Source organism: Lysobacter sp. ESA13C (assembly GCF_019970005.1).
GTDB classification, from domain to species: domain Bacteria; phylum Pseudomonadota; class Gammaproteobacteria; order Xanthomonadales; family Xanthomonadaceae; genus Lysobacter; species Lysobacter antibioticus_B.
The window spans coordinates 1-115,343 of record NZ_JAHXYK010000002.1 but is presented as its reverse complement, the minus strand read 5'-3'; the positions used below and the strand labels follow the sequence as shown (position 1 = coordinate 115,343).

Annotated in this window: 87 protein-coding genes and 8 tRNA genes (1 of these 95 running past the window's edge); 47 read left to right on the top strand and 48 right to left on the bottom strand. The window is 68.1% G+C overall.

Annotated features, from left to right (window positions below; translation table 11 throughout):
• From uppS to LC490_RS03685, 16 genes are all read left to right on the top strand, one after another.
• Nucleotides 1-440, top strand: the 3' portion of a protein-coding gene (gene uppS, locus LC490_RS03760) for a polyprenyl diphosphate synthase (RefSeq protein WP_031370429.1). The gene continues 331 nt to the left of window position 1, outside the view; the window shows 440 of its 771 coding nt (coding positions 332-771); its start codon lies off the left edge, out of view; it ends in the stop codon at nucleotides 438-440.
• Entirely contained in the window at nucleotides 437-1,288 is an 852-nt protein-coding gene (locus LC490_RS03755) for a phosphatidate cytidylyltransferase (protein WP_031370428.1), read from the top strand. Before uppS ends, LC490_RS03755 begins: the two co-directional genes overlap by 4 nt.
• A 277-nt stretch (nucleotides 1,289-1,565) precedes the next feature.
• Nucleotides 1,566-2,777, top strand: coding sequence for a 1-deoxy-D-xylulose-5-phosphate reductoisomerase (locus LC490_RS03750; RefSeq protein ID WP_223619339.1), 1,212 nt, complete (start codon nucleotides 1,566-1,568; stop codon nucleotides 2,775-2,777).
• Between the two features lie 40 nt (nucleotides 2,778-2,817).
• Nucleotides 2,818-4,179, top strand: a complete 1,362-nt coding sequence (gene rseP, locus LC490_RS03745) for an RIP metalloprotease RseP (protein WP_031370426.1) — start codon at nucleotides 2,818-2,820, stop codon at nucleotides 4,177-4,179.
• Between the two features lie 100 nt (nucleotides 4,180-4,279).
• Entirely contained in the window at nucleotides 4,280-6,754 is a 2,475-nt protein-coding gene (bamA, locus tag LC490_RS03740) for an outer membrane protein assembly factor BamA (protein ID WP_031370425.1), read from the top strand.
• 29 nt (nucleotides 6,755-6,783) lie between these two features.
• Complete coding sequence (gene lpxD / locus LC490_RS03735; protein ID WP_031370424.1) at nucleotides 6,784-7,803, top strand: UDP-3-O-(3-hydroxymyristoyl)glucosamine N-acyltransferase; 1,020 nt, start codon at nucleotides 6,784-6,786, stop codon at nucleotides 7,801-7,803.
• Nucleotides 7,804-7,999: 196 nt separating this feature from the next.
• The gene (fabZ, locus tag LC490_RS03730; RefSeq protein ID WP_031370423.1) at nucleotides 8,000-8,455 is read left to right on the top strand and encodes a 3-hydroxyacyl-ACP dehydratase FabZ; all 456 of its coding nucleotides are present in this window, start codon (nucleotides 8,000-8,002) and stop codon (nucleotides 8,453-8,455) included.
• Between the two features lie 4 nt (nucleotides 8,456-8,459).
• Nucleotides 8,460-9,251, top strand: coding sequence for an acyl-ACP--UDP-N-acetylglucosamine O-acyltransferase (gene lpxA / locus LC490_RS03725; protein WP_031370422.1), 792 nt, complete (start codon nucleotides 8,460-8,462; stop codon nucleotides 9,249-9,251).
• A gap of 9 nt (nucleotides 9,252-9,260) precedes the next feature.
• On the top strand, nucleotides 9,261-9,782 hold the full coding sequence (locus LC490_RS03720; RefSeq protein WP_036147880.1) for a hypothetical protein: 522 nt from the start codon (nucleotides 9,261-9,263) through the stop codon (nucleotides 9,780-9,782).
• A gap of 17 nt (nucleotides 9,783-9,799) precedes the next feature.
• Nucleotides 9,800-11,029: a lipid-A-disaccharide synthase gene (gene lpxB, locus LC490_RS03715; protein WP_223619338.1), complete on the top strand. Its 1,230-nt coding sequence runs from the start codon at nucleotides 9,800-9,802 to the stop codon at nucleotides 11,027-11,029.
• The gene (gene rnhB / locus LC490_RS03710; protein WP_223619337.1) at nucleotides 11,016-11,693 is read left to right on the top strand and encodes a ribonuclease HII; all 678 of its coding nucleotides are present in this window, start codon (nucleotides 11,016-11,018) and stop codon (nucleotides 11,691-11,693) included. The genes lpxB and rnhB overlap by 14 nt, the downstream gene beginning before the upstream one ends.
• Nucleotides 11,690-12,265, top strand: a complete 576-nt coding sequence (locus tag LC490_RS03705) for a DUF4166 domain-containing protein (RefSeq protein WP_051884333.1) — start codon at nucleotides 11,690-11,692, stop codon at nucleotides 12,263-12,265. Before rnhB ends, LC490_RS03705 begins: the two co-directional genes overlap by 4 nt.
• Nucleotides 12,266-13,492: 1,227 nt before the next feature.
• Nucleotides 13,493-14,128, top strand: a complete 636-nt coding sequence (locus LC490_RS03700) for a hypothetical protein (protein ID WP_036148876.1) — start codon at nucleotides 13,493-13,495, stop codon at nucleotides 14,126-14,128.
• A gap of 327 nt (nucleotides 14,129-14,455) precedes the next feature.
• Nucleotides 14,456-17,980: a DNA polymerase III subunit alpha gene (gene dnaE, locus LC490_RS03695; protein ID WP_223619336.1), complete on the top strand. Its 3,525-nt coding sequence runs from the start codon at nucleotides 14,456-14,458 to the stop codon at nucleotides 17,978-17,980.
• Nucleotides 17,981-18,117: 137 nt separating this feature from the next.
• Nucleotides 18,118-19,077 carry an acetyl-CoA carboxylase carboxyltransferase subunit alpha gene (locus tag LC490_RS03690; protein WP_031372530.1) on the top strand — a complete coding sequence of 320 codons (960 nt, stop codon included), beginning with the start codon at nucleotides 18,118-18,120 and terminating at the stop codon, nucleotides 19,075-19,077.
• 24 nt (nucleotides 19,078-19,101) lie between these two features.
• Nucleotides 19,102-19,878 (top strand): transglycosylase domain-containing protein, encoded by a 777-nt coding sequence (locus LC490_RS03685; RefSeq protein ID WP_223619335.1) that lies wholly within the window; start codon nucleotides 19,102-19,104, stop codon nucleotides 19,876-19,878.
• A 61-nt stretch (nucleotides 19,879-19,939) separates the two neighbouring features.
• Here the strand turns inward: LC490_RS03685 and LC490_RS03680 are convergent, their stop codons facing one another.
• Nucleotides 19,940-21,001, bottom strand: coding sequence for an NADH:flavin oxidoreductase/NADH oxidase (locus LC490_RS03680; RefSeq protein ID WP_223619334.1), 1,062 nt, complete (start codon nucleotides 20,999-21,001; stop codon nucleotides 19,940-19,942).
• Nucleotides 21,002-21,109: 108 nt separating this feature from the next.
• Here LC490_RS03680 and tilS point away from each other — a divergent pair, with 108 nt between their 5' ends.
• The 3 genes from tilS to ispA all read left to right on the top strand — a co-directional run bounded on the left by tilS (nucleotide 21,110) and on the right by ispA (nucleotide 23,708).
• Nucleotides 21,110-22,408, top strand: a complete 1,299-nt coding sequence (gene tilS / locus LC490_RS03675) for a tRNA lysidine(34) synthetase TilS (protein ID WP_223619333.1) — start codon at nucleotides 21,110-21,112, stop codon at nucleotides 22,406-22,408.
• A 141-nt stretch (nucleotides 22,409-22,549) separates the two neighbouring features.
• Complete coding sequence (locus LC490_RS03670; protein ID WP_031372526.1) at nucleotides 22,550-22,834, top strand: exodeoxyribonuclease VII small subunit; 285 nt, start codon at nucleotides 22,550-22,552, stop codon at nucleotides 22,832-22,834.
• Nucleotides 22,827-23,708 (top strand): (2E,6E)-farnesyl diphosphate synthase, encoded by an 882-nt coding sequence (ispA, locus tag LC490_RS03665; protein WP_031372525.1) that lies wholly within the window; start codon nucleotides 22,827-22,829, stop codon nucleotides 23,706-23,708. Before LC490_RS03670 ends, ispA begins: the two co-directional genes overlap by 8 nt.
• A 112-nt stretch (nucleotides 23,709-23,820) precedes the next feature.
• On the opposite strand, the gene LC490_RS03660 is transcribed toward ispA, so the two are convergent.
• The 4 genes from LC490_RS03660 to pmbA form a co-directional block, all read right to left on the bottom strand.
• Nucleotides 23,821-24,168 (bottom strand): DUF4870 domain-containing protein, encoded by a 348-nt coding sequence (locus LC490_RS03660; RefSeq protein WP_031372524.1) that lies wholly within the window; start codon nucleotides 24,166-24,168, stop codon nucleotides 23,821-23,823.
• A 235-nt stretch (nucleotides 24,169-24,403) separates the two neighbouring features.
• The gene (locus LC490_RS03655) at nucleotides 24,404-25,543 is read right to left on the bottom strand and encodes a DUF1501 domain-containing protein (protein WP_031372523.1); all 1,140 of its coding nucleotides are present in this window, start codon (nucleotides 25,541-25,543) and stop codon (nucleotides 24,404-24,406) included.
• A 1-nt stretch (nucleotide 25,544) separates the two neighbouring features.
• Nucleotides 25,545-27,044 carry a DUF1800 domain-containing protein gene (locus LC490_RS03650; protein ID WP_031372522.1) on the bottom strand — a complete coding sequence of 500 codons (1,500 nt, stop codon included), beginning with the start codon at nucleotides 27,042-27,044 and terminating at the stop codon, nucleotides 25,545-25,547.
• A gap of 143 nt (nucleotides 27,045-27,187) precedes the next feature.
• Nucleotides 27,188-28,558 carry a metalloprotease PmbA gene (gene pmbA, locus LC490_RS03645; protein WP_223619607.1) on the bottom strand — a complete coding sequence of 457 codons (1,371 nt, stop codon included), beginning with the start codon at nucleotides 28,556-28,558 and terminating at the stop codon, nucleotides 27,188-27,190.
• 96 nt (nucleotides 28,559-28,654) lie between these two features.
• Between pmbA and yjgA the strand changes: the two genes are divergently transcribed.
• Nucleotides 28,655-29,230: a ribosome biogenesis factor YjgA gene (gene yjgA, locus LC490_RS03640; RefSeq protein ID WP_031372520.1), complete on the top strand. Its 576-nt coding sequence runs from the start codon at nucleotides 28,655-28,657 to the stop codon at nucleotides 29,228-29,230.
• A gap of 130 nt (nucleotides 29,231-29,360) precedes the next feature.
• Here yjgA and tldD read toward each other — a convergent pair whose 3' ends face one another.
• The 4 genes from tldD to LC490_RS03620 form a co-directional block, all read right to left on the bottom strand.
• Nucleotides 29,361-30,803: a metalloprotease TldD gene (gene tldD, locus LC490_RS03635; RefSeq protein WP_031372519.1), complete on the bottom strand. Its 1,443-nt coding sequence runs from the start codon at nucleotides 30,801-30,803 to the stop codon at nucleotides 29,361-29,363.
• Nucleotides 30,804-31,100: 297 nt separating this feature from the next.
• Nucleotides 31,101-35,066 (bottom strand): YhdP family protein, encoded by a 3,966-nt coding sequence (locus LC490_RS03630; RefSeq protein WP_223619332.1) that lies wholly within the window; start codon nucleotides 35,064-35,066, stop codon nucleotides 31,101-31,103.
• Nucleotides 35,067-35,183: 117 nt separating this feature from the next.
• On the bottom strand, nucleotides 35,184-36,671 hold the full coding sequence (gene rng, locus LC490_RS03625) for a ribonuclease G (protein WP_031372517.1): 1,488 nt from the start codon (nucleotides 36,669-36,671) through the stop codon (nucleotides 35,184-35,186).
• An 80-nt stretch (nucleotides 36,672-36,751) separates the two neighbouring features.
• Nucleotides 36,752-37,321, bottom strand: coding sequence for a Maf family nucleotide pyrophosphatase (locus tag LC490_RS03620; RefSeq protein WP_031372516.1), 570 nt, complete (start codon nucleotides 37,319-37,321; stop codon nucleotides 36,752-36,754).
• 124 nt (nucleotides 37,322-37,445) lie between these two features.
• On the opposite strand from LC490_RS03620, the gene LC490_RS03615 reads away from it, so the two are divergent.
• From LC490_RS03615 to LC490_RS03605, 3 genes are all read left to right on the top strand, one after another.
• Nucleotides 37,446-38,216, top strand: coding sequence for an SIMPL domain-containing protein (locus LC490_RS03615; RefSeq protein WP_223619331.1), 771 nt, complete (start codon nucleotides 37,446-37,448; stop codon nucleotides 38,214-38,216).
• A 2-nt stretch (nucleotides 38,217-38,218) separates the two neighbouring features.
• Nucleotides 38,219-38,407: a hypothetical protein gene (locus LC490_RS03610; protein ID WP_223619330.1), complete on the top strand. Its 189-nt coding sequence runs from the start codon at nucleotides 38,219-38,221 to the stop codon at nucleotides 38,405-38,407.
• Between the two features lie 410 nt (nucleotides 38,408-38,817).
• Nucleotides 38,818-39,492, top strand: a complete 675-nt coding sequence (locus tag LC490_RS03605; RefSeq protein ID WP_223619329.1) for an energy transducer TonB — start codon at nucleotides 38,818-38,820, stop codon at nucleotides 39,490-39,492.
• A gap of 152 nt (nucleotides 39,493-39,644) precedes the next feature.
• Here LC490_RS03605 and rlmH read toward each other — a convergent pair whose 3' ends face one another.
• Nucleotides 39,645-40,115 (bottom strand): 23S rRNA (pseudouridine(1915)-N(3))-methyltransferase RlmH, encoded by a 471-nt coding sequence (rlmH, locus tag LC490_RS03600; RefSeq protein ID WP_031372512.1) that lies wholly within the window; start codon nucleotides 40,113-40,115, stop codon nucleotides 39,645-39,647.
• A gap of 127 nt (nucleotides 40,116-40,242) precedes the next feature.
• Here rlmH and LC490_RS03595 point away from each other — a divergent pair, with 127 nt between their 5' ends.
• Nucleotides 40,243-41,805 (top strand): alkaline phosphatase PhoX, encoded by a 1,563-nt coding sequence (locus LC490_RS03595; RefSeq protein ID WP_223619328.1) that lies wholly within the window; start codon nucleotides 40,243-40,245, stop codon nucleotides 41,803-41,805.
• Nucleotides 41,806-41,957: 152 nt separating this feature from the next.
• Here LC490_RS03595 and LC490_RS03590 read toward each other — a convergent pair whose 3' ends face one another.
• From LC490_RS03590 to LC490_RS03525, 14 genes are all read right to left on the bottom strand, one after another.
• Nucleotides 41,958-43,952, bottom strand: a complete 1,995-nt coding sequence (locus LC490_RS03590) for a peptidyl-prolyl cis-trans isomerase (protein ID WP_223619327.1) — start codon at nucleotides 43,950-43,952, stop codon at nucleotides 41,958-41,960.
• Nucleotides 43,953-44,285: 333 nt separating this feature from the next.
• A tRNA-Asp gene (locus LC490_RS03585) sits at nucleotides 44,286-44,362 on the bottom strand.
• 102 nt (nucleotides 44,363-44,464) lie between these two features.
• A tRNA-Asp gene (locus LC490_RS03580) sits at nucleotides 44,465-44,541 on the bottom strand.
• 91 nt (nucleotides 44,542-44,632) lie between these two features.
• Nucleotides 44,633-44,707 (bottom strand) — tRNA-Val (locus LC490_RS03575).
• Between the two features lie 51 nt (nucleotides 44,708-44,758).
• Nucleotides 44,759-45,031, bottom strand: coding sequence for an HU family DNA-binding protein (locus LC490_RS03570; RefSeq protein WP_031372509.1), 273 nt, complete (start codon nucleotides 45,029-45,031; stop codon nucleotides 44,759-44,761).
• 219 nt (nucleotides 45,032-45,250) lie between these two features.
• Complete coding sequence (lon, locus tag LC490_RS03565; RefSeq protein ID WP_031372508.1) at nucleotides 45,251-47,683, bottom strand: endopeptidase La; 2,433 nt, start codon at nucleotides 47,681-47,683, stop codon at nucleotides 45,251-45,253.
• 611 nt (nucleotides 47,684-48,294) lie between these two features.
• Nucleotides 48,295-49,584, bottom strand: a complete 1,290-nt coding sequence (clpX, locus tag LC490_RS03560; RefSeq protein WP_031372507.1) for an ATP-dependent Clp protease ATP-binding subunit ClpX — start codon at nucleotides 49,582-49,584, stop codon at nucleotides 48,295-48,297.
• Between the two features lie 179 nt (nucleotides 49,585-49,763).
• Nucleotides 49,764-50,390, bottom strand: a complete 627-nt coding sequence (gene clpP / locus LC490_RS03555; RefSeq protein WP_031372506.1) for an ATP-dependent Clp endopeptidase proteolytic subunit ClpP — start codon at nucleotides 50,388-50,390, stop codon at nucleotides 49,764-49,766.
• Between the two features lie 154 nt (nucleotides 50,391-50,544).
• Complete coding sequence (gene tig, locus LC490_RS03550) at nucleotides 50,545-51,846, bottom strand: trigger factor (RefSeq protein WP_031372505.1); 1,302 nt, start codon at nucleotides 51,844-51,846, stop codon at nucleotides 50,545-50,547.
• 381 nt (nucleotides 51,847-52,227) lie between these two features.
• Nucleotides 52,228-52,313 (bottom strand) — tRNA-Leu (locus LC490_RS03545).
• 357 nt (nucleotides 52,314-52,670) lie between these two features.
• Nucleotides 52,671-52,746 (bottom strand) — tRNA-Lys (locus tag LC490_RS03540).
• A gap of 52 nt (nucleotides 52,747-52,798) precedes the next feature.
• Nucleotides 52,799-52,875 (bottom strand) — tRNA-His (locus LC490_RS03535).
• Nucleotides 52,876-52,937: 62 nt separating this feature from the next.
• A tRNA-Arg gene (locus tag LC490_RS03530) sits at nucleotides 52,938-53,014 on the bottom strand.
• Nucleotides 53,015-53,054: 40 nt separating this feature from the next.
• Nucleotides 53,055-53,131: transfer RNA gene (locus tag LC490_RS03525), tRNA-Pro, on the bottom strand.
• A gap of 187 nt (nucleotides 53,132-53,318) precedes the next feature.
• On the opposite strand from LC490_RS03525, the gene LC490_RS03520 reads away from it, so the two are divergent.
• Complete coding sequence (locus tag LC490_RS03520) at nucleotides 53,319-54,077, top strand: Bax inhibitor-1/YccA family protein (protein ID WP_031372504.1); 759 nt, start codon at nucleotides 53,319-53,321, stop codon at nucleotides 54,075-54,077.
• Between the two features lie 188 nt (nucleotides 54,078-54,265).
• On the opposite strand, the gene rsfS is transcribed toward LC490_RS03520, so the two are convergent.
• The 7 genes from rsfS to LC490_RS03485 all read right to left on the bottom strand — a co-directional run bounded on the left by rsfS (nucleotide 54,266) and on the right by LC490_RS03485 (nucleotide 61,229).
• Nucleotides 54,266-54,700: a ribosome silencing factor gene (rsfS, locus tag LC490_RS03515; protein WP_036148873.1), complete on the bottom strand. Its 435-nt coding sequence runs from the start codon at nucleotides 54,698-54,700 to the stop codon at nucleotides 54,266-54,268.
• Nucleotides 54,701-54,738: 38 nt separating this feature from the next.
• On the bottom strand, nucleotides 54,739-55,392 hold the full coding sequence (gene nadD / locus LC490_RS03510) for a nicotinate-nucleotide adenylyltransferase (RefSeq protein WP_223619326.1): 654 nt from the start codon (nucleotides 55,390-55,392) through the stop codon (nucleotides 54,739-54,741).
• Nucleotides 55,393-55,402: 10 nt separating this feature from the next.
• Nucleotides 55,403-56,449, bottom strand: coding sequence for a DNA polymerase III subunit delta (gene holA, locus LC490_RS03505; RefSeq protein ID WP_031372501.1), 1,047 nt, complete (start codon nucleotides 56,447-56,449; stop codon nucleotides 55,403-55,405).
• A gap of 28 nt (nucleotides 56,450-56,477) precedes the next feature.
• A complete protein-coding gene (lptE, locus tag LC490_RS03500) occupies nucleotides 56,478-56,999 on the bottom strand; it encodes an LPS assembly lipoprotein LptE (RefSeq protein ID WP_051885094.1) in 522 nt (173 codons plus the stop codon).
• A 142-nt stretch (nucleotides 57,000-57,141) separates the two neighbouring features.
• On the bottom strand, nucleotides 57,142-57,795 hold the full coding sequence (locus LC490_RS03495; RefSeq protein WP_223619325.1) for a glutathione S-transferase family protein: 654 nt from the start codon (nucleotides 57,793-57,795) through the stop codon (nucleotides 57,142-57,144).
• Nucleotides 57,796-58,027: 232 nt separating this feature from the next.
• Entirely contained in the window at nucleotides 58,028-60,802 is a 2,775-nt protein-coding gene (leuS, locus tag LC490_RS03490) for a leucine--tRNA ligase (RefSeq protein WP_223619324.1), read from the bottom strand.
• A 229-nt stretch (nucleotides 60,803-61,031) separates the two neighbouring features.
• Nucleotides 61,032-61,229: a hypothetical protein gene (locus LC490_RS03485; RefSeq protein WP_031372497.1), complete on the bottom strand. Its 198-nt coding sequence runs from the start codon at nucleotides 61,227-61,229 to the stop codon at nucleotides 61,032-61,034.
• A gap of 181 nt (nucleotides 61,230-61,410) precedes the next feature.
• Between LC490_RS03485 and LC490_RS03480 the strand changes: the two genes are divergently transcribed.
• Both LC490_RS03480 and LC490_RS03475 read left to right on the top strand, forming a co-directional pair.
• A complete protein-coding gene (locus tag LC490_RS03480) occupies nucleotides 61,411-62,712 on the top strand; it encodes an amidohydrolase family protein (protein ID WP_031372496.1) in 1,302 nt (433 codons plus the stop codon).
• Nucleotides 62,713-62,975: 263 nt separating this feature from the next.
• On the top strand, nucleotides 62,976-63,275 hold the full coding sequence (locus LC490_RS03475) for a hypothetical protein (RefSeq protein ID WP_223619323.1): 300 nt from the start codon (nucleotides 62,976-62,978) through the stop codon (nucleotides 63,273-63,275).
• 204 nt (nucleotides 63,276-63,479) lie between these two features.
• On the opposite strand, the gene LC490_RS03470 is transcribed toward LC490_RS03475, so the two are convergent.
• A complete protein-coding gene (locus LC490_RS03470) occupies nucleotides 63,480-64,064 on the bottom strand; it encodes a DUF998 domain-containing protein (protein WP_223619322.1) in 585 nt (194 codons plus the stop codon).
• A 217-nt stretch (nucleotides 64,065-64,281) separates the two neighbouring features.
• Here LC490_RS03470 and LC490_RS03465 point away from each other — a divergent pair, with 217 nt between their 5' ends.
• The 6 genes from LC490_RS03465 (at nucleotide 64,282) to LC490_RS03440 (ending at nucleotide 71,017) form a co-directional block, all read left to right on the top strand.
• Nucleotides 64,282-65,151, top strand: a complete 870-nt coding sequence (locus LC490_RS03465; protein ID WP_031372493.1) for a tetratricopeptide repeat protein — start codon at nucleotides 64,282-64,284, stop codon at nucleotides 65,149-65,151.
• Nucleotides 65,152-65,275: 124 nt separating this feature from the next.
• Nucleotides 65,276-65,779: a DUF4442 domain-containing protein gene (locus LC490_RS03460; RefSeq protein WP_223619321.1), complete on the top strand. Its 504-nt coding sequence runs from the start codon at nucleotides 65,276-65,278 to the stop codon at nucleotides 65,777-65,779.
• 217 nt (nucleotides 65,780-65,996) lie between these two features.
• Nucleotides 65,997-68,021: a bifunctional serine/threonine-protein kinase/formylglycine-generating enzyme family protein gene (locus tag LC490_RS03455; protein WP_223619320.1), complete on the top strand. Its 2,025-nt coding sequence runs from the start codon at nucleotides 65,997-65,999 to the stop codon at nucleotides 68,019-68,021.
• Between the two features lie 307 nt (nucleotides 68,022-68,328).
• Nucleotides 68,329-69,009, top strand: coding sequence for a DUF502 domain-containing protein (locus LC490_RS03450; protein ID WP_051885092.1), 681 nt, complete (start codon nucleotides 68,329-68,331; stop codon nucleotides 69,007-69,009).
• Entirely contained in the window at nucleotides 69,006-70,196 is a 1,191-nt protein-coding gene (locus tag LC490_RS03445; RefSeq protein WP_223619319.1) for a PQQ-dependent sugar dehydrogenase, read from the top strand. The genes LC490_RS03450 and LC490_RS03445 overlap by 4 nt, the downstream gene beginning before the upstream one ends.
• The gene (locus tag LC490_RS03440) at nucleotides 70,193-71,017 is read left to right on the top strand and encodes a queuosine precursor transporter (protein ID WP_223619318.1); all 825 of its coding nucleotides are present in this window, start codon (nucleotides 70,193-70,195) and stop codon (nucleotides 71,015-71,017) included. Before LC490_RS03445 ends, LC490_RS03440 begins: the two co-directional genes overlap by 4 nt.
• Nucleotides 71,018-71,042: 25 nt before the next feature.
• Here LC490_RS03440 and LC490_RS03435 read toward each other — a convergent pair whose 3' ends face one another.
• Both LC490_RS03435 and LC490_RS03430 read right to left on the bottom strand, forming a co-directional pair.
• Nucleotides 71,043-71,825, bottom strand: a complete 783-nt coding sequence (locus LC490_RS03435) for a LytTR family DNA-binding domain-containing protein (RefSeq protein ID WP_223619317.1) — start codon at nucleotides 71,823-71,825, stop codon at nucleotides 71,043-71,045.
• The gene (locus tag LC490_RS03430) at nucleotides 71,822-72,898 is read right to left on the bottom strand and encodes a histidine kinase (protein ID WP_223619316.1); all 1,077 of its coding nucleotides are present in this window, start codon (nucleotides 72,896-72,898) and stop codon (nucleotides 71,822-71,824) included. Before LC490_RS03430 ends, LC490_RS03435 begins: the two co-directional genes overlap by 4 nt.
• A 145-nt stretch (nucleotides 72,899-73,043) precedes the next feature.
• Here LC490_RS03430 and LC490_RS03425 point away from each other — a divergent pair, with 145 nt between their 5' ends.
• The 4 genes from LC490_RS03425 (at nucleotide 73,044) to LC490_RS03410 (ending at nucleotide 79,785) form a co-directional block, all read left to right on the top strand.
• The gene (locus LC490_RS03425) at nucleotides 73,044-73,949 is read left to right on the top strand and encodes a hypothetical protein (RefSeq protein WP_223619315.1); all 906 of its coding nucleotides are present in this window, start codon (nucleotides 73,044-73,046) and stop codon (nucleotides 73,947-73,949) included.
• A 133-nt stretch (nucleotides 73,950-74,082) separates the two neighbouring features.
• Nucleotides 74,083-75,939 (top strand): DUF885 family protein, encoded by a 1,857-nt coding sequence (locus LC490_RS03420; RefSeq protein ID WP_223619314.1) that lies wholly within the window; start codon nucleotides 74,083-74,085, stop codon nucleotides 75,937-75,939.
• A 490-nt stretch (nucleotides 75,940-76,429) separates the two neighbouring features.
• Nucleotides 76,430-78,130, top strand: coding sequence for a FecR domain-containing protein (locus tag LC490_RS03415; RefSeq protein ID WP_223619313.1), 1,701 nt, complete (start codon nucleotides 76,430-76,432; stop codon nucleotides 78,128-78,130).
• 20 nt (nucleotides 78,131-78,150) lie between these two features.
• Nucleotides 78,151-79,785 (top strand): CHASE2 domain-containing protein, encoded by a 1,635-nt coding sequence (locus LC490_RS03410; RefSeq protein ID WP_031372482.1) that lies wholly within the window; start codon nucleotides 78,151-78,153, stop codon nucleotides 79,783-79,785.
• A gap of 138 nt (nucleotides 79,786-79,923) precedes the next feature.
• Here LC490_RS03410 and LC490_RS03405 read toward each other — a convergent pair whose 3' ends face one another.
• From LC490_RS03405 to LC490_RS03385, 5 genes are all read right to left on the bottom strand, one after another.
• Nucleotides 79,924-80,394, bottom strand: a complete 471-nt coding sequence (locus LC490_RS03405; protein WP_161786125.1) for an avidin/streptavidin family protein — start codon at nucleotides 80,392-80,394, stop codon at nucleotides 79,924-79,926.
• A 528-nt stretch (nucleotides 80,395-80,922) separates the two neighbouring features.
• On the bottom strand, nucleotides 80,923-82,251 hold the full coding sequence (locus tag LC490_RS03400; protein ID WP_031372480.1) for a DEAD/DEAH box helicase: 1,329 nt from the start codon (nucleotides 82,249-82,251) through the stop codon (nucleotides 80,923-80,925).
• Between the two features lie 1,384 nt (nucleotides 82,252-83,635).
• Nucleotides 83,636-87,205 (bottom strand): M1 family aminopeptidase, encoded by a 3,570-nt coding sequence (locus tag LC490_RS03395; RefSeq protein WP_223619606.1) that lies wholly within the window; start codon nucleotides 87,203-87,205, stop codon nucleotides 83,636-83,638.
• A gap of 13 nt (nucleotides 87,206-87,218) precedes the next feature.
• Entirely contained in the window at nucleotides 87,219-88,115 is an 897-nt protein-coding gene (locus LC490_RS03390) for an ABC transporter ATP-binding protein (protein ID WP_031374085.1), read from the bottom strand.
• A 161-nt stretch (nucleotides 88,116-88,276) separates the two neighbouring features.
• Nucleotides 88,277-89,215: an AraC family transcriptional regulator gene (locus LC490_RS03385; RefSeq protein WP_161786167.1), complete on the bottom strand. Its 939-nt coding sequence runs from the start codon at nucleotides 89,213-89,215 to the stop codon at nucleotides 88,277-88,279.
• A gap of 110 nt (nucleotides 89,216-89,325) precedes the next feature.
• On the opposite strand from LC490_RS03385, the gene LC490_RS03380 reads away from it, so the two are divergent.
• The 3 genes from LC490_RS03380 to LC490_RS03370 all read left to right on the top strand — a co-directional run bounded on the left by LC490_RS03380 (nucleotide 89,326) and on the right by LC490_RS03370 (nucleotide 91,738).
• Nucleotides 89,326-90,099 carry an SDR family oxidoreductase gene (locus LC490_RS03380; protein WP_031374083.1) on the top strand — a complete coding sequence of 258 codons (774 nt, stop codon included), beginning with the start codon at nucleotides 89,326-89,328 and terminating at the stop codon, nucleotides 90,097-90,099.
• 129 nt (nucleotides 90,100-90,228) lie between these two features.
• Nucleotides 90,229-90,501, top strand: a complete 273-nt coding sequence (locus tag LC490_RS03375; protein WP_031374082.1) for a hypothetical protein — start codon at nucleotides 90,229-90,231, stop codon at nucleotides 90,499-90,501.
• Between the two features lie 28 nt (nucleotides 90,502-90,529).
• Nucleotides 90,530-91,738, top strand: coding sequence for a low temperature requirement protein A (locus tag LC490_RS03370; RefSeq protein ID WP_223619312.1), 1,209 nt, complete (start codon nucleotides 90,530-90,532; stop codon nucleotides 91,736-91,738).
• A 357-nt stretch (nucleotides 91,739-92,095) separates the two neighbouring features.
• Here LC490_RS03370 and LC490_RS03365 read toward each other — a convergent pair whose 3' ends face one another.
• Complete coding sequence (locus LC490_RS03365; RefSeq protein WP_223619311.1) at nucleotides 92,096-92,431, bottom strand: hypothetical protein; 336 nt, start codon at nucleotides 92,429-92,431, stop codon at nucleotides 92,096-92,098.
• A 647-nt stretch (nucleotides 92,432-93,078) separates the two neighbouring features.
• On the opposite strand from LC490_RS03365, the gene LC490_RS24500 reads away from it, so the two are divergent.
• Entirely contained in the window at nucleotides 93,079-95,457 is a 2,379-nt protein-coding gene (locus tag LC490_RS24500; protein ID WP_305067574.1) for a GEVED domain-containing protein, read from the top strand.
• Nucleotides 95,458-95,709: 252 nt separating this feature from the next.
• On the opposite strand, the gene LC490_RS03350 is transcribed toward LC490_RS24500, so the two are convergent.
• Entirely contained in the window at nucleotides 95,710-98,040 is a 2,331-nt protein-coding gene (locus tag LC490_RS03350; RefSeq protein ID WP_223619310.1) for a GEVED domain-containing protein, read from the bottom strand.
• A gap of 246 nt (nucleotides 98,041-98,286) precedes the next feature.
• Nucleotides 98,287-99,660: an MBL fold metallo-hydrolase gene (locus LC490_RS03345; protein WP_223619309.1), complete on the bottom strand. Its 1,374-nt coding sequence runs from the start codon at nucleotides 99,658-99,660 to the stop codon at nucleotides 98,287-98,289.
• A gap of 338 nt (nucleotides 99,661-99,998) precedes the next feature.
• Here LC490_RS03345 and LC490_RS03340 point away from each other — a divergent pair, with 338 nt between their 5' ends.
• Both LC490_RS03340 and LC490_RS03335 read left to right on the top strand, forming a co-directional pair.
• Nucleotides 99,999-102,107: a M13-type metalloendopeptidase gene (locus tag LC490_RS03340; protein WP_223619308.1), complete on the top strand. Its 2,109-nt coding sequence runs from the start codon at nucleotides 99,999-100,001 to the stop codon at nucleotides 102,105-102,107.
• 259 nt (nucleotides 102,108-102,366) lie between these two features.
• The gene (locus LC490_RS03335) at nucleotides 102,367-104,382 is read left to right on the top strand and encodes a M13 family metallopeptidase (RefSeq protein ID WP_223619307.1); all 2,016 of its coding nucleotides are present in this window, start codon (nucleotides 102,367-102,369) and stop codon (nucleotides 104,380-104,382) included.
• A gap of 76 nt (nucleotides 104,383-104,458) precedes the next feature.
• Here LC490_RS03335 and LC490_RS03330 read toward each other — a convergent pair whose 3' ends face one another.
• From LC490_RS03330 to LC490_RS03315, 4 genes are read right to left on the bottom strand one after another with little or no spacing between them, the layout of a single operon-like run.
• On the bottom strand, nucleotides 104,459-107,191 hold the full coding sequence (locus tag LC490_RS03330) for a bpX6 domain-containing protein (RefSeq protein ID WP_223619306.1): 2,733 nt from the start codon (nucleotides 107,189-107,191) through the stop codon (nucleotides 104,459-104,461).
• On the bottom strand, nucleotides 107,184-109,019 hold the full coding sequence (locus tag LC490_RS03325; RefSeq protein ID WP_223619305.1) for a hypothetical protein: 1,836 nt from the start codon (nucleotides 109,017-109,019) through the stop codon (nucleotides 107,184-107,186). The genes LC490_RS03330 and LC490_RS03325 overlap by 8 nt, the downstream gene beginning before the upstream one ends.
• A gap of 4 nt (nucleotides 109,020-109,023) precedes the next feature.
• Nucleotides 109,024-109,440 (bottom strand): hypothetical protein, encoded by a 417-nt coding sequence (locus LC490_RS03320; RefSeq protein ID WP_223619304.1) that lies wholly within the window; start codon nucleotides 109,438-109,440, stop codon nucleotides 109,024-109,026.
• Nucleotides 109,437-110,579, bottom strand: a complete 1,143-nt coding sequence (locus tag LC490_RS03315; RefSeq protein WP_223619303.1) for an AAA family ATPase — start codon at nucleotides 110,577-110,579, stop codon at nucleotides 109,437-109,439. The genes LC490_RS03320 and LC490_RS03315 overlap by 4 nt, the downstream gene beginning before the upstream one ends.
• Nucleotides 110,580-110,827: 248 nt before the next feature.
• Here LC490_RS03315 and LC490_RS03310 point away from each other — a divergent pair, with 248 nt between their 5' ends.
• Genes LC490_RS03310 through LC490_RS03300 form a run of 3 tightly spaced genes read left to right on the top strand, consistent with a single transcriptional unit; the run spans nucleotide 110,828 to nucleotide 113,588 of the window.
• Nucleotides 110,828-112,183 carry an ATP-binding protein gene (locus tag LC490_RS03310; RefSeq protein ID WP_223619302.1) on the top strand — a complete coding sequence of 452 codons (1,356 nt, stop codon included), beginning with the start codon at nucleotides 110,828-110,830 and terminating at the stop codon, nucleotides 112,181-112,183.
• Nucleotides 112,183-112,659, top strand: coding sequence for a hypothetical protein (locus tag LC490_RS03305; protein ID WP_051885179.1), 477 nt, complete (start codon nucleotides 112,183-112,185; stop codon nucleotides 112,657-112,659). The genes LC490_RS03310 and LC490_RS03305 overlap by 1 nt, the downstream gene beginning before the upstream one ends.
• On the top strand, nucleotides 112,656-113,588 hold the full coding sequence (locus tag LC490_RS03300) for a tetratricopeptide repeat protein (RefSeq protein WP_223619301.1): 933 nt from the start codon (nucleotides 112,656-112,658) through the stop codon (nucleotides 113,586-113,588). The genes LC490_RS03305 and LC490_RS03300 overlap by 4 nt, the downstream gene beginning before the upstream one ends.
• Nucleotides 113,589-113,604: 16 nt before the next feature.
• Here LC490_RS03300 and LC490_RS03295 read toward each other — a convergent pair whose 3' ends face one another.
• Nucleotides 113,605-114,318, bottom strand: a complete 714-nt coding sequence (locus tag LC490_RS03295) for a rhomboid family intramembrane serine protease (RefSeq protein ID WP_036149125.1) — start codon at nucleotides 114,316-114,318, stop codon at nucleotides 113,605-113,607.
• Between the two features lie 92 nt (nucleotides 114,319-114,410).
• Nucleotides 114,411-114,746: an MGMT family protein gene (locus LC490_RS03290; RefSeq protein ID WP_223619300.1), complete on the bottom strand. Its 336-nt coding sequence runs from the start codon at nucleotides 114,744-114,746 to the stop codon at nucleotides 114,411-114,413.
• 38 nt (nucleotides 114,747-114,784) lie between these two features.
• Between LC490_RS03290 and LC490_RS03285 the strand changes: the two genes are divergently transcribed.
• A complete protein-coding gene (locus LC490_RS03285) occupies nucleotides 114,785-115,192 on the top strand; it encodes a hypothetical protein (protein ID WP_031372955.1) in 408 nt (135 codons plus the stop codon).
• Nucleotides 115,193-115,343: the final 151 nt, after the last annotated feature.

Sequence of the window (115,343 nt, the reverse complement as noted above, 5' to 3'; positions counted from 1 at the left end):
GCTTCTCGGAAAAAATCCGCGAACGCATGGCTGCGGCCGAGCATCAAACCCGCAACAACGGCACCCTGCACCTGACCGTGGCCGCGAGCTACGGCGGGCGCTGGGACATCGCCCAGGCCGCACGGTCGCTGGCCGCCGACGTCGCCGCCGGACGCCTGGCGCCGGACGAGATCGACGAGGTGCTGATCGCCTCGCGCCTGTCGCTGGCCGACCTGCCGGCGCCGGATTTGTTCATCCGCACCGGCGGCGATACCCGCATCAGCAATTTCCTGCTGTGGCAGCTGGCCTATACCGAATTGTGGTTCACCGAGTTGTTGTGGCCGGAACTGGACGCGACGACCCTGCAACGCGCCCTCGACGATTACGGCAACCGCGAACGCCGTTTCGGCCTGACCGGGTCGCAAGTCGCCGCCGCCCTGTCCAACGAGACCGTTGAATGACCCGAACCCGCTTGCTCGCCGCGCTGGTGATGGCGCCTGTCGCGATTGCGGCGATCCTGCTGCTGCCGACGCCGTGGATGATCGCGGTGGCCGCCGTCCTGTTCCTCGCCGGGCTGTGGGAATGGTTCGATCTGGCCGAGATCGAAGACACCTTGTCGCGCACCGTGCTGCTGGTCGCGCACCTGGCGCTGATGGTCACCATCGTCTGGGCGTCGCGCTCGGGCGGTTTCGGCGGCGCCCAGGCGCCGTCGATGGTGCTGTTCAAACTGGCCTCGCTGATCGGCGTGATCTGGTGGCTGCTGGCCCTGCTGTGGCTGCAGCGCTTCGACTTCGCCAGCGACCACCGCACCTATGCGCGGATGTTCAAGCTCGCCGCCGCGGCGCTCAGCGTGATTCCGGCCTGGTGCGCGCTGGCCTGGATCCATGCCGAAGGCAGCAACGGCCACTGGTGGCTGCTGACCGCGCTGGCCGTGGTCTGGGCCGCCGACACCGGCGCCTACTTCGCCGGGCGCAAGTTCGGCATGCTCAAGCTCGCCCCGCGGGTCAGCCCCAACAAGACCGTCGAAGGCCTGATCGGCGGCGCCTTCGCCGGCGTCGCCGCCGGCGTCGGTTTCTCGCTGCTGGCCGGCGCGACCACGGCGCAATTGCCGTGGGTCGCGGTCGTCTCGCTCGCGGCGGTGCTGTTCTCGGTGGTCGGCGACCTGTTCGAGAGCCTGCTCAAGCGCCACGCCGGAGTGAAAGATTCGGGTCACCTGATTCCAGGCCACGGCGGCATCCTCGACCGCATCGACGGCGTGCTCGCCGCGCTGCCGGTGTTCGCCCTCGGCAAGGCGATCTTCGGGTTCTGATGATGAGTGCGCGGGTCTGCCGGGTAGAAGCGAATCCCCCCTCCCTCCCTTTTGCAAAGGGGGGGACAGCACGGGTTTGCACGGGGCTCACACTGAAATCGGGCGCCTGCGTGCTTGAAGCGCCTGCAGCATCCACCGCAGAGCCCGCCGGCCGTCCCTTTTCGAAACGACCCGCCCGCCTTCTCCCTTTGCAAAAGGGGGACCGAGGGGGATTTGCTTGTCCCCCGGCGCACCATGCGACCGCACCACGCAGCCCCTTCCACGCGAGCGCCCGCGCATGACGTCCCTCTCCCGCAAGGTCGCCGTGCTCGGCGCCACCGGTTCGATCGGCACTTCGGCATTGGACGTGATCGCGCGCCATCCCGAGGCGTTGCGCGCCAGCGTGCTCGCCGCCGGCGGCAAGGTCGACGCCCTGCTGGCCCTGTGCGAACAGCATCGCCCCGAGCACGCGGTGATCGCCGACCCGGCCGGCTATGCCGCCCTGCGCGACGGCCTGCGCGAGCGCGGTCTGTCGGCACAGGCCCATTGCGGCGACGAAGCCCTGGTCGAGCTGGTCTCGTCGGACGTCTGCGACACCGTGGTCGCGGCGATCGTCGGCGCCGCCGGCTTGTCCTCGACCCTGGCCGCGGCCCGCGCCGGCAAGCGCCTGCTGCTGGCCAACAAGGAATCGCTGGTCCTCGCCGGCGAGCTGCTGATGCACGCCGCGCACGAGGCCGGCGCCTGCATCGTGCCGATCGACAGCGAGCACAACGCCATCTTCCAGTGTCTGCCGCCGACCGCGCCGGCGCAGTCCGGCGGTCTGCCCTACGCCCGCGCCCATGCCGGTCTCAAGCGCATCCTGCTGACCGCCTCGGGCGGGCCGTTCCGTGGCCGTACACGTTCCGAACTGACCCAGGTCACCCCGGAACAGGCCGTGGCGCACCCGAAATGGTCGATGGGGCCGAAGATCTCGGTCGACTCGGCCACGCTGATGAACAAGGGCCTGGAAGTCATCGAGGCCCACCATCTGTTCGGGATCGAGGGCGAACGCATCGAGGTGCTGGTGCACCCGCAGAGCCTGGTCCATTCGCTGGTCGAATTCGTCGACGGCTCGACCCTGGCCCAACTGGGTTTGCCGGACATGCGCACCGCCCTCGCGGTCGGTTTCGGCTGGCCGGAGCGGATCGACTCGGGCGTGGCCGGGCTCGACCTGCTGGCCCACGGCCGCCTCGATTTCGAACGCCCCGACCTGGACGCCTTCCCCTGCCTGCGCCTGGCCTTCGAAGCCCTGGCCGCGGGCGGTACCGCCCCGGCGGTGCTGAACGCCGCCAACGAAGTGGCCGTTTCAGCCTTTCTTCAGCGGCGAATCGGTTTCCTAGCGATACCCGCGCTGGTCGAAGACACACTCGCCGCGCTCCCGACCATCCCGGCCAGTTCCTTGGCGGTGCTGCGCGAGGCCGATGCTCTGGCCCGTCGCCATGCCGAACAAGCGATCGGCCACAGGGCCTGAATCATGGCGACCACGGCAGGACAGCGATGCGGAGGCGGCCATGAGTGAAGTCCTGGGTTCGTTGTGGTGGCTGATCATCAGCCTCGGCGTGCTGGTCACGATCCATGAATTCGGCCATTTCTGGGTCGCGCGGCGCTGCGGCGTCAAGGTGCTGCGCTTCTCGATCGGTTTCGGCAAACCGCTGTGGCTGCGCAAGGGCCGCGACGGCACCGAGTACGTCATTGCGCGCATCCCGCTCGGCGGCTACGTCAAGATGCTCGACGAGCGCGAATACGAGGTCAGCGAAGCGCTCGCCCCGCAGGCCTTCAACCGCAAGCCGGTCTGGCAGCGCATCGCCATCGTCGTGGCCGGCCCGGCCGCAAACCTGATCCTGTGCGTGATGCTGCTGTGGGGCATGTTCGTGATCGGGCGCCCCGACTTCGCCCCGGTGGTCGGCAACGCCACCGGCATCGCCGCCGAAGCCGGCCTGCGCCGCGGCGATACCGTGCTGCAGATCGGCGACCGGCAGACGCCGACCTGGAGCGAAGTGCACATGGCACTGATCCCCTACGCACTCGACCACCAGGACGTGGCGGTGCGGGTGCGTGCGGAGAACGGCGCCCCGGCGACCCGCGAACTGCGCCTGTCGCGCCTGCCGGCCAAGTTCGACGAACGCCGCTCGATCGAAGTCATCGGCCTGAGCGGACGCCACGAGCTGCGTCCGGCCCTGATCGGCCGCATCGCGCCCGACTCCCCGGCCTGGGGCGTGCTCGCCGAGGGCGACCGCGTCACCGCGCTCGACGGCGACCCGGTCGGCGATTGGGAAGACATGGCCGCGGCGGTGACCCGCCTGGGCAAGCGCGGCGGCAGCGCCATGATCGAAGTGGCCCGCAACGGCGACCGCCTCGCCCTGGAGATCACCCCGGCCCGCCTGAAGAAGCCCGACGGCGAGGAATACTGGGGCCTGGGCCTGACCTCGGCCGCGACCGCGCCGCCCAAGCGCGACGCCGTGCTGCGCTACGGCCCGATCGACGCGGTGCCCGCGGCGCTGCGCGAAGGCGTGCACCAGGCCGAGCAATTGTTCGCGATGATTGGGCGCGCGTTCACCGGCCGGGTGTCGATCCAGAACACCGTCGCCGGCCCGGTGACCATCGGCCGCGCCGCCAACGCCTACGCCAGCAACGGTCCGGCCTGGTACCTGCAGTTGCTGGCGATGCTGTCGCTGAGCCTGGGAATCCTGAACCTGCTGCCGATCCCGATCTTGGACGGCGGACACCTGCTGTATTACCTTATCGAGCTGGTCAAAGGCAGTCCGGTCAGCGAACGCGTCATGGCGGCCGGGCATTTCGTGGGCCTGGCGTTGATCGCGAGCCTGATGGGCCTGGCGTTCTACAACGACATCTTGAACAACCTGGTGCGCTGATGCCGGCCTGACGCTCGAACGAACGCTTTGCCCTCACCCTGCCGCACTTTCGACCGATGCCCGCGATCGCCGGCATCCAATGCCCCAAACGGACGTAATGATGACGCGAACTCCTAATCGCCGCCTGCTCGCCCTCGCCCTTGCCACGGCAATGACCTCGGCCCCGGTGATTCCCGCGTTGGCGCAGTCGGCCGATCCGTTCGCCCTCGGCGGCAGCACGCCGAACACCCCGGCCCCGGGTTCGTTCACCGTCAGCGACATCCGCATCGACGGCCTGCAACGCATCTCCGCCGGTACCGTCTTCACCTACCTGCCGGTCGAGCGCGGCGACACGATGGACTCGGCCAAGGCCGGCGACGCCATCCGCGCCCTGTACAAGACCGGCTTCTTCGAGGACGTGCACCTGGACCGCCAGGGCAACATTCTCGTGGTCACCGTGACCGAGCGTCCGGCGATCAACAAGCTGACCCTGACCGGCAACAAGGACATCAAGAGCGAAGACCTGCTCAAGGGTCTGAAGGAAATCGGCCTGGCCGAAGGCGAGACCTTCGACCGCCTCGCCCTCGACAAGGTCACCCAGGATCTCAGCCGCCAGTACAACAACCGCGGCAAGTACAACGTCGAGATCACCCCGACGGTGGCGCGCCTGGACCGCAACCGCGTCGACCTGACGATCACCGTCAAGGAAGGCAAGGCCGCGAAGATCCGTCACATCAACCTGGTCGGCAACGACAAGTTCGAGCAGAAGGACATCCTCGACGGCTGGGAATCGCGCGAACACAACTGGCTCAGCTGGTACCGCCGCGACGACCAGTACTCGCGCGAGAAGCTGTCGGGCGATCTGGAAAAGCTCAACTCCTATTACCTCGACCGCGGCTACGTCGATTTCAGCATCGACTCGACCCAGGTCGCGATCAGCCCGGACCGCCAGGACATGTTCCTGACCGCCGGCCTCACCGAGGGCGACCAGTACAAGGTCTCCAGCGTGCAGGTCACCGGCGACACGATCCTGCCGAAGGAGCAGGTCGAGAAGCTGATCATCGTCAAGCCCGAGCAGATCTTCTCGCGCCGCCTGCTCGAGGTGAGCTCGGAAGCGATCACCGCCTCGCTCGGCAACGTCGGCTACGCCTTCGCCCAGGTCAATCCGATACCGGACGTCAACCGCGAAAACAAGACCGTCGGCATCAACATGCAGGTGGTGCCGGGCCCGCGCGTCAACGTGCGTCGGGTGATCTTCCAGGGCAACACCCGCACCGGCGACGAAGTGTTGCGCCGCGAAATGCGCCAGTTCGAAGGCGCGTGGTATTCGCAGGCCGCGATCGACCGTTCCAAGATCCGTCTGCAGGGCCTGGGTTATTTCGAGAACGTCGACGTCGAGAGCAAGCCGGTGCCGGGCACCAACGACCAGGTCGACGTGGTCTACAACCTCAAGGAAACCACCTCGGGCAGCTTCGTGTTCGGCCTGGGCTATTCCCAGCTCGGCAAGCTGACCACCCAGGTGCAGCTGTCGCAGAACAACTTCCTCGGCAGCGGCAACCGCGTGTCGGTGCAGGCGCAGCGCAGCTACTACCAAGAGCGCTACGACTTCTCCTACACCAACCCCTACTTCACCGACGACGGCGTCTCGCTGGGCTACAACGTGTCCTGGCGCGAGTTGGACTACTCCGACTTCAACACCGCCCAGTATTCGACCACCAGCGGCATCGGCCAGGTCGTGCTCGGCATTCCGCTGACCGAGACCGACTCGATCACCGGCATGCTCGGCATCGACAGCAACGAGATCCTGATCGGCCGCAGGGTCACGCCGCCGAGCATCGTCGACTATCTCGACGCGCTCGGCCGCCGTACCTTCCACGCCTGGCGCGCCCAGGTCGGCTGGGGCCGCAACAGCCTCAACCATGCGCTGACGCCGACCGCCGGCACCCAGCAGCGCGTGTGGATCGAAGCGACCCTGCCGGGCTCGACGGTCGAGTACTACAAGATCAACTACAACTTCTCCAAGTTCTGGCCGCTGTCGCGCCACCTGGTGCTCAACACCCGCACCGAGCTCGGTTACGGCGACAGCTACGGCAAGGACGTCAGCCGGGTCATCGACCGCGACGGTCCGGACGGCCCGCTGCCGCCGGAAACCATCACCGCGACCGGCCTGCCGTTCTTCGAGAATTTCTACGCCGGCGGCGTGCGCTCGGTGCGCGGCTTCACCGACAACACCCTCGGCCCGCGTCAGGCCTCGCTCTCCGGCGGCAGCTACGCCCAGCCGCTCGGCGGCGCGTTCAAGACCACCGGTTCGCTGGAAATGTATTTCCCGACCCTGCTCGATACGCCGGCGGCGCGCATCTCGGCCTTCGTCGACTTCGGCAGCGTCTACAAGAGCTACGACGACTTCGACGCCGGCGAACTGCGCGCATCGGCCGGTGTGGCGATGATGTGGCGCTCGCCGATGGGCCCGATCTCGATCAGCTACGCCTTCCCGTTCAAGAAGCAGGGCCCGACCTACAGCGCCGACGGCAAGACTCAGCTCGACCGCGGCGACGAACTGGAACGCCTGCAGTTCACCTTCGGCGGCACGTTCTGATCGCAGCTGCGACGACGGCCGCCCGCACCGTGGACAGCACCCGCTACACAGCCCAGGCCCTGGCCGAGCGTTACGCGCTCGGCCTGCACGGCGACGGCGCCGCCGAAGTCGGCGGTGTCGGCACCCTGGCCAAGGCCGGCCCGGACCAGCTCGCCTTTCTCGCCAACCCGAAATACCGCGCGCAACTGGCTGCCAGCCAGGCCGGCATCGTGGTCATGCGCGAGGACGATGCCGTCGGCTACGCCGGCACTGCGCTGATCGCGCGCGATCCCTATTCCGCCTTCGCCAAGATCTCGGCCCTGTTCGAGCCGCGCCCGCTGCGCGAGCCCGGCATCCATGCCTCCGCGGCGATCGATGCCAGCGCCGAGGTCTCCGCCGAGGCCCACATCGGCCCCTTCGTCAGCATCGGCGCGCGCAGCCGCGTCGAGGCCGGCGCCATCGTCGGCCCGGGCTGCGTGATCGGCGACGACTGCGTGGTCGGCGCCGGCAGCGAACTGGTCGCGCGGGTGACCCTGGTGACCCGCGTGCGCCTCGGCCAACGCGTGCTGATCCATCCCGGCGCGGTGCTCGGCGCCGACGGCTTCGGCCTGGCGATGGAAGCCGGCCGCTGGCTCAAGGTGCCCCAGCTCGGCGGCGTGTCGATCGGCGACGATTGCGAGATCGGCGCCAACACCACCATCGACCGCGGCGCCATCGAAGACACCGTGCTCGAGGAAGACGTACGCCTCGACAACCAGATCCAGATCGGCCACAACGTGCATATCGGCGCCCACAGCGCGATGGCCGGCTGCTCGGCCGCGGCCGGCAGCGCCAAGATCGGCCGCTACTGCCTGATCGGCGGCGGCGCCGGCGTGCTCGGCCACCTGGAGGTCTGCGACAAGGTCGTGATCACCGCGATGAGCCTGGTCACCAGTTCGATCCGCGAACCCGGCGAGTACTCCTCCGGGACGCCGCTGATGGACAACCGCAGCTGGCGCAAGAACGCCGCGCGCTTCAAGCAGCTCGACGCGATCGCCCGGCGCACCCCGCGCGGCCGCGAGGACGGCTGAGCCGGCGCGCTTCGATTCGGTTCGCTTAGGCGCGGGGCACCATACGGCGCCGCTCCACCGCGGGCGGAAACTGCGGGACAATGGCACGGCTGTCGCGGTTCGCCAGCGACCAGCCGATCCAAGCCAATCAACGATGGGGCCGCACAGGAAAGGCGGATTCAACGCGCAGGACGCGCATAACGGACGAACCAAGAAGATGAGCCAGACCCTGCAACTCCCGCTCGACGTGACGGCGATCCAGAAGCTGCTGCCGCACCGATACCCGTTCCTGCTGGTCGACCGCGTGGTCGAGTTCGAGGCGCACAAACGCGTGCTCGCCTACAAGAACGTGAGTTGCAACGAGCCCTTCTTCAACGGTCACTTCCCCAACAACCCGGTCATGCCGGGCGTGCTCGTGATCGAAGCCCTGGCCCAGGTCGGCGGCATTCTCACTCAGCTCTCGCATGGCGGCGAAGCCGAAGGCCGACTGTTCTACCTGGTCAAGATCGACGGTGCGCGTTTCTCGCGCATGGTCTCGCCGGGCGACAAGCTCGAGCTCGAGGTCACCCTCAAGCGCACCATCCGCAACATGGCGATGTACACCGGTATCGCCCGCGTCGACGGCCAGCAGGCCGCGTGCGCGGAGATCCTTTGCGCCGAGGTCAAGGAGTGACGCGATGAGCGCCACGACCCACACGATCCACCCCACCGCCTTCGTCGAGGCCGGCGCCGTTCTCGGCGACGGCGTCGTGGTCGGCCCGTTCTGCTATATCGGCGCCGAGGTCGAAGTCGGCGACGGCACCGTGTTCGGCCCGCACTGCGTGGTCCACGGCCCGACCCGGATCGGCCGCGGCAACCGCTTCTACGCCCAGTGCGCGATCGGCGGCGACCCGCAGGACAAGAAGTTCGCCGGCGAGCGCACCGAGCTGGTCATCGGCGACGACAACGTCTTCCGCGAGTTCGTCACCGTCAACCGCGGCACCGGCAACGGCGGCGGCATCACCCGCATCGGCGACGGCAACTGGCTGCTGGCTTATACCCACGTCGCCCACGACTGCCATATCGGCAACCAGTGCGTGTTCTCCAACAACTCGACCCTGGCCGGCCACGTCACCGTCGAAGACCAGGTGATCATGAGCGGCTTCGCCGGCGTGCATCAGTTCTGCCGGATCGGCGCGCACGCCTTCATCGGCATGGGCGCCCTGGTCAACGGCGACGTGCCGCCGTTCGTCATGGTTGCCCAGGACGGCTACGGCCGCCCGCGCGGCATCAACAGCGAAGGCCTCAAGCGCCGCGGCTTCGACGCCGAGCGCATCGGCGCGATCAAGCGCGCCTACCGCGCCCTGTACGTGTCCGGCGCCTCGCTCGAGGAAGCGCGCGGCAAGCTCGACGAGATCGCCGAGAGCAGCGCCGACGTGCGCGCCCTGCTCGACTTCATCGGCAACGGCGACCGCCCGCTGCTGCGCTGAGACGCCGGAATGGCCGCGACGATCCAGCGCCTGCGCATCGGCCGGACCGTCGTCGCCTGCGACATCGACGGTGCGCTGCGCCAGGCCGAAGTCGCCGAACTCTTCATCGACGAGCGTCCGCTCGCGCACTGGCTCGGCCTGCCGCGCGATCTCAGCAACAGCGATACCGACCTGGATCCCGCCTTGCCGCCGGCGCTGGCCGAACGCGGCCGCGCCGCGTTCCTCGCCCTGCAACCGGCGCACAACCAGCTCGGCTCGGGCCGGCTGGTGCTCTATCGCTGCCACTGCGGCAGCGACTACTGCGGGGTGATCTCTTGCGTCCTGGAATTTGATGGCGATCACGTCGTTTGGCAGCAAGTGACCCGGGAGGACGATGATGGCCCCATGTGCGGGCCGGATTCGGGCGAGAATGTTCAGGAAGAGAATGCGGCGCCGCCCTCGTTCTCTCCCGCCGCTCCGCTGCGGTTCGTGTTCGATCGAACCCAGTACCGGCTCGAACTGGAGCGTCACTTCCAGGAACGTCACTCCTAAGAGCGCCCTTTCCCCCGATGAATGCCGCCGCGCCCGCCCCCGCTCCGATCGACGAAATCTTCCCCGCCCCGCCCCCGCCGCCGCTGCGTTTCGCCCTGATCGCCGGCGAAGCCTCCGGCGACCTGCTCGGCGCCGGCCTGATCGAGGAACTCAAGCGCCGCCATCCGGGCGCCGAGTTCGTCGGCATCGGCGGCGAGCAGATGCGCGCGGCCGGCATGGACACCTGGTTCGACGCCAACGAACTGGCGGTGATGGGCCTGTCGGAAGTGCTCAAACACCTGCCGCGCCTGCTGCGCCTGCGCCGCGACGTGCGCCAGCGCATCCTCGATTGGAAGCCCGACGCCTTCATCGGCATCGACGCGCCCGACTTCAACCTCGGCGTCGAGCGTTGGCTCAAGCAGCGCGGCGTGCGCACCGTGCACTACGTCAGCCCCTCGGTCTGGGCCTGGCGCGAGAAGCGCGCCGAGAAGATCGGCCGCAGCGCCGACCGGGTGCTGTGCCTGTTCCCGATGGAACCGCCGATCTACGCCAGGCACGAGGTCGATGCACGCTTCGTCGGCCATCCGCTCGCCGACGAAATGCCGATCCACCCCGATCGCGACGAAGCGCGCATGAACCTCGGTCTCGACGACGAGGCGCCGGTGCTGGCGATGCTGCCGGGTTCGCGGGTCGGCGAGATCGAACGCCTGGCCGGCGATTTCCTCGGCGCCGCCGCGCTGGTGCTGGCCGCCGAGCCGCGCCTGAGCATCGTCGCGCCGATGGCCAACGCGCCCTCGCGCGCGGCGTTCGAGCGCATCCTCGCCGCCCATCCCGACGGCGAACGCCTGCGCCGCGCCCTGCGCATCGTCGACCGCGGCGCGCGCACGGTGATGGTCGCCAGCGACGCGGTGCTGCTCGCCTCCGGCACCGCCACCCTCGAAGCCATGCTGGCCAAGCGGCCGATGGTGGTCGGCTACAAGGTCGCGCCGCTGACCTATGCCGTGGTCAAGCGCCTGGGCATGCTCAAGGTCGACCACTACGCCTTGCCGAACGTGCTCGCCGGCGAAGCGGTCGTGCCCGAACTGATGCAGCACGACTGCACCCCGGAAAACCTCGCCGGCGCCTGCCTGCGCTGGCTGCGCGACCCGCAGGCCGCGGCCGCGCTGCTGCCGAAGTTCCAGCGCATCCATCTCGAACTCAAGCGCGACGCCTCGGCGCGCGCGGCCGATGCCGTGCTCGAGCTGATCGGCGAGAATGCTCCTGCATGAGTCCCTCGCCGTGACCACCGAATCGCTCGACCTCGCCGACACCGCCGTCGTCGCGAGCGAACCGCTGCGCGCGCGGGCCAAGCCGCGGCTGATCGCCGGCGTCGACGAAGCCGGGCGCGGCCCCCTGGCCGGGCCGGTCTCGGTGGCCGCGGTGATCCTCAACCCGCGCCGCCGCATCGACGGCCTGGACGATTCCAAGAAGCTCAGCGAGGCCCGTCGCGAGGCCTTGTATCCGCTGATCCTGGAGCGCGCCCTGGCTTGGCGGATCGAGTTCGTCGAGGTCGAGGAAATCGACCGGATCAACATCTTCCAGGCCACCATGACCGGCATGCGCCGGGCGGTGATCGGCCTGGCGCCGGTCGCCGACCTGGTGCGCGTGGACGGCAACCACCTGCCCCAGGGCTTGCCCTGTCGCGGCGAAGCGCTGATCGGCGGCGACGCCACCGAACCGGCGATCATGGCCGCCTCGATCCTGGCCAAGGTCGCGCGCGACCGCATGATGCGCAGCCTGCACGAGCGCTACCCGCAATACGGTTTCGACCAACACAAGGGTTACTCGACCGCCGCGCACCTGGCGGCATTGAGCGCGCACGGCCCCTGCCCGCATCACCGCCGCAGCTTCGCGCCGGTGCGCACGGCCTACGAAAACCTGTCGCTGTTTTGAGTGTCCCCAGCGCAAGCGCGAACCCCGCGGCGCCCCCGGTATTCGCGCGTCTGCTCGACGACGACGCCCGTGCCGGCCTGGCCCCGGCGGTGCGCGACTTCCATCAACGCGGCCCGGCCCATTACCGCGGCGAAGCCCTGGTACGCGGCGCCGGCCATCCCCTCGCACGCCTGGTGCGCTGGTGGTTCGGCTTCCCGGTGCCGGGCGAACAGGTGCGCGTGTCCTTGCGCATCGAAGAACGCAACGGCCGCGAACACTGGCACCGCCGCTTCGGCGAACGCGACTTTTCTTCGTCGTTCGCCCCGAGCCGCGACGGCCGCTTCCTGGCCGAGCAATTCGGCGCATTCCGCTTTCGTTTCGCCTTGCGTTCCGAAGCCGGCAGATTGCACTGGGACTTCGCCGGCTGGGCTTTCGGCCCCCTGCCGATGCCGCGCGCGCTCGGGCCGCGCATCGTGTCCTGGGAAGCGCAGGACGACGACGGCCGCCTGCGGTTTTTCTCGCAGGCCGATTTCCCGCTGCTGGGGCAGTTGATCTATTACGACGGTCGTGTGGAGCCTGTGTTGGCGGATTGATGTCGCTGGCGGACACGCTTTGACGTAATGACGTGGCAGTGGATCTTCAGCGGCCGGATGATACGAGCCGGCACCCAAACGACGACGCAAACGTAGTTTCGTGTCGCGGCTTGCGCCGCTCCTACCCAAGAGCAACGACGACCTACCCCGGCCGTTGCCGTTGCCGTTGCCGTTGCCGTTGCCGTGAAAGCTTGGCGCAGTACCGAGCTCGCGAGAACACCTGGAGACCCGGAGGGCGGCGCACAGGACGTGCGCCCAGCCCTTAAAAAGGGATGACTCGATAGGACAAGGATGTCCTATCGAAAAATCCCGGCACTAGCATCGCACTCGTGGCCTGTGCCCTTGCAAGGAGAGCCCTTTTCTTTGGTTACTTTTCTTTTGGGCTTAGCAAAAGAAAGTAACCCGGCCGCGTAGCGGGCGGAAGCTCTGCTCTTGCTTGAAGGGTGCCCCGGCAGCCGGCAGGATGTGGTCGCGACTCACGTCGTTCCTACAGGGGCAAGCTTCGCGCTTGCCTGTCGCTTTGCAGAAACAAGATCAAACGCCAAAAGCTTCCGCCACTAAAGCGGCGGGTAACTTTCTTTTGTCTAAAGCAACAAAAGTCCGTCTGGATTCCCTTCGGTCAAAGGTAACCAAAGAAAAATGCTTTTCTTTGAATCACAGGCCCGCACGAGCGGTGCTTCCGCGGGGATTTTTCATACGGGACATCCCTGTCCCGATGAAAAACGGCGCGCATCCCTGCGCGCCGCCCTCCGGGCCTTCGATTGCCTTCGCGAGTGCGAAACGACGCACAGCAACGGCAACAGCCCGGCGATAGCTACGCTCCTCCAGGGTAGGAGCGGCGCAAGCCGCGACCGCGCAACCACACGCCGCACCGCAACCTCATGCAATGTGAGAAACACCGCGCATCGTGAAAAACAACGACGCCGAGACGTTCCCGCATCTCCGAGAACAACGCCGCAACCGTTAAAAATGCGGTCGCGGCTCCCGCCGCTCCTACCCCTAAAGCAACGGCCCCGCCGAAAAACCGACGGCCCGCCGAAGTTCCCGCCACCGCGACCGCCCATCGGCTGAATACGCATCCCGTGCCAGTGGTCACAACGACTTCATACCGGCGCGCCCACACTGCCGTCAGGCGCAGAGTGAATTCGCAAGCTCTCCAGGTTCGCGTCGCCTCCGGCCCGCGGCGCGCATCCCGCCCTTCTTATCCGGCCGGACGCGAGGTGTTTCATGCGCATGCCTCATCCCACTCCGACTTCCGAGCCGCTGCCGTTCGAGCGCGATAGCGCCCTGCCGCACAACCGCGTCGGCTACGAGCCGGCCATGGCGATCACCCCCGCCGCGATCGCCGCTTTCGATGCCCTGGTGCACGAGTTGCACCCCGATGCCGCGCGCGTCGACGCCGCGCGCCTGCAGCGCCTGGCCGGCTGGCTGGCGGCGCTGCCGGCCAGCGAAGCCCGCCGCGTCGTCGACGAGCGCATGCAGAGCCTGCTGGACCTGCGCGCGATGGCCGCCGACCCGGCCTGGGACAGCGACGCGGCGATGCAGGCGCGCCTGGCCAAGCTGTTCGCCTACGTCGACAACGACCAGGACCTGATCCCGGACAAGGTGCCCCTGCTCGGCCTGCTCGACGATGTGCTGCTGATCGAGCTGACCTGGCCGGCGTTCGCCGCCGAGGCCGAGGACTACCGCGATTTCTGCATCTACCGGCGCATCGAGCACCCCAGCGGCGACGACGCCGAGCAACGCGCGGCCTGGGTCCGCGACCGCATCGCCGAGTTGTCGCTGCTGCAGCACAACGCCCGGGTCAACGACAGCCACTACGCGAACGGACGCTCGCCCGAACCGGTGTTCCGGATCGCCTGAGCGTCGGCCGGCCCGCCGGCGCGACGAATCGGCACCGATGCCCGCCATCGGCGCCCGGTTCGCCGGCGCCGCCACGGTGCCGAATAACGGCCGAGTAACGGGCCAGTCAACGGGCCCATGACCGGGCCCTTGAACAGCAGGCGATACCGTCCCTCCGCCGGCCGAATACGGCCTTGTCGCAACCCGGCGAGATCGACCTCTGGGCGGCCATCCAAGCCTGTCAAGGCTTGCCGCCGGCCACCGGGCTGATACCCTGCTGTTCGGCACGCAATCCGCTTGCCGTCCCACGGCTTGAATCCACCCGGTACGGCCGCAGAAACGGTACGCATGTCCGCTCCATTCGTTCATCTTCACCTGCACAGCGAATACTCGCTCGCCGATTCGACGATCCGCATCGGCGAACTGGTCAAACGCTGCGTCGCGCTCGGCCAACCGGCCGTCGCGCTGACCGACATCGACAACCTCTTCGCCACGGTCAAGTTCTACAAGGCCTGCGAAGGCGCCGGCATCAAGCCGATCATCGGCGCCGACGTCGGCCTGGCCGACGGCAACGAGACCGCTTCGCGCCTGACCCTGCTGTGCCGCGACCGCGGCGGCTACCTGACCCTGTCGCGCCTGCTCAGCCGCGCCTGGATGGAAGGCCACCGCACCGAAGGCGTGGTGCTGCGCCCGGAATGGCTGCGCGAAGACAACCAGGGCCTGTTCGCCCTCGCCGGCCGTCACAGCCTGGCCGGCCGTCTCGCCGCCAGCAACCGGGTCGAACTCGCCCATGCCTGGCTGGTCGACTGGCAAGGCGTGTTCGGCGACCGCCTGCACCTGGAACTGACCCGCAGCCAGCGCGACGGCGAAGAGGCCTTCAACGCCTTCGCCATGCAGGCCGCGAGCAAACGCGGCCTGCCGCTGATCGCCAGCAACGACGCCCGCTTCCTCGACCGCGAAGGCTACGAGGCGCACGAAGCGCGCGTGTGCATCGCCTCCGGCCGGGTGCTCGACGACCCCAAGCGCCCGCGCGACTACAGCGCCGAGCAGTACGTCAAGTCGACCGAGGAAATGCGCGAGCTGTTCGCCGACGTGCCCGACGCGGTCGACAACGCCCTGGCCTTGGCGACGCGCTGCAACGTCGAGCTCAAGCTCGGCGAGTACGCGCTGCCGGACTTCCCGGTGCCGGACGAGCACACCATCGAATCCTGGCTGCGCGCGCAATCGCGCGAAGGCCTGATCAAGCGCCTGGAAAAGAATCCGCTGGCGCCGGGCAAGACCCGCGAGGTCTACGACGAGCGTCTGGAAATCGAGCTGGACGTCATCATCAAGATGGGGTTCCCCGGCTACTTCCTGATCGTCGCAGACTTCATCAACTGGGCCAAGGATCATGAAATCCCGGTCGGCCCGGGCCGCGGTTCCGGTGCCGGTTCGCTGGTCGCCTGGGCGCTCGGCATCACCGATCTCGACCCGCTGCCCTACGACTTGCTGTTCGAGCGGTTCCTCAATCCCGAACGCGTGTCGATGCCCGACTTCGACATCGACTTCTGCATGGACCGGCGCGACGAGGTCATCGACTACGTCGCGCAGAAGTACGGCCGCGACCGCGTCAGCCAGATCATCACCTATGGCACCATGGCGGCGAAGGCGGTGGTGCGCGACGCCGGCCGCGTGCTCGGCCATCCCTACGGTTTCGTCGACGGCATCGCCAAGCTGATTCCCAACACGCTGGGCATCTCGCTCGACGACGCCCTGGGCGAGTCGGAAGCGGCGATCAAGAACCCGGAGCTAGCCTCCAGCGAACTGATCGCGCGCTACCGCAGCGAAGACGACGTGCGCGACCTGCTCGACCTGGCGCGCGAGCTCGAAGACCTGACCCGCAACGCCGGCAAGCACGCCGGCGGCGTGGTGATCGCGCCGAGCCCGCTGTCGGACTTCTGCCCGCTGTTCGCCGAACACGACGGCGAGGGCCGCGGCAAGAGCCCGGTGACCCAGTTCGACAAGGACGACGTCGAAGCCGTCGGCCTGGTCAAGTTCGACTTCCTCGGCCTGCGCACGCTGACGATCATCGATTGGGCGGTGCGCGCGATCAACAAGCGCCGCGCCCGCGAAGGCCAGGAACCGCTCGACATCACCGCGCTCGAGCTGACCGACCAGGCCACCTACGAGTTGTTCGCGCGCGGCGACACGGTCGCGGTGTTCCAGTTCGAATCGCGCGGCATGCGCGAGCTGCTCAAGCGCGCCAAGCCCGACACCTTCGAAGACATCATCGCGCTCGCCGCGTTGTTCCGTCCCGGCCCGCTGGGCTCGGGGATGGACAAGGACTGGGTCGACCGCAAACACGGCAACGCCGAGGTCACCTACCCGCACGACAGCCTGGAACCGGTGCTGGGGCCGACCTACGGCGTCATCGTCTACCAGGAACAGGTGATGCAGATCGCCCAGGTCCTGGCCGGCTATTCGCTGGGCGGCGCCGACATGCTGCGCCGCGCGATGGGCAAGAAAAAGCCCGAGGAAATGGCGAAGGAGCGCGCCAAGTTCGAGGCCGGCTGCGCCGAGCGCAACATCCCGGCCAAGCAGGCCAGCCCGATCTTCGACTTGATGGAGAAGTTCGCCGAGTACGGCTTCAACAAGTCGCACTCGGCCGCGTACGCGCTGGTCGCCTACCAGACCGGCTGGCTCAAGCGTCACTACCCCGCCGAATTCATGTCCGCGACCTGTTCGTCGGACATGGACAACACCGACAAGGTCGTCAACTTCCTCGACGAAGCGCGGGTCATGGGCCTGACCGTGCTGCCGCCGCACGTCAACGAATCGGACTACATGTTCGAGGCGATCGACGCCAATACGATCCGTTACGGCCTCGGCGCGGTGAAGGGCGTCGGCCGCGGCGTCTGCGAAGCGATCGTCGAAGCGCGCCGTGCCGGCCCGTTCGACGACCTGCTGGATTTCTGCAAGCGCGTCGACACCGGCAAGCTCAACCGCCGCGCGCTCGAAGCGCTGGCCCATGCCGGCGCGCTCGACGGCCTTGGCCGCAACCGCGCCACCTTGATGCTGCAGTTGCCGGAAGTGCTCAAGGCCACCGACCAACTGGCGAAGGAACGCGCCGCCGGCCAGGTCTCGCTGTTCGGCGGTTTCGAGGCGGCCGCACCGGCGCTGCATCTGGATCTGCCGCAAGCCGACGAATGGCCGCTCGCGCAGATCCTGCACGGCGAACGCGAAACCCTCGGCCATTACCTCAGCGGCCACCCCTTCGATCCGTACCGCGACGAGCTGCGCAGCCTGGTCGGCACCGACCTGGGCGAACTCGAAGGCATCTGGGAAAAACGCCCGGAAAGCGCGCGCAGCGGCTGGCGCCCGGAACTGGAAGTGATCGTCGCCGGCCAGGTGGTCGGCTTGCGCAAGAAAGGCGACAGCCAGATGTTCGTGCAGATCGAGGACGGCCGCGGCCGCCTGGAATGCGCGTTCTTCTCCGAGACCTACAGCGAGTTCGCCTCGATGCTGGCCCGCGACCGCCTGCTGGTGATCCAGGGCGGCCTGCGCGAGGACGCTTTCAGCGGCGGCTTCGCCTTGCGCGCGGCGCGCTGCTGGGACTACGCGCAGGTGTGTTCGCGCCACGCCCAGCGCCTGTCGATGCGGCTGGACCTGCGCGTGCCCGGCACCTGGCAGCGCGTCGACGCCCTGCTCGCCAAGCAGCGCCCCGGCCCGACCCCGATCCGCCTGGATCTGCTGCGCGACGGCGCCGCCGGCATGCTCGACCTCAACGGCACCCAGTCGGTGCGCGTCGATGCCGACCTGGTCGGCACCCTGCGCGCGCAGCCCGGCGTGAAGGCGGTCAAGCTGACCCTGTCGAAGCCCTGGGCTCAGAGCTAGAAATGAGCCGCGAGGAGTGAGGAGCGAGTAAAGACGGCTTCTCGCTCTCGCTTCTCGTCTCCGTCCTTTCCCATGCCTCTCGGTACGGTCCCCCGCCCTGGGCTAGACTGTGCCTCAACCCGGCCAACGGCCCGAGCATGAATCCGAATTACCTCGACTTCGAGCAGCCCATCGCCGACCTGGAAGCCAAGATCCAGGAACTGCGCCACGCCAGCAGCGGCCCGGCCGTCGACATCGACGCCGAAATCCACACCCTGCAGGACAAGCTGCGCCTGCGCACCGCGCAGATCTTCCGCGACCTGAGTTCGTGGCAGATCTCGCAGCTGGCCCGCCACCCGGCGCGTCCCTACACCCTCGATTACATCCGGGTGATGTGCGACGAGTTCCAGGAGCTGGCCGGCGACCGCGCCTTCGCCAACGACACCGCCATCGTCGGCGGCCTCGGCCGCATCGCCGGCCGCAGCGTGGTCATCATCGGCCACCAGAAAGGCCGCGACACCAAGAGCAAGATCAAGCGCAACTTCGGCATGCCGCGTCCGGAGGGCTATCGCAAGGCGCTGCGCCTGATGAAGCTGGCCGAGCGTTTCCATCTGCCGCTGCTGACCTTCATCGACACCGCCGGCGCCTGGCCCGGCATCGACGCCGAAGAGCGCGGCCAGTCCGAGGCGATCGCGCGCAACCTGCTGGAAATGGCCGAACTGAAGATCCCGGTGATCTGCACCGTGATCGGCGAAGGCGGCTCCGGCGGCGCGCTCGCGATCGGCGTGGGCGACCGCACCCTGATGCTCGAATACAGCACCTACTCGGTCATCACCCCGGAAGGCTGCGCCTCGATCCTGTGGAAGACCGCCGAGAAGGCCAAGGACGCGGCCGAACAGCTCGGCCTGACCGCCAAGCGCCTGTACGAGCTGGGCCTGATCGACAAGATCGTGCGCGAGCCGATCGGCGGCGCCCACCGCAATCCCAAACAGATGGCCACGCGCCTGAAGGCCGTGCTGCTCAACGAACTCGACGCGCTGGAACCGTTGCCGATCGAAGATCTGCTGCAGCGCCGTTATGAGCGCCTGCGCGGCTACGGCGCGTACGAAGCGGCCTGACCCAGCGAACCCGGAACTGCGGACATGGAAGTCCTGATCAAGTGGCTGCTCGGCGGCGCATTCGCCCTGGTCGCTGCGCTATGCCTGTTCCTGCAAGGCCTCTATTGGTACGGCGCGCGCGGTCTGCCCGGGCAACTGCCGGGCCCGAGCAAGCAATACCCTGACGCGACCCGGGCCCTGCTGTGGGATCAGCTCGGCGGGCACGGCGAAATCTCGGTACGTAAACTCAACGCGATCACCTACCCGGTCACCAGTCTGGCGTTCGGAGCGCGTTACTTGCTCAACCCGAGCGAGGATCTTCAAGATCCGGCCGACGTACGCTTGCTCGAAATTGCTTCCAATTACACAGGCGACCTGATCGAACGGCAGGCAAAGCCGCCATCGCAGCCTATCGTCCACGACAACAGCACGGGTTCGAACGCTGAGGCACTGCGGCAATACTCGTACGATTGGTACTTTAAGGACACCGCGTTGTTCATAAAGCTCAGCCGCGAATGGCCGGCGACGCGCATGCTCGACATGGTGCTCGAACACGCCGATTACGGGCGCGGCACCACGGGTCTCGACGAAGCAGCGCAAGCCTATTTCGACGCGCCTGCAGAAGGCCTGAGCCAGGCAGAGACCGTGGCGCTTTTGAGTCTCAATTTCTCCGAGGGTTATATCGATCCCTATTGCGATGCGGCCGACTTCCGCACGCGTTTCGTCGCCGCCCTCGCCAAGTCCGATCTCGCTGCGATCGACGGCGACCCGATGGGGCAATTGACGCGGCTCAAGCCCATCGCCTGCAAGCCGGCGCAATGAAGCCGGCTTGCGCGAGCTGCATCCGCGGGTTTCAGCAACTCGGATCTCAAAAACGCGGGCCTCACCAAGCCCGTTGATACTGCTCCGGCACGTGCGTCGTCGTACCGAGTTCGCGTGCGGCGCGATGCGGGAAATACGGGTCGCGCAACAACTGCCTGGCAAGCAGTACGACATCGGCCTCGCCGTCGGCGACGATGCGTTCGGCCTGCGCCGCTTCGGTGATCAGACCGACCGCACCGGTGGCGATGCCGGCTTCGCGGCGAATCCGCGCCGAGAACGGCACCTGATAGCCGGGTTCGTCGGGGATCCGCGCGTGCGGCACCAGTCCGCCGCTGGAGACGTCGATCAGATCGACGCCGAGCTCTTTGACGATGCGCGCCAACTCCACGCTCTGTTCGATGTCCCAGCCGCCGTCGGCCCAGTCGGTCGCGGAGATCCGCAGCCACAGCGGCAAGCGCTCGGGCCAGACCTCGCGCACCGCCGCCAGCACTTCGCGCAGCAGGCGCGTGCGGTTGTCGAAACTGCCGCCGTAACGGTCGTCGCGTCGGTTCGACAACGGCGACAGGAACTGATGCAGCAGATAACCGTGCGCGGCGTGAATCTCGACCAGTTGGAAACACGAATCCAGCGCGCGCTGCGCCGCCGCGGCGAAATCGTCGACCACGGTGCGGATCTCGATCGGCTGCAGTTCGCGCGGCTGGCTCGAATCGTCGCGGAACGGCAACGGCGATGGCGCCACCGGTGTCCATCCGCCCGCGTCGGCCGGCACCGCCTTGCCGCCTAGCCATGGCGCTTCGACGCTGGCCTTGCGCCCGGCATGGTTGAGTTGCGCGCCGACGACCGCCTCGCGCGAACGCAGGAAGCAGGTGATGCGATGCCAGGCTTCGGCCTGCGAGGCGTTCCACAGGCCGGTGTCGGCAGCGGAAATGCGACCTTCCGGCGACACCGCACAGGCCTCGGTCATGACCAGGCCGGCGCCGCCGACCGCACGGCTGCCCAGATGGACCAGATGCCAGTTGTTCGGCAACCCGTCGACGGCCGAGTACTGGCACATCGGCGACACGACGAGACGGTTGCGCAACTTCAGCGATCGTTGCGACAGCGGAGCGAAAAGCCGGGACACGGTGGTTTGCCTGCTATGAATGTGGAGAAACGACGTTAATCGCCTGCGCCGGCCGGCGCAGCATCATCGGTGGGTTGCTGCGTCCCGCCGCCATGGCACCATGCCGCGATGCCCCCGCCGACAGCCGACGCGATCACACAAGCCCTGGCCGCATTGCCGCCGACGCCGCTGTGCGTGGCTTACAGCGGCGGCCTCGATTCGAGCGTGCTGCTGCACGCTTTGGCCGCTTCGCCGCAGGCCCGGGCGCAGGGCCTGCGCGCCTGGCACGTGCATCACGGGCTGCATCCGCAGGCCGACGCCTGGGCCGCCCATTGCGCCGAAAACTGCGCCCGGCTCGGCCTGGAATTCAGCGTTTCGCGGGTATCGGTTGCCCTCGCCGGCGGCGACGGCCCGGAAGCCGCGGCCCGCCGCGCGCGCCACGCCGCCTTCGCGGCCGGCCTGGGCGAAGGCGAGACCCTGCTGCTCGCCCATCATCGCGACGACCAGGCCGAGACGGTGCTGCTGCGGCTGTTGCGCGGCTCGGGGCCGGACGGACTGGCGGCGATGCGCGCCTGGCGCGATTGCGGCCGCGGCAGGCTATGGCGGCCCCTGCTGAATCTGCCGCGCGCAGTCTTGCAGGCGTATGCGTCGGCGCAGCGGTTGCGATGGATCGACGACCCCAGCAACGACGAACACGGCTACGACCGCAATTTCCTGCGCCATCGCGTGTTGCCCGCGTTGCGCGAACGCTGGCCGCAGGCCGATGCCGCCTTCGCCACCTCCGCCCGCTTGAACGCGCAAGCCGCCGAATTGCTCGACAGCGAGGATGCGATCGCCTTGGCCCAAGTGCGCAGCCTCGATCCGCAGGCGCTATCGCGCTCGGGCCTGCGCGCGCTGCCGAGCGCGCGCCGCGCGCGCGTGCTGCGGCGTTGGGTCGCCACGCTCGGCTTGCCGCCGTTGCCGGCCGAAGGCGTGGCGCAGATCGAATCGCAGTTGCTCGACGCGCGCGCCGACGCCGAAGCCGAATTTGCCTGGCACGGTGCGGTCGTGCGCGCCTGGCGCGATCTGCTGCACGCCGAGCGCCAACGCCCGGCCCTGGCCGAGGACTGGAAGGTCGAATGGGACGGCCGCCATGCACTGCCACTGCCCGATGGCGGCGAGTGGCGCCTGTACGGCGCCGACCGCTTCCAGGCGCCCTGTCTCGCCCACGGCCGTCGCGGCGGCGAGCGCATCGCCCTGCCGGGGCGCAGCCATCGCCATGCACTCAAGCAGGTACTGCAGGACCTCGGGGTGCCGCCGTGGGAGCGGCGCCGCCTGCCTTTGCTGTCGAGCGCCGACGGCGAATTGCTGGCGGCCGGCGACTTGCTGCTGTCGGCGCGCATGGACGCCTGGCTGCGCGAACGCGGGGCGCGCCTGCTCTGGACTTGAAGCGCGGTGCGGCGGCCTGACCGCCTGGCGCTCTTGAATCGCGGCCTGGGCCGCTTTAGCGCTGCAACCTGCGACACCTGGGCGCAGTCGCGCATGCGCCGCCGCATTGACCCTGCCCCTCCCCCGCCGCACACTTCTCACATGGCCCGTAAACCCCCTACCGAAGCCTCGCCCGTCGCCGATTTCGAACAGTCGCTCGACGCCCTCGAGCAACTCGTCGACAAGATGGAACACGGCGAGATGAGCCTGGAAGATTCGCTGGCCGCGTACGAACGCGGCGTCGGCCTGTACCGGCGCTGCCAGACCGCGCTGGAACAGGCGGAACTGCGCGTGCGCCTGCTGACCGACCCGCAGGACCCGGCCGGCGCCGAACCGTTCGCTCAAGCCAATCACCCAGGCTACCCGGGCAACGACACCGATGCTTGACGGCAGCTTGCGCGATTGGCGCGCACGCGCCGACGCCGCGCTTGCGCGTGCGCTGCCCTCGCCCGACGACGAACCGCGTCTGCTGCACATGGCGATGCGGCACGCGGTGCTGCTCGGCGGCAAGCGCATGCGCCCGCTGTTGGTCCACGCCAGTGGCGCCCTGTTCGAAGTCGCGCCGTCGGTGCTCGATGCGCCGGCTACGGCGGTCGAACTGATCCACGCCTATTCGCTGGTGCACGACGACCTGCCGGCGATGGACGACGACGATCTGCGCCGCGGCCAGCCGACCGTGCACGTGGCCTTCGACGAAGCCACTGCGATTCTCGCCGGCGATGCGCTGCAATCCCTGGCCTTCGCCGTGCTCGCCGATACCGACAGCAACGACCGCATCCGCGTCGCCCTGCTGCGCACTCTCGCCGAAGCCGCCGGCGTCGCGGGCATGTGCGGCGGCCAGGCTCTCGACATCGACGCCACCGGCTCGGGCGTGCGTCTGGACGTGGCCGCATTGGAGCGCGTGCACGCACTCAAGACCGGCGCCCTGATCCGCGCCGCGGTGCGCATGGGCGCGTTGTGCGGCGACGCCGATCCGGCATCGCTGGACGCGCTGGACCGCTATGCGCGTGCGCTCGGCCTGGCCTTTCAGGTACGCGACGACATCCTCGATGTCGAAGGCGACAGCCAGACCCTCGGCAAGACCGCAGGCAAGGACGCCGCGCAGGACAAATCGACCTTCCCGGCGCTGATCGGGCTCGACGCTTCGCGCGCGCGCCTGGACGAACTCGCGCAGGCGATGAACGAAGCGCTGGAGCCGTTCGGCGATCGCGCCCACGCCCTGCGCGCGCTGGGACGGATGGCGATAGAACGCGATCGCTGATCCCTGCTCCCGCTGCGGCAGCGGCCGCACAACAAAGCGCCATCGCAAACATATCGCCCAAAACAAAGGCGGACCGAAGTCCGCCTTTGTCGTGCCTCGATGAAGCGCGCGGTCAGTTGACCAGGCGCAGCGTCATCGGATAGCGGTAGGACTCGCCCTTGTTCGCGGCCAGTGCGGCCATGATCGTCAGGACCAGCCAAGCCAGGCCGACGGCCAGCATCAGCAGGAAACCGATCAGCACGATGGTCAGGATCGCGCTGACGATGAAAGCGATCAACACGGTGATGTTGAAGTTCAGCGCTTCCTTGCCCTGTTCCGCCGCGAACGGCATGGTGTCCTTCTTGATCAACCAAACGACCAGCGGACCGAGGACGGAGCCGAAGGGAATAATCAAACCGACCAGCGTGCTCAGATGAGCCAGCATGCCCCAAGTCTTCTCGTCCTGACTGATATCGTTCATTACGCTTCCCCTACGTGATTGGATGGTGTCGATAGAAAAGTTCCGCGCCCACGGCTCGGCCCCCTAATGGTCATCATAAACCTTTCTTCGTCACAGTTAACCACGCCGATCCGCGCTATAGGCGCCGGCGAGGCAACGTCGGCCGGGACGATTTCCGGCCATCTCGCGAGGCCGCGAACGCGGACCTCGGCCCGCCGAGCGGGCACCGAACCCCGAACCCCGTCGTAGCCGCCGCTTAGCCCGCCCGCCAACCCGCCAGCGGCGAGATGCCGCGGCTGTCCGGAAACACGCGCTTTTCCAGCACGCCCTCGGCCAGCCCCAGGTGTTCGACGGCGATGCCCTTGAACAGACTGCGCAGGTCGCTGGTCGCGCGCAGGTCGCGGCCTTCGTTGAGTTGCGCCGGCCCCAGGCCGGGCCAATCGCCGCCGATGCGGCCGCCGCGCACCGCGCCGCCGCACAACAGGGCCATGCCGCCGGTGCCGTGGTCGGTGCCGCCGGTGCCGTTGATCGCCGCGGTGCGGCCGAACTCGGTCACCACCGCCACCACCGTGCGTGGCCATGCCGAGCCGAAGCCTTCGCGCGCAGCGGCCAGGCCGCGGTCGAGTTCGGCCAGTTTGCGCGCCAACTGCGGCGCCTGATTGCGATGGCTGTCCCAACCGGTGTCTTCGACGAAACCGATCCGCGGCCCGCCGGCCGCGCTCATGCGTTCGGCGGCGATGCGCATGGCCTCGGGCAGCGCGAACGCGCCCTTGCCTTCGCGGGCCAGCGCCGCCGAGCGGGTGGATTGCTCGAAGGTCTCGCTGAGCCGCGCATCGGCGGCGTACAGCGGCTGCAATTGCTGCAGCAGCAGCGGGTCGACGCCTTTCGGCAACGGCGGCCACCAATTGCTGGTGCGCTCGCTGCCGCGCAGCGCCAACGGCATCACCGCCGCGACCGCGAAACCGGCTTCGCCGGGCAGCGCCTGCACGCAGCGGCCGAGCCAGCCGTCGCGCGCGCCGTTCGGCCGCGCGGTGCCGTTCTCCAGGCAGTCCTGGGCATCGAAATGCGAACGCGCGCGATATGGCGGCGCGATCGCGACGATCGGCAGCAGTTGCTTGTCGCGGTACATCGCCGCGGCCTGCTGCATCGCCGGATGCAGGCCGAACATCGCGTCGATGCGGATCGGGTCGGCCACCGCACCGGCGCCGCGCAAGGCGGCATACACCGGATCGGCGTAAGGCGGCAGCAAATGCAGGCCGTCGAGCCCGCCGCGCAACAACACCAACAGGAAACGCGTATCCGTATCGTCGCCGGCGGCGCGCGACGCGTTCGGGAACAGGGTCAGCAGTGCGCTCGCGCCGAATGCAGCCAACAGACCTCGGCGTTGCGAATCCATCTCAGATCCTCCATTGGAAAGCGGGGCTGGCGAACAACAGCGCATAGCCGTCCCTCAGGGAACCGGCGCGACGCAGGCCGATGGCGAAATCGCCGTCGACCGCGGCGTTGCCGAGCACCGATACCGCGCATTGGTAAGGCGCCGACGCCTTCGGGTCGATGCGCGCGGCGAGCATTTGCGCGGCCTGGATGCGTTTCCATAGGCCGTCGGGGCTGCTCCAGTCGGCGGCGGTGTCGGGAAAGCCCGCCGGCGAACGCGGGGTGAACACCGGCTGGCCGAGGCTCGACAGCAGATTGATCAGGGCGCGCGCATCGTTGCCGACCGGCAACTCGCCGGCACGCAATGCCGAGACCACGAAATCGTTCGGCGTCTTGAACTTGCGCGCGTTGTCCGCCCACGACTCCTGGCTTTCGACCAAGGCGCGGTACAGCGCGCGCAGATCGCCGTCGTGACTCAGATAAGCCTGGGCCATGCGCTTGACCAGCGCCGGCGGCGGCTGGTCGGCGACGAAATGGCGCGCGAGCTTGAAACTCAGGTGATGGGCGGTGGACGGATGCTTGGCCAGGTCGGCCAGGACCGCCCGCCCCTGCTCGACCCCGCCTTCGGCGTAACGGCGGCCGAGTACCCGACGTTCGCCTGGCTCGTGCGAGGCCTTGCGAAAGGTGAAGGCGTGGTCGGGAATCCGATCGCCGGCGGCCTTGGCTTCGCGCGAATTGAAGGTGCTCCAGCCGGTGATCGCACGCGCCAGCTCGAGCACGTCGTCCTGGCGATAACCGCCGTCGACGCCGAGCGTATGCAGTTCGAGGATCTCGCGGGCCAGATTCTCGTTGAGCCCGCGCCGTTCGCGACGCATCAGTTCGGCGCGCTGCGCCGCCGCCGAGTCGTTGCCGATCGAAATCGAATTGTCGAGATAACGCAGCATCGCCGGATGGCTTTCGACCGCGAGCAGCATGTCCTCGAACCGGCCCAGCACGTGCGGACGGATCGCTTCGCGCTCCATCGCCGCGGCATACAAGCGCGTATCGCCCTTGTCGATCGAGACCGCGAAATGATTCGACCAGAACTGGGTCAGGCGTTCGACGAAGGGCCGGTCGGTGCGCGAGGCATGGCGATAACGCGCGGCGAATTCGTCGAGCTGGCGACGGCGCAGGTCGCGCCGCATCTGCTCGGCGCGTTCGCCGGCTTGGTCGACGTCGACGGCCTTGCCCTCAGGCCGAACCGACGCCATCGCATCCGCAGCGCTCATCGAGGAACCGGGCTGCATATCGCCCATCGCCGCGGGCGGCGCGGCCTTGACCCGGCCTGCGCGCGCGGCGCTGAGCTGTTCGTATTCGCGCGTCATCGTCACGGCGCTGCTCGGCAGGCCGTGAAATTCGTCGAGCGGGGGCGGCTCGCGCAGTTGCGCGAGCAGAATCTCGCGGCCGTCGCCGCTGCCTTCGAGTTCGCCCGGCTTGGCGCCGAGCCCGAAACGATTGGCGGCCGTCGCCTTGCTTGCACTCATGCGGCCTCCCAGGAGTGGAGTTCCAGGATGAACGCCCTGATGCCGCTTGCGTTGACAGGATCGGGCCGCTTTGGCGACGCGATCCCGATTCCGCTAACCCGATCTCACTCTCGCGACCTCATGTTCATGAGTTCATTCGCGGGTCATTCTTCGACCGATTCGCCGGCGACGGTCATGCGGCCGACCAGGATCGAACCGGTGCGCACGTGCGAGCGGTAATCGACGTCGCTGCCGACCGCTTCGACCGCGGCGAACATCTTGCGCAGATTGCCGGCGATGGTGATGCCGTCGACCGGATACTGGATCTGGCCGTTCTCGACCCAGAAACCGGCGGCGCCGCGCGAATAATCGCCGGTCACGGTGTTGACGCCCTGCCCCATCAATTCTGTGACCAGCAGGCCGCGCCCCATGTCGCGCAACATCGCAGGGAAATCGCCGGCATTCGCCGCGACCTGCAGGTTATGCACTCCGCCGGCGTTGGCCGTGGTCTGCAGGCCGAGCTTGCGCGCCGAATAGCTGCCGAGCACGTAGCGCTGCAGCACGCCGCCGCTGACGATGGCCGATTCGCGCGTGGCCACGCCCTCGGCGTCGAAGGACGTCGAACGCAGGCCGCGATGCAGGAACGGCTGCTCCTCGATCTGGAACCAGGACGGGAACAACTGCGCGCCGACGCTGTCGAGCAGGAAGCTGGCCTGGCGGTACAAGGCGCCGCCGCTGATCGCGCTGAGCAGATGACCGACCAGCGAGCGCGCGCTTTCGGCCGCGAACAGCACCGGGTAGTCGCCGGTGGCGATCTGCCGCGGCGCGAGCCGGGCGATGGTGCGCTCGCCGGCCTTGCGGCCGACGCTGGCGGCCGATTCCAGGTCGTCGGCGGCCAGGGCCGAGCTGTACCAGCCGTCGCGCTGCATGGCGTCGCCGCGGCCGGCGATCATCGCGCAGCCGAAACTGTGCTGGGTGCTGCGCTCGCGGCCGACGAAGCCGTGCGAGTTGGCGTACACGCCGAGGCTGGCGCCGGTGCCCACCGAGGCGCCGTCGGAGTTCTCGATCCGCGCGTCGTAGTCGCGGCCGGCGCTTTCGCAGGCCAGGGCCAGCTCGACGGCGTGGTCGGCGTCGATCGCCCAGGGGTGCCAGCTGTCGAAATCGCGCAGATCGCTCGCCATCAGGGCCGGATCGGCCAGGCCGGCGGCCTCGTCGTCCTCGGTGTAGCGGGCGATCGCGCAGGCCTGCTCGACCGTGGCTTCCAGGCTCTCGTCGCGCAGGTCGGCGGTGCTGGCGCTGCCCTTGCGCTGGCCGAAATAGACGGTGACGGCAATGCCGCGGTCGCGGGTGGCCTCGACCGTCTCGACCTCGCCCATGCGCACGTTCACGTTCAGCCCCGCCTCCTCCGAGCAGGACACCTCGGCCTGGCTGGCGCCGCGGGCCTTGGCGGCCGCCAGCAGGCGCTGGGACAGGTCGGCGAGCAGGTCCAGGCGCGCCTCGGGGTCGGCGAAAGTGTGGGCCGAAGCGGTCGGAATGAGGGCGACTGCGTTCAATGTCTTATCCTTGCGGTACGCGGCGCGTCGGCGGCGCGGGAATTCAGGTCAGTTTGACGGTACGAGAGGTGTTTTGCGATGCGCGGCAGAGACGAAGAAACCGGCGAGTTCCTCAGCCCCAGCCGGAGCCAGAACCGGCGCGAGGCGCTGGAGGTGCTGGCCCTGGGCGAGAAACTGGTGTCCTTGACCGAGGCCCAGCTGTCCAAGCTGCCGGTGCCCGAGTCCTTGCTGCCGCACATCCGCGATTGCAAGCGCATCACCGCCAACATCGCCCACAAGCGCCAGTTGGCGTTCCTGGCCAAGCAGATGCGGCGCGAGGACGACGAGGTGCTCGAAGCGATCCGCGATGCCCTCGACGAGGACGGCGAAGCGGCGCGGCGCGAGGTCGCGGCGATGCACCGCATCGAGAACTGGCGCGAACGCCTGCTCGCCGAAGGCGATACGGCGCTGGCCGCGTTGCTCGACGAATACCCGCAGGCCGATCGCCAGCGTCTGCGCCAACTCGCGCGCAACACGCTGGAAGAGCGCAAGCGCAACAAGCCGCCGCATTCGTTCCGCGAGCTGTATCGCGAACTGCGCGAGGTGATCCTCGGCGCGGGCGCCGCGGCCGATGCGGCCGACGAAACCATCGACGACGGCCATCCCGACGACTGACGCTCGTCGCCGGCGTTGAAGCCCGCTGCCCGAGCCATCCGGCTCGGGCTATCGTCGCGCACTGCGATCCGGCGCTCCGCGTCGCCTTCTCCTGCCTGCGGGAGAAGGCAACGATGGCTTGCCGCCGCGATCACGCGCTGGTGCCACCCACCGTCAGGCCTTCGATCAACAGCGAGGGCTGGCCGACGCCGACCGGCACGCTCTGCCCGTCCTTGCCGCACACGCCGACGCCTTCGTCGAGCGCGAGATCGTGGCCGATCATGCGCACCTTCTGCATCGTCTCCGGGCCGTTGCCGATCAGGGTCGCGCCCTTGACCGGCGCGGTGACCTTGCCGTCTTCGATCAGATAGGCCTCGGTCGCCGAGAACACGTACTTGCCGCTGGTGATGTCGACCTGGCCGCCGCCGAAGTTGACCGCGTACAGGCCCTTCTTGACCGAGCGGATCATCTCTTCGGGATCGTGCTGGCCGGCCAGCATGTAGGTGTTGGTCATGCGCGGCATCGGCAGATGGGCGAAAGACTCGCGACGGCCGTTGCCGGTCGGCGCCATGCCCATCAAGCGCGCATTGAGGGTGTCCTGCATGTAGCCGACCAGGACGCCGTCTTCGATCAAGGTGGTGCAGTTGGTCGGCGTGCCTTCGTCGTCGATGTTGAGCGAACCGCGGCGGCCGTCGAGGGTGCCGTCGTCGACGATGGTCACGCCGGGCGAGGCCACGCGCTGGCCCATGCGGCCGGCATAAGTCGAGGTGCCCTTACGGTTGAAATCGCCTTCCAGGCCGTGGCCGACCGCTTCGTGCAGCAACACGCCGGGCCAGCCCGGGCCGAGCACGACCGGCATGATCCCGGCCGGCGCATCGATCGCCTCCAGGTTCACCAGCGCCTGGCGCAGCGCTTCGCGCGCGAGCCGGTCGGGCTTGTCGCCGCCGAGCAGTTCGGCGTAACTGTAGCGGCCGCCGCCGCCGGCATAACCGCTTTCGCGGCGGCCATTGTGTTCGACGATGATCTGCACGTTGAGCCGCACCAGCGGGCGTACGTCGGCGGCGAGCACACCGTCGCTGCGCGCCACCAGGATCGTGTCGATGCCGCCGCTGAGGCTGACGATGACCTGCTTGACCCGCGGGTCGGCCGCGCGCAGCAGCTTGTCGATACGGCGCAGCGCCTCGACCTTGGTTTCGTTGCCGATCGAGTCGATCGGATCTTCGCTCGGGTACAGCGAACGCCCGCCGCCGCGCACCAGCGTCTTCGCCGATTGCGCATGACCGTCGCGGGCGATCGCGCGCGCAGACCTCGATGCCGCCAACAAGGCCTCGCTGTTGATCTCGTCGGAATAGGCGAAGCCGGTCTTCTCGCCGCTGATCGCGCGCACGCCGACGCCCTGCTCGATCGAATGCGAACCGTCCTTGACGATGCCGTCCTCGACGCTCCAGCTCTCGCGGCGCGAATGCTGGAAATACAGGTCTCCGAAATCGATGCCCGGCCCGAGCAAGGTGCCGAAGCTGCGCTCCAGGCCGCCGGCATCGAGCCCGGCGGGCAACAAGAGGCGGTTTTCGGCGATCTGCAGGGGAAGGGTCATATCGGAACCATGGGGACGTGGAAGGGTCATCTTAGGCGGCGCGGCGGCGGTTTGGCGCGGTCCGCGGCCACCCGGACGAGTGTGGACGGGTGCGGCGCGGGAAACCGTGTCGCAACCCCGTTGTCGAAACCGAAATGGTGGCGCCGGCCGGCGCAATCAACCGCCGCAAGCGGCTGCGGCCGGGGCTCGGCCGGTTTGGGCCGAACCGATTCGCCCCCCTCGCCCGCCATCGCCCGCTCTGGCGCGGTGGGCCGCAGCCGAACCGAGGCGGAGCTGGCGTGCGGGGTGAATCGCCGTTCAGCCCGGCGGTGGCGCGACGGGCGGCGCGACCGGCGGCGTCAAACGCGTCTGCTCGCGCGTCACCACCTCGACCTTCGGCTCTTTCCACGGCCCGGTGACCCGGTAGGTCTTCGAGGCCAGGCTGCCGAGCGGTTTCTGCAGCACCGCGTTCGCCGCCGCACCGATCGCCGCGCCGACCGGGCCGGCCGCGAGCGCGCCGAACGCGGTCAGCAGATTGGCCGCCTTGGGCCGCACTTCGATGGTCTGGTCGTAGCGCTGCGCGCGCAGATCCGCCGCACCGCGGATGGCGATCGCCGCGGCCGGACCGTCGATCACCAGATTGTCGCTGCGCGCGGTGCCGTTGCCGAAGCGCACAGTGCCGTCGATGCGATCGAAGGCGAAGCCTTTCGAGAACAGGTCGCGGAAGTCGAGGGTCAGGCGGCGCGGCAACTGGGCGATGCTGAGCAGGCCGAGCACGCGGCCGGCGCCGGGCTCGACCTCGATCAGGCGGCCGTTACGCGCCTCCAGGCTCAGGCTGCCTTCGAGCGAACCCAGCGCGAACGCCGCCGGGCTGCCCGGCCAACCCGCATCGAGCTTGGCCTTGGCCTTGCCGCCACCGATCTGGCCGGCGAAACCGAAACCGCCGAGCAACGCGCCGACGTCGCCGCTGTCGAGGGCGACGTTCAAATGGGTGCGCGCCGCCGCGCCGCGGCCGGTCCAGTCGCCGCTGATGTCGAGCGACTGTTTGTCGGCGCGCGTGCTCAGTTGTTCGATGCGCAGGCCGGCCGGTGTCGGCCGCGTGCGTATCATCGCCTTGCCGAGCGCGGCGTCGCCGACCCGCAGTTCGGTGATGTCGAGCGCGAGCGCGGGGATCTTCGCCGGGTCGATGGCGTTGGCGCCGCCGGCCGCCGCGTTCGCGGCCGCGCTCGCCGGCGCACTGCCGGCCGTGGCGGTCGCGTTGGTTGCGGCCGCACTCGCGGGCGCCGACGTCGATGGCGACGTGGTCGGCGTGCGCCAGTGCACGCGGGCGAAACGCCCGGCGATGGTGCCGCCCTCGCCGCCCGGAATCAGCAGCGCGCCTTCGAGCGCCGCGCCCTCGGCGCGCACCGCGGTCGCGCCGCGCGGCGCCGGCGCGACGATCACGCGCGTGTTGGGGAAACTGCCGCCGAGCAATTGCAGATGCTGCGCGGTGACGTCGATGCGCTGCAGCGCAAGGCCGTCGCCGCTGCCGCCGCCATGCGCGATCGCGATCCAGTCGATCGCCTCGAGCGTCGCGGCGCGGCCGGTGGCGATCAGGCCGCTGGCCGGCGGCGCTTCGTCGACGCGGTTCGCACCGAGCACGACGCGCACGCCGGTCTTGCCGGCGGCGCTGCGTGCGCGCAAGGCCAGGACGTTGCCGAGGCCGACGCGCACATCGCCGCTGCCGAGCGGCAACGGAGTTTCGATGGTCGCCGGCAGACTCGCCGCGGCGGCCTTGTCGAGCGGCGGCGGCAAAGTCAGCGCGGTACCGACCAAATTCGACTGCAAACGCAACAGAGTCGGCGTCGGCGCGGACACGCCGGGCCTCGGCGTCGTGCCGGCGGCATGAGCGGCATGAGCAGCCCTTGGAATCGAAATCCCGACCGTCCACAGCGAACGCCCGTCGAGATAGGACTTCAACCAGGCCAACTCGTCCGGACCGCGCCCGATCAACTCGTCGGCGCCGGACACGACATCGAGCCCGGCCTCGAACACGTTGCCGCGATCGCGCACGAACTCGTCGCCCGCGCGCAGCGACAGCTTGCCCGGCGCGCCTTCGTGCATCACCGCGAGATCCTCGGCGCGGAAACCGCCGCGGCCGTACTCGGCATGGCCGCGTACTTGTTCGAAGGCGATCTTCCAGCGCGGATCGGCGAGCTTGGCGTTGTCCAGGTCGACCGTGCCGGCGATGCGGGTGATGCTGTTCGGCTGCAAGGGCATCTGCATCTCGAACCCGACCCGCGCCGGGCCGCTGGCGCGCAGATTGTCGAGCGTGTCGGCGTGGTCCTTGCGCAGCGGGCTTTGCTTGAGCAGCGCCTGCAACTGCGCCGCATCCGCCGCGGCTTCGGCCTGCACGCGCAGATGGCCGTCCTTGTAGTGATCGATTCCGGCGCCGACCTTGCGCACGCCGACACCGGCGATGCGGCCGCTGCCTTCGACGCTGAAGCCGTCGGCGACGAAACGCACCTCGGCGTCCAGGCCTTCGACCGCCGGCCATTCCGGCTGGAACTTCACCACCGCATCGTCGAGACGGGCACTGGCTTCGAACAGGCCGTTATTGCGATTGAACGGCCAATCGTCGAGGTCGCCGGATATCACCGCGCGCGCATTGTTCAGGCGCCCGCCGACCAGGGCGGTGTCGAGCCAGTTCACCAACTTGGCCGACATGCGGTTGCGGATCCAGAAGCCCTTGGCGACCGGAACCTGGGTCGGGTCGATGTCGGCGGCGATATCGATCCACGGCCGCGTGCCGTCGCCCTGCCACCACAGACCGCCGCGCGCGCTGACACCGAAATCGTCGCCGCGTACGCGCAACGCGGTGGTGCCCACGCGCCAGCCCGCGCCTTCGCGCCAGCCGCCGACGCGGCCCTGTAGCTTGACCGTATGCGGCACGCCGAAACCGCGCGGCCAGTCGAAGCGCATCGGTGAGTTTTCGTCGAGGTCGAGGGTGAAACCATCGGCATCGCCCTCGAAACCGCCGGCCAGGCCCTGCAAACCCGGCGCATCGCCGACCGCGTCGAAGCCGAGCGCTTCGATTCTCGCGCTCGCGAACATCGGGCCGCCGCGGCGGCCGTTGAGCGCGATATTACGCAGCGACGCCCGCGGCTTGGCGGTTTCGAACCAGTTGCGCAAGCGTTCCGGCAAGGCGTCGCTGAGCGCGGCCACCGCGATCAACGGGCCGGCATCGATGCGTTCGGCGCGCAGCGCGTAATGCTCGCCGCCGGCGACTGCGAGGCCGTCGAGCTTCTGCACTTCCTCGCCGCTGCCGATGCGCAGCTTGGAAGCGTCGAAACGCCAACCGTGATCGGCCAGGCGCCAGTGCGACAAGGTTTCGACGTGTTCGAAATCGACGCGTGCCGCGGCCGCAGCCGTGTTCGTCCCTGGCTGTGCACGCTCGGCGCGCAGACCGACGCGGTCGAGCGCAGCCGACACCGTCACCGAAGCGACGCGGTGGTCGCGCAGTTCCGCCCAGGCCTCGGCCCGGCCCTGGCCCGACTCGACCCGGATGCCGGCGAGCTTGAGCAAGGGCGACCAGCCGGTCAGGTCGGCGCGGGTGGCGCCGGCATAGGCGCGGCCGTCGCCGCGCTCGCGATCGAAGTCCACCACCGCATCGAGCGGCGTCGACGGCGCACCGGCCACGCCGACCGTAGGCCAGGCGCGGACGCCGGCGCGCACGCGCTTGCCGTCGACGCGCAGACGCAGGTCGATCTTCGGCACCCGCGCATCGATGCCGAGCGAAGGCGCGATCACCGCAAGCCGGCCATCGATGACCTGCAGTTCGCCCAGGCCTTCGAGCGCCGACAGCGGATCGCGCTGGCGCGTGTCCTGCTGGCCGGGCAGACCGCGCACTTTCCAACGGCCGTCGTCGCTGCGCTCCAGGGTCAGGTCGAGGCCCTTGAGGCGCAGTTCCGAGAACGATTGCCCCGGCAGCAGCCCGGCGTACACCGAGACCAGCATTTCGGCATCGCCGATGGTGAAGGCCTGGCTGCCCTCGCCGATGCGTAATCCATCCAGGCGCAGCAAGGGGCCGCGCCGCGTCCACTGCGTCTCGACCTTGTCGAACGCCACCGGCCGCCCGGCGCGCTGGCTCAACCAGGCCGCGACGCGGTCCGGATGGCTTTCGGCCAAGGGCAGGACCTGGCTCGCCGCACCCAACAGCACCGCCACCAGCACGAGCACGATCGCGACGCCATAGAAGGCGCCACGACGGGCCATGCGCAAGCGGCGGCGCAGCGGGGTAGGCATCAGGCCCGCGCTCCGCGCGCGCCCGACGGGAATCGGGAATGGGGATTCGGGAATCGGAAAATCAAAAGCCGGGCTTCGCTGTTACGAATCCCGAATCCCGATTCCCGATTCCCGGCTTCAGAGCAAAACCACATCGAACTGCTCCTGCGCGTACTGGTCCTCGGCCTGGAAGCGGATCGACTTGCCGAGGAATTCCTCCAGCTCCGCCACCGCCGCCGATTCTTCGTCGGTGATCCGCGCGACCACCTTCGGCGATGCGATGACCAGCAAACGCGCGGCATCGAACTGGCGCACCTGGCGGACGATCTCGCGGAAGATCTCGTAGGTCACCGTCTCCGGCGTCTTCAAGGTGCCGCGGCCGCCGCATTCGTGGCAGGCCTCGCTGAGCTGGCGTTCCAGGCTCTCGGTGGTGCGCTTGCGGGTCATCTCCACCAGGCCCAGCGGCGAGAATTCGTAGACCGTGGTCTTGGCGTGATCGCGGGTCAGCGCCTTTTCCAACTGGCGCAGCACCTGGCGGCGATGCTCCAGGTCGGTCATGTCGATGAAGTCGATGATGATGATGCCGCCCAGGTTGCGCAGCCGCAGTTGCCGGGCGACCGACTGCGCCGCCTCGAGATTGGTCCGGTAAACGGTCTCCTCGAGATTGCGTTGACCCAGGAAGGAACCGGTGTTGACGTCGATCGTCGTCATCGCCTCGGTCTGGTCGATGACCAGATAGCCGCCGGACTTCAGCGGCACTTCCTTGTCGAGCGCGCGCTGGATCTCGTCCTCGACCCCGTACAGGTCGAAGATCGGCCGCGCGCCGGTGTAGTGCTCGATCTTCTCGGCCAGCCCCGGCATGTACTGCGCGGCGAAGCTGCGCAGGCGCTCGCAGGTCTCGCGCGAGTCGACCTTGACCTTCTCGACGTCGCGGCGGATCAGGTCGCGCACCGCGCGCAGCGGCAGGCTCAGGTCTTCGTAAACGCGTTCGCCGACTTTCGAGCTCTGCGATTTCTCGGCGATCAGGGCCCAGGCCCGGCTCAGATAGCCGATGTCCTCGGCCAGGGCTTCCTCGGGCTGGCTCTCGGCATTGGTGCGCACGATGTAGCCGTGGTTGTCGCCGGCCGGGGCCAGGGTCGTGACCAGCGACTTCAGCCGCGCACGCTCGCCCTCGTCCTCGATCCGCGCCGACACCCCGACCACGCGGGTGCGCGGCAGCAGCACCAGATAACGCGAGGGAATACTGAGCTGGGTGGTCAGGCGCGCGCCCTTGCTGCCGATCGGGTCCTTGACCACCTGGACGATGATTTCCTGGCCTTCGCGCAGCAACTCGGCGATCGGCCGGGTCGGCGTCGGCGGCAGCGGCGCTTCGTCGCCCTCGCCTTCGCCGACCGGGTTGTGCTTGACGATGTCGGCCGCGTGCAGGAACGCCGCGCGCTCCAGGCCGATCTCGACGAACGCCGCCTGCATGCCCGGCATCACCCGCTGGACCTTGCCCTTGTAGATGTTGCCGACCACGCCGCGGCGCCAGCCGCGCTCGATGTGCAGCTCCTGCAGCATGCCGTTCTCGACGACGGCGACGCGGGTTTCGCGCGGAGTGACGTTGACCAGGATTTCTTCAGTCATGAGGCAGGGTGGGTCCCAAGTCAGGCGAACGTCGGATGGAAAGAACGCGGTGCAGCGCGGTCGAACGTAAGCGCGGCGGCCTAGCCGCCGACGCCGAACTCCCGCAGCAGCCGCGCCGTCTCGTGCAGCGGCAACCCCATCACCCCCGAATAACTGCCGGCCAGATGCCGTACGAAGACCTCGGCGCCGCCCTGGATCGCATAGGCGCCGGCCTTGCCCTCGGGCTCGCCGCTGGCGACATAACGCGCGATCGTCGCCTCATCGAGCTCGGCGAAGCTGACCTGCGAGACCGACAGCGCCTGCGCCTCGCGCGAGCGCGAGACCAGCGACACCGCCGAAATCACCTGGTGGGTGCGCCCCGACAGCTTGCGCAGCATCGCCGCGGCATCGTCGGCATCGCGCGGCTTGCCGAACACCTCGTCGTCGAGCACGACCTCGGTGTCGGACCCCAGCACCAGCGCGGTCGGATTGCCGAGCACCTGCAACAGGCCGGCGCCGGCTTTCTCGCGGGCGACCCGGCGGACGTACTCCTGCGCCGGTTCGTTGGGCTGGCGGTGTTCGGGCACGTCGAGATCGAGTACGCCGAATTCCAGGCCGAGGCGGGTCAGCAATTCGCGTCGCCGCGGCGACTTGGAGGCAAGATAGAGCATACGGAAAGCATAACCCGCGCTGACTGAGCGCCAGCCGACGACGAGCCGCGCAAACCCCGTAACGAATCACGGTTCGTTCACCAGTTCAGCAAGACCCTACCCCTCGTCCTTCAAGGAGCACCACATGACCCGGTCGTCGCCACAGTCTTTCGCCCGCCTTTCGTTGCGCCCGCTGGCGCTCGCCGCTTTCCTCGCCTTCGGAGCCGCAACCGCCATGACCGCCCAAGCCCAGACCGCGCCCGCCTACGTCGCCAGCGACGGCACCCTGCTGTCGGTGTCGGCCCAGGCCGAGGCGCGCCGCACGCCGAACATCGCCACCTTGTCGACCGGCGTGGTCACCCAGGCCGCCGACGCCAATGCCGCGATGCGCGCCAACGCCGAGCAGATGAGCAAGGTCGTGGCCGCGATCAAGGCCGCCGGCATCGCCGACCGCGACGTCCAAACCGGCGGCATCAACCTCAACCCGCAGTACCGCTACGCCGAGAACCAGCCGCCGGTCATCACCGGCTACCAGGCCAACAACAACGTCAACATCGTCGTGCGCGACCTGTCCAAGCTCGGCAAGATCCTCGACGCCCTGGTCGCCACCGGCGCCAACCAGATCAACGGCCCCAGCTTCGATATCGACGACAAGGAAAAGGACGTCGCCTACGACGAAGCCCGCCGCAGCGCCATCGAGAAGGCCCAGGCCCGCGCCGAGATGTACGCCAAGACCCTGGGCATGAAGGTCCGCCGCATCGTCAGCGTCAGCGAGAGCGGGCGCTTCGGACCGCCGATGCCGATGCCGATGATGGCCATGGGCCGGATGGAAAAGGCGTCGGCCGACACGCCGATCGCGCCGGGCGAGAACGCCTTGTCGATGACCCTCGACGTCGTCTTCGAGCTGGGCAAGTAAGCATGGCCGGCCCGACCAAGACCGCGCCGCCGGCGCCGGATCCGAAGCCGGGCCGCTCCCCCGGCTACCCGGAACCGCAGCCGCGCAATCCCGACGACGCGCGCCAGCCGCATCCGCGCAAGCCGCCGAACCCAGACGAGGGCGGGCTGCAGCGCGAACCCGAGAGCGGCCCGGACCCGACCGACCGTTGAGCCGGGCTCCCGAGCCGTAGACACCAGGAAGGCCCGCGCAAGCGGGCCTTCTTGTTTCTTGCGCGCGGCGGCATCGACGAATGCAGGCCGGCAAGTGGCCAAGCGCATGCCCGCCACGGCGACGTTGCCGTCCATTCAGCATCCATCGTTCGCGGGTGGGCCGCGGGCCGGCGCGGCGAACGCTGCGCCGAAGCGAAAAAACCCGGCGATTTTTCAAGCACCGCCCTCGTCTGCGGGTGTCGCCGGTGGCCGTCGAGTGCGCCGCAGGCCGACCAAAGTCGCAAACGAGAAGCGCTTGCATCCGCAAATCGGCCGGCGCATTTTTGTGACGCGACATCGGTTTCAAGCTCAACCCCGCCGGCGGTATCCGAACGTTGTCAGTGATGTCAGACAAGCCAAGGAGGTAGCTCATGGTTCGCGCGATTCCCTCTCACTCCCACACGCCATTGGACGGCACCCGCATCGCCGCCAACGCCGGCGCCATCGCCTTCAACGCGGCGATGCTGATGTTGATGCTGGTCCCGCTGAGCGCGCCGCGTTTGCTGGTGTCGCCCGAAGAACCGGTGATCCCGGAATTCATTCCCAGGCCTACCCAGCGCGTCGAACCGCCGCCGCCGCCGAGACTGGTCGAGGTCGTCCGGAGGCCACAGCAGCAGCAACCCATCGTCCAGCCCCAGCCGCAGGTCCAGCCGGTCGAAGCCCCGCCGGTCGTGGTCGACAACCCCGACCCGCAGCCGCTCGACTTCGCCGGCGCCGAGACCGTCGCCCGGGCCACGCCGCAGATCGACCTGGGGCCGCAGACCCTGACCGGCGCGGTCCTGCAAAGCCTGAAGAACCCGCCGCCGAGCTATCCGCCGCAGGCGGTGCGCGAAGGCCTGACCGGGGTGGTCGAGCTGGAGATCCTGGTCGGCATCGACGGCAAGCCGATCGACGTCAGCATCGTGCGCAGCAGCGGCCATCGCCTGCTCGACCAGGCCGCGCGCAAGGTCGTGCTGAACCGCTGGACCTTCCAGCCGGCGATGAGCAACGGCCAACCGGTGCAGGCGCGCGGCCGCGTGCCGATCGAGTTCAAGCTGGATCAATAATTCTCGAACGACGCGCCGAACCGAAGCCCGGGCTCATCGCCCGGGCTTTTTTTGCGCGCAAGCTTTGTTGCGCGAGCCGTCGGTTGATCCGGGGCCAGGCGCGCCCTCGATGAAATGATCCGGCCGCAACGGCCCGCGATCGAACCCACCGCTCAGGCGCGGTGATAAGGATGGTTCGCCAACAGCGCGGCGGCCCGGTACAACTGCTCGGCGGCGACCAGCCGCACCAGCATATGCGGCAAGGTCAGCGGCCCCAGCGACCATTGTTCGTCGGCGCGCGCCAGCACCTCGGGCGCATGCCCTTCCGGGCCGCCGATCAGGAACGCCAGGTCGCGGCCCTGGCCGCGCCAATGCTCCAGCCGCTGCGCGAGTTGCTCCGAGGTCCACAGGCGCCCGCGCCCTTCCAATGCGACCACGCAGGCGTTCTTCGGCAGCGCGGCGATCACCCGCGCGCCTTCGTCCTGGGTCGCACGCACGGCATCGCGGCCCTTGCCGCGCAGGCCCGGCTCGATCTCGACCAAGTCCAGCGGCAACCAATGCGAAAGACGTTTCTGGTACTCGCCGAATCCTTCCGCGACCCAGCGCGGCGCTCGTTCGCCGACGGCGATCAGTCTGCTTTTCATGCGCGCATGGTAGCCAAGCGTGCGCGGCCCCGCCGGGGTCGCAGCGGCATTGTCATATTCCGGTTACCGCACCGGGCTAGCGTGCAGGGTTCCCCCGCCCCACCCCAGCCCCGCAGGAGTTTCTACGATGGATGCTTTCGATCCCTCCCGCCGCCAGGTCATCAAGAGCAGCGCCGCCGCCATGGCGATCGGCGCGATGGGCAGTCTGAGCGCGCTGTACACGCGTCAGGCCGCCGCTGCGACCGATCCGACCCGGCTTTCCCCCGTCCCGAGCCGCTACGGCGCGCTGGCGCCGGTCGCCGACCTCAGCACCGGCCTGCCCTTGCTGCAGTTGCCGCGCGGCTTCAGCTATCGCTCGTTCGCCTGGAGCGGCGACCGCATGGACGATGGCCAGGTCTGCCCGGACCGTCACGACGGCATGGCCGTGGTCGCCACGCATCGCGGCGGCCAGCATCCGCACGGCCGCGGCCACGGCCGCAGCGAACTGATCCTGATCCGCAACCACGAACGCGGCGCCGGCTCCACCCCGATCCGCGCGCCGGGCATGTACGACACCGGCACCGTCAGCGGCGGCCAGCCCGGCGGCGGCACCACCACCTTGCGCTATCGCTCCGGCGAAGGCCGCCACGGCGACGAATGGCGCGGCGTCGAACCGAGCCTCGGCGGCACCCTGGTCAATTGCGCCGGCGGCCCGACCCCGTGGGGCACCTGGCTGAGCTGCGAGGAGATCAAGAGCAACGCGGTCTCCAGCACCGGCCACAAGCACGGCTACGTGTTCGAGGTCGACCCGCGCAGCGAACGCACCAGCGGCCGCCCGATCGTCGAGATGGGCCGCTTCAGCCACGAGGCGGTGGCGATCGATCCGCGCACCGGCATCGTCTATCTGACCGAAGACGACCGCAACAAGTCCGGCTTCTATCGCTTCATTCCGAACCGCCGCGCCGGCTGCCACGGCTCGCTCGAACACGGCGGCCGCCTGCAGGCCGCGCGTGTGCGCGGCAAGCCCAACGCCGACCTCACCGCCGTCAGTATCGGCGCCGAATACCAACTCGAATGGGTCGACATCCCGGATCCGGATTTGGACTCGATCGCCGCACCGAGCGGTTTCCCCGACATCGGCGCCGGCGACACCCTCAGCGGCCCGTTCGCCCAGGCCTGGAGCGAAGGCGGCCTGCGCATGAGCCGCGGCGAAGGCATCTGGTACAGCTACGGCAAGTTGTTCATCGTCGACACCAGCAACGGCACCGACGCCCAGGGCCGCAAGGGACGCGGCAACGGCGCGGTGTGGGTGCTGGACCTGTTCACCCAGCGCATGCGCGCGCTGTTCGTCAGCAGCCACCAGCTCGCCGCGCACAATCCCGACAACATCACCGTCAACGCGCGCGGTGGCGTGGTGCTGTGCGAAGACCCGGATGCGGCGCCGGCCGGCAGCCCCGACGAGTACGGCCCGGGCACGCGCCTGGTCGGTCTGACCCGCGGCGGCGAATCGTTCTATCTGTGCAAGAACAACGCCGAGCTGACCTCGACCCAGATCGCCAACGCCGGCAAGCACGTCGCCGAAGGCGATTACCGCGACAGCGAATTCTGCGGCGCCTGCTGGGACCCGGCCGCGCGCACCTTGTTCGTCAACATGCAGTCGCCGGGCATCACCTTCGCGATCACCGGCCCCTGGGAACGCGGTCCCTTGTGAGCGTGGGCTAACAGCCCTGCGCGCATCGCGGCGCCGTGCACCGGCGTCGCGATGCGCGGCCCGGCGATAGCGAATCCGGTCGGTCGCAAACTCGGCCGCAAATAAAGAAGGCCCGGCAATGCCGGGCCTTCGAGTTTCCGCAGCGCCAAGGATCAGCGCAGGTTTTCTTCGATCACCTTGATCTGCACGCGCTTGCGCAGCGCCGTGGTCAGTTCGCGGCTTTCTTCGTAACCGCCCATCTGCGAGATCTGCGTGCGCAGCATGTCGAGCTGGGCGGCCGGGATTTCCGACTTGCTGCCCGGCTTGACCTTGTTGACCGCGAACAGGACCACGCGGCCGTCGGCGAGCGCCGACTTGCCGGCGGCGACCTTGCCTTCGGCCGGCGCCTTGAGGGCGAAGATCGCTTCGCTGACTTCCGGGGTCGGCAGCGGCATGCCGCGGGCGACGTCCGGGATCGTTTCCGGGGCCGTCAGCTGCTTGGAAGCGGCCACCGCGGCGATCGCTTCGCCGCCGTTGATGCGCGCGACCAGCGCATCGGCTTCCTTCTGCGCGGCCTTGATGCCGCGATCGGTGCGCACCGCGGCGATCACCTTGTCGCGGACCTGGGCCAGCGGCAGCGCGCGTTCCGGCGTATGCGAGACGACGCGGATCAGCACGCTGTGCTCCTGGCCGATCTCGATCGGATCGCTGACCGTGTTGTCCTGCAGGCGCGCATCCGAGAACGCGGCGCGGATCACCGCCGGGTGGGCGCCGATGCCCTGGCCGTTGGCCGCGGCATCGCGGGTGACCGGGCCGACCTTCTGCACCGGCAGGTTCATCGCCTTGGCCGGACCGTCGAGCGAGGTCGGGTTCTTGTAGACCAGGTCGACCAGCTTGGCCGAGAAGTCGTTGAAGTTGCGCTCGCGGCTGGTTTCGGTCTCTTCGCGCAGCAGCGCGTCGCGGACCAGCGCGAACGGCTGTTGCTCGCCGCTCTTGACCTCGCGCACCACGATCACGTGCCAGCCGCTGTCGTCCTTCACCGGCGCACTGATCTCGCCGACCTTGAGCTTGAACGCGGCGTCTTCGAACGCGCCCGGGATGTCGCCCTTGCTGACCCAGCCCAGCTCGCCGCCGGCGGCCTTGGAGCCGAGGTCGTCGCTGTTGGCGCGGGCGATCGCGGCGAAATCGGCGCCGGCGGCCTTGGCCTGCGTCGCGAGCTGCGCGGCCTTCTGCTCGGCGGCCTTCTGCGCCGCGGCATCGGAGCCGGAGGCGACGTTGACCTGGATGTGCGAGATCAGGCGCTGTTCCTGGGCGATGAAGCGGCTCTTCTCAGCCTCGTAACGGTCCTGCAGCGCCTTCTCGGTCGGCAGCGGCGGCGGCGGCAGGGTCGCGCCGTTGATCTCGACGTATTCGAGGTTGACGCTCTCGGGCGCGCGGAAATCCTTGGCGTGGCCGTCGTACCACTTCTGGATGTCGGCGGCGCTGACCTCGGCGGTGTCCGGGGTCGGCGGCGGCAGCATCACCAGGCTGACGTCGCGGCGTTCGCCCATGAGCTTGATCAGGCGGTCGATTTCGGCGTGGGTAAGGAAGTTGCTCTGGCCGATACCGCCGGTCAGCAGGGTTTCCATGAGGCGGGCGCGCACGAACTGCTCGAACTCGGTCGGCGTCTGCGCCGGCTGGCGCATCTGCAGGCCGAGCACGTAGCGCTCCTGGTTGAACTTGCCGGTGCTGTCCTGGAATTCCGGGACCGCCTGGATGGTCTTGATGACCAGCGCATCGCTGACCGCCAGGCCGTCGACTTCGGCGGCGAGCTTGCGCACGCGCTCGTCGATCAGCGTTTCCAGTATCGCGCGCTTGCTCTCGGGCTTCTCGAACTCGCGCGCATCGAAGGCTTCGCCTTCGGCGGCGCGGCGGCGATCGCGTTCTTGCTGGAAGCGCGTATTGAATTCCTGTGCGTCGATCGACTCGTGCTTCCACAGCATCGAGGCCGGCCACCACGACGGCGCCGAACGCCACCACGACGGGGCCATGTCGATCCGCGCGACCGAGCTGTCGACGCGCTGCACGAGGTATTGCTCGATGCCGACGAAGGCGAAGGGAATGATCAGCAAGCCGAGGATCACGGTGGCGATCCAGCCCGAGGTCTTGTCGCGAAGTGTCTGCAGCATGTCCGAGTCGCGTTCAGTCGTAAGCCGGACAGTTTAGCGCGGTTCCGGTCCCCAGGCGGATGGGGCGACGACGGTCCCATTCCGGGCGGACGGCCGGGGCCGGCGGACGGGCTGCGGACGGGCCGGGCCGGATGCTGCGGCGCGAAAAACGGCGGCTGCGCGAGCGGTTCCGCTGCAGGCGGGCCCCGCTGCGGGCCGACCTGCTGCAGGACGACGGCGGATGCCGGCCGTGGCCGTGGCTGTGGCGGCGAGGCCGGCGGGGGGGCGCGGCCGCAGGCTGCGCCCGAATCGCAGGCATAAAAAAAGGCGCCGTTTCCGGCGCCTTCGCAAAACTGGCGGAGTGGACGGGACTCGAACCCGCGACCTCCGGCGTGACAGGCCAGCATTCTAACCGACTGAACTACCACTCCGCGTTTTGAAACTTCCGCATCCGCCGCGCCGCGATCGCGCAAAAAACGAATGCTCTCACTTATATAAAACAAAGGCGCCGTTCCCGGCGCCTTTGGCAAAACTGGCGGAGTGGACGGGACTCGAACCCGCGACCTCCGGCGTGACAGGCCAGCATTCTAACCGACTGAACTACCACTCCGCGTTTTGAACTCTTTCAACCGAATCCTGACTCGTGTGTCTTGCCTGACTTCATCTTTCGGATGACGTCTTGGCAGAAAGACCAGCGAGACTGGTGGGTGCTGAGGGTTTCGAACCCCCGACCCTCTCCGTGTAAAGGAGACGCTCTACCGCTGAGCTAAGCACCCGAGTGCATCGGATTCTGCTTGGCGATGCCCCAGGCACCGCCGGCGAGCTGCTTAGTTTACAGCATCCTTCAGCGCCTTGCCAGCCTTGAAGGAAGGATTCTTCGACGCTGCGATCTTGATCGTTTCGCCGGTCTTCGGATTGCGACCCTGGCGGGCGGCGCGCGCGCGCACCTGGAAGGTACCGAAGCCTACGAGCGTAACAGTGTCGCCCTTCTTGAGCGCCTTGGTGACGACGTCGATCAATGCATCGACGGCGGCGGTAGCGTCGGTCTTCGACAGCTCGGCGGTTTCGGCAACTGCCCCTACGAGATCGGCCTTGTTCATTATTTTCTTGACTCCTGTGCGGATTGGACCGCGTGTTCTGAGAATCGGATCTACGCCAGCAGGCGTACGTCCCGATCAAGCGTGCCGCGCTGCAGAAGCAGGATTTCCTGCAGCGCGGTTGCGGTCGTTATACCAGCGGCATTTTGGGGGCGCAAGCGTGAAAGCTAGCAGCGACGCGGCTTTCAGCGCTTTTTTCGGGTTTCCGACCGACGGCCCGACTTAATGCTTGACGTCGGGCTGCGCAGCCGTCTTGCCGCCGTCGCGCACCGGCAGCTCGCCCTCGCCGGAGGGCGGCGTCGGTGCGATGGGACGTTCCAGCGCGAGGTCGAGCACCTCGTCGATCCAACGCGCCGGCACGATCTTGAGGCCCTGCATCACGCTCTTGGGCAGGTCGGAAAGATCCTTGCGGTTCTCCTCGGGAATGATCACGGTGCGGATGCCACCGCGCAGCGCCGCGAGCAGTTTTTCCTTGAGCCCGCCGATCGGCAGCACGCGTCCGCGCAAGGTGATTTCGCCGGTCATCGCGACGTCGGCCTTGACCGCGTTCTTGGTCAACATCGACACCAATGCGGTGGCGATGCCGATGCCCGCGCTCGGGCCGTCCTTCGGCGTCGCGCCTTCGGGCACGTGCACGTGCACGTCGTGTTTCTGCAGGAACTCGACATCGATGCCGAGCCGTTCGGCGCGCGAACGCACCACCGACAAAGCCGCCGATGCGGATTCCTTCATGACGTCGCCGAGCTGGCCGGTCAGGATCAACTGACCCTTGCCCGGCACCAGGGTCGCTTCGACCTGGAGCAGGTCGCCGCCGACTTCGGTCCAGGCCAGGCCGGTGACCAGGCCGATCTCGTTCTGCTCTTCGGCGCGGCCGAAATCGAAACGGCGCACGCCCAGGTATTTCTCGAGATTCTTCGAACCGACGCTCATCGCGCCGTCCTTGTCCTTCTTGAGCTTCGGACCGGCCAGGGCGATTTCCTTGACCACCTTGCGGCAGATCTTGGAGATCTCGCGCTCGAGGTTGCGCACGCCGGATTCGCGCGTGTAGTAACGCACGATGTCGCGCACCGCCGATTCGGCGATCTTGATTTCCTCGACCTTCAAACCATTGGCCTTGATCTGCTTGGGCAGCAGATAGCGCATGGCGATGTTGAGCTTCTCTTCCTCGGTGTAACCCGGGATCCGGATCACTTCCATGCGGTCCAGCAGCGGGCCGGGAATGTTGAGCGAGTTGGAGGTCGCCACGAACATCACTTCGCTGAGGTCGAGGTCGACTTCGAGGTAGTGATCGTTGAAGGAATTGTTCTGTTCCGGATCGAGCACTTCCAGCAATGCCGAAGACGGGTCGCCACGGAAATCCATCGACATCTTGTCGATTTCGTCGAGCACGAACAGCGGGTTCTTGCTGCCGACCTTGTTGAGGTTCTGGACGATGCGGCCCGGCATCGAACCGACGTAGGTGCGTCGGTGGCCGCGGATCTCGGCCTCGTCGCGCACGCCGCCGAGCGACATGCGCACGAACTTGCGGTTGGTGGCCTTGGCGATGCTCTGCCCCAGCGAGGTCTTGCCCACGCCCGGCGGACCGACCAGACACAGGATCGCGCCCTTCATGTTCTTCACCCGCGTCTGCACGGCGAGGTATTCGAGGATGCGCTCCTTGACCTTTTCCAGACCGAAGTGGTCGGCGTCGAGGACGTCCTGCGCGGCCTTGAGGTCCTTGCGGATCTTGCTGCGCTTCTTCCACGGCACGCCGAGCAGCCAGTCGAGATAGTTGCGCACGACCGCGGCCTCGGCCGACATCGGCGACATCTGCTTGAGCTTGTTGAGCTCGGCCTTGGCCTTGGTTTCCACCGGCTTGGGCATGCCGGCCTCGGCGATCTTGCGCGCGAGCTCGTCGACGTCGTTGGGCGCATCGTCGATCTCGCCGAGCTCCTTCTGGATCGCCTTCATCTGCTCGTTGAGGTAGTACTCGCGCTGGCTCTTCTCCATCTGCGACTTGACCCGGCCGCGGATGCGCTTCTCCAACTGCTGCACGTCGATTTCGCCGTCGACCAGGCCGACCAGCTGTTCCAGGCGCGCGCCGATGGCGTGGGTCTCGAGCAGCTTCTGCTTGTCGCCGATGCGCACGCCCAGGTGGGCGGCGACGGTGTCGGCGAGACGGCCGGGTTCGTCGATGCCGGCCAGGGTCTGCATCAGCTCCGGCGGCAGCTTGCGGTTGGTCTTGACGTACTGCTCGAACAAGCCCATCAGCGAGCGCGCGATCGCCTCGACTTCGCGCTCTTCGCGGTCGATCACCGGCTCGACCACGTCGGCCTGGCCGGACAGCGCGCCGTCGCGTTCGAGGACGTCGCCGACCTTGACCCGCGACACGCCTTCGACGAGGACCTTGATGGTGCCGTCGGGCAACTTGAGCAACTGCAGCACCTGCGCGAGCGTGCCGATCTCGTACAGATCCTCGGCGACCGGATCGTCGGTCTCGGCGGATTTCTGCGCGACCAGCAGGATGCGCTTATCGGATTCCATCGCCAGATCGAGGGCGCGGATCGACTTGTCGCGGCCGACGAACAGCGGGATCACCATGTGCGGAAACACGACCACGTCGCGCAGCGGCAGCACCGGCAGTTGCAGGATTTCGTGTTCGGTACGGTCGGACATGCGGACTCCAGATGTATGCGTTAGGCAGCCACTACGGCGGCCACGCCCGATTTATGGGGTTGGCGCCCGAACGATGCAAGCACGACATTGGTCCCAACGCCGCCAGCATGCGCCAAACCCTTGCCAATCAAGACATTGAGGCGATTACGGCACTCAATGTTCCAGCCAAGCGTTCAGTATCACAAGCCACTGACATTTGACTGGCACAGATGCACGGAACCGGGCGTCGCAGTCCGACCCGACGATGGCCGATCTCCCCTCCCCGGCCGCGACGATGCGGCGCCTTACCCGATCAGACGCCGCCCACGGCCCGGATCGGACAGGCGGGGCCCGGGAGCGGCCCTGAGGCCTGCCGGGAGCCAGCCGAAGCAGTCCCGGCCGGCGCATGGCGCAGGCCGGCCAGCGGCGTCCGCGGGGCCTCTCGGTCCGGCGCAGGAGAAACAGGGGCAAGCCGGCCGATGCGTTTGCGGGCGGCGGATGACAGGTCAATCAGCACCTCGCGCACCGAGCGCCCGGTCGGGATGCGCATCGCGGCAGCCGCCCTGCCGCTCCGGCCGGCCGTTGCCGGCCCCGGATAGCAAACGCCCCGGCAGGGCCGGGGCGTTCGGGGTTTACTCGGCCGCAGCGACCTTCGGCTGCGCCGGCGGCGTCTGATAGATCAGGTACGGCTCGGACTTGTGCTCGATCACCGACTCGTCGACGACCACCTTGCTGACGTTCTCCAGCGACGGCAGCTCGTACATCGTGTCCAGCAGGACCGATTCGACGATGGTGCGCAGGCCGCGCGCGCCGGTCTTGCGCTTGAGCGCGCGACGGGCGATCGCCGCGAGCGCGTCGGGACGGAATTCGAGCTCGACGCTCTCCATCTCGAACAGCTTGCGGAACTGCTTGGTGATCGCGTTCTTCGGCTCGGTGAGGATCGAAATCAACGCCGCTTCGTCGAGTTCCTCGAGCGTGGCGACCACCGGCAGGCGGCCGACGAACTCGGGGATCAGGCCGAACTTGATCAGGTCTTCCGGCTCGACCTCGGCCAGGATGCGGCCGATGTCGATCTTGCGCTCGCTGCTCTTGACCTTGGCGCCGAAACCGATGCCGCCGGCCTCGGTACTGCGCTGCTGGATGATCTTGTCCAGGCCGGCGAACGCGCCGCCCACCACGAACAGGATGTTGCGCGTGTCGACCTGCAGGAATTCCTGCTGCGGATGCTTGCGCCCGCCTTGCGGCGGCACGCTGGCGATGGTGCCTTCGATCAGCTTCAGCAGCGCCTGCTGCACGCCTTCGCCGGACACGTCGCGGGTGATCGACGGGTTGTCGCTCTTGCGCGAAATCTTGTCGATTTCGTCGATGTAGACGATGCCCTGCTGCGCTTTTTCGACGTCGTAGTCGCACTTCTGCAGCAGCTTCTGAATGATGTTCTCGACGTCTTCGCCCACGTAACCGGCTTCGGTCAGGGTGGTCGCGTCGGCGATCGTGAACGGCACGTTGAGCAGGCGCGCCAGCGTTTCGGCCAGCAGCGTCTTGCCCGAACCGGTCGGGCCGACCAGCAGGATGTTCGACTTCGACAATTCGACGTCGTCGTTCTTCTGCCGGCTCTCGATGCGCTTGTAATGGTTGTATACGGCCACCGCCAGGGTGCGCTTGGCGCGCTGCTGGCCGATCACGTATTGGTCGAGCACTTCGAGAATCTCGCGCGGCTTCGGCAGATGGCTGCGGGCCGACTGCGCCTTCTCCTCGAGCTCCTCGCGGATGATGTCGTTGCACAGCTCGACGCATTCATCGCAGATGAAGACGCTCGGGCCCGCAATCAGCTTGCGGACTTCATGCTGGCTTTTACCGCAGAACGAGCAATACAGGATCTTGTTGCTGTCGCCCGTGCTGCGTCCTTGTCGATCGTCGGTCATGCTTTGGCCCGTTGGTGCTCGAATCGTACTCATATTCCCGATTGGCCATCTCGGCAAGCGCCAAAATGGCCGTTCGGCTATCGCAGCCCGAGAATAACACACCCCCCGGCCCCGCCCTGCGGGCGGGACTGGCGGCGGTTACCCAGTGCGATCAAGGGTTTGCGCGTCTGGACGAACGGTCAGGCAGCCTGGACCGAGTCGTCGGGACGGCGCTCGAGGACCTGGTCGATCAGGCCGTATTCGCGCGCGGCTTCGGCGCTCTTGAAGTTATCGCGCTCGGTATCGCGCGCGATCGTCTCCAGCGCCTGGCCGGTGTGCTTGGACAGGATCTCGTTGAGGCGCTGACGCAGGGTCAGGATCTCGCGGGCGTGGATGTCGATATCGGTCGCCTGGCCCTGGAAGCCGCCGAGCGGCTGGTGGATCATCACGCGCGAGTTCGGCAGGGCGTAACGCTTGCCCTTGGCGCCCGCGGCGAGCAGCAGCGCGCCCATGCTGGCGGCCTGGCCGACGCAGATCGTGCTCACGTCCGGCTTGATGTACTGCATGGTGTCGTAGATCGCCATGCCGGCGGTGACCACGCCGCCCGGCGAGTTGATGTAGAGGCTGATGTCCTTTTCGGGATTCTCTGCCTCCAGGAACAGCATCTGGGCCACGATCACGTTGGCGACATGGTCGTCGACGCCGCCGACGAGGAAGATCACGCGCTCTTTGAGCAGGCGCGAATAGATGTCGTAGGCGCGTTCGCCGCGGCTGGTCTGTTCGACCACCATCGGCACCAGATTCAATGCTTTGGTTCGGTTGTCCATTTCAACGGCACCTATTGGCTGACGTGGAGTGCGCTTGTAATGCAAGCGCGGTCCGGCCAACTTGGGGCCGGCCGGACCGCAGCGCAAGAGGCGCGATTGCTAAAAGCGGCATTGCCGCCTAGCACGCCCGATCGGGAAAGCTCGAAACTGCCGATCAGGCCGGGCGGATCGCTTCGCTGAACGACAGCGGCTGCTCGGTGTGCTGGGCGCGCTCGGCGATCCAGTCGATCACCTGCTCTTCCATCACGCGGTTCTGCAAGCCGGCCATCAGCTGCTGGTCGTTGCGGTACAGGTCGATCACCTGCTGCGGCTCCTCATAGGTCGAGGCGATCAGGCGCAGGGTCTCGTTGACGCGCTTGGGCTCCAGGCGCAGCTCGTGGCGGCGGGCGATCTCGCCGACCAGCAGGCCGACCAGCACGCGCTTGCGCGCTGCGTCCATGTAGTTCAGGTGAGCGTCGGCCGGGGCTTCGATCTGGCGGCCCTGGCGGCGCGCCTGCTCGACGGTCTGCCAGACCATGTCGCGGGCTTCGTTCTCGACCAGCTTCGGCGGCATTTCGACCGACTCGTAGGCGGCGATCAGCTGCTCGCCCACTTCGCGGCGCAAGCGGGTCATCAACGCGCCCTTGAGCTCGCGCTCCAGGTTGGTGCGGATGTCGTTGCGGAACTGCTCGGCATCGCCGCTCTTCACGCCGAAGCTCTTGATGAACTCGGCGTCGACGTCCGGCAGGACCGGCTCGGAGACGTGGTTCAGCTTCAGGTGCACGCTGGCCTTCTGGCCGGCGAGCTGCGGGGCGCGCCATTCGGCCGGGAATTCGACTTCGGCGACCGTTTCTTCGCCGGCCTTGAGGCCGACCAGGGCGTCCTCGAGCGGCTTGAACATGGATTCCGAACCGATCACGGTGCTGCCGTGCTCGGCGCCTTCGGCCGGCAAACGCTCCTCGCCGACCTGGGTCCAGGTCTCCAGCTCGACCACGTCGCCCTGCTGGGCGGCGCGATCGACCGACTTCAGGGTGCGGCGCTGCAGGCGCAGGTTTTCGATCATCGCGTCGATGTCGGCGTCGGCGACTTCGGCGACGTGACGGACGATGTTGAGCTTGGCCACGTCGATGTCGCCGAAGTCCGGCACGACCTCGAAGGTCGCCACGTAGGACAGCGTCTCGCCGCTTTCGTTGGCCGGCTCGATGCGCGGGTTACCGGCGATCTGCAGCTTTTCCTCGCGGATGGCGTTGCCGAAGCTTTCGCGCAGCATGCCGTCGAGGATTTCGGCCCGCACCTGCGCGCCGAAACGCTGCTCGATGACCTTGGTCGGCACCTTGCCGGGGCGGAAGCCCTTGATCTTGGCGCCGCGCGCGATTTCGCGCAGGCGGCCGCCGACCTGGTTTTCCAGGTTCTCGGCCGGGAGGCTGAAGGTCAGTCGGCGTTCGAGCGAGCCCAGCGATTCGAGCGAAACTTGCATATCCACTCCTGCGACCACGGCACTCGCCGCAGCACGATGTTGATGATCTTGTCCGGCCGCCGTTATCGACGAGACCCTCGCCGGCCAGCGGAACTTGCTAGTTTGGCCGATTACGGGCCGGCCTGCCAGCGCCTGGGGGCGGAAAAGCCGTCCGGACGGGCTTACTGGGGCCGAAGCGGCGGAATTCGCGACCTGGGTCGCAGCCGAGGGCGGGTTTGGAGGCGGTCTGGCGCGCAGTGAAGCCGGCTGGACGGGAGTGGCTGGCACGGCGGCTGGCTGGGGCAACCCCTGAAGCCGGAGGCTGGCGCGGCCAGGCCGAGGGCCGGTCGGGTCATCCTGCCAATGGTGCATTCATGGCGGATGGGTGCCGACCCGCCTGCGTGGTGCGAAAGGCGGGACTCGAACCCGCACGGGGGTTACCCGCTGGAACCTAAATCCAGTGCGTCTACCAATTCCGCCACTTTCGCCCAGGGCCGGCATCGCGTGGATGCGGCCGACGCATTCTAGCCGTCGCGCCGAAAAAAAGCGCCTCGCGCCCAAGCCACCGCAACCTATCGGAGGATCACCCGGGCACGGGCAGCCGGCCCGACTTCGCATGCAGTTGGGAAGTCCTGCGCCTTGGCGGCGCGCTGTGGCGATGCGCACCGGCCACGACACGGACCTTGATCGCCTATTCGTGGATGCAAGGCAACCGCTGACCGCCGTCGTCCGCGTTCGCGCGCCGCTCGGCGGCGACGAATGCCGCGCGTTTATTGCAGGCGCTGCAGGCAAAAATCGCGGACAAAGAAAAAGGCAGCTGGATCGCTCCAGCTGCCTTTCGATTTTGGTGGGCTGTCAAGGATTCGAACCTTGGACCTATTGATTAAGAGTCAACTGCTCTACCAACTGAGCTAACAGCCCGGTGAAACTAGGTGCGGAACTATACAGAAAAAATCAGCACCGCACAACACTTTGGGGTGGAAGACGGGATTTGAACCCGCGACCCCCGGAATCACAATCCGGTGCTCTAACCAACTGAGCTACATCCACCATAAACCTGCTACTGCAACGCACGTTATTGAAACACGAACGCACGTTTACGAAAACTTTTTTGGCGCGCCCGGCGGGACTCGAACCCACAACCACCGGCTTAGAAGGCCGGTGCTCTATCCGGTTGAGCTACGGGCGCCAGATTACATCTTAACTGACGGCCGAGCTTGCTCGATGGATGGTCGGGGCAGAGGGATTCGAACCCACGACATCCAGCTCCCAAAGCTGGCGCTCTACCAGGCTGAGCTATACCCCGAGCCGGGACTCCCGCGACACGCCAAGACCGCGAAAGGCCGCATAGTGTGGGCGGCGCTTTGCTCCCTGTCAATCGTGCGTTACCGGCGCCGCACCGCCCTGCCCGAGCCGCCGCCGCTTGTGCGATGTATGCTTCGACCCTATCTAGTATTCATTCTCGAAACCGCGTTTTTCCAAGGAGCAAGACCATGCGCAGCGGCAATCCCGCATTGAAGGACTCGACCTTCCTCGACCTCGGCACCGGCTCGGTCGTGCGCGGCGGCGACCAGGTGATGACCCTGAACGGTACGGTCAACAAGACCGGCGTGTTGTTGCTGCTGACCGTCATCACCGCGTCCTTCGCCTGGAGCCAGGTCCAGATCACCGAGCTCGGCGCGATCGGCGCCGGCCCCTATGTCTGGGGTGGCGCGATCGGCGGCCTGATCCTGGCCCTGGTCACCACCTTCAAGAAGACCTGGGCGCCGGTCACCGCGCCGCTGTACGCGCTGGTCGAGGGCTTCTTCCTCGGCGCGATCTCGTCGATCTTCGAGGCCAAGTTCCCGGGCATCGTGATCCAGGCGGTCATGCTGACCTTCGGCACCCTGTTCGCGCTGCTGTTCGCGTATCGCTCGGGCCTGATCAAGGCGACCGAGAACTTCAAGCTCGGCGTGGCCGCGGCCACCGGCGGCATCTTCCTGATCTACCTGGCCACGATGGTGCTGGGCCTGTTCAACATCAACATCCCCTACATCCACGAATCGGGCCTGATCGGCATCGGCTTCAGCCTGTTCGTGGTGGTGGTCGCGGCGATGAACCTGGTGCTGGATTTCGACTTCATCGAGACCGGCGTCGAGCAAGGCGCGCCGAAGTACATGGAGTGGTACGGCGCGTTCGGCCTGATGGTGACCCTGGTGTGGCTGTACATCGAGTTCCTGCGCCTGCTGTCGAAGCTGCAGTCGCGCAACTGATACCCGCGGTTCGCGTTTTGCAAAGGGCGCCTTCGGGCGCCCTTTTCTTTGCCCAGGGTGGGCGCGTTCTGGCTCGGCCGCCGCTGCCTGTGGCTACGAAGCGCGAGGCATGCACCCGCAAACGACGACGGCGCCCTCGGGCGCCGTCGTTGCTTCGCTGCGAAACCTTCGGATCAGGCGCGGCCTTCTCAGAAGCGATCTTCGTCGTCGGTCTCGAACTTGCCTTCGTAGCCTTCCGGCGGCGGCGGCTGGTCGCCGACCGTCCACAGACGCTCGAGGGCGTAGAACTCGCGCACGCGCGGCAGCATGACGTGGACGACGACGTCGCCCAGATCGACCAGCACCCACTCGGCCTCGCGCTCGCCTTCGACGCCCAGCGGCATGACGTCGAGGTTCTTGGCGAACTTGACGACTTCGTTGGCGATGGATTTGACGTGACGGGTCGAGGTGCCGGAGGCGATCACCATGTAATCGGTGACGCTGCTCTTGCCGCGCACATCGATTTCGACGACATCCTTGGCCTTGAGTTCTTCGACCGCGGCGTGGACCGTCTTGAGCAACAACGCGATCGGCGGCGGCGGGTTCGGCAGCTGGGTCTTGATGACTTGGGCTTGGCTGGTCAAGGGGAAATCGGCTCTGCGTGACGGGGAGTGTGCCGGGATTATACCGAAGCGCCGCGTAGGGCTCGCACGCCATACAGACCATGACGTTCTATATAGCCGGCGACGGCCGCCGGAACGTATTCGCGCCAGGGCTGCCCGGCGCCGATCAGCGAACGTACCTGGCTGGCCGATTCGGCATGGAGCGGCTGGTTCAGGCGGAAAACCCGTCCGGCCGGGGCCTGCCTCAAGGCCTCGACCTGGGCTGTCTCGCGACCTGCTGCGAATGCGATGCGCTCGGCTTCGAGGGGGCTGCCGGGGCGCTCGGCGACGACGAAATGGGCCAGGCCGAACAAGGCCTGCCACTCTTTCCACTTCGGCAAATCGAGAAAACTGTCGGCGCCGACCAACAGCGCCAGCGGCTGCTCCAGGCCGACCTCGGCGCGGACTTCGCGCAGGGTCTCGACCGTGTAGGAGCGGCCCTCGCGGCGCAGTTCGCGCCGGTCGACCATGAGTTCGTCTTCGCCGGCCACGGCCAGGTCGAGCATGCGCGCGCGGTGCTCGGCGCTGGCGCCGGGCAAGGCGCGGTGCGGCGGGTCGGCAGCGGGCATCAGCCGCACCTGCGCGCGCAGCGTGTCGCGCGCGGCGCGGGCGATCGCCAGATGACCGTCGTGGATCGGATCGAAGGTGCCGCCGTAGAAGACCAGCAAGCCCATGGGCGGCGACTCAGGCGCCGGACACCGCGAGCAGGCGCAGCGCGCGCGGCTCGGCGACGGCCAGCAACAAACGCTCCAGCGCGACCCAGGCATCGCCGCTCTCGCGGCCCTTGGCCATGCGGTCGACGCGGCCGGCCTGGGCCAACAAGGCCTCCCAGCGGCGGGCGTCGTGACGCTGCAGGGCGCGGCGGTACATCGGCTGCTTCGAGTCCCAGATCCGCTGCGCCTTGAATTCGGCGTTGATGTTGCCGCCGCGCGCGTTGACCCGCGCCAATGCGGCGGTGCGCTGCAATTCCATCACCACCATGCCGAGCAAGGCCGGCACCGCCTCGCCTTCGGCGCGCAGGCCGGCAAGCATGCGCGAGACCTGCCCGCCCTGCCCGTTCATGGCCGCGTCGAGCACGCGGAACACGTCGAAGCGCGCGGCATCGGCGACCAGGGTCTGCATGCGTTCGAGGTCGATGGTCTCGCCGTCGGACAACAGGGCGAGCTTGTCGACTTCCTGCGCGGCCGCGAGCAGATTGCCCTCGACGCGCTCGGCCAAGCTCTGCACCGCATCGCGATCGGCGCGCAGGCCGCGCGCGCGCAGGCGGCGTTCGATCCATTCCGGCAGTTCGTGCGGCTTGATCGCCCAGGCCACGGCGATGTGGCCGACGCGGCCCACCGCTTCGCTCCACTTGCCGCCGTGCTGCTTGCTCCATTCGCCCGCGGTGATCAGCAGGTTGACGTCGTGCGGCGGGTCGGCGCAGAAATCGGAAATCACTTCGGCGCCTTCCTTGCCGGGCTTGCCGCTGGGCAGGCGCAGCTCGATCAGGCGCCGGCTGGCGAACAGGCTCGGCGCGCGGAAGGCGCCGGACAACGCGTTCCAGTCGGGTTCGCGTTGATTGCCTTCGGCCTCGTACACCTCGCGTTCGTCGATGCCCTGCTTGCGCGCGGCGGCGCGCACCGCGTCGGCGGCTTCGAGCACGCGCAAGGGCTCGGGCCCGGCGATCAGATAGACCGGCCGCAGGGCTTCGCTGTCGAGTTGGGCGAGCAGACGCTCGGGCGTCAGTTCCATGATCGCCGACGCAGGCCGTGAGCGAAGATCAACGCCGTTCGCTGACGGCGCCGACGCGGCGCAACACCGCGGCGCTCATCTCGCGACGCATTTCGCGCATCAGGATTTCGCGTTCGCCTTCGGTACCGATCGCGTTGACCGGGTTGGAGACGTAGTCGCGCGCCAGTTCGATGCTCTGGCGCGGCACCAGGGCGGTGCCGTCGGCCTTACGCAGTTCGAAGGCGACGGCGTAGCGCAGGCTGTATTCCTGCACGCGGCCGAGTTCGTCGAGCGCGGCCGGGGTGTCGCCCCAACGCTCGGACAACAGATCGAGCACCGCCACTTCGCTGGAATCGGCGGTCGCCGGCACCGCGCCGGCGCGGGTCAGCGCCTGGGCCAGGGATTCGGCGAGCGGGCTGTAGCGGTCGGCGGAGACCACCCGCACCGGACCGAGGTCCGGCGGCAGGGTCAGGGCCTGGCGCAACTGGAAACCGCAGGCCGACAAGGCCAGCACGAGGACCGCCAGCGAGGTGCGGGCGGTCGCGCGGAGAAAGGGGGTGCGAGGCGTCATGTGGCGAAGTCTGGACGAGGCGGCTTCGGGCATCAATAGGAAGCCTGAACCGCATTGGCGTCGAAGCGGTCGCAGCCGTGGCTGCGTCTGCGCCCGCGTTCGGGGCACGGGCGGCGCGCCGATCCGGCGACGCCGTCGGCGCTCAGTAACGGATCGCGTGCCCCGCGAACAGCGCCTGCGGCGTCTGCGCGCCCGGCAGGGCCATGAGCCGGTCGAGCCAGGCCTGCACCGCCGGCCAGCGCTCCGGCCAGTCGCGCATCGCGAAACCGGCGGCCTCGGCCCAGGGCTCGACGGTGAAGAACAGATAGCCGCTGCAGGCGACATCGGCGATGGTCGGCGCCTCGCCCGCCAGCCACGGCGTCCGGCTCAACTGCGCCTGCAGGCGATCGAGATCGGCGAGCGAGCGACGGTCGTACCAGGCCAACACCGCCGGATCGTAGTGGCCGAACTGACGGCCGTAGCGCGAATGCGCGACGTTGAGGCTGACCCGGTTGGCTTCCCACGACAGCCATTCGCGCACGTGCAGGCGTTGTTCGATGGTCTGGCCGTCGAGCGCGCCGGCGCGGGTCGCCAGGTAGTCGAGGATCACGTTCGACTGGCACAGCACCAGATCGTCGATGCGCAGCACCGGCACTTCGCCGTGCGCGGCGAGCTCGCGGAACTCCTGCGAACGCTGATCGCGCGGGCTGCGGATATCGACGTGGCGCTGCTCGAAGTCGATACCGAGCAGGCGCAGGGCCAAAGCGACCTTGTAGCTGAAACCGGAATCGGGGTGGCAATAGAGGATGGGAGTCATGGCAGGCTGGGTGGATTGGGTGAGGAGGCGATGCAATGACTTGCAGCGACACGAGACTTGCAGCGGGCCAAGAGCAAATCCCCCTACTCCCCTCAACAAAGGGGGGAAAGCAACAACGGCAGCTCAGCAACGGACGCAAACAGCAACACGACCATCTGGTGCCCCCCTGTTGAGGGGGCCAGGGGGATTTGCTGTTGCTGTGCCTTCGCCCTTACCGGCCCGACGCGACGACTCAGCTCGCGACGATGTTGACGATCTTGCCCGGCACCACGATCACCTTGCGCACGGTCAGGCCTTCCATGAACTTGACCACGTTCGGTTCGGCCAAGGCCAAACGCTCGGCGTCTTCCTTGGCGACGTTGACCGGCACTTCGATGGTGCCGCGCAGTTTGCCGTTGACTTGCACCGCCAAGGTCACCGCGTCGCGCGCCAGCGCCGAGGTGTCGACCGCCGGGAACGGCAGGTCTTCGAGCAGGGTTTCGTCGTGCCCCAGCACCTGCCACAGCGCGTGGCTGGCATGCGGGGTGATCGGGTTGAGCAGCAACACGATCGCCGCCAGCGCTTCCTGGCGCAGGGCGCGGCCGTTGCCGCTGGCATCGTCGAACTTGCCCAGGTGATTGAGCAGTTCCATGACCGCGGCGATCGCGGTGTTGAAGCTGTGGCGACGGCCGTAGTCGTCGCCGACCTTCTGGATGCACTCGTGCAACTGCCGGCGCAGGGTCTTCTGCGCGGCGTCCAGGCTGGCGATATCGAGCGCCGGCGCGGCGCCGTCGGCGGCGTGCTTGTGGACCATCGTCCACAGACGGCGCAGGAAGCGCGCCATGCCTTCGACACCGGCTTCGTTCCACTCCAGCGACTGGTCCGGCGGCGCGGCGAACATCGAGAACAGACGCACCGTGTCGGCGCCGAACTTGCCGACCATCAACTGCGGGTCGACGCCGTTGTTCTTCGACTTCGACATCTTCTCGGTGCCGCCGATCTGCACCGGCTGGCCGTCGGCCCTGAGCGCGGCGCCGGTGATGCGGCCGCGTTCGTCGCGCACGATCTCGACGTCGGCCGGATTGATCCAGTCCTTCGAGCCGTCGCCGTTGTCGCGATAGAAGGTGTCGGCGATGACCATGCCCTGGGTCAGCAGGTTGGTCGCCGGCTCATCGCTGTTCACCAGGCCCTGGTCGCGCAGCAGCTTGTGATAGAAGCGGAAATACATCAGGTGCAGGATCGCGTGCTCGATGCCGCCGATGTACTGGTCGACCGGCAGCCAGTAGTTGGCGCGGCCGTCGACCTGCTCGGAAGCGCCCGGCGAGGTGTAGCGCGCGTAGTACCAGCTCGACTCCATGAAGGTGTCGAAAGTATCGGTTTCGCGCTCGGCCGCGCCGCCGCACTGCGGGCAGGTGGTCTTGCGCCATTCCGGGTCGGCCTTGATCGGCGAGGTCACGCCGCTGAAGGCTACGTCTTCCGGCAGCACCACCGGCAACTGGTTCTCCGGCACCGGCACGTCGCCGCAGCTCGGGCACAGGATCACCGGGATCGGGCAGCCCCAATAGCGCTGGCGGCTCACGCCCCAGTCGCGCAGGCGGTAGTTGACCCGGCGCGCGCCGCGGCCTTCGGCCTCCAGCTTGGTCGCCAGGGCGTCGAGCGCCTGCTGGAAATCCAGGCCGTCGAAGTCGCCGGAATTGACCAGCCAGCCACGCTCGGTCCAGGCGCCCTGCTCGTCGATGCCGCTCTGGAATTCCTCGACCACCTGCACCGCGGCGGTGGTGCCGTAGACGTCGACCGAGGCCGCGCCGCCGAGGGCGCTGCGCATCGGGTCCTTGTGCTGGGTGGCGACGTCCTCGCCGATCTCGGCGAGCGCGTCGCGCACCGCGTCGGGCACGATCACGGTCTTGATCGGCAACTGGTAACGCTTGGCGAATTCCCAGTCGCGCTGATCGTGGCCGGGCACGGCCATGACCGCGCCGGTGCCGTAGTTCATCAGCACGAAATTGGCGACGAACACCGGCAGCGCTTCGCCGCTGATCGGATGAATCGCGCGCAGGCCGGTGTCGCGGCCGCGCTTTTCCTGGGTTTCCAGTTCGGCTTCGGACACGCCGCCGCGGCGCAGCTCGGCGATGAACTCGGCCAGGTCGCTGTCGCTTTGTGCGGCGAGCGCGGCCAGCGGATGCTCGGCGGCGATCGATACGAAGGTCACGCCCATCAAGGTGTCGGGGCGAGTGGTGAACACGTTCAAGGGTTCGACCGCGGCGCCGTTCTCGTCGACCACGTCGAAGCGGATCTCCAGGCCTTCGCTGCGGCCGATCCAGTTGCGCTGCATGGTCTTGACCGCTTCCGGCCAGCCCGGCAGCGTGTCCAGGCCGTCGAGCAGCTCCTGGGCGTAGTCGGTGATCTTGAGGAACCACTGCGGGATTTCGCGCTTCTCGACCAGCGCGCCGGTGCGCCAGCCGCGGCCGTCGATGACCTGCTCGTTGGCGAGCACGGTCTGGTCGACCGGGTCCCAGTTGACCACCGAATTCTTGCGGTAGGCCAGGCCCTGCTTCATCAGCCGCACGAACATGCGTTGCTCGTGGACGTAGTAGTCCGGCGTGCAGGTGGCGAACTCGCGCGACCAGTCGATGGCATAGCCCATGGTCTTGAGCTGCGCCTTCATGTGGGCGATGTTGGCGTAGGTCCACTTCGCCGGCGCGGTCTTGTTCTTGATCGCGGCGTTCTCGGCCGGCAGTCCGAACGCGTCCCAGCCCATCGGCTGCAGCACGTTGTGGCCGGTCATGCGCTTGTAGCGCGAGATCACGTCGCCGATGGTGTAGTTGCGCACATGGCCCATGTGCAGCGCGCCCGAGGGGTACGGCAGCATCGACAGGCAGTAGTACTTGGGCTTGTCCGACGTTTCGTCGACCTCGAACGCGCGGGTGGCGTCCCAATAGCCTTGGGCGGCGGTTTCGACGCTGCTCGGGTCGAAGGCCTTGGTTTCACTCTTGGGGTCGTGCGGGGCGTGGGGGACGTCGGTAGACACAGGCGGGCATGAGCGGAAGGACAGGACCGGCAAGCCTACCGCAGCGCACCAAGCCCCGCCATGCGCGGGCGGCCGCGGCTGCGGCCGCAAGACCCGCGACAGGTCGCCCTCCCCGCTCTGGCCGGCCCCACCCGGGCACCGGCGAAGAAGGCCGGCCCTCGCGGACCGGCCTTCGGTTTTCACGCCTGCGACCCGGGTGCAGCGCCCCGGCGCAGGCGCCGGCGTGCGCTCAAACGCACTCGAACGCGACGACCTGCCCCTTCTCGTTGTAGATCGGACGGACGGTTTTCCCCATCGGGCAGAACTTCGGCAGATTGCCGATGACTCCGCCCCGGGTGCGGTCGGGAGCCGGTGCGGTGCGGACATCGGTGGCCTGGACGGCCCCGGACAACAGGACGGCGGCGAGCAACAGCGACAGCTTGATCATGACGGTCGACTCGTTCTGGACGAACCGGATGGATGCCGACGAAGGGCCTGTACGGCCGATGCGGGCCTCCGGTCCGGCCGGCCCGCATCGGCCCCCAAGTTGCAGTCAAGCATGACCCTTGGCAACGGTGCGCGGCCGAATCGGCCGCTAAGATCGGCCAACTTCGTCCCGGAATCCGCACATGACCCGTCTCGCCGTCGCCGTCATCGCCGTCCTGTCCGCTGCCCCGGCCTATGCCGCCCCCACCGTCGCGGCCGAACCGATGGCACTGCAGTGCGGCCGATTGTTCGACGCGCGCAGCGGCAAACTGCTGGAATCGCGCACCGTGGTGGTGCGCGACGGCAAGGTCGAGCAGGTCCTCGACGGCCGCGCCGAGGCACCGGGCGCGCGCACGGTCGACCTGTCCGGCCACACCTGCACGCCAGGCTGGACCGACCTGCACGTGCACCTGGGCGACCAGTCCAGCCCGAAGAGCTACGAAGAAGACTTCCGCCTCGACCCGGTCGATTTCGCTTTCCGCTCGGTCGGTTATGCCAACAAGACCCTGATGGCCGGCTTCACCAGCGTGCGCGACCTCGGCGGCGAAGTCAGCCCGCACCTGCGCGATGCGATCAACCAGGGCCTGGTCGCCGGCCCGCGCATCTGGGCCGCGGGCAAGTCGATCGCCACCACCGGCGGCCATGCCGACCCGACCAACGGCTACAACGCCACCCTCTCGCATCTGCTCGGCCCGCCGGGCCCGACCGAGGGCGTGATCAACTCGGTCGACGAAGCACGCCAGGCGGTGCGCCAGCGTTACAAGGACGGCAGCGACGTGATCAAGATCACCGCCACCGGCGGCGTGCTGTCCTATGCCAAGTCCGGCGACGCGCCGCAGTTCACCGTCGACGAGGTCAAGGCCATCGTCGACGCCGCCAAGGACTACGGCTATCGCGTCGCCGCGCATGCGCACGGCACCGAAGGGATGAAGCGCGCGGTGCTCGGCGGGGTGACCTCGATCGAGCACGGCACCTACATGACCGACGAAGTGATGTCGCTGATGAAGCAGAAAGGCACCTGGTACGTACCGACCATCTATGCCGGCCGCTTCGTCGCCGACAAGGCCAAGATCGACGGCTACTTCCCGGAAGTGGTGCGTCCGAAGGCGGCGCGGATCGGCTCGCTGATCCAGCAGACCGCGGCCAAGGCCTACAAGAACGGCGTCAAGATCGCCTTCGGCACCGACATGGGCGTCGGCCCGCACGGCGACAACGCACGCGAATTCCTCTACATGGTCGAAGCCGGCATTCCCGCCGCGGTGGCCTTGCAGGCGGCGACGATCCGCGCCGCCGAAGTGCTCGGCGTCGACGACCAGGGCGTGATCGAAGCCGGCAAGCGCGCCGACATCGTCGCCGTGCCGGGCAACCCGCTCGAGGACATCAATGCGGTGATGAAGGTCGATTTCGTCATGAAGGACGGGCAGGTCTTCAAGCAGGCCTTGTAAGCGCCGCGCCGCATCGCTGCGGGCGCCGACGCGCGTGGGCGCGCGCCGGCATCGGCAGCCGCTTGCCGGCCCAGTTCCAGTTCACAGAAAAGCCGCCTGCGGCGGCAGCACCGCCGTGCCCGTGAACTGAGTCACGGCGGGCCCGTCGCGTGCGTGGCATAAGCACGGTGCCGGGTCAGCATCCGGCACAGGAGATTCAAACGCCGCAGTACATCGAGGCCGCTCGCGCCTCCCGGCCCACGCTTCACTGAAAGGGAGTTCGAATGAAACCGCCCTTGCTCGTCGCCGCCGTTTGTGCGGCCGCCCTCGGCAGCCTGCTTTCGATGACCCAGGCACTCGCGGCCCCGCCGTGCCCGGAATGTTTCTATCCCTACCGCGCCTGCATCCGCAGCGCCGTCACGCCGGAACAGCAACTGGCCTGCGAGCTCGAATACAACGACTGCCGCGCGAGCTATTGCGAAATCGCCGCCGCCGCGAGCGACGCGCTGGCGCCGCGCGAGCGCCACCAGGCCACACCGGTACGAGCCGCGCGCATCGTCGACACGCGGCAAAGCGCGCGCTGAGTCCATCGCCGCGCGGCCTCGGCCTCTCCGACGCCGCGCGCTCCAGGACCGCCGTCGCCGCAGCAAGGTCGGCCGCGGACGTCGCGTCCGCGGCAGGCGCCGAATACGATCGACCTTGCTGCGGCGTCGGCACCTGTCATCGAAGCGGATGCGCGACGCGCATCCGCGGTCGTCCGCGCCGCATCGGCGTTGCGCCGCTGCGCATCAGTCTCCGGGGCGTTCGCCGCGCGCCGTGGCCACATAAGCGATCAACCAGATCAGCAAGGCGAGCCGCTGGGCGACCGGCGCCGGCAACACGCCGATGTCGGCGCCGAGCACCGCGATCAGCACCAGCGCGCCGGACAACACTTCGACCGAGATCAGGCCGCGCCACGCCGGCAGGCCGCGCGCACCGATCGCGAGCAAGGCCGCGCCGGCCACGAAAGCCAGCCACCACAGCATCCAGGCGGCCGCATGCAGACGGCTGGCTTGCGCATCCAGGTCGGTCGGATCGAGCGACACCCCGCCTTGCGCCGCCCAGGCCAGGGCCGACAGGCACCACAGCCAGGCGCCGATGCGGGCCATCGCGCCGCCGCTGCGCAGGCGTTCGCGCAGCCGCCAGGCCACTGCCGCCAACAGCAGCCCCGGCACCACGAAGCCGAGCAGATTGAAGGCGGCCGCATGGGCGATGCCGTCGGCGCCGAGCAGGCCCGGCGGATGCAGGCGATGCGAATAGCCTTCGAGCGCCGCGCCGAAACCGAGCAAGGCGCCGAGGCAGCACAGCGCCGCCGCCAACGCGAGCGCCTGCATGCGGCCGCGGCCCCTGCCTGCGCTTGCGCCTGCACCGGTGTTGGCTGCGCCGACATCGGCCGCGGCCGCCGGGCCTGTGTTCGGGTTCCCGTTCCTCGATTTCGATGAGCGCCTCATCGCGTCATGCTAGCGTGCGCACCCGCGGCGCGCGCTTGCCTTGCGCACGATCGCCCCCACTTCGGGTTCCAACCCGCGCACCACGCAGACGAGCCAGACGATGACCGCAACCGCCAAGCCCCACGTCTTCGACGCCACCGCCGATCGCTTCCAGGAAGAGGTGCTGCAGAAATCCCTGCAGGTGCCGGTCCTGATCGATTTCTGGGCCGAATGGTGCCAGCCGTGCAAGACCTTGGGCCCGATCCTGGAAAAACTGGCGGCCGACTACAACGGCGCCTTCGAACTGGCCAAGGTCGACGTCGAGGCCGAACAGCAGCTCGGCGCCGCGTTCCAGATCCGCTCGATCCCGACCGTGTTCCTGGTCAAGGGCGGCCAGTTGGTCGACGGCTTCGCCGAAGCCCTGCCGGAAAGCGCGGTGCGCGAATTCCTCAAGCACCACGGCATCGAGCCGGCCGAGGCCGCGCCGGTCGAAGAGGCCGTCGCCGAACCCGCCGCGGTCGACCCGCACGGCGAAGTCGTGCGCCTGCGCCACGAAGTCGCCGAACAGCCCGACAAGGCCGAACTCAAGCTCGACCTGGCCCTGGCCCTGCTGGCCACCGGTGCGGCGCAGGAGTCGGAGCAGTTGCTCGACGCCCTGCCGGCCAACCTCGCCACCGACGACCGCAGCCTGCGCGCCCGCGCCCGCCTCGGCTTCCTGGCCGTGAGCAAGGACGCGCCGCCGGTGCAGACGCTGGAGGCCGCCATCGCCGCCCAGCCCGAAGACCTGCAGGCCCGCTACCTGCTCGGCGCGCGCCTGCTCGCCGCCGGCCACGACCAGGCCGCGCTTGAGCACTTCATCGAACTGCTGCGCCGCGACCGTAGCTTCCAGGACGGCCTGCCGCGCAAGGCCCTGATCGATGCCTTCAAGGTGGTCGAAGACCAGGACCTGGTCGGCCAGTACCGCCGCAAGATGGCCTCGCTGCTGTTCTGAACGGGCCGCCCTGGCGCCGGTGCGCGGCCGATCCGCCGCCGGCCTCGACGATCCCGACCCAGCGAAGGCTTGACTATACGCATCCGTATGGCAGGCTAGGCCGGCCTTCGCCACCCTTGCCCCCATGAAAGCCAGCACCCTGCGCCACGGCCTCAATCTGTGGCCGCCGTTCCTGTTTTCCGGCATCCACGTCGCCGCGATCGCCCGGGACTACCGCCAGGCCACGGTCGAACTGCGCATGCGCCCCTGGAACCGCAACTACGTCGGCACCCATTTCGGCGGCAGCCTGTTCTCGATGACCGACCCGTTCTGGATGCTGCTGGCGATGAACGCCCTCGGCCGCGAGTACATCGTCTGGGATCGCGCCGGTTCGATCGAGTTCGTCAAACCCGGGCGCGGCACCGTGCGCGCCGAATTCCGTCTCGACGACGAGGTGCTCGACGAACTGCGCAAGGCCACCGCCAACGGCGACAAATACCTGCACTGGTTCGACACCGACGTGGTCGACGCCAGCGGCGAAGTAGTCGCCAAGATCCGCAAACAGCTGTACGTGCGGCGCAAGCGCGACCAGCGCGACAAGCCCAATTTGGACAGCGCCCTAAGCGCTGGAAAGGCAAGCCACCGCTGATCGCCGCACCATTCCGCCTGCTGCGCGGAGGTATGGTGCGATCGCGACACCGCGATTGTTGACCGGTTGCTCATATCCAAGCGGATCGAACGCGGCGCCAGTGGACCAAGGTCCAGCGTCCGCTCTACTTGTCATGGCGGGCCGGCAAGAAGCACACTAGCCGCTTACGCGGGCACTGCGACAGCGTATGCTGTGCAGTCGCGACACGGGGCCGCGAATGTCGATCATCACAACGCAATCCGATGAACCCAGCGCACCGATGCCGGAGATTCCCGGCTATCGACTGCGCCAGATCATCAACCACGGCGGCTTGTCCACGGTCTACCTGGGCGAGCAAGTCGCGCTTGGCCGCGAAGTCGCCATCAAGATCATGCTGCCGCACGCGCTGGCCGACGAAGTCAGCCGCCGTCGCTTCGAGAACGAAGTCCGCACGATCGCGCGCCTGGAACATCCCCACGTCGTCGGTATCCACGAAGTCGGCCGCACCCGCGAGGGCCTGCCCTACTACGCCATGCCGTTCCTGCCGCGCGGCCACCTGGGCAAGCGCATCGAGCAGGGTTTCGCGCGCGGCGAAGCCGAGGTCATTTCCATCATCGAGCCGCTGCTGTCGGCGCTCGAGTACGCCCATTCGCGCGGCGTCGTGCATCGCGACGTCAAGGCCGAGAACGTCCTGTTCGACATCACCGAACGGCCGCTGCTGGCCGATTTCGGCATCGCCCTGCGCCGCGGTTTCGGCGCGCGCATGACCGCGACCGGCCTGGCCGTGGGCAGCACCGCCTACATGGCGCCGGAGCAGGCGCGCGGCGAAGAAGTCGACGGCCGCGCCGATCTCTACAGCCTTGGCGTGTTGTGCTGGGAAATGCTGACCGGCCGGCTGCCGTTCGAGGCGCAGGACGCGTTGTCGATGGCGGTCATGCACGCGCAGAACCCGATTCCGAAACTGCCGCCGCCGCTCAAGCACTGGCAGCGTTTCATGAACCGCGCCCTGGCCAAGCAACCCGACCAGCGTTTCAGCGACGCTGCCGAAATGGCCGAGGCGGTCAGCGAGATCAAGCACCGCGGCGAACTCTCGCGTTTCGGCCGGGTGGCCGCGCAACTGCGTCCGCTCAAGCGCTGGGTGACCCCGGCCTGGGCCGGCCTGGCGGTGGTCGCGGTCGCCGTGGTCAGCATCGCCTTCGCCCTCAACCGGGTCGAGAAGGACGGTTTCTTCCGCGCCGAATTGCCTGCCGCGAACAAGAGCGGTGCGACCCGGATCGACAACGACCCGACCCAGGCGATGATGGCGCCGCTGCCGCAAGCGCCGCTGCAGGAATCGCTGCAGAACGCACGCACCTACATCGCCCAGGGCCGCCTGGCCTCGCCGGCCGACGCCAACGCCTACAACAGCCTGCTCACCGCCTGGCATCTGGACAGCACCAGTCCGGAAGTGGGCGTGGTGGTCGGCGAACTCACCCAGGCCTTCGCCGACGAGATGGCGCGCGACCTGCGCGAAGGCCGCGACCAGCGTGCGCGCGAGCATCTGGTCAACGCCACCGCGCTCGGCCAGCAAACCGGCACCGCCGACTCGGCCGCGCAACGCAGCCTGCGCGAAAAAGCCGCGCAAGCCCTGGAAACCCGCCTGGAACAGGCCGCGCGCCGCGGCGATGGCGCCGACGCCGGGCGCGTGATCGCGCTGGCCGAGGAGTTCGGCCTGCCGCGCACCGTGTCCACCCGGTTGATCGCGCAGGCACGCGGCGTCGCCGGCGACGGCACGGTCGCGCGCGGCGTGGCCACGATCGGCGCGGCCGCGCCGGCCAGCAGCGTCGCGGTGAGTTTCAACCCGCGTCCGGTCAGCCGCGGCGAGTACGCGCGCTTCGTCAGCGCCAACCAGCGTGCGCCGGCGTTGTGCCGCGAACGCGCGTCGCTGCTGCGGGTAATCGCGCCGAAGGACTGGAAGGCGCCAGGCTTCGACCAGAACGAGACCGAACCGGTGGTCTGCGTGTCGACCTCCGATGCCGAGGCTTATGCGCGTTGGTACAGCCAGCAGACCGGCCGCCACTACCGCCTGCCGACGGCCGACGAGGCCCAGCGCATGTCCGGCGGCGGCGGTCGCGCGCTGTCGATCTGGTCCGGCGATTGCGGCCGCACCTGCCAGCAACGCCAGGTCGGCGGCAGTTCCTGGCGCAGCGGCTCGGCCCTGCGTCCGCTCAACGCCACCCGCGGCTACGACGACGTCGGCTTCCGCCTGGTGCGCGAACGCTGAGGCGCTGGGGGCTGAGGCGCAGCGATCGTCGCGACCTGAAGCGAAATCCCCCGCGCCAGCCAGCCTCACCCGACCTCGAACGGCGTCGGGCGCCGCCCCCTTTGCAAAGGGGGCGAACTTTCGAGGGGTTAATTTTCGAACGGGTGACTTTTCGGACGGACGAATCACCGGAGGCATACCGTCCCCCCTTTGCAAAAGGGGGGCTAGGGGGGATTTGCTTTTGAACCAGCGCTGGCAATGACGACCCGCGCAGCCAGCGTCGGCGCATGCCGCGTGTTCGCCGCCGCCGTCGCCTACAATCCGCGCCATGCGCATGTCCAACCTGCAACGCCTGTTTCTCACCGGCCTGTTGACCCTGCTGCCGATCTGGCTGACCTGGGTCGTGGTCAAGTTCGTGTTCGTACTGTTGTCGGACACCAGCCGTCCCTTGATCGGTCCACTGCTCAACAACCTCGCCCTCGGCTACCCGCACACGCTGGGCTGGTTGAACGACCCGTGGGTACAGACCGCGATCGGCCTGATCGCCACGCTCGGGGTGATCCTGCTGTCGGGGGTAATGACCCGACGCGTGATCGGCCAGACCGTGCTGCGCTGGTTCGAGTCGCTGATCAAGCGCATTCCGTTGGCCAGCACCATCTACGGCAGCGCGCGGCAGTTGCTCGACATCCTGCAGACCAAGCCCGACGGCACTCAGCGCGTGGTGCTGATCGACTTCCCGCACAACGAGATGAAGTCGATCGGCTTCGTCACCCGGGTCATGCGCGAACAAGGCACCGGCCGCGAACTGGCCGCGGTGTATGTGCCGACCACGCCGAACCCGACCTCGGGCTATCTGGAGATCGTGCCGGTGGAAAAAATCACCCCGACCGACTGGACCGTCGACCAGGCGATGAGCTTCATCATCTCCGGCGGCGCGGTCTCGCCGGAGTCGATTCCGTTCTCGGTGCCGTCGCCGGCCGCGCCGAACCCGCAGGAGCCGCAAGCATGAAGCCACGCCACTTGCTGCGCCTGGCCGCGGCCCTGCTCGCCTGCACCGGCCTCGCCAGCGCCGCCGTCGCCGCACCAGCGGCGTTGACGCCGCATCGCGTCGCGCTCGACGACGGCCGCAGTTTCACTCTCAACCTGCCGGCCGAGCTCGAGATCGTCCCGGCGGTGCAAGGCCTCAAGCGCGTGCGCTTCTTCGCCCGCAGCCCGGACGGACGCTTGTTCGTCACCGATATGCACGACCTCAGCGACAACCGCCGCGGGCGCGTCTACGCCCTCGACGATTGGGACGAGCAGCGCGCGCGGTTCGGCAAGGTCTCGGTGTATCTCGACAAGCAACGCAATCCCAACAGCGTCGCCTTCCACACCGATGCCCAGGGCCAGTCCTGGCTGTACCTCGCCAACACCGACAAGTTGCTGCGCTACCGCTACCGCAACGGCGACCTCAAGCCTTCCTCCGAACCCGAAACCCTGGCGACCTTCCCCGACTACGGCCTGAGCTACAAGTACGGCGGTTGGCACCTGACCCGCACCCTCGCCTTCGGCGACGGCAAGCTCTACGTCTCGGTCGGCAGCAGTTGCAATGCCTGCATCGAGAAAGAAGACGTGCGCGCCGCGGTGCTGCAGATGAACCCCGACGGCAGCGGCCGCCGCATCTACGCGCAGGGCCTGCGCAACGCGGTCGGGCTGCTGTTCCGCGACGGCCAGCTGTATGCGACCAACCAGGGCGCCGACCATCTCGGCGACCAGAAACCCGACGAGACGATGTTCGCGCTGCGCGACGGCGCCGACTACGGCTGGCCGTTCTGCTATCACAGCAAGGGCCGCGCCCACACCGATCCGAAGTTTCCGCGCAAACCCGGTTGCATGCAGGTGCCCAAGCCGTTCGCGTCCTTCCCTTCGCACGCCTCGGCGCTGGGCCTGACCTGGTTCCCGTCCGCCGACGGCGCCATGCTGCAGAACGAATACCTGGTCGCCCTGCACGGCGGCAGCAAGCTCAGCCTCGATCACGGCTACCGCATCGTCCGGGTCGGCGCCGACGGCCGCAGCGGCGGCGAGTTGATCAACGGTTTCCTCGCCAAGGGCAAGGTGCACGGGCGCCCCTGCGACGTGCTGCGCACGGGCCGCGACAGTTTCTTCTTCAGCGACGACAAGAGCGGCGTGATCTATTACGTGAGGCCCAAGCGATGAGCGTATCCGGGATAGAGACCGCCGCCGCGATCGCAAGCGCCGGCGGCGAAGGCACCCGCACCCTGCAGGACCGCGCGCTGCGTCTGTTCATCGTCCTGTCGGCGTTTTTCTGCGTCAACGCGGCGTTGGCCGAGTTCATCGGGGTCAAGATCTTCGCCCTCGAGGACACCCTCGGCATCGCCCCGCTGCAATGGAATCTGTTCGGCCAGACCGGCTCGCTGAACTTCACCGCCGGCACCCTGCTGTGGCCGGTGGTGTTCCTGATGACCGACGTCATCAACGAATTCTTCGGCCGCCGCGGCGTGCGCCTGATCTCCTGGCTCGCGGCCCTGTTGATCGCCTACGGCTTCGTGTTCGCCTTCGCCGCGATCGCGCTGGCGCCGGCGGCGTGGTGGGTGCAGGCGGCGCAGGCCCAGGGCGTGCCGGACTACCAGGCCGCGTTCGCGGCGATCTTCGGCCAGGGCCTGTGGAGCATCGGCGGCTCGCTGATCGCCTTCATGATCGGCCAGTTGATCGACGTCGGTGTGTTCCACCGCATCCGCAGCGTCACCGGCGAGAAACATATCTGGCTGCGCGCGACCGGCTCGACCGCGGTCTCGCAGTTGGTCGACAGCTTCGTCGTGCTGTATATCGCCTTCGTGCTCGGCCCGCAGCATTGGCCGATCCCGCAGTTCCTCGCCATCGGTTCAGTCAACTACGTCTACAAGATGCTGGCCGCGTTCGCGATGATCCCGCTGATCTATCTGCTGCGCATGTGGATTCACCGCTATCTCGGCGAGGCCCGCGCCCGCCAGTTGCGCGACGAGGCGGCGGCGGACTGATCGCCGCGGCACGGGTACGCATGGCTTAGCCCAGCCCCATGGCCTCGCGTATCCGCTCGCGATAGCTGGCGCCGCTGCCCAGACGCTGGCCGTTGACCAAGCGCAGCAGATAACGGCCGCCGTCGAGCTGTTCGATGTCGCGCACCGCCTGCAGATGGACGATGCGCGAACGATGGATGCGCACGAAGCGGCGCGGGTCCAGCCGCGCCTCGATGCCGTTCAAGGTCTCGCGCAACAGATAGGCCTGGCCGCCGGCGTGCAGCTCGACGTAGTTGCTCTGGGCGATCACGCATTCGACCTCTTCGACCGGCAGCAGGCGCAGACGCGCGCCCACCGGCACCGCCAGGCGCTGCGGATAGCCTTCGCGCGCGCCCTCGCCGCTCGCCGCCGCGCGCAACGGACGCTCCGCCTGCGCCTGCGCCTGCGCCGCGCGTGCGCGCCGCACCCGCGCCAGCGCCGCGCCGAGGCGTTCGGCCGAATAAGGTTTCAGCAGATAGTCGACCGCATCGGCATCGAAGGCGCGCAGGGCGTGCTCGGCATGCGCGGTCACGAACACCACCTGCGGCCGTCGCGCCGCCGGCAAGGCCTGCAGCACGCCGAAACCGTTGAGATCGGGCAGGCGGATGTCGAGAAACACCACGTCGGCCGGCAGCCGGCGCAAAGCCGCGACCGCGCTGTCGCCGTCGGCGCATTCGGCGATCACTTCCACATCCGCCTCCAGGCCCAGCAAGCGGCACAGGCGCGCGCGCGACATCGCCTCGTCGTCGACCACCACCGCGCGCAGCGGCGCCGGCGCGAGCAGGCTCATGCCGCGGCCTCCAGCGGCTGCCAGCGCCGATACGGCAATTGCAGGCGCACGCAGGTGCCGCCGTCGATGCGCGCGCCGATGTCGAAGCGGTGATCGTCGCCGTACAAGCCTTGCAGGCGCGCGCGGGTGTTGCGCAGGCCGATGCCGGCACCGTGCACCGCCTCGCCGGCGCCGCCGTCGTCGCTGACTTCGAGGATCAGGCGATCCTCGCGGCGCTCGGCGCGCACCGACACTTCGCCGGGCGTGGTCCGCATCGCCACCGCATGGTGGATCGCGTTTTCGACCAAGGGCTGCAACAGCAACTGCGGCACCTGCGCGTCGAGCAGGGCCGAGTCGATCGCCCAATGCACGCGCAGGCGTTCGCCGAGGCGGATCTTCTCGATGCCGATGTAGTGATCCAGCGCGACCAGTTCGTCGCGCAAGGCGATTTCCTGGCGATGCGAGCGGTCGAGGCTGTGGCGCAGCAGCGCGCCGAGGTCGACCAGCATGCGGTCGGCGCCGTCGGGATCGCGATGCACCATCTCGGCGATCGAATTGAGCGCATTGAACAGGAAATGCGGATTGAGCTGCGCCGACAGTGCATCGAGCCGCGCCCGCGCCAGCCGCGCTTCGAGCTCCATCGCCTGGCGTTCGCGGCGGCGCGCGCGTTCGGCATAGACCAGGGCATGCGCCACGCCGACGATCAGCCAACTCGTCAGCAGGTTGTTGAGCACGCTCGCGGCGAGCAACTCGCCCACCGACGGCAGGCGTTCGTACCAGCCGATCCAGCCGTTGAGCGCGGCCACCGCCGCGGCGCGCAGCAGGATCACCACGACGACCGCGAGGCCTTGCATCGCCAGCGCCGACATCGCCCGGCCGCGTTCGATCGGATGACGCCCGACCCAGGCGAACAGCCCCAGGGTGATCGGCACCCACAGCCAGGCGCTGGCGAGGTGCTGGCGCAGGGTGTTCGGCCAATCGGCCGGTTGCCCGGCGGCTTGGTGCATGGTCACGACCTGACCGACCCAGACGAAGCCGTTGAGGGTCCACCAGCCCAGCACCAGCAACACCAGCAGCGGCAGTCGATTGCGCATCGAAGACGATGCTGGACCCGCGCCGCGGCGCTTGCAATCGCCGGCGCGGGGTTCGTCCCGCGATCCGGCCGATTCGTCCCGGCCCGACTCCGAGCGCCGTCGCGCCCGCGCAGGCTGCAGCCACCTCCCAGAGTGAATCGCCGCCATGCGCCGTCTTTCGCGCCTTTCGATCGCCCTCGCCGCTCTCGCTGTTATCGCTCCGCCAGCCGCGGCCGGCGACGCCTGCCCGCCGGTACGCAAATTCGCCGACGGCGTCATCTCGACGCCGCAATGGGAATGGCGCCTGAGCTTTACTCCGAACCGCCTGCGCGCCTATTGGTCGACCAGCAAGGGCTGGTGGCCGGGCACGCGCGAGCGCGCGACCGTCATGACCTCGCAATGGCGGCCCTCGGGCTGGAGCGCGCCGCAGGTCGCCTCGTTTTCCGGCGTGCACAGCGACATGGACCCGGCGCTGTCGCCGGACGGGCGCTATCTGGTGTTCTCGTCGGAACGGCCGCGGCCCGACGGCGTGGCGGCGAAGATGGACCTGTGGATCGCCAAGCGCGGCCTGCGCGGCTGGGGCGAACCGCGCCATCTCGGCGCTGCGGTCAACAGCGCCGGCGACGAGCTGTACCCGAGCACCGACCGGCACGGCCACGTCTACTTCGCCAGCGATCGCGACGGCGAGTTCGACATCTACCGCAGCGAACGCCTGCGCAACGGCGACTACGCGCCGGCGCGCAAGGTCGAAGGCGGCGTCAACACCGCCGAGCGCTGGGAGTTCAATCCGGAGATCTCTCCCGACGGCCGCATCCTGTTGTTCACCCGCCTGGATTTCCCCAACGACCCGCTGCCCGACCTGGGTTATGGCTACGGCGACCTGCACGCGGCCCGTCTCAAGGACGGCCGCTTCGGCACCGCCAAGAACCTCGGCCCATGCGTCAACACGGTCTGGGACGAATTCCATCCGACCGTGCTGTGGGACCGCGGCCTGCTGTTCTATGCGCGCGACATCGGCCGCCCCAGCGATTTCTATTACACCCGCCTGCAATTGCCCTATCTGGAGGATTGAAAGCGCGGCGGCAACCGGCGGGGCGCAAGCCAGGCTGTGCGAGCGCCATCGCGCTCGCGCATGACCTTCGGCTCATGCCCCCGCCGGGCATGCGCGAGAGCCTGCGGGTCCGTCCGTCCGCATCGGCCAAGACATGACCCCGCTTCCGTTCCGCCGTCCGGGCCCGCGCCCGGTCCGCCTCGCTTTGTCCGTCGCGCTCGCCGCGGCGCTGTGCCTCGCCCTGCCGGTGGCCGCAGCAGCCGCAGCCACCGATCCGGCCGCATCCACGCCGCGCAAGGTCACCGTGCAGACCAAGGGCGAGAAACTCAACCGCCTGTACGAGCAGTACTGGGAAGAGAACCTCAAGCTCAACCCCCTGCGCGCCACCGCCCAGGGCGACCCGCGCTACAACGACCAACTGCCGAACTTCCTCAGCGCCGAGTTCCGCAAGCAGTCGCACGAATTCTCCGAACGCTGGCTCAAGACCATCGAATCGGTCGGCTCGCAGGGGCTGTCCGACCAGGACTTGCTGAGCTACGAGATCTTCGTGCGCGAAATGAAGATCAACCTGGAATCGGACCGGCATCCGTCCTGGCTGCAGCCGGTCAACCAGTTCTACAACTTCGCCGCCAGCATCGCCCAGCTCGGTTCCGGTACCGGCTCGCAACCGTTCAAGACCGCCGCCGACTACGACAACTGGCGCAAGCGCGCGGCGAAGGTGCCGGCGGTGTTCGACCAGCTCATCGCCAACAGCCGCGAAGGCGTCAAGCGCGGCGTGGTCCAGCCGAAGGCGCTGATGACGAAGGTGCTGCCGCAGTTGGATTCGCTGATCAAGGACGACCCCACCGCGACCTTGTTCTGGAAGCCGGTGACGGACTGGCCGGCCGGCATTTCCGAGGCCGACAAGACGCGCCTGAGCGCGGACTACCGGCAGATGATCCAGACCGAGCTGATGCCGGCCTACCGGCGCCTGCGCGAGTACATCGCCAACGATTACCTGCCGCATGCGCGCGACAGCGCCGGGCTCGGCGCCCTGCCCGGCGGCGAGGCCTGGTACGCGTTCAATGCGCGCCGTTCCACCACCACCACGATGACCCCCGCCGAAATCCATCAGATCGGCCTGGACGAAGTCGCGCGCATCCACGGCGAGATCGGCAAGATCCGCGGCGAGGTGAAGTTCCAGGGTTCGCTGCAGGACTTCTTCAAGTTCATGCAGACCGACCCGCGTTTCACCTTCAAGGACGAGCCGGCCCTGCTCGCCCACTACCGCGGCCTGGAAGCGCGCATCGACAAGAAGATTCCGCAGTTGTTCTCGCTGACGCCGAAGGCGCCGTTCGAAATCCGTCCGGTCGAGGCCTTCCGCGCCCAGTCCGCCGCCGGCGGTTCCTATATGCGTCCGAGCGAGGACGGCACGCGTCCAGGCATCTTCTACGTCAACACCTACGACCTGCCGACCCGCAAGACCTGGGACGCCGAAGACCTGTACCTGCACGAAGCCATCCCCGGCCATCACTTCCAGCTCGCCTTGCAGCAGGAACTGACCGGCCTGCCGAAGTTCCGCCGCTTCGGCGGCGAAACCGCCTTCAGCGAAGGCTGGGGCCTGTACGCCGAATCGCTCGGCAAGGAACTCGGCGTGTACGCCACGCCTTACGACTACTTCGGCTATCTGCAGAACGAGTTGTGGCGCGCGATCCGCCTGGTCGTCGACACCGGCCTGCACAGCAAGGGCTGGACCCGCGAGCAGGTGATCGCCTACATGCTCGACAACTCGGCCGAGAGCGAAACCCAGTCCACCGCCGAAGCCGAACGCTACATGGCCATTCCGGGCCAGGCCCTGGCCTACAAGATCGGCGAGCTCAAGATCATGGAGCTGCGCAAGCGCGCGCAAAGCCGGCTCGGCACGCGCTTCGATATCCGCGAGTTCCACGCCGAAGTGCTGAAGGACGGCTCGGTGCCGCTGGACGTGCTCGACCGCAAGATCGATCGCTGGATCCAATCGAAACAAGGTTGAACAAGCAAGGGCGAACGAAGCGGGTCCGGAGCTGCCGGACCCGCGGCCCGGCCTCCCGCCACGACGGGAGGCCGGCATCGCCGGCCACCTGAGTCACGCGGGCAACGACGCCGCCTCGCACTAATGTGCTTTCTGACTCACTGGGTTTCTGTTCATCTGCGCGGGCCATTGCCGGCTTCCCCCGTGGGCCGCCTTTCGGGCAGGATGAGGACCGGCCCACCTGGATCGCACTGCCTGCCGAACCCCTGTCCCGCCCTCATGAGCCGAGCCCCTGCGGGCTTCGCCCGCATGTCCTGCAGGCTTCGTCCAGGCCCCGAGCGGCCGGACGGAGGCACCGAAGCAGGGCGGCCCGGGCCGGCCCTCCGGTCGGACCGGAAGCGGCGGTCGAACCGGTCGACAGCAGAAAAAGTGTGACTGACACCGCATAATTAGCGGTTGTTGTGCCTCGCCGTCCACGGTGCCCGCTGTCCCACCCAGCCTCGGAATACGGATGTCCCACATTCCAGCGCCCCAATCCTTCGCCGCCGCGCGTGCCGCGTCGCGCAGCCTTGCCGCCTTGGCTTTCATCCGCCTTCGTTTCGCCGCGTTGTCGCTCGTGCTGCTGTTCGCCAGCACCGGCCTGGCCCAGGCGCAGGACTGGAGCTATCGCGTGCGTCCCGGCGACACCCTCTGGGACCTCGGCGCCAAACACCTCAAGAACGGCATCAACTGGCGCCGCCTGCAGGAACACAACCGCATCGCCGACCCCTATCACCTGCCGCCGGGCACGCGCATGTTGTTCCCGGTCGGCTGGCTGCGCATCGAACCGGCCAAGGCGCGCGTCATCGCCGTGCGCGGCGCGGTCAATCTGCTGACTTCCGAGAAGGCCGCCGCCGCACTGGTCGTCGAAGGCATGCGCATAGGCATCGGCAGCCGCGTCGAGACCGGCCCCGGCGCCAGCGCTACGCTCGAATTCGCCGACGGCTCGCGCCTGATGATCCAGGACAACAGCCGCATCTCCTTCGACGAGCTCAGCAGCTACGGCAGCACCGGCATGGTCGATACGCGCATGCGCCTGCAGCGCGGCCGCACCTCGAACCGGGTGATCCCGGCCAAGGGCCCGGCCTCGCGCTACATCATCGACACGCCCTCGGCGACCTCCAGCGTGCGCGGCACCCACTTCCGGGTCAGCGCCGGCGACGAGGGCGCGCCCGACGCGACCGAAGTGTTGGAAGGCAAGGTCGCGGTCGGCAGCCAGCGCACCGAAGTGATGGTGCGCCCGGGCTTCGGCACCGTCGCCGCCGCCGGCGCCGCGCCGTCGGCGCCGATACAGTTGCTGCCGGCGCCGGCCTTGAGCGCCGCGCCGCCCGAACAACTGCCCGCGACCATCGCCTGGTCGCCGGTCGAAGGCGCGGTCGCGTATCGTGTCGAAGTGGTGCGCGACGACGCCCCCGAAGTGCTGCTGTTCGAGGCCCGCACCAGCGAGACCCGCCAGCGCATCGACGATCTGCCGGCAGGCCGCCACCGCGTGCAGGTGCGCGCCGTCGCCGCCAACGGCCTCGGCGGCCGCGACAGCAGCCAGGTCTTCACCGTCAACGATCAGCCGGCGCCGCCGCTGACGATCAGCCCGCTCGACGGGCAGCGCCTCAACCTGCCGCGTCCGCGCTTCGAGTGGACCCGCGCCGAAGGCGCCGAGCGCACCCGTCTGCAGGTCGCCGCCGACGAGCAGTTCGGCCAGCCGCTGATCGACACCGAAGTCGCCGGCCAGCGTTTCCGCCCGTCCGAGTCGCTCGCGCCCGGCAAGTACTACTGGCGCGTGGCTTCGCGCGACGGCAAGGGTCATGCCGGCCGCTACGGCAACGTCTTGCCGTTTGAAATCAGCGATGCGCCGGTCGATCCCGGCCTGGAAGCGCCGCAGGCGGCGAAGGGTATGCTGACCCTGCGCTGGCAGAAGGGCGAACCGGGCCAGCGCTATCGTGTGCAGATCGCGCGCGAACAGGACTTCTCCAAGCTGCTGCTCGACGAGGTGGTGGACGTGCCGCAGATCGAACTCAAGCGTCCCGGCGGCGGCACCTGGCACGTCCGCGTGCAGACCATCGAGGACGACGGCTACGCCGCGCCGTACGGCCCGCCGCAGCAAATCCGCCTGCCCTGCCGCATCTGCTATGGCGCGGGCGCCGCCGGCGCCTTGTTGCTGTTGCTGACGTTATGACCCCAACGGCCCGGTCCAGGTTGTTACGAGGCGGCGCGGCCCTGCTCGCCGCCGGCCTGGCCGCGCTGTTGACCGTCACCGGCGCGGCCTCGCGCCTGGACGACGTGTTCTACGACCTGCACCTGTCGAACTGGGGCTATGCGCCCGACGACGACGTCGTCATCGTCGCCATCGACGATCGCAGCCTCAACGAACTCGGGCAGTGGCCGTGGCCGCGGGACATCCACGCGCAGATGCTCGACCGCCTCGGCTACGCCGGCGTGCGCGGCGTCGCCCTCGACCTGGTGCTGGCCGAACCCGACCGCACCGGCGACGGCCACGATGCCGCGCTGGCCGCCTCGATGCGCCGCGTCGGCCGCGTTGCCCTGCCGGTGACCACCGCGTCGCTGCGCCAGAACGGGCCGCTGGTGGAAGTGCTGCCGACCCCGTTGATCGCGACCGCGGCGACCACGCTCGGCCACACCGACATCGAGCTCGATTCCGAAGGCACCACGCGCGAGATGTATCTGCAGGCCGGCCTGGGCGAATCGCGCTGGTCGGCGCTCGGCCTGGCCCTGATCGGGTTGGAACCGAACGTCGTGCCGCATCCCCTGCCCGGGCTGCGCCGTCCCGCGTCCGAGCAGGGCTCGCCGTATCAGCAGACCCGCGATCACCGCGTGCGCATCCGCTTCGCCGGGCCGCCGGGCACCTTCGGCCAGGTCTCGTACTCGGACGTGCTCGACGGCGAAGTGCCGGCCGAACTGTTGCGCGGCCGCTGGGTCGTGGTCGGCGTAACCGCCAGCGGCCTCGCCCCGAGCTATCTCACGCCGATGTCCGACGTGGTGCGCATGGACGGCGCCGAGTACCAGGCCAACGTCATCGAGATGCTGCTGCACGATCGCACCATCGTGCCGATGCGGCCGCTCTGGCAAGCGTTGCTCGCCGCGGTCATGCTGTTCGCGGTGGTGCTGTTGATGCTGCACCCGCGCTTCCAGCGCCCGCTGCTGGTGACCGGCGCGGCCGCCTTGCTGACCGCGTTCGGCAGCGTCGCCCTGCTGCGCCTGGGCAATGTCTGGTTCGCGCCGGCGACCACCATCGCGATGATCGCGCTGGCCTATCTGCTGTGGATGATCGCCCACCTGCGCCACTGGCGCCGCGAGGCCAATCTCGACACCCTGACCCGTCTCGGCAACCGCCGCCGCTTCGATCATGTGCTGCTAAGCGAACTGGCCAGCGCCCGGCGCACCCGCGCGCCGCTGTCGCTGGCGCTGATCGACGTCGACTTCTTCAAGGCCTACAACGACTCCGAAGGCCACCGCGCCGGCGACAAACTGCTGCGCCAGATCGCCGAGCTGATCGCTTCGCACGCGCGCCGCCCGCGCGACCTGGCCGCGCGTTTCGGCGGCGACGAGTTCGCGGTGATCCTGCCCGACACCCACGTCGAAGGCGCCGCCCGCGTCGCCGATGGCATCCTGGAAGACATGCGCAAGCTCGACGCGCGTTACGGCGAAGGCCATGCCGACCAGCGCGTCAGCCTCAGCATCGGCCTGTACACCTGTGTGCCGGGCGTCCACACCCACGTGCGCACCTTGTTCGACGGCGCCGATTCGGCGTTGTACCGCGCCAAGGAAAACGGCCGCGACCGCCGCGAAGCGACCCGGTTCGGCGAAGTCTGAGCGACGCCGGATCCGAGCCGACGACGCCTGTCGTCATCGCAATGACAACACACACGACAACCCTCACGCCCCCTCTTTGGAAGGGGGCTGGGGAATTTGCTCCTGCCTTCCACACCCACCGACTTCGGCGAGCCGCCACTACATCGAAGTAAAGGTGTCGGCGCCCGCGAGGATATGGTCCCAGTCGAACTGCGAGTTCGGCCGCGACAGATGCCACAGCGTGCGCAAGCCGGCACCCGCGGCCGAATCGGTGCACGTGCCGGTCCACGCGGTGATGCTGCCGATCTGGCCCCAGCGCACGCTGAAGGCGATGGTGACCGCATTGTTCGCGCCCGGCGCCGGCGGCGCCGAATTGACCCAACCGACCAGCGGATAGAAACCGGGCGCGCCGCCGTTGGTGCGGTACTGGCCCTGGATCGCGCCGGTGCTCGGGTTGAACGAGGTGATCCTCATCTCCGAACCCATCTGGTTGCGCCACGAACCCACCGGGTTGCCGCAACGCACCGCTGCCGCCGCGTCGGCTGCTTCCTTCTGCGGTTTCTTCGCCGACACGCTGCCGCTGACCGCGAACAAGCCGAGAAGAACGAGAACTGCTCCTGCACGTTCCATGTTGCCTCCTGTCATAAGGCGGCGAGAGCGCCGCGATTTTCAAGCGATGTCGAATCGCATCGACGAATCCCGAGCCGATCTTCGAGTGCGATGGCGTCGAAGCGTTCGCGTATGCAATCGCGGCGCACTCAGGCGGCCGTTGCCGTGCGGAATGTTCGACGCGATGTCCGGCGAAGTGTCCGCTGCTTGAACCCGGCCGAACCAGACGGCCGGCGGACCACCGCGATCGCACGCCCGCTTCGCTCGCATCGAACGCGAACCACCGGCGGGCTGCTACTACGCTCGCTAACCCGCATACCGCTCAAACCGCGACTGCGCACACGCTTCGTCGCGGCGAGGCTGAACGACGAAACTCATCGCGCGTATCCACGCGCAAATCAGTCCGACAACGTGATGCGCGTCGCGGATCGACGGCGTGCGTATCGGTGCCGACGCACTGCGGCGAGGCTTCGCCATCGCCCATAACGAAAAGGGCCGGCAATGCCGGCCCTTTCGATTCATCGATGACGAACCCGCTAAGCGGATCGATCAACCGGCGTTGCGGTCGCGGCGCTGGCCCGGCTGCGCGCCTGCGCCGCCGCGATGCTGCTTCGGACCGGCATGCGCGTGACGCGGGGCCGGCTTGCCGTGCGGACGATGCGCCGGCTTGCGCGGTCCGTTGTTGCCGCGGTTGTTGCCGCCCGGGCTGCGCGCGCCCGGCGCATCCGAACCCATGCGGATCGGACGCGACGGCTCGTAGCCGGGCACCGTCACCATCTCGATGTCGTCCTTGAGGATGCGCTGGATCTGGCGCAGCAGGCCGCCTTCGTCCGGCGAAACCAACGACAGCGCTTCGCCCGTCGCGCCGTTGCGGCCGGTGCGGCCGATGCGGTGCACGTAGTCTTCGGCGACCATCGGCAGATCGAAGTTGATCACCAGCGGCAGGCTCGGGATGTCGAGACCGCGCGCGGCGACGTCGGTGGCGACCAGCACGCGGGCCTTGTTCGCCTTGAAGTCGCGCAGGGCTTTCTGGCGCTGGGCCTGGCTCTTGTTGCCGTGGATCGCGACCGACTTGAGGCCGGCTTCTTCCAACTGCTCGGCCAGGCGATTGCAACCGTGCTTGGTGCGGCCGAACACGATCACCTGATCGTTCGGACGCTTGGCCAGGATGTCGATCAGCAAATCGCGCTTGCGGCCGCCGTCGACCGGATGCACGCGATGGGTGATGGCTTCGGCGACCAGGCTGTTGGCGGCGATCTGCACCTGCTGCGGATTACGCATGAACTCCAGCGCAAGCTGCTTGATCTGGGTTTCGAACGTGGCCGAGAACAACAGCGTCTGGCGCGACTGCGGCAGGCGGCCGAGGATGCGCTTGATCGCCGGCAGGAAGCCCATGTCGAGCATGCGGTCGGCTTCGTCCATGATCAGCATCTCGACGCCGTCGAGCTTGGCGCTGCCGCGCTCGAGGTGGTCGATCAGGCGGCCCGGGGTGGCGACGAGCACGTCGACGCCGCGGCGCAGCGCATCGAGCTGCGGGCCCATGCCGGCGCCGCCGAAGATGGCGTGGATGTTGAGGCGCAGATACTTGGCGTAACCGCGCAGGCTGTCGCTGACCTGCAGCGCCAATTCGCGCGTCGGCGCGAGGATCAGCACGCGCGGCTTGCGCTGGGTGTTGCCCTGGGTGGTGGCGAGGCGGTGCAGCAGCGGCAGGCCGAAGGCCGCCGTCTTGCCGGTACCGGTCTGAGCGCCGCCGAGCAGGTCGTGGCCGGCCAGCGCGAGCGGAATCGCTTCGCTCTGGATCGGCGTCGGGGTGGTGTAGTTCTGTTCGGAAAGCGCGCGCAGCAACGCGGGCGCAAGCCCAAGCGATTCAAACGTCATGTTGGAACTCCAGTGGTTCGCGATGCGGCCTCGCCCGGCGCCCGTCGAAACGGGCGCACGATCGAGACGATCGCGTGATGACCCCAGCGTTCCCTTGAACCGCGCTGCGAGTATCTGATTTGACGGCGCCGGATGCTCCGGGCCGTGTCTGCGCTACGAAAGACGTGCGGGATAAAAAGTCGCGCCGGCGAATCCGAGAACTCGGTGCGGGGCGACAGGCAACCTGGGAAACGTACCCTTGCGGGGAGGCAGCCGTGCGCTGAACGGGGCGAACTCTACTCGAAAGCCCGTGAAACCGCCAGCTGGGTTCCACGGTGGGTGTCAGCGGGCGGTCATATGGTGGGGGGCGGAGGCCTTGTCCTGGGTGGGTTTGGGGTGGTCGGGGCGGTCGGGGTTGGGTCGGGGCTCGGCATGAGAAGGCCTGGGCCGTCTGCGGGGTTCGGGAGATTGGGGCCGTGGGCCGCGTCCATTTTGAGTTGCGTTCAGCCCGGATCGACACCTGAAGTTGCATTTTGGCGGCCGTTTCCTGGCTGAGCACCCCCAACCCCTATTCGGTGATCGAGGCGCCGCGAGGCCGCGGCAACGCGGTCGCGGCTTGCGCCGCTCCTACCCAAGAACACGACGCCCCTTGCCCCCGCCCCCGCCCCCGCCGTTGCCGTTGCCGTTGCCGTTGCCGTTGCCGTTGCCGTTGCCGTTGCCGTTGCCGTTGCCGTTGCCGTTGCCGAGATTTTGATCTGCTTTGTTGCTTTGCCGCTTTGCCGCTTTGTTGCTTTACCGGTGAAGTGGAGACCCGGAGGGCGGCGCACAGGACGTGCGCCGTTTTTCGATAGGACAAGGATGTCCTATCGGAAAATCCCGGCGACAGCATCGCACTCGTGGCCTGTGCCCTTGCAAGGAGAGCCCTTTTCTTTGGTTACCTTTCTTTTGGGCTTAGCAAAAGAAAGTAACCCGGCCGCGTAGCGGACGGAAGCTCTGCACTTGCTTGAAGGCTGCGCCGGAGGCCGCCAGGGCGTGGTCGCGACTTACGTCGCTCCTACAGGGGGCAGACTTCGCACTTGCCTGTCGCTTTGCAGAAGCAAGATCAAACGCTAAGAGCTTCCGCCACTAAAGCGGCGGGTAACTTTCTTTTGTCTAAAGCAACAAAAGAAAGTCACCAAAGAAAAATGCTTTTTCTTTGAATCACAGGCCCGCACGAGCGGTGCATCCGCAGGGATTTTTCATACGGGACATCCCTGTCCCGATGAAAAACGGCCCGCATACATGCGGGCCGCCCTCCGGGTCTTCTATTGCCTTCGCTAGTGCGAATCGGCGCACAGCAACAACTAGAGCAAGGGCAACTGCAACAACCGCGTCAACAACAACGGCCGTGGCCCTCGCCCATCGCCTACAACCGTTGGCGATTGTCAGCCGACACCCGGTCGATCAACTTGTTGTAAGGATCGAACCCCACCTCATACGGCGCCTCGCCGACCACCACCTTGATCGTCGATTCCCCCTCGGTGATCCGGCGACGCTCCAGCAGCAGCGGTTTCTCGTCGGCTTCCTCGCCCGAGGGCCCGCGCGCGAATACGCCGATCTCGATCCAGTCGTCGAGCCGCGCCGGGCTTTCCTTGCCCTTGCCGTCGACATAGACCTTGCCGGCGTGCAATTGCATGGTCACTTCGTACTTGCCGTCGGCACGCTTGTTCGTGTTCGCGCTCACCACCCGGTTGTCGTAGAAGGTGATCTTCTCGAACAGGTCGGTGATCAGCGCCTGCTGCTCGGGCTTGGCTTCGGCGCGCAGATAGTCCAACAATTCCGCCGAAGTGGTGTACGGCGGTTGCTGGAAGCCCTTGTCCTGCAGGAAACGTTTCAGGGCGCGGTTGACCGCCGCCTCGCCCAGGTCTTCGCGCAGGCGATAGAACACCAGCGAGCCTTTGCGGTAGTGCACATAGGGCTGGTTCTCGACCCGGTACAAGGGCAGTTCCTCGACCCGCTCGGCGCTGCGCTCGGACAGGTAGTTGTCCAGTTCGTACTTGAGGAAGCGGCGCATCTTGGCGCGGCCGTAAGCCTTCTCCATCACCATCAACGCCGAGTACTGCGACAAGGATTCCGACAGCATCGTCGAACCCTGCAGGTCGGCGCCGATCACCTGGTGCGCCCACCACTGGTGCGCGACTTCGTGCGCGGTCACGTAGAACACGTAGTCGATGGCGCTGGTGTCGCGCAGGTCGGCGATGAAGCCGATCGATTCGGAGAACGGAATCGTGTTGGCGAAGCTCTGGGCGAAACGGGCGTAGCCGGGGAACTCGATGATGCGCACCTGGCGATGCTGGTACGGGGTGAACTGGGCCTGGAAGTAGTCCAGCGATTGTTTGACGCCGTCGATCATGCGGTCGACGTTGTAGGCGTGTTTCGGATCGTAATAGACCTCGACCGGGATGCCGCCGTGTTCGGCGCGCTTGACCTGCCACTTCGCCGACAGATAGGCGTAGAACGGCAGCATCGGCTGGTCCATCGCATAGTCGAAGCAACGGCGCCCGTCGCGGCGGTATTCGCGTTTGAGATAACCCGGCGCCAGCGCGATCTGGTCGGGCGCGGTGCAGACCGTGGTCTTGAAGTCGATCCAGTCAGCATCGCCGCCGATGTAGTGGTTGCCGCGCGCCGCCTTATCTTCGAGCTTGGCCATGCGCTGCACCTCGGCGACGCCGCGCTTGCGACGCTCGTTGCGGTCGGCGAGCTGGCGGTTCTCGTTGTAGCCGAAGTGCGGGAAGGCCGCGGAGTTGAAGAAGCTGCCGTTGGCGACGATGGCCTTGTTGTCGGGCTCGTTGCCGAAACCCCGCTGCGCATACGACTGGGCGAAACGCAGTTCGCGCTGTTCGCCGGGCTGCATCGGCCGGTCGAGCTGGTAGATGCGATAACCCAGGCGCTCGTCGTCGTGGCTCAGCTTGGCGCCGCCGAACTCCAGGGCGGTGATGCGCTGCTCGGGATCGACGGTGATGTGGAACTCGCTGATCGGCTGCGCATGCGGGTTGGCGATGCGGTAGCGGCCCTTGCTGGACACGCTCAAGGTTTCCGGATGCAGGTCGACGTCGACCTCGACGGCGAGGATGCGCGGCTGGGCCAGGCCCTTGTACTTGCGGTACTCCTTCTCGTAACGCACCTGCTCGTCCATCGCCACGTCCGAGGGCACGTAGCGGTTGAGCAGGTTAGTGTTCCAGAAGATATAGCTGCCGGCGCCGACCCAGGCCACGGCGAACCCGGCCAGGACGAGGCCGGGCGCGCCGCGCAGGCGGTTGCGCGCCAGGGCGAGGCGATCGCGCAGGCTCGGCGACACGCCGCGCACCCAGAACGCCGCGGCGAGGGTCAGCAAGGCTGCGACGAACAAGCCCCAGTACGCCTGGAACCACAGGCGTGCGCCGAGGAACTGGCCGTAACCGTTCATGTCCGAATACGGCGCTTCGGAGGCGCGGCTGAAGTTGTACAGGTTGTGCTCGAAGTGCAGCAGACCGAAGACGGACTGCAGCACCACGACCAGGATCAGCGCGCCGTAGCCGATGAACTTGTTGTTGGTCAGGACCTGCAGCACCAGGGCCAGGCCGCCCATCAGCACGAAGGGAACCGAATCGAGCAACAAGGCCTTGGCGTACAGCAGCGGTTCGAGCTCGCGATAGCCCTTGGCGAGCTGGTAGCCGATCGCGCCGAGGCTGCCGATGCCCTGGAAGATCAGCACCACCAACACCAGGGTCGCGGCCTTGCTCAACAGTGGCACCCAGTTCGGCACCGGCATGGCATCGGTGACCTCGGCCAGCTTCACCCCGCGTTCCTTGAACACCAGGTCGCCGGCGTAGAACATCACGATGAACACGACCATGAAGCCGAAGGTGTCCTGCAGCGCGCCGATCATCACCGAGGTGGTCGGATAGGTTTCGGTGCCGAACAGGCTGCGCATGGCGCCGGCGCTGCCGAGCAGGTTCGCGACCGCGAACGCCAGCATGATCAGGAACGGCACGCTCTTGAGCACGCCGACGGTATCGAAGCGCAAAGCATGCAGGAACTGGGCGACGGCGGTGCCGGTACCGAAGGCGGGCTGCACCCGCGGCGCGACCACGGTCGACGGCGTCTTCGCCACCGGCGCGAAGCGCTTTTTGCGCCGGAACCAGCCCTTGCCGGTGGCGGTGCGCTGCGGTTTGAACAGGGCGAAGGCGGTCGCCGCCAGCGCCAGGCCGATGCTGCTCCAGACCAGCCGATTGGCCAGCAGGAAACGGTCGAGGCTCGGGATCGCGGTATTGAGTTCAGCCGAAGACCAGTAACGCAGGGTACGGCGCAACGCGGTGATCCCGAACGGATCCATCATCACCGCCAGCCACTCGTTGTCGAGGTCGGTGGCCAGGCCTCGGCCGAGGCGGTACAAGATGAAGAACGCGATCACCCCGAGGTAGACCACCAGCAGGTTGCGCGCGGTCACCGCGAGCAAGGCCAGCAGCGCGCCGATGAACAACAGGTTCGGCAGTACCACCACGCACAGGCCCCACAGATACGGCATCAGCGAGAACGGCCCGAGCCGCTCCGGGTCTATCCATGGCATCAGCGGCGCGATCATCAGGCCGGCGACGACCATCGCGAACACTAACAGGCAGGCGACCAGGGCGGCGGAGAAACGGCCGATCAGGAAGTCGCGCTTGCGCATCGGGCTGGAGAAAAACAGGTCGGCGGTGCCGAGCTCGAAGTCGCGCAGCAGCGCGGCGGCGATGAAGCTGGCGATGGCGAACAGGCCGAGCAGGCTGAAATAGCTCAGCGCCATGATCACGGTGGACGGCGCATTGCGGTTGACGTTGCCGATGGCACCGCCGATCTGCACCGCGTCGGAACTGGTCATCGCGAAGGCGAGCAGCCCGAACAACAGGGAAATAAGCCACAACAGCGGCGCGCGCAGCTGTTGGCGCAACTCGAAACGGAAGAATTCGGCGATCATCATGGCGCCCCGCTCAAGCCGCGACGCGCGCGTGCTGGCGCAGGCGCTGGAAATACACGTCTTCCAGGTCCGGCGCCACCGGCTCGAAGCCCTCCTCCGGGCGGTCCTTGCTGAACACGTGGATCACCGGCTGGCCGGCGACCAGGCGCGTCGACAACACCGTGTAACGGGTTTCGTAGCTGGCCAAGGTGGCCTTGGTGACCTGCTTGCGCCACACCTGGTTGGCCACGGCGGCGATCGCCGCGTTCGGCTCGCCGGTCAGCAAGACCTTGCCCTTGTTGACGATGGCCATGGTCGGGCAGAGGTCGGTCACATCCTCGACGATGTGGGTGGACAGGATCACCGCGACGTTCTCGCCGATCTCGGCCAACAGATTAAGGAAACGATTGCGTTCCTCGGGGTCGAGGCCGGCGGTGGGTTCGTCGACGATGACCAGGCGCGGGTCGCCGAGCAGGGCCTGGGCGATGCCGAAGCGCTGGCGCATGCCGCCGGAAAAGGTGCCGAGCTTCTGCTTGCGCGCGTTCCACAGGTTGACCTGATGCAGCAGGCCGTCGACCACCTCGCGCCGTTGTTTGCGCTGGGTCAGGCCCTTGAGCACGGCGAAATGTTCGAGCAGGTCCTCGGCGCTGACCTTCGGATAGACGCCGAAGTCCTGCGGCAGGTAGCCCAATTGCCGCCGCACCGTGTCCTTGTCGCGCAACACGTCGATCGGGCGGCCGTCGGCGCCCTCGAGCGTGGCGCTGCCGGCATCGGCCTCCTGCAGGGTCGCCAGGGTGCGCATCAGCGAGGACTTGCCGGCGCCGTTCGGGCCGAGCAGGCCGAACATGCCGCGCGGGATATCCAGCGAGATACCGTCCAGCGCACGCACGCCGTTGGCATAGGTCTTGGTGAGGTCGCGAATGGTGAGCATCGATGGGTCCCGTGCGGAGGGAGGACGGCGCGGCGCGGATCGCCGGGCCTTTCCTGACAGGATCGATGCTAGCGGCCGCGGCGCTTACACCCATGGGCGTTTCGTCGTCATGACCGATGGCAGGGGCGGCGAACTGTGGCGCGGCCCGCGGGCGCGCCGGCCTAGCGGGACTGCAGGCGATAGTCGCGCGGCGCCAGGCCGTAGCGCTTCTTGAACGCCATCGACAGATGGCTGTGGCTGGCGAAACCGGTCTCCAACGCGATGGTGGCGATGTCCTCGTCGCTGTCGCGCAGGCGCAGGCAGACCCGGCGCAGGCGTTCGCCGAGCACGTACTGGATCGGGGTCGCGCCGAAGGCGGCGCGGAACGCGACCAGCAGCCGGTGCACGCTGAGTCCGGCGATCGCCGCGAGTGCGGACAGCCGGATCGGCTGGTCCAACTGCGCCTGAATGTAGTCCTCGATCCGCTGCCGTTGCGCCGGTTGCAGGCGCGGCGCGGTCGCGGCCACTACGGCGGGCCTGCGGCCGTACTCGCGCAACAAATGCAGGCCCAAGGCCTGGCCCAAGGCTTCGCGCAGCATCGCCGCCAGGTCGTCGCCCTGGTCGCAGAGTGCGGCCAGGCGCGCGGCCAGGCCGTGCACGAAGGGATCGCGCTGCTTCATGCGCGCGGCGAGGTCGGCGGCGCCATCGCGGCAGGGACCGAAGCGGGCCGGATCGATCGTGAGCTCGGCGTAGGCGATCTCGCCGCCTAGCGCCTCGCCCTGATAGCGGCGGCCGGCCGGGATCAGCCACAGATCGCCGGCCGCGGGCGGCAGGCGCAAACGCCCGACGCCTTCGATCCGCGTGTCCAGGCGCCGCATCGAACCGTCGAGATGGACGATCAGGGTATGGCGGTCGTGCTGCAGGCGCCATTGCGTCGGCTCGGCGATGCTCTCCGAGGCGAAGGCGAATTCCAGGCCCGGCGCCAGGGTCAGCTCGCGATTGAACGAGAGCCGGCGCACGCCGAGCCAGTCGCGCACCGCGGCCGCGCCCAGCGCGGACTCGCCGCGAGCGGAGGCATCGGCCGCCACGGTCGGCGGAGAAATTGAAAGCGGCTCGGACATCGTGGAAGCGCAACGGACGTGGGGCGAGCTAAACATGATTCCGATCACATTCGCGTCAACGTCCGCGGCGGCCCCCGCCCCGCTCCTTCAGCCCAACGGAGTCCCTCCCCATGCCCGATCGTTCCCTCCACGGCAAGGCCGTCGTCATCGGCGGCGGCGCCAAGAACCTCGGCGGCCTGATCTCGCGCGAGCTCGCCCTGGGCGGCGCCGCCGGCATCGCCGTCCACTACAACAGCGACGCCACCCGCACCGCCGCCGAGGACACCGTCGCCGCCTTGCGCAGCGCCGGCGCCGACGCCTTCGCCCACCAGGGCGACCTGACCCGGCCCGACGAGGTCGAAAAGCTGTTCGACGCGGCCAAGGCGCGCTTCGGCAAGATCGACATCGCCGTCAATACCACCGGCATGGTCATCAAGAAGCCGCTGGTCGAGGTGAGCGAGACCGAGTACGACCGCATGTTCGCGGTCAATTCCAAGGCCGCGTTCTTCTTCATCCAGCAGGCCGGCAAGCAGCTCGCCGACGACGGCAACGTCTGCACCATCGTCAGCTCGCTGCTGGCCGCATACACGCCGTTCTACGCGGTGTACCCGGGCAGCAAGGCGCCGATCGAGCACTTCACCCGCGCCGCCTCCAAGGAGTTCGGCGAACGCGGCATCTCGGTCAACGCGATCGGCCCGGGACCGATGGACACGCCGTTCTTCTACCCGGCCGAGTCCAAGGAATCGGCGGCCTACCACGCCACCGCGGCGGCGCTGAGCAGCCGCACCCAAAGCGGCCTGACCGAGATCCGCGATATCGCCCCGCTGGTGAAATTCCTGGTCACCGACGGCTGGTGGATCACCGGCCAAACCATCTTCGCCAATGGCGGCTACACCACCCGCTGAGCGATGCGGCGACCGCCTGCACGTCGCCTGCACGCGCCGCCGCCAACCATGGGCCGACCACGCCCTGCCGGGCGCCTGCGCGGCGGCGGCGACAGGGGCGCGAACGGCGGCACTCACAAGGGAGACGCGATGCATACGGTGATGGTGATACTCGGCGGTCTGGTCCTGTTGGCGCTGTGCCTGCTGGCCGCGCGCTTGCTCGGCGGCCCGGGCCCCGGGCCGCTGCTGACCGCGTTGAAGCTGTTCCTGCCGCTGTGGTTCATCGGCGCGGCGATCAACCTGTGGATCGGCGTGGCGCGCGCGGGCTACAGCGTCGCCGAGGAGTTGCCGATCTTCCTGGCGGTGTTCGGCGGGCCGGCCGCGGTCGCGCTGTTGCTATGGTGGAGGCTGTCGCGCGGCTAAGCTGCACGGCCGAATCGCAGATGCCGCCATGACTCCCGCCCGCACCACCCTCCTGCGCATCCGCGAAGGCCACGCCAAGGTCGGCTTCAGCGAACTGTTCTTCGACCTGGTGTTCGTGTTCGCGATCACCCAGTTGTCCCACACTCTGCTCGAAAACCTCACCGCGGTCGGCGCGCTGCGCACCGGCCTGCTGTTCCTGGGGGTGTGGTGGCTGTGGATCTTCACCTCCTGGGTCACCAACTGGCTCGACCCGGACAAGGTGCCGGTGCGGCTGATGATCTTCGCCCTGATGTTCGGCGGCCTGCTGCTGTCGTCGTCGCTGCCGCAGGCCTTTGCCGAACGCGGTCTCGCTTACGGCATCGTGTTCGCGGCGATGCAGGTCGGGCGCACCGCGTTCATGCTGTGGGCGCTGCGCGGCGGGCGCAGCCCGGGCAATTTCCGCAATTTCGTGCGTATTTTGATCTGGTTGTCGCTGTCGGCGGTGTTCTGGGTGCTCGGCGGCCTGGCCGAACCGGAGTCGCGGATCGCCTGGTGGCTGGTCGCGGTGGCGATCGAATACCTCGGCCCCCTCGCCTACTTCCGCGTGCCCGGCCTGGGCCGTTCCTCGCTGTCGGACTGGGACGTCGAAGGCGCGCATCTGTCCGAGCGCTGCGGCTTGTTCATCATCATCGCCCTGGGCGAATCCATCCTGATTACCGGCGCCACCTTCGCCAAACTCGAATGGAACCCAACCGCGGTGGCCGCGTTCTGCATCGCCTTCCTCGGCAGCGTGGCGATGTGGTGGATCTACTTCGACAGCGGCGCCGAGCGCGCGACCCACCGCATGCTGCAGCAGACCGACCAGACCCGGCAGGCCCGCCAGGCGCGCAACGCCTACACCTACCTGCACCTGCTGATCGTCGGCGGGATCGTGGTGTGCGCGGTCGCCGACGAACTGGTGCTGGTCCATCCCGACCACGCCGACGGCGCCGGCATCGCCGCGATCATCGGCGGACCGGCGCTGTACCTGCTGGGTTGCGCCTTGTTCAAGTGGGTCACCAACACCCGTCGCTTCCCGCCGTTCTCGCATTGCGTCGGCCTGCTGATGCTGGCCGCCTTGGCCTTCGCGAGCGCGCCACTGCATCTGTCGCCGTTGACCCTGGGTGCGGCGACCAGCGCGGTGTTGATGATCGTCGCGGGCTGGGAAACCGTCGCCCTGCGGCGGGAGCCGCGGCCAGCGGCTCCGGCTATGCATTGATCGGGTGCGGCCTGTCGGCGCCTTGGTGCGCGTGATGGGCATGATGGCCGGGCGGAAGAATCCATCCCTTGTAGGAGCGGCGTGAGCCGCGACCACGGGACGCGCAGGACCAACAACGCCAAATGCCACACATCGAAGCGGCGTATTTTTGCGCGGGGTAGGAGCGGCGCGAGCCGCGACCGCGTCGTTTCGGTCTCGCGGCGCCTCGCTCAAGCAAGATCAGGATCAGGATCAGGATCAAACGATAAAAGCTTCCGCCACTAAAGCGGCGGGTAACTTTCTTTTGTCTAAAGCAACAAAAGTCCGTCTGGATTCCCTTCGGTCAAAAGTCATCAAAGAAGTTGCTTTTGCTTTGAATCACAGGCCCGCACGAGCGGTGCCTCCGCAGGAATTTTTCATACGGGACATCCCTGTCCCGATGAAAAACGGCGCGCATCCCTGCGCGCCGCCCTCCGGGTCTTCGATGGCCTTCGCGAGTATGAGATGGCGCACGGCAACCGTTGCCTGCAGCGACGACGGTTCAAAGGGTAGGAGCGGCCGCGACCACGCAGCCACGATCGCCGGCGCCGGTACCTGTAGATTCGCGGTCGCGGCTTGCGCCGCTTCTACCCTAAGAGCGCGGCAACCGTTGCCGTTGCCGTTGCCGTTGCCGTTGCCGTGGGAGCTTGGCTCAGTGCCGAACTTGCGATGCAACCGTAGACCCGGAGGGCGGCGCACAGGACGTGCGCCGTTTTTCGATAGGACAAGGATGTCCTATCGAAAAATCCCGGCGTAGGCATCGCACTCGTGGCCTGTGCCCTTGCAAGGAAAGCCCTTTTCTTTGGTTACCTTTTTTTTGGGCCAGCAAAAGAAAGTAACCCGGCCGCGTCAGCGGACGGAAGCTTTAGATGTTGGATGTTGCTTCACCGCTCTGCGGCGAGAAACGCAGCAACCGCCAGTTGCGCGGTCGCGGCTTGTGACCAAAGGAAATCCAGTAGGCCGCCGCTCCTACCCTCGCGAAAACACGCCGCGTCGATGCATGGCACCGGCGCGGTCGGTTCTGCGCGTCCCGTGGCCGCGGCTCACGCCGCTCCTACCGGGGCTCCGACCGGCAGCGCCGCGAGGTCGAGGCGCTGCGGTCGCCGCGCCCCATGCGGCCGCTCTACGCCAAACGTCCGCGATTCCGGCCACGCTCGCGCCATACGGATGTTTTGCGCAAAGACCGTACAAAAGCTTTGACTTCGTCGCCGCGTACGGATAATTTGCGCCGGCCAGTGTGACTTGAGTCACACATATGGCGAGAACCGGTCCCCGATCGACTCGGGTGCCGGTTCTTCAGCGATGACCATCCAGGGGACCGTATGCGAAGTCAGCAAAACACCGTGCCGCACCCGCGGCTCGGCGAGCACGCTTATGCCATCGTTTTCGCTGCCGGCCAGGATGGCGCGACCTTTTCTCCGCTCGGGCGCCCGGCTATCGACCCGCCGCGGCGCCTCTTCGTTCCACGTGCGCTGGCTTGGCTGCCGGCCCTGCTGGTCCTGGGCAGCGCCCTGCCGGTGTCGGCGTCGGAACAGAACGACGCCATCGACACCGGCTTGAACCGCGCGAGCTATGCCTCGCTGCTGACGGTGACCGCCGTCAGCAACGGCGGCACGCCGGGCACGACTTCGACCGGCATCGGCGCGGCCACGTTCGACGGCAATCCGCCTACCGCCTACGACCCGCGCATCAACCTCAGCTCGAACACCTTCAACTTCATGACGCCCTCGCCCTCGGGCACCACGGTCAACGTGGTGGGCGGCGGACAGGAAGCCGCTGGCACGCTGACCTTCAACTTCAGCCGTCCGGTGGTCAACCCGCGCTTCCACTTCGCCCGCCTCGGCGGCACCGGCGGCAGCGCGCTCAACAGCACGACCTTCCTCACCGCCACCGGCGGCGCGACCTGGACGGTGATCGGCGGGGCGTTGTCGACGACCCTGGGCAACACACGCCTGCGCGCTTCCTCGGCCGCGCCCTCGGTGGCCTGCACCGATCCGGCCTCGACCTCGGGCTGCGGCACCGCCCAGCTCAACGGCACCTTCACTTCGGCCGCACTCAACATCGGCCTCGGCAACCCGACGGCGCTCACCGGCACCGTGTCGCCGGACGCCTATGGCGTGAACATCACCGTCGACGAAGATTTCAGCGATGCGCCGACCAGCTACGGCATGGCCGGCCACGTCAATTCGGGCCTCACCCTCGGCGCCAGCCTGACGATCGACCCGACCCTGCCGTTGACGATTCCCAACGGCACCGCCTACATCGCCACGCCGCCGGCAACCAGCCCGCGCGCCAGCACCAACGCCGCCGGCGACACCGACAATGCCTTCGCCTCCTTGCCGATCGTCGGCGTCGGCACGTACAGCCTGTCGGTGCCGGTGGCCGGTTTTCAGACTGTCTCAGGCGCCTCGCCGCAGTTGTGCGGCTGGATCGACTTCAACCGCAACGGCACGTTCGAAACCGGCGAGCGCGCCTGCGCCGGCGTCACCGGCAACGGCAACGTGGCCTTGAACTGGACGATCCCGACCGGCGCGACCTATGTCGCCGGCGAAAGCTATGCGCGCCTGCGCCTGGGTTACACGACGTCGCAAGTTCAGAACGCGACCGGCCTGGCCGACAGCGGCGAGGTCGAGGATTACCCGATCACCCTGCTGCCGCGCGTGCGCCTGACCAAAGCCTTGGTACCGACTTCGGATCCGGGCCTGTTCAATCTCTCGGTGGCGCCGGCGTCGGCGACCGCGGTGCAGACCAACACCGGCGCCGTGTCCAACGTCGGCAACGGCGGCACCACCGACTGGGTGCCGGTGCCGTTCGGCACGCTCATCACCGTCAGCGAGACCGCCGGCACCGGTACCAGCCTCAGCAACTACACCTCCAGCATCGCCTGCACCGACCGCTCCGGCGCCGCCGTGACACTTGGCGCCGCCGGTACCACCCGCACCTTCTTCAGCCTGATCAGCGCACCGGTCGGGCCGCCGACCACGCCGAACAGCGCCAACGCCAATCTCAGCGAGATCAGTTGCACTGCGACCAATGCGCGGCTGCCCACCTTGCAGGTGGTCAAGGTCACCCAGAACGGCGTCGGCACGTTTTCGTTCAGCGGTACGAACGGCATCGCCAATCACGACATCACCACCGTCACCGCCGGCACCGGCGTGGCCGGCCCGGTGCAGTTGCTGACCGCCGCGAGCACCGTCACCACGGTGACCGAAGCGCCGCTGCCGGTCGGCTATCTGCTCGGCGGCATTTCCTGCAGCGGGCTCGGTGCAGGCGGTAACGCAACCGTCGACCTGCCGAACCGCAGCGTGAGCCTCGATGCCGCGGCGACTGCGGCCGGCAGCGCCATCGTCTGCACCTTCACCAATATCGCCCAGGTCGCGGATCTGGCCATCACCAAGACCAACACACCGCTGGCCGGCGACAGCGACCAAGCCAACGACACCTTGGTGCGCGGTGCGAGCACGCAATACAGCTTGCGCGTCATCAACAACGGGCCGGTGTCGGTGACCGGTGCGGTGGTGCGCGATACGCCCGGTGCGGGACTCAATTGCCCGAGCGGCAACGTGGTGAGCTGCAGCAGCGTGCCCGCCGGCGCCTGCCCGGGCCCGATCCTGATGAGCGACCTGACCGCGGGCGTACCGCTGGGCACGCTGTCGGTCGGCACGGTCGCGACCCTGACGTTTTCGTGCACCGTGCTATGACGGCGCGGCGGAACCACTTCCGCCCCGCCCGCTAGATTTCCCCGCTGGATTTGCGGTCGCAGGGCCAGCTCGCACGATCGGTTCGGCCCTGCGATCGTCGGCCACGGTGGTTCTGCCGGCTCCATCTTTCGCTATCGCTATCGCTATCGCTATCGCGCAGCGCTATCGCTGCGAACCTCATGACCGTACCTGACCGGACCCGCCGCGCGGTCCGGTCAGCGGTTTCGCGCACCGCCCGCTGCGCCGACCCGCTTACGGCACGGTGCACGAGAAGCTGAGCATCACCACTGCGCCCAGCGGCAGGGTGCCCAGCGCCACACCGGCGGTCAGATCGCTGATCAGAATCGGACTCGGAGCGGCCGGGCACGCGCCGGCGGTGGCACTGCTGCAGCTCACCACGTTGCCTGCCGGGCAGTTCAAGCCACTGACCGGCGTGTCCTGAACGATGGCACCCGTGACCGACACCGGCCCGTTGTTGATGACGCGCAGGGTGTATTGCGTGGTGGCGCCGCGCACCACGGTGTCGTTGGCCTGGTCGCTGTCGCCGGCCAAGGGCGTGTTGGTCTTGGTGATGGCCAGATCCGCGACCTGGGCGATGTTGGTGAAGGTGCAGACGATGGCGCTGCCGGCTACGGTCGCCGCGGCATCGAGGCTCACGCTGCGGTTCGGCAGGTCGACGGTTGCGTTGCCGCCTGCCCCGAGTCCGCTGCAGGAAATGCCGCCGAGCAGATAACCGGCCGGCAGCGGCGCTTCGCTGACCGTGGTCGCGGTGCTCGCGGCGGTCAGCAACTGCACCGGGCCGGCCACGCCGGTGCCGGCGGTGACGGTGGTGATGTCGTGATTGGCGATGCCGTTGCTGCCGCTGAACGAAAACGTGCCGACGCCGTTCTGGGTGACCTTGACCACCTGCAAGGTGGGCAGCCGCGCATTGGTCGCGGTGCAACTGATCTCGCTGAGGTTGGCGTTGGCGCTGTTCGGCGTGGTCGGCGGCCCGACCGGTGCGCTGACCATGCTGGAGAAGGTGCGGGTGGTCCCGGCGGCGCCGAGCGTGACCGCGGCGCCGGAGCGGTCGGTACAGGCGATGCTCGAGGTGTAGTTGCTCAGGCTGGTGCCGGTGCCGGCGGTTTCGCTGACGGTGATGAGCGTGCCGAGCGGCACCGGCACCCAGTCGGTGGTGCCGCCGTTGCCGACATTCGCGACCGTGCCGCTGTTGGTCTGCACCGCGGTCGCCGACGCCGGCGCCACCGAGAGGTTGAACAGGCCCGGATCCGAAGTCGGCACCAAGGCTTTGGTCAGGCGCACGCGCGGCAGCAGGGTGATCGGGTAATCCTCGACCTCGCCGCTGTCGGCCAGGCCGGTCGCGTTCTGAACTTGCGACGTCGTGTAACCCAGGCGCAGGCGCGCATAGCTTTCGCCGGCGACATAGGTCGCGCCGGTCGGGATCGTCCAGTTCAAGGCCACGTTGCCGTTGCCGGTGACGCCGGCGCAGGCGCGCTCGCCGGTTTCGAAGGTGCCGTTGCGGTTGAAATCGATCCAGCCGCACAACTGCGGCGAGGCCCCTGAGACAGTCTGGAAGCCGGCCACCGGCACCGACAGGCTGTACGTGCCGACGCCCACGATCGGCAAGGAGGCGAAGGCATTGTCGGTGTCGCCGGCGGCGTTGGTGCTGGCGCGCGGGCTGGTCGCGGGTGCCGGCGTGATATAGGCCGTGCCGTTCGGAATCGTCAACGGCAGGGTCGGGTCGATGGTCAGGCTGGCGCCGAGGGTAAGGCCCGAATTGACGTGGCCGGCCATGCCGTAGCTGGTCGGCGCATCGCTGAAATCTTCGTCCACGGTGATCGTAACCGTGTAGCCATCCGCGCCCAGATCGCCGGGCGTCGCCGCAGTGGGGTTGCCGATGCCGATCCCGAGCGGGATGGAAGTGAACGTGCCGTTGAGTTGCGCGGTGCCGCAACCCGAGGTGGTCGCCGGGTCGCCGCAAGCGACCGTGGGCGTATTGGACGAACCGCGCAAACGCGTATTGGCGAGCGTGGTGGTCAACAAACCGCCGATCACGGTCCAGGTCGACCCCGCGGGCGCGGTCATGAAGGTCGAGGAAAAACCAGCGCCGGCGCCGGTGCCGCCGAGGCGGGCGAAATGGAAGCGCGGGTTGACCACCGGACGGCTGAAGCTATAGGTCAGCGTACCCATGGCCTGTTGCCCGCCTGCAGCCACGACGACCAGGGTGCCCGGGGTAAGGAAATTGAAGGTCTCGGAAACCAGGTCGATGCGCGGATCGTAGGCGGTGGGGGGATTGCCGCCGAAAGACAGTCCGCCTGCGGTGATCGAGGTAGACGACGTCCCGGGCACGCCGCCGCCGGTCGCGGCGGTCAGCACCAGTCCGGAGATATAGGTCGTCTGGGTGCCCGTCGCCGCATCGACATCGGGGTTCTGTTCCGAAGCCAGCGCCGGTCCGGCCGCGGCTGCACCGACGATGGCAGCCGCCAGTGCGGCTCGAAGGCAGGCGATGCGGTTCCCGGCATACCGGAATCCCGGATTCGAGCTCGCCTGGCCCGGATTGCGCACGCGCAAACGGTTCCCCATCGCTCCCCCTGTCCCATCCGTGCCCGACAGCTGTGCCCGCTCTGCGAGTGGCACGTCCTAATAGAACATCAAGCACAACCCAGTGGAAACTAAGCGCATGCAAGCTGCATGTCAAAGCGCAAGCCAGGGTTGCCAGGCAGATTCGCGAGTCGGCTCAGGCGTCGCCTGAACGAACTGAATAGGGCGCCACGGAAGTTGCGGCCTGGCAGACCAGTCGCAGCCGGCCGGCCATGCCGCAAGCGACGATCAAACCTCCAGCGTCATCCCCGGCCGCGCCAGCTTGACCTCGATGCCGTAGCGCTCGCCGATCTCGCCGGCCAGCGCTTCGCGCGCCTTGTCTTCGCCGTGGACCAGGGCCAGTTGCGGGCGGCCGGCGATCTGCCCGTACCACTCGATCAGGCCCTTCTGGTCGGTGTGCGCCGACAGCCCGCCGATGGTGTGGCGCTGGGCGTTGGCACGGACATCCTTGCCATGGATGCGCACCCATTGCGCGCCGTCGACCAGGCGCCGGCCGATCGTGCCTTCGGCCTGGTAGCCGACGAACACCACATGGGTCTGCGGCTTGCCGAGGTTGTGCTTGAAGTGATGCAGGATGCGGCCGGCGTTGGCCATGCCGGAACCGGCGATGACGATGGCGCCGCGCTCGATGCGGTTGATCGCCATCGATTCTTCGGCGCTCGCGGTCAGGCGCAGGTTCGGCAACTGGAACGGGGTGGGTTTTTCCTTCCACACTTGCAGCGCGTCTTCGTCGAACAGGTCGGCGTGGCGGTCGTAAACCCCGACCACCTTCGACGCCATCGGGCTGTCGAGAAAGACCTGCCAGCGCGACAGGTTCCACTCGTCCCAGTACTTGGCGAACCAGTACAGCAGCTCCTGGCTGCGGCCGACCGCGAACGCCGGGATCAATACGTTGCCGCCGTCGTTCCAGGCCCGTTCGAGAATGCGGCCGAGTTCGAGGATGGTTTCGGCGCGGTCCTTGTGCAGACGGTCGCCGTAGGTCGATTCCATCAGCACCAGGTCGGCCTGCGCGATCGGCGCCGGGTCGCGCAAGATAGGCGTGCCCTTCGGCCCGATGTCGCCGGAAAACACCAGCGTTCTGCCTTCGGCGCGCAATTCCACCGCGGACGAACCGAGGATATGGCCGGCCTCGCGGAACACGATCTCGACGCCCGGCAGGATCGTGCGCGGGCTGTCGTAGGGCAGCGGCTCGACCCGCTGCATGGTCGCCTCGACGTCTTCGCGCGTGTACAGCGGCAGCGCTTCGGGCTGGCCTTGCGAGCGCCGGCGGTTGCTGCGCTCGGCTTCGCTTTCGGCGATCGACGCCGAGTCCAGCAGCATGATGCGCATCAAGTCGGCGGTCGCGGCCTGGGCATAGATCGGCCCGCGGAAACCGCGCCGCACCAGCAACGGCACCCGGCCGATGTGGTCGATGTGGGCGTGGCTGATCACCAACGCATCCAGCGCGGCGACGTCGAACGCGAAGGGATCGAAGTTGCGCTGTTCGGCTTCGGGGCTGCCCTGGATCATCCCGCAATCGAGCAAGATGCGATGGCCGCCGGCCTCGACCTCGTGCAGGGAACCGGTGACTTCGCCGGCCGCACCGTGGAAATGGACTCGCATGCAATGCACTCCGCATCTATCGACAAAGGCGAACGCTAGCATGGCCCCTGGGAAGGTCCCGGCGAGCAATGTGTGCCTTCCGGCGAGCGCCGCGCCTGGCCGAGTGTCGGCGCAGCGCGGTGGGTCCGGCGCGAACCGCTGGAATCGGCGCAGTGGCCGCACAAACCGGGCAAAACTGAACGAATTCGCGCCACCCCACATGACCTTCGACACCCTTCCCGGCCCGGGAACGGGACTATCGTCCGCCCGTGATCCGGGAAAGGCCGAGCAGCGCCGGTCCGAAATCCGCCACACTCCCGATTCGTATTTCGCCAACGCCTCTCCGGCTGGAGCCCGCTGTGACCTTCAAAAAACCGCAAGTCCTGCTGTTGTCCCTCGCCATCGCCACGGTCGTGGCCGCCTGCGGCAAGCAGGAAACCCCTGCCCCGGCCGCGCCGGCCGCCGCCGACAAGCCCGCCGAAACCAGTGCGCTGAAGCTCGACGAGAGCAAGCTGCCGCCGGTCAACCGCTTCGTCGTCGCCGACCTGGACACCACCAAGGACGCCTGCACTGACTTCGGCGGATACGTCAACGGCAAGTGGCTCGCCGCCAACGCCATCCCGGGCGACCGCACCTCGTGGGGCGCGTTCGAGATGCTCGATGAGCGTTCCACCGCAGTGCAGCGCCAGATCGCCGAACAAGCGGCGGCGGACAGCAAGGCCACCGGCGTGGAGAAGATCGTCGGCGACCTGTGGTCGACCGGCATGGACGCGGCCAAGATCAACGCCCAGGGCCTGGAACCGCTGAAGGGCGACCTGGCCAAGATCGACGCGCTCGACAGCGCGGAGAAGATCGCCGACTACCTGCGCACGACCGCCGCCACCGGCGACAACCCGCTGTTCGGTTTCGGCGCCGAAGCCGACTTCAAGGATTCGGCCAACAACATCGCCTATGCCTCGCAAGGCGGCCTGGGCCTGCCGGACACGCCGTACTACTCCGACGCCAAGCACAAGGACAAGCTCGCCGCGTACGAGGCCCACATCGCCAAGGTGCTCGAGCTCGGCGGCACGCCGGCGGCCGACGCCGCCAAGCAGGCCAAGGACGTGATCACGTTCGAGACCCGCCTGGCCAAGGCCTCGAAGTCGCGCGAAGCCCTGTCGCGCGACGTCTCGCTGTACTACAACCCGGTCAGCCCGGCCGATGCCGACAAGCTGACGCCGAATTTCTCCTGGACCAAGTTCTTCGAGTCGCAGGGCGTGGCCCTGCCGAAGATGTTCTCGCTCGCCGTGCCGGCCTTCCACCAGGAAGTCAGCAAGATGATCGGCGAAGTCCCGGCCGACCAGTGGAAGGCCTACCTGCGCTTCCATGCCATCGACGGTGCCTCGCCGTACCTGTCGGACGCCTTCGTCGAAGAGAACTTCAACTTCTACAGCAAGACCCTGCGCGGCCAGAAGGAACTGAAGGAACGCGGCAAGCGCGTGCTCGACACCATCGAAGGCCAGGCCGGCGAAGCGCTGGGCCAGATGTACGTCAAGGTCGCCTTCACTCCGGAATCCAAGGAGCGCATGCAGACCCTGGTCAAGAACCTCAGCGAAGCCCTCAAGGTGCGCATCGAGAACCTGGCCTGGATGAGCGCCGACACCAAGAAGAAGGCGATCGAGAAGTGGGCCAGCTTCACGCCCAAGATCGGCTACCCGGACAAGTGGCGCGACTGGAACGGCCTGGCCACCAGCCGCGACAGCTACTACGCCAACGTCAAGGCCGCCAACGAGTTCAACTACAAGTGGAACCTGGGCAAGATCGGCAAGCCCGTCGACAAGACCGAATGGGGCATGCCGCCGCAGATGGTCAACGCCTACTACAACCCGCTGCAGAACGAGATCGTGTTCCCGGCCGCGATCCTGCAGCCGCCGTTCTTCGATCCGAAGGCCGACGACGCCACCAACTACGGCGGCATCGGCGCGGTGATCGGTCACGAAATGACCCACGGCTACGACGACCAGGGTTCGCGTTTCGGACCGACCGGCAACATGGAAGTGTGGTGGGCGCCGAGCGACGCCAAGGCCTTCTCGGGTCTGACCGACAAGCTGATCCAGCAGTTCAACGCCTATGAAGCCGCCCCGGGCCAGCACGTCAACGGCAAGCACACCCTCGGCGAGAACATCGCCGATCTCGGTGGCCTGGCCACCGCCTACGACGCGATGAAGAAGGCCGCCGGCGACACCCCGGACCCGAAGACCGACGGTTTCACCCGCGACCAGCGCTTCTTCCTCAATTGGGCGACGGTGTGGCGCCGCAACTTCACCGCCGAGGAGATGAAGGTGCGTCTGCAGACCGACGAGCACGCCCTGGCCAACTTCCGTGCGATCGGCGCGCCGTCGAACCTGCCGGCCTTCGCCGCCGCGTTCTCGTGCAAGCCGGGCCAGCCGATGGTCCGCGAGGGCGACAAGCAGGTGGTGATCTGGTGATCCATCGCGGCGCGGCCTGAGGGTCGCGCCGCGGCCGAAGTGCGGAACGAAAGGCCCGGGCTTCCCGGGCCTTTTTTCTTGGGGTGAGCGAACGCCGCTTGCGAGCCATTGGCTCGCGCGTTCGCGAACGGCAGGCGTTCGGGCCGGGGCTTGGGTTGGGGTGACGGCCTCGCACCCTCCATCCCCCAACCGCCAAACCCGTTCATCGCCGTCGCCGGCGCAGTTGTTAAACTCCCGCATCCCCAGGATGGAATACGCGATGTCGACCCTACGCCCGCTTGCCTGCGCCCTCGCCCTCAGCCTGATTGCCGGCCTGGCCTCGCCGACCGCCGATGCCGCCAAGAAGAAGGCCGCCGCCAAGCCCAAGGCGCCCGCCGCCGCATCGGCCTGCAGCGACTTCTATGCCAGCGCCAACGGCGACTGGCTGCGCAGCAACCCCTTGTCCGGCGCCGGTTCGGTGTCCTCGCTGGAAACCCTGGCCGCCAATGCCCGCAAGCAGCAACTGGAACTGCTCAACAGCGCCATGACCGCGCCGCAGGGCAACGTGCAGAAGCTGCTCGGCGACTTCTGGGCCAGCGGCCTGGACGAAGCCGCGGTCGAGCGCGACGGTTCGCAGCCGATCGCCCCGCTGCTGGGCCGCATCAACGCGATCAAGAAAGCCAAGGAAATCCCGGCCTCGATCGCCGCGCTGCACCAGGTCGGCATCCCGGTCGCCTTCAACTTCGGCGCCGACATCGACCTGCAGGACTTGGAACGCCACATCGGCTACTTCAGCCAGGGCGGCCTCGGCCTGCCCGACCCGGCCTATTACACCCGCAGCGACGCCGATACCCGTCAGTTGCTCGGCCACTACAACAACTACGTGCAGAAGATCCTGACTCTGACCGGCACGTCGAAGGACAAGCTGGCGGCCGAGTCGCTGTTCGTGATCGATCTGGAAACCCGCATCGCCCGCGCCTCCAAGTCGCTGCCGGACCTGCGCGACCCGCGCGCGAACTACGCCCCGGTCGCGGTCGCCACCCTGGCCAAGCAGTACAAGAACCTGCAGTTGGGCGCCTTCCTCAAGGCCCAGGGCGTCACCGACGACAGCGTCTCGCTGGCCAACCCGCAATTGTTCGCCGAACTCGACAAGCTGCTCGGCAGCCTCAAGCCGGACCAGTGGAAGACCTATCTGCGCTGGCGCGTGGGCGATTCGATGGCGCCCTACCTGGCCAAGCCGTTCCGCGACGCCGAGTTCGAGTTCCGCGGCCGCGTGCTGCGCGGTCACGCCGCGCCGGCGCCGCGCCAGCAGGCGGTGCTCGACGCGATCACCCTCGCCGCCGGCCCGATGGTCGGCCACGAATACGCCGCGCGTTACCTGCCGGCCGCGACCGACGCGCGCGCCGAACAGATCGCCAACCAGCTGCGCGATGCCGTGGGCAAGGCCATCGAGGCCGATACCCGCTTCAGCGACGCGGTCAAGAACGAAGCGCGCGCCAAGCTCGGCAAGCTCAAGATCGAAGTCGGCACGCCCAAGCGCGATCTCGACTACAGCGTGCAGCCGATGGGCCGCGGCAGCTTCGGCAGCAACATGCTGATCGCCTCGACCTGGCGCCACCGCGAAGAAATGAAGCGGATCGGCCGCGGCAACGCCGACCGTCGCTGGGACGTGCTGCCGCAGGAGCCGTCGCTGGCCTACGACATCGCCCAGAACCGCCTGATCGTGACCGCGGCGATGCTGCAGGCGCCGGTGCTCGACCTGAGCAAGCCCGAGGCCGCGCAATACGGCTCCTACGGCGCCCTGGTCGGCGCCGAACTGACCCACGGCTTCGACAGCCGCGGCCGCTACGTCAACGCCAAGCAGGAAGTGCGCGATTGGTGGACCCCGGCCGAAGTCTCGGCCTGGGACGCGCTCGCCGGCCGCGTCGCCGCGCAGTACAGCGCCGAGTCCTATCCGGGCCTCAACGGGGTCAAGGTCAACGGCAACCAGGTCCGCGAAGTCGCCATCGCCGACCAGGCCGGCGTCGAACTGGCGTGGTCGGCGTTCCGCGCCGCGTCGCCGGCGGCGAGCAAGGACGCCAACCAGGCCTTCTTCCGCGCCTGGGCCGGTCTGTGGGCGCAGCAGCTGAGCCCGGAAGTCGCCGCGCAGCGCTCGGCCGCCGGCATCCATGCCCCGGGCCAGTGGCGCACCAACGTGCCGCTGTCGAACCTGGCCGCGTTCGGCGAGACCTTCGGCTGCAAGGCCGGCACCGCGATGCAGCGCAAGCCCGACCAGCAGATCAAGGTGTTCCCCTGATCGAAGGCGGTACGCAGCGAACTGCGATGAGCGATAAGGAAAGGCCCGGCGCAAGCCGGGCTTTTCGTTTTGGTCGTCAGAGCAACGACAGCCCGTGCACTTGCGTGCGCTGGGTGTCGATGTCCAACACCCGGCCCTGGTCGTCGTACATCAGCAGGCGGCCGTCCTGCTCGCGCACCGACACCGCCGCGCCGTACGGCCAATCGATCGCCGCCAGCGAGGTCGCATCGTTGAAGCGGACCAAGTGGAAGCGCATCGCCTCCTCGCCGTACAGGCCGACCAGGAAGCCGTTGGCGAGCGACTTGATGCTGCAGTCGCGCAGCTTGCCGAGTGCATGCGCGGACAACTGCACGCTGCGCCGGTAGTTCGACCACGAATACGCCAACAACATGCCGTCGTCGTCGGCCGAAACATCGAGCAATTGCGCGCCGGTGATCGGGTGCAGCCGCAGGCGTTGTTCCAGGCTCTCGGGTACGGCGTCGCGCGAACGCAGGGCGCGCCGCGGCAGGCGGTAATGCCAGCAACTCGCGCCGCGCGCGTCCTGGATCAGGAACAACTCGTCGGCTGCGAAATACTCCGCCGCGATCACCCGGCTGTTGGGCTCGCTGACGCTCCACAACACGTCGAGCGACGGCCGCGCCGCGTCGACCACCAGCAGGCGGTCGTTCGACACCAGCGACCAGGCGATGCCGTCGTAACGGTCGGCGGCAAACTGGATCGGCATCACCCCGAGATCGGCGATCTCGTGATGGGCCAGATCCAGCCGTGCGATGCGCGACACCGCCTCGCGCGGCGCGATCGCCAACGCCACCTGCAGGCTGTCGGCGATCGCCAGCTTATAGGCCGGCACCGCATAACGACGGACACTGCGGCCGTGACGGTCGATGACCGCGACGCCGGCTTCGCCGAGCGCTGCGAGATACCGGCCCTCGCCGATCGCGACGATATCGTGCGCGGCATGCAACCCGGCCGCGGGCGCCTGCCAGCGTTGCTCGCCCTGGCTCTCCCACAGCTTGCGCCCGGCTGCCGCCGGCACGCCCCAGGCCGGCAGATCGGCGCGTAGCCAGGGGTCGCCGGACAATTTCAGCAGGCGCTCCAATTGCTGGCGGTCGAGCGCGTTCGCACAGGCGGCGCGATCGGCTGCGAGCGCCGGCAACACGTGGGTGGCGAGCATGCGCAAGGCCTTGCCGTTGCCCTTGGCGGCGAGCAGCGCTTCGGCCAGGGCCGCGCGCGGCAACGCAGGCGACGCCGGGTCGGCCAGGGTCGCGATGCGCTCGGCATAGTGTTCGATCGTGTCGGGCAACAGAGTCGCGCGCTGCACCAAAGCGCGCGCCGACAATTCGTCGCCTGCGGCCTCGGCTGCGAGCAGCCAGCGTCCGGCCTGCTCGCGCAGTTCCGGCTCCGGCCAGACCGCATCGACCGCGGCCAACCACTGCCCCCGTTCGACGAGCGCCTGGCCCCATTCGCGGCGCAGCCTGCCTGCGTGCTCGGGGTGGTCTTTTTCCAACATCGCGATCGCCGCGGCGAAGGCATTGTCGCGACGCGCGACCAGGATCGCGCGCTCGCTGTCGCCGGACAGCATCAGCAAACGGATGATGGTTTCCGCCGGCATGTCCCAGCTGAGCGCAAGCTCGGCCGCCTGCGCATGGCGCTGGTGGCGCACCAGATAATCCAGCGCTTCCTGGCGCGCGTTGAGCAACTCGGCGAGCACGAACACGGCTTCGTCGACCTGGCCCTGGCGGTCGAGTTTGTCGAAAGCCTGGCGATAGAGTTTGCGCAGGTGCTCGCGCTCGTAGTCGCCGAGATTGATGTCGGTCGATGAATGACGATCGCCGGCGAGGCTGAGGTCGCCGCGCCGGCCCGGCGTGCCGAAGGCCTGGCCCAGCGAATCGCCGCGGCCGTCGATCGGCAAGGCATTACGCAACGCCTCGCCGAGATCGCCTTTTTCAAACTGCGCCATCATCCGGCGCAGGTAGGCCCCCTGGCGCATGCCGATCAGTTTCGAGGCGCGGCTCGCCATTGCGAAACGCACCAGGGCCGAACGCCAGGCCTGCGGCGCGCGCGGCGCGGCGCGTGCGCGCAGGGTGCCGGCGCCACCGTTGCGCGTCTGCGTGGCGTGGCCGCTGCGCGCCTGCCCCGGCTCGCCCGACAAGCCCGGAAAACGTCGCAACAGCCAATCGGCCATGCCGTCGCGGGTGCCGGTGACGCGTTCGCGCAGGCTCGGCGGCGCCTCGGTGCCCACACCGCCGCGCGCACGGCGCAGGAATTCGGCCTGCTCCTTGCTCGGCGGCGGAACACTGTCGCCCAGCACTTCGCGCACGCGCTTGCCGGCGAGCCGGTCGTGGCGCGGCGCGCGCAGGCTGAAGCGGCCATCGTAGGTGTCGTGCAGGGCGTAGTCGTCTATGTCGATGACCAGCGAAGGGTCCAGCGCCTGCGCCTGGGCGAAGTGCAGCGGCTGCAAGCGCCCGCCGACCACCAGTTGCACGTCGGCCGGCGCCAGCGCGGCGAGTTCGTCGGCGGTCAACGGCCCCGCGTACAGCCCGTGCGCACCGATGCGGCACAAAGGCACGCCGGCCGCTTCGCTGCATTGCATCGGCCGCGCCTGCTCGAAGCAGAGCACGTCGCCGTCGTCGAAACGCCAGGCGCGACAGCCCATCGTCCACGCTTGCAGAATGCGTTCGGCGCGCCGTTCCGGCGCCAGCCAGTCGGCGCCAAACCACAATCCGGCGACCGGTTGCCAGCCGCGCCAGACCGGATAGCGGACCGTCGCATCGGCCTGCGCCTCCGCCTTATCGTTCGTTTCAGCCATCGTCTCCCCCTGTGTAGACGAGCATCTTTCGCGCGCCGTCGCGCAACACCACCAAACGGCCTTGCAGGTCGACCAAGGCGATCAGGTCGGCGTCGACGGCGACGCTGACCGTACTGATCGGACTCGGCGATTCGTACAGCACCGAACGTTCTTGCGCGCCGATGCGCAGCAGCGCCTTGCGGTCCGGACGCAAGGCGATCAAACCCATGTCGTCGCCGTCGGGTTGGCTTAGCCCGACCACTTTCCAGTCGGCCGGCAGCACGATTTCGTACTCGGTCGCCGGGCGCTCGGCGGTGCGCATGAACACCCGCCAGATGCTGGAGCGTTCGCCGCCGTGACCGCCGACGATCTGCTCGACGCAACAGCCGCCCTGCCAACTGTCGAGAGAACAGCGGCCGCTCAGAAAAGCGCTACGGGCTTGGCCCTGGAAGGCGATGCAATCCAGAGCTTCGGCGTGAAGACTCGAGTGCAGATGCAGGCGGCCATCGTGGCAGCGCAAGTACACCGCCTGCGTGGCACTGGTACGCGCGATCGCCAGCACCTGCTCGCCCACGACCTCGTACGCGCTCGGCTCGGATCCCTGCGACGTCCACGACAGCAGTTTGCGCTGGCTCGTAAGCAGCAACAGGCGCCGATAACCCGCACCGCGATTGAAAAACAAGCAAGGCAGCAAGCGCGCCGTGCCGGTAGTGACATCGAGATCGCCCGGCGGCGGCAACGGCAGCCGGCCCATGCCCTCGAGTTGCCAGCCCTCCAACCCTTGCGACAGCGGAATCAGCCCGGCGAAATGGCGCTCGGTCAGGGTCGCGGCGAGCAGCGATTTGCCTTTGCCCCAGCGCGTGGTTTTCGGCGGCGCCAAGCGGGCCACGGCGCTGGAGGGCAAACGGTAGACATGGGCGGCGCTCTCGCCGGCGAGCGTCACGGCGACATGACGGCCCCCCCAGGAAATCAACGGCGGCTGCTTCAGCGACAACTTGCCCTCGCCGCGCACGCCGACGGTGGTTTCGGTCAGGCGCGCGACCGCGACGCGCTCGAATTCGCCGCGCAACAAGGCGCTCGACCGCTCCGGCGGCGGCAAGGTCAGGCGCAGTTCGCGCCGCGCCTGGCGCGAGGCGATGGTCACTGCGAGCTGTTGTTCGCCGGCACGCGCAACGTCGACGCGATGGCCCAGACCATAGCCGGCCGCATGCGCGCCGATCGACCAGCGCTCGCCCGGGCTCGGATCGGCTTCGTCGAGCGCACGCCGCCACTCGCGTTCGTGATGATCGCGCGCGGCCTGTGCGTTGCCCGCGCTGTCGGAAGCGGGGCCTCCCGGTGTCAGGCTGCGCGCCTGCAGCAATTGCTTGAGACGTTCGGGCGCGTCGGCCGGATGCAGCACGCCGGGCGCGCCGAGCACGCCCCAGGCGAAGCGCGCCTTCGCCGCCTGCGCGCGTTCGGCCAGCAGGATCCACATCGCCACGTGCACCAGGCGCGCCGCGCCGAGCTGGCCCGGGCCGGTGTCGAACACCGCCACGGTCAGCGCATCGGCTTCGCGCGCGACGAGTTTCGGCGACAGGAACAGATGCTCGCCGCCGGCGGCGCGGCGGTCGAATTCTTCCGGCACCTCGTCGGCCAGCGCCCACTCGCTCAACAACAGGCGCTCGTAATGGCCGCGCCGGCGCAGATCGTCGATGCCCTCGGGCTCGGCCAGGCCGCGCTGCGCGCGCATCCGGAACGCACCGAGCATCGGATGCAGGCGCAGCAGCAGTTCGCCGAGCAGGTCGACGATCTCGGCATCGAACCAGTCCAGCCACGGCCGCCAGGGTTTGAGCGCCTCGGGTACCCGCATCGGCTCAGCTCCGCCAGTGCTCGCGGATCTGCGCGATCAACGCGTCGCTCGCCGGCAGCGCCCGGTGCAGCGGCACGATCTGCATCGGCTCGGGCCACAGCAGCAGCGGCGACTGCCGATGCCGGCGCGCGATCGCGCGCAGCAGCAAGTCCAGCGGCAGGTCCGGGCGCTGCGTGGTCGGCAGCCACAGCGCCGGCGCTTCCTGGCGCGGCGCGATATAGGCCACGCCGTCGCTCCACGGCAGCGCTTCGCCGGCGCCGGTGACGATGACGGCATCGGCATTCGCGGTCAGCATCAGCGCCTCGCGCATGCGCGCGTCGACGCGCGCGAGCGCATCGAGCAGGCCCTGCGCCGCCGCGCCGATCCCGATCGCGCCTTGCGGCGCGGGCGGGTCGGCCTCTGCGCGCCAGCGCCACTTCATGTCGGCGCGGCGACCCGTTCGACCAGCCGCGCGCGTTCGGCGGCGAGTTCGGGCGGAATCGAATGCGGGTCGAAGTTGGCGTCGATCTCGCGCAGCAGGGCTTCCGCTATCGTCGTCGCGGCCGGTGCATCGGCCGCGCCGTGCAGGCAACTGCGCGCGGCTTCGATCAGGCGCGCGGCGCGCGACACCGGCTGCAACACCGCATGTTCGACCGCGGCACGCAAGGTCGGGTTGGCCGCCGCCGACAGCGAATCGCGCAAGGCGTCCTGGGCCGCCGCCTGCGCCTCGCGGGTCGGCATCACATAGAACAGCGGCCACAGGTCGGCGGCGGTCGCGGTGTCGCGGCCGGCGAGCACGGTCGCCGCGGCGATCAGGCGCTGGACCTTGACGATGCGCCGGTCCGACAGGCTCAGGCCGGCACTGCGCAATTTGCGGATCGCATCGGCCAGCAGGCCGCGCGCAGGGCCCATGCTCACCTGCGGCACGCGCCGGCTCAGCAAGTCGATATCGGCCAGTTCGGTGCGGTGCTCGACCGCGGCGCGCTCGGACTGCCAACCGCCTTCGAGCAGGGCTTCGAGTTGATGGTCCGGCACCGGCTCGACGAACAGGTGCAGCAGGAAACGGTCGGCGAACGCGGCCAGCGACTCGTCGTCGGGCAAGGCGTTCGCCGCGCCGACGCAGACCCGCAGCGGGCAATCGATCTGGGTGTGGCCACGACGGAAGCGGCGCTCGTTGAGCACGCCGAGCAAGGTGTTGAGGATCGCGGTCGAACCGAGGAAGACCTCGTCGAGGAAGGCGACCTCGGCTTCGGGCAGCATGCCGGTGACGTCGGTCTCGACCACGCCCTCGCGCAGCCGGCGCAGATCGACCGGGCCGAACAATTCGGCCGGCTCGGTGAAGCGCCCGAGCAGATATTCGAAGTAACGGCCGCCGAGCGCGGCGGCGACGCGCCGCACCACCGCGCTCTTGGCGGTGCCGGGCGGGCCGATGATCAACAGGTGTTCCTGGGCGACCGCGGCGAGCACGATCAGCTCGGCGACTTGCTCGCGCTCGACCAGGCCGGTGGTGGCGGAATGCACGGCATCGCGGACGCGGGCCGCGGCCTGCTCTGCGGCGGAAGGTTCGGGCGAAAAAGTCATCGACGGACGGCCTGGATCCTTGGCGTCGCCATCGGCGGACGGCGCGCTGGCGGCGCGCGGTCCTGCGGCGGCGGGCTTGCTGACGGGGCGTGGTTCGCGGCCCGGAAACGGACCTGCGCCACAGTTCGCACTGTAGGCGCAGCGCTCGTCGAACCGCAACCGGCGCCACGGTACGGTTGCGATCGCGGACCTATCCTGCGCGGTTTTTCTTTACGCTATACGCCGCCACACCCGGCCAGGATGCCGTCATGCCCGATACCTCCCTCGACGATCTGCTCGCCGCGCTGGCCGCCAGCCCGCACAACCCGGCGCTCGGCATGCTGGTCGTGAACGCCTGCCTGAACGAATCCGACCCGGACGCATTGATCCGTGCGATCGAACTCGGCGGCGACACCCTGCTGGCCGACCCGACCCAGCGCGACGCCGCGCTGCGCTTGCTGCTGGAGCACCGCCACGATGAACGCGTGGTGCGGATCGCGCCGGAGAATTCGGCGGCCTCGCTGTTCGCGCGTTCGCGCCTGCTGCTCGGCGAAGGCCGCCGCGAAGACGCGCGCAGCCTGTACCAGCAGGCCATCGCCCTCAACCCGGCGCTCGAAGACGCGGCCCTGGCGACCGAGCTGGCCGGCAAGGTGATCTCGCTGGCCAATGCGCGGCGCATGCAATCGGGCAGCCTGCAGACCAGCATCGCCAACGACGACACCGATGCCGACGACGTATCGCGGCTGTTGCAGCCGCCGGAAGCGCGGATCGGTTTCGCCGACGTCGGCGGCCTGGACGAGGTCAAGCACCAGATCCGCCGCCGCATCATCACCCCCTTCCTCAAGCCCTCGCTGTTCGAGCGCTTCAAGCGCCGCTCCGGCGGCGGCATCCTGCTGTACGGGCCGCCCGGCTGCGGCAAGACCCTGCTCGCCCGCGCCACCGCCGGCGAGTGCGGCGCGCGTTTCTACAACGTGGCCATTACCGACGTGCTCGACATGTATATCGGCGAGTCCGAGCGCAAGCTGCATGCGATCTTCGAGACCGCGCGGCGCACCGCCCCGGCGGTGGTGTTCTTCGACGAGATCGAGGCTATCGGCGGCAAGCGCCAGTACTCGCGCGAGGCCACCTCGGCCAAGCTGGTCAGCCAGTTCCTGACCGAACTCGACGGCTTCGGCCAGAACAACCAGGGCGTGCTGATCCTCGGCGCGACCAACGTGCCGTGGGCGGTCGACGCCGCGTTCCGCCGCCCCGGCCGCTTCGACCGGGTGCTGTTCGTGCCGCCGCCGGACGAGCCGGCGCGGCGCGCCATCCTCGAGCTGTTGCTGCGCGAGCGCCCGCTCGGCGACGACATCGACGGCGCCGAGATCGCGCGCCTGAGCTCGGGTTATTCCGGCGCCGACCTGCGCAACCTGGTCGAGACCGCGATCGACGAGGCCATCGAGGCCTCGATCGACCAGGGCCGGGAAATGCCGCTGACCATGAGCCACCTGCGCGCGGCCCTCAAGGACACCCGTTCGACCACTCTGGAGTGGCTGACCACGGCGCGCAATCACGCCCGTTACGCCAATCAGGGCGGCCAGTACGACGAGGTGCTGGAGTTCCTCAAGCGCCACGGAGGCGGCTGATGGCGGCTTCGGTCTATCGTTTGCCCGACGAGCCCTTGCCGTCCGGCCTGTCGCGCTACGCGGTCGATCCGGTCTGGCCCTTGCTCAGCGTGATGCTGGCCGGCAGCGGCTTCGGCTTGCTCTGGTTCGGCTTCAATTCGCTGGCGATCGGCAGCCCGACGCGCTGGCGCGAATGGCTGTGCATCGGCCTGAGCGCGGTCGGCAGCCCGCTGTTGCTGTTCGCTCTGCTGCTGTGCGAGCAGAACGGTTGGCTGCAGGGCGCGCAACTGCGCTACGCGTTTCTGAGCATCCTGTTGCTCAAGCTCGGCATGGCCTATGCCGTGTACCTGATGCAGCAACGCTGCTTCGAGATCTGGGAGTACTACGGCGGCCAGGCGCGCAACGGCCTGCCGTTGACGATCCTGCTGGCCGTGGTCGGGCGCGGCGCGCTCGGCGCCGTGCAACTGCCCGCCTTGTTGTCGGTGATCCTGCAATGAACGACGCCAGCCACGGTTACTGGTTGCAGATGGCCGAGCGTTACTACGCCCACGGCCAGATCGACGAAGCCATCGATGTGTTGCTGCGCCTGCTCGGCGAAGACCCCGAGCAGGCCGGCGCGCACGCCTTCCTGGCCCTGTGCCTGGTCAAGCGCAAGCGCCTGCATGCGGCCGCGCTGGAAGCCGCGCGCGCGCTCGAACTCGAACCCGATTCGCCGTTCGCACACCTGGCCGCGGCGATCGTGGCGACCGCAGGCCGGCGTTTCCGCGACGCCGAAACGCATCTGCACTCGGCGCGCGAACTCGACCCGGACTCGGCCTCGATCGCCGATGCCTTCGCCCGCCTCTACAGCGCCTGGGGCCGCGATGCGCAGGCCCTGGAAGAAGCGCGCCGCGCCTGCGAGCTGGAGCCGGCCGATGTCGACTACCAGGCCCTGCTGGCCTCGCTGGAACTGCGCCGCGGCGACCGCCGCAAGGCCGAAGCCCTGGCGCGCGAGGTGCTGGCCGCGCATCCCGAACACGTCGAAGCCCTGTGCGTGCTCGGCCATTGCGAACTCGCCGCCGGCCGCACCGACAGCGCCCGCGACCACGCCGCCTGGGCGCTGCAGATCGACCCGATGGACGGCGAGGCCCTGACCTTGATGGCGGCGGTGAAAGCGCGCCGCAGTTGGTTGCTCGGGCTGTGGTGGCGGTTCCAGAGCTATATCAGCGCCGGTTCGCGCACCCGCGCGGTGGTGCTGCTGCTCGGCATCTTCCTGCTCTACCGCATCGCCCTGATCGCCCTGCCCGAGCATGGCCTGTCGCACTGGGCCGGACCGCTGTCCTACCTGTGGCTGGGGTTCTGCGCCTACACCTGGATCGCGCCGAGCCTGTTCTGGCGCTCGATCAAACGCGAACTGGAACAGGTCAAGCTGCGCCCGGGGTTCTGAGCGGCGCTGTTCGGCGTTACTTGACCACGCGCAGCTTGGTGGTCCGCCTGCGCTGGCGCAGCGCTTCCACGCGCGGATCGCGGCGGGGGCCACCGCGACCGCTGCCCGGCGGTCGCTTGCGCCAATACAGAATGGTCAACCAACCGACCAGCATGCCGCCGAGGTGGGCGAAATGAGCGACGCCGGTGCCCTGGGCGAAGACGCCGTAGAACACCGCGGCGACCGCGTAGATGATGACCAAGGTGCGCGCCTTGAGCACGATCGGGAACGGCAACAAGGTCACGCGCCGGTTCGGGAACAGCATGCCGTAGGCCAACAGCAGGCCGTACACCGCGCCCGAAGCGCCCAGGGTCACATAGACGTCGCCCTGGCGCGCGGCGATCGAGGCGATCAGCAACTGCAACAACGCCGAACCGATCAGGCAGGTGAAGTAATAGATCGCAAAACGCCTGGCGCCCCATTCGTATTCGAGCGAAGCGCCGAACATCACCAGCGCCAGCATATTGAACACGAGGTGGCCGATGCCGCCGTGCATGAAGCCCGAAGTCAGCAACTGCCACGGCATGAAGTTGCCGGCAGCCGGGATATGCGCGGGCAACCACGGCCACAACTCGCACCACAGCACCCAACCGCGCGTCGCATCGCCTTGGCTCAACAGCGCTTGCAGGATGAATACGACGACATTGGCGATCAGCAGTTTCCTGACGACCGGCGGGATACTGGAAAACATCGCGGCTCCTCGAATCGGGCGCTATGGTAGCCGCTGCCTCGGCGTCGCACCGTGAGCGTCGCGTCGAGGCGCGGCCCGCGCGCAGGCTGCGTTCAGTCGGCCGGGCCCCAGATCTGCGAATCCAGAGTCGGCGCCGCACGCTGGCCGCGCACGCGCCCGTTCACCACCGCCACGCCTTCGGCGCGCAGGCGCTGGCACTGCTCGCGATAACCGGCCGAACCTTCCGGCAGCGCGATACGCCCGTCCGAACGCAGCACCCGATGCCAGGGCAGCTTGGCGTCGTCGTTCTCGCTGAGCAGGCGCGCCACCAGACGGGCCCGTCCGGGCAGCCCGGCGCGGCGCGCGACCTCGCCGTAGCCGGCGACTTCGCCCTTGGGGATGGCGCGGATCGCGGCCCGGATGCGTTTTGCGGCAGTTTCGCTGTCCATCGCGGTAGCATATGCCCTGCAACGCGCAGGAGTCGCCCATGCATTTCGAACAGATCCGTACCCATCTGACCCGAGCCGGGTTCCACCTCACCGTCCACGACGAAAACGTGATCTGCATCGAGCTCTCGCTCGAACAGGGCACGCGCCACCAAGCGATCTTCCTGTCCGAACTGGAAGACGACGACGGCCGTCCGTTCGTGCGCGTGAGCACCGCGATCGCTCCGACCACCGGTCTGGACGCGCGCCGCGCGCTGGCCTTCAACTGGGAAAGCCACGTCGGCTACCTGGCCATCGGCGACCTCGACGGCGTGCCCTATCTGCAACTGTGCGAGAACCGCCCCGCCGAAACCCTGGACGCGGCCGAGCTGCAGCGCCTGGTGATGGAGATCGGCGGCGTGGGCGACCGCATGGAGCGCGTGCTGTCGGCGGACGGCGATCTGCTGTAAGGCGTCGTTTGAGGTTTCCGATCTCTCCGGCCTCCGGGGGATCGCGCTCGAGGCTTCGGGCCAACGCCGTCGCCGAGGTTCGCAGTCGCGGCTCGCGCCGCTCCTACCCAGAAGCCGCGCTGCAAAGGGTAGGAGCGGCGCGAGCCGCGAC

Excerpts from the sequence above, each read along its gene's own strand:
- LC490_RS03755 (WP_031370428.1), top strand. The coding sequence starts at position 437 with ATGACCCGAACCCGCTTGCTCGCCGCGCTGGTGATGGCGCCTGTCGCG.
- LC490_RS03750 (WP_223619339.1), top strand. The coding sequence starts at position 1,566 with ATGACGTCCCTCTCCCGCAAGGTCGCCGTGCTCGGCGCCACCGGTTCG.
- rseP (WP_031370426.1), top strand. The coding sequence starts at position 2,818 with ATGAGTGAAGTCCTGGGTTCGTTGTGGTGGCTGATCATCAGCCTCGGC.
- bamA (WP_031370425.1), top strand. The coding sequence starts at position 4,280 with ATGACGCGAACTCCTAATCGCCGCCTGCTCGCCCTCGCCCTTGCCACG.
- fabZ (WP_031370423.1), top strand. The coding sequence starts at position 8,000 with ATGAGCCAGACCCTGCAACTCCCGCTCGACGTGACGGCGATCCAGAAG.
- lpxA (WP_031370422.1), top strand. The coding sequence starts at position 8,460 with ATGAGCGCCACGACCCACACGATCCACCCCACCGCCTTCGTCGAGGCC.
- LC490_RS03720 (WP_036147880.1), top strand. The coding sequence starts at position 9,261 with ATGGCCGCGACGATCCAGCGCCTGCGCATCGGCCGGACCGTCGTCGCC.
- lpxB (WP_223619338.1), top strand. The coding sequence starts at position 9,800 with ATGAATGCCGCCGCGCCCGCCCCCGCTCCGATCGACGAAATCTTCCCC.
- rnhB (WP_223619337.1), top strand. The coding sequence starts at position 11,016 with ATGCTCCTGCATGAGTCCCTCGCCGTGACCACCGAATCGCTCGACCTC.
- LC490_RS03700 (WP_036148876.1), top strand. The coding sequence starts at position 13,493 with ATGCGCATGCCTCATCCCACTCCGACTTCCGAGCCGCTGCCGTTCGAG.
- dnaE (WP_223619336.1), top strand. The coding sequence starts at position 14,456 with ATGTCCGCTCCATTCGTTCATCTTCACCTGCACAGCGAATACTCGCTC.
- LC490_RS03690 (WP_031372530.1), top strand. The coding sequence starts at position 18,118 with ATGAATCCGAATTACCTCGACTTCGAGCAGCCCATCGCCGACCTGGAA.
- LC490_RS03685 (WP_223619335.1), top strand. The coding sequence starts at position 19,102 with ATGGAAGTCCTGATCAAGTGGCTGCTCGGCGGCGCATTCGCCCTGGTC.
- tilS (WP_223619333.1), top strand. The coding sequence starts at position 21,110 with ATGCCCCCGCCGACAGCCGACGCGATCACACAAGCCCTGGCCGCATTG.
- LC490_RS03670 (WP_031372526.1), top strand. The coding sequence starts at position 22,550 with ATGGCCCGTAAACCCCCTACCGAAGCCTCGCCCGTCGCCGATTTCGAA.
- ispA (WP_031372525.1), top strand. The coding sequence starts at position 22,827 with ATGCTTGACGGCAGCTTGCGCGATTGGCGCGCACGCGCCGACGCCGCG.
- LC490_RS03660 (WP_031372524.1), bottom strand. The coding sequence starts at position 24,168 with ATGAACGATATCAGTCAGGACGAGAAGACTTGGGGCATGCTGGCTCAT.
- LC490_RS03655 (WP_031372523.1), bottom strand. The coding sequence starts at position 25,543 with ATGGATTCGCAACGCCGAGGTCTGTTGGCTGCATTCGGCGCGAGCGCA.
- LC490_RS03650 (WP_031372522.1), bottom strand. The coding sequence starts at position 27,044 with ATGAGTGCAAGCAAGGCGACGGCCGCCAATCGTTTCGGGCTCGGCGCC.
- yjgA (WP_031372520.1), top strand. The coding sequence starts at position 28,655 with ATGCGCGGCAGAGACGAAGAAACCGGCGAGTTCCTCAGCCCCAGCCGG.
- tldD (WP_031372519.1), bottom strand. The coding sequence starts at position 30,803 with ATGACCCTTCCCCTGCAGATCGCCGAAAACCGCCTCTTGTTGCCCGCC.
- LC490_RS03630 (WP_223619332.1), bottom strand. The coding sequence starts at position 35,066 with ATGCCTACCCCGCTGCGCCGCCGCTTGCGCATGGCCCGTCGTGGCGCC.
- rng (WP_031372517.1), bottom strand. The coding sequence starts at position 36,671 with ATGACTGAAGAAATCCTGGTCAACGTCACTCCGCGCGAAACCCGCGTC.
- LC490_RS03620 (WP_031372516.1), bottom strand. The coding sequence starts at position 37,321 with ATGCTCTATCTTGCCTCCAAGTCGCCGCGGCGACGCGAATTGCTGACC.
- LC490_RS03615 (WP_223619331.1), top strand. The coding sequence starts at position 37,446 with ATGACCCGGTCGTCGCCACAGTCTTTCGCCCGCCTTTCGTTGCGCCCG.
- LC490_RS03610 (WP_223619330.1), top strand. The coding sequence starts at position 38,219 with ATGGCCGGCCCGACCAAGACCGCGCCGCCGGCGCCGGATCCGAAGCCG.
- LC490_RS03605 (WP_223619329.1), top strand. The coding sequence starts at position 38,818 with ATGGTTCGCGCGATTCCCTCTCACTCCCACACGCCATTGGACGGCACC.
- rlmH (WP_031372512.1), bottom strand. The coding sequence starts at position 40,115 with ATGAAAAGCAGACTGATCGCCGTCGGCGAACGAGCGCCGCGCTGGGTC.
- LC490_RS03595 (WP_223619328.1), top strand. The coding sequence starts at position 40,243 with ATGGATGCTTTCGATCCCTCCCGCCGCCAGGTCATCAAGAGCAGCGCC.
- LC490_RS03590 (WP_223619327.1), bottom strand. The coding sequence starts at position 43,952 with ATGCTGCAGACACTTCGCGACAAGACCTCGGGCTGGATCGCCACCGTG.
- LC490_RS03570 (WP_031372509.1), bottom strand. The coding sequence starts at position 45,031 with ATGAACAAGGCCGATCTCGTAGGGGCAGTTGCCGAAACCGCCGAGCTG.
- lon (WP_031372508.1), bottom strand. The coding sequence starts at position 47,683 with ATGTCCGACCGTACCGAACACGAAATCCTGCAACTGCCGGTGCTGCCG.
- clpX (WP_031372507.1), bottom strand. The coding sequence starts at position 49,584 with ATGACCGACGATCGACAAGGACGCAGCACGGGCGACAGCAACAAGATC.
- clpP (WP_031372506.1), bottom strand. The coding sequence starts at position 50,390 with ATGGACAACCGAACCAAAGCATTGAATCTGGTGCCGATGGTGGTCGAA.
- tig (WP_031372505.1), bottom strand. The coding sequence starts at position 51,846 with ATGCAAGTTTCGCTCGAATCGCTGGGCTCGCTCGAACGCCGACTGACC.
- LC490_RS03520 (WP_031372504.1), top strand. The coding sequence starts at position 53,319 with ATGCGCAGCGGCAATCCCGCATTGAAGGACTCGACCTTCCTCGACCTC.
- nadD (WP_223619326.1), bottom strand. The coding sequence starts at position 55,392 with ATGGGCTTGCTGGTCTTCTACGGCGGCACCTTCGATCCGATCCACGAC.
- holA (WP_031372501.1), bottom strand. The coding sequence starts at position 56,449 with ATGGAACTGACGCCCGAGCGTCTGCTCGCCCAACTCGACAGCGAAGCC.
- lptE (WP_051885094.1), bottom strand. The coding sequence starts at position 56,999 with ATGACGCCTCGCACCCCCTTTCTCCGCGCGACCGCCCGCACCTCGCTG.
- LC490_RS03495 (WP_223619325.1), bottom strand. The coding sequence starts at position 57,795 with ATGACTCCCATCCTCTATTGCCACCCCGATTCCGGTTTCAGCTACAAG.
- LC490_RS03485 (WP_031372497.1), bottom strand. The coding sequence starts at position 61,229 with ATGATCAAGCTGTCGCTGTTGCTCGCCGCCGTCCTGTTGTCCGGGGCC.
- LC490_RS03480 (WP_031372496.1), top strand. The coding sequence starts at position 61,411 with ATGACCCGTCTCGCCGTCGCCGTCATCGCCGTCCTGTCCGCTGCCCCG.
- LC490_RS03475 (WP_223619323.1), top strand. The coding sequence starts at position 62,976 with ATGAAACCGCCCTTGCTCGTCGCCGCCGTTTGTGCGGCCGCCCTCGGC.
- LC490_RS03470 (WP_223619322.1), bottom strand. The coding sequence starts at position 64,064 with ATGCAGGCGCTCGCGTTGGCGGCGGCGCTGTGCTGCCTCGGCGCCTTG.
- LC490_RS03465 (WP_031372493.1), top strand. The coding sequence starts at position 64,282 with ATGACCGCAACCGCCAAGCCCCACGTCTTCGACGCCACCGCCGATCGC.
- LC490_RS03460 (WP_223619321.1), top strand. The coding sequence starts at position 65,276 with ATGAAAGCCAGCACCCTGCGCCACGGCCTCAATCTGTGGCCGCCGTTC.
- LC490_RS03455 (WP_223619320.1), top strand. The coding sequence starts at position 65,997 with ATGTCGATCATCACAACGCAATCCGATGAACCCAGCGCACCGATGCCG.
- LC490_RS03450 (WP_051885092.1), top strand. The coding sequence starts at position 68,329 with ATGCGCATGTCCAACCTGCAACGCCTGTTTCTCACCGGCCTGTTGACC.
- LC490_RS03445 (WP_223619319.1), top strand. The coding sequence starts at position 69,006 with ATGAAGCCACGCCACTTGCTGCGCCTGGCCGCGGCCCTGCTCGCCTGC.
- LC490_RS03440 (WP_223619318.1), top strand. The coding sequence starts at position 70,193 with ATGAGCGTATCCGGGATAGAGACCGCCGCCGCGATCGCAAGCGCCGGC.
- LC490_RS03435 (WP_223619317.1), bottom strand. The coding sequence starts at position 71,825 with ATGAGCCTGCTCGCGCCGGCGCCGCTGCGCGCGGTGGTGGTCGACGAC.
- LC490_RS03430 (WP_223619316.1), bottom strand. The coding sequence starts at position 72,898 with ATGCGCAATCGACTGCCGCTGCTGGTGTTGCTGGTGCTGGGCTGGTGG.
- LC490_RS03425 (WP_223619315.1), top strand. The coding sequence starts at position 73,044 with ATGCGCCGTCTTTCGCGCCTTTCGATCGCCCTCGCCGCTCTCGCTGTT.
- LC490_RS03420 (WP_223619314.1), top strand. The coding sequence starts at position 74,083 with ATGACCCCGCTTCCGTTCCGCCGTCCGGGCCCGCGCCCGGTCCGCCTC.
- LC490_RS03415 (WP_223619313.1), top strand. The coding sequence starts at position 76,430 with ATGTCCCACATTCCAGCGCCCCAATCCTTCGCCGCCGCGCGTGCCGCG.
- LC490_RS03405 (WP_161786125.1), bottom strand. The coding sequence starts at position 80,394 with ATGGAACGTGCAGGAGCAGTTCTCGTTCTTCTCGGCTTGTTCGCGGTC.
- LC490_RS03400 (WP_031372480.1), bottom strand. The coding sequence starts at position 82,251 with ATGACGTTTGAATCGCTTGGGCTTGCGCCCGCGTTGCTGCGCGCGCTT.
- LC490_RS03395 (WP_223619606.1), bottom strand. The coding sequence starts at position 87,205 with ATGATCGCCGAATTCTTCCGTTTCGAGTTGCGCCAACAGCTGCGCGCG.
- LC490_RS03390 (WP_031374085.1), bottom strand. The coding sequence starts at position 88,115 with ATGCTCACCATTCGCGACCTCACCAAGACCTATGCCAACGGCGTGCGT.
- LC490_RS03385 (WP_161786167.1), bottom strand. The coding sequence starts at position 89,215 with ATGTCCGAGCCGCTTTCAATTTCTCCGCCGACCGTGGCGGCCGATGCC.
- LC490_RS03380 (WP_031374083.1), top strand. The coding sequence starts at position 89,326 with ATGCCCGATCGTTCCCTCCACGGCAAGGCCGTCGTCATCGGCGGCGGC.
- LC490_RS03375 (WP_031374082.1), top strand. The coding sequence starts at position 90,229 with ATGCATACGGTGATGGTGATACTCGGCGGTCTGGTCCTGTTGGCGCTG.
- LC490_RS03370 (WP_223619312.1), top strand. The coding sequence starts at position 90,530 with ATGACTCCCGCCCGCACCACCCTCCTGCGCATCCGCGAAGGCCACGCC.
- LC490_RS24500 (WP_305067574.1), top strand. The coding sequence starts at position 93,079 with ATGCGAAGTCAGCAAAACACCGTGCCGCACCCGCGGCTCGGCGAGCAC.
- LC490_RS03350 (WP_223619310.1), bottom strand. The coding sequence starts at position 98,040 with ATGGGGAACCGTTTGCGCGTGCGCAATCCGGGCCAGGCGAGCTCGAAT.
- LC490_RS03345 (WP_223619309.1), bottom strand. The coding sequence starts at position 99,660 with ATGCGAGTCCATTTCCACGGTGCGGCCGGCGAAGTCACCGGTTCCCTG.
- LC490_RS03335 (WP_223619307.1), top strand. The coding sequence starts at position 102,367 with ATGTCGACCCTACGCCCGCTTGCCTGCGCCCTCGCCCTCAGCCTGATT.
- LC490_RS03330 (WP_223619306.1), bottom strand. The coding sequence starts at position 107,191 with ATGGCTGAAACGAACGATAAGGCGGAGGCGCAGGCCGATGCGACGGTC.
- LC490_RS03325 (WP_223619305.1), bottom strand. The coding sequence starts at position 109,019 with ATGCGGGTACCCGAGGCGCTCAAACCCTGGCGGCCGTGGCTGGACTGG.
- LC490_RS03320 (WP_223619304.1), bottom strand. The coding sequence starts at position 109,440 with ATGAAGTGGCGCTGGCGCGCAGAGGCCGACCCGCCCGCGCCGCAAGGC.
- LC490_RS03315 (WP_223619303.1), bottom strand. The coding sequence starts at position 110,579 with ATGACTTTTTCGCCCGAACCTTCCGCCGCAGAGCAGGCCGCGGCCCGC.
- LC490_RS03310 (WP_223619302.1), top strand. The coding sequence starts at position 110,828 with ATGCCCGATACCTCCCTCGACGATCTGCTCGCCGCGCTGGCCGCCAGC.
- LC490_RS03305 (WP_051885179.1), top strand. The coding sequence starts at position 112,183 with ATGGCGGCTTCGGTCTATCGTTTGCCCGACGAGCCCTTGCCGTCCGGC.
- LC490_RS03300 (WP_223619301.1), top strand. The coding sequence starts at position 112,656 with ATGAACGACGCCAGCCACGGTTACTGGTTGCAGATGGCCGAGCGTTAC.
- LC490_RS03295 (WP_036149125.1), bottom strand. The coding sequence starts at position 114,318 with ATGTTTTCCAGTATCCCGCCGGTCGTCAGGAAACTGCTGATCGCCAAT.
- LC490_RS03290 (WP_223619300.1), bottom strand. The coding sequence starts at position 114,746 with ATGGACAGCGAAACTGCCGCAAAACGCATCCGGGCCGCGATCCGCGCC.
- LC490_RS03285 (WP_031372955.1), top strand. The coding sequence starts at position 114,785 with ATGCATTTCGAACAGATCCGTACCCATCTGACCCGAGCCGGGTTCCAC.